Origin of the sequence: Modestobacter altitudinis (assembly GCF_005930475.1) — a bacterium.
Classification (GTDB): Bacteria; Actinomycetota; Actinomycetes; order Mycobacteriales; family Geodermatophilaceae; genus Modestobacter; species Modestobacter altitudinis.
The window spans coordinates 56,641-168,907 of record NZ_SJEW01000003.1; the positions used below are offsets into that span (position 1 = coordinate 56,641).

Genomic DNA, 112,267 nt, shown 5'->3' on the forward strand with positions numbered 1-112,267 from the left:
TGCCCGGGAGCACGCCCTGTGCGTGGCTCTGCAGTCCGACCCCGCGGTCACCGCGCTGGCCTGCGGCCCCGGCAACGCCGGCACCGCGGTGATCGCCCAGCCCTTCGTCCTCGACGTCGGCGACCCGGTCGCGGTGGCCGCGCTGGCCACCGAGTGGCTCGCCGACCTCGTCGTCATCGGCCCGGAGGTGCCGCTGGTCGCCGGTGCCGCCGACGCCGTCCGGGACGCCGGCATCGCCTGCTTCGGTCCGTCCCAGCAGGCCGCCCAGCTCGAGGGGTCGAAGGCGTTCGCCAAGCACGTCATGACCGCGGCCGGTGTGCCGACCGCCGGGTTCTGGGCGGTCGGTGGTCCGGCCGAGCTGGAGACCGCGCTGGACGAGGCGGGCGCCCCCTACGTCGTGAAGGACGACGGCCTGGCGGCCGGCAAGGGCGTGCTGGTCACCACCGACCGGGCCGCTGCCCTCGCGCACGGGCGCGCCCTGCTGGACGCGGGTCACCCGGTGCTGATCGAGGAGTTCCTCGACGGTCCGGAGGTGTCGCTGTTCGCCCTGTCGGACGGGACGACGGTCGTGCCGCTGCTGCCCGCGCAGGACCACAAGCGCCGGGACGACGGCGACGAGGGCCCGAACACCGGCGGCATGGGCGCCTACGCCCCGCTGCCCTGGGCGCCGGAGGGGCTGGTCGAGGAGGTGCTGGCCACCGTCCTGCAGCCGACGGTGGACGAGATGGCCCGCCGCGGCGAGCCGTTCAGCGGGCTGCTCTACGCCGGCCTGGCGCTGACGTCCTCCGGCGTGCGGGTGGTGGAGTTCAACGCCCGCTTCGGCGACCCGGAGACCGAGGTGGTGCTGCCGCTGCTGGAGACCCCGCTGGCGGCGTTGCTGCACGCCGCGGCCACCGGGACGCTGGCGGAGCAGCCGCCGCTGCGCTGGCGGGACGGCGCCGCGGTGACCGTCGTCGTCGCCGCGTCGGGGTACCCGCAGCGCCCGCGGCTCGGCGACCCGGTGACCGGCGCCGACGCCGAGGGGGTGCTGCACGCGGGCACCGTCGTCGGTCCGGATGGGCTGGTGCACGCGGCCGGGGGCCGGGTGCTGGCGGTCACCGCCGTCGGTGCCGACCTCGCCGACGCGCGGCAGACCGCCTACGAGCGGCTCGCCGGCATCCGGCTGGCCGGGGCGCACTGGCGCACCGACATCGCGCTGGCCGCCGTCGAGGGGCGGATCATCCTGCCGTGACCATCCGGCGGGCACGCCGGGTCTCCGGTTGCGGCGGCCTCGGCCCCTCGTGCCGGCGGGACAGGTAGGTGCCGGCGACGTTGGCGCAGGCGATCACCGGCACGGCGATGAGCGCACCGAAGATGCCTCCGATCAGCAGCCCGCCCGCGATGCCCAGCACCACGGCCAGCGGGTGCACCGACACCGCCCGCCCGAGCAGCAGCGGCTGCAGCACGTGGGCCTCGAGCTGCATGACCAGCACGATGATCCCGAGCGCGACCAGCGCCCGCACCGGCCCCACCGCGACCAGGGTGACCAGCACCGACACCGTGCCGGCCAGGAACGACCCGATGATCGGGATGAAGGCGCCGAGGAAGACCAGCGCCGCCAGCGGCACGACCAGCGGGGTGCCGAGGAACAGCAGGCCGACGCCGATGAACACCGCGTCGAAGACGGCCACCGCGACCGTGGCCCGCACGTAGGAGATCAGGGTGCGCCAGGAGCGGCGGGCCGCCTCGTCGACGTAGGCCTGCGAGTTGGCCGGGGCCAGGCCGACGATCCAGAGCCAGATGTGCCGGCCGTCCATCAGGAAGAAGAAGAGCGTGAACAGGGTGAGCAGCAGGCCGGTGGCGACCTCCCCGACGGTGGCCGCGGTGCTCAGCGCGCCCGAGGTGAGCAGGCTCTGGTTGTCCCGCACGGACTTGGTGACGCTGTCGATCGCGTCGCTGATCTGACCGTCGTTGATCGGGAAGGTCCGGGTCACGTAGGACTGGACCTGGCTGACGCCCTCCTCGACCTGGGAGGCCAGGTCGTCGTAGCCGGCCGCGAACTCCTCGACCACCAGGGTGACGATGCCGGCCACGACGCCCAGCCCGACGACCAGCATCGCCAGCGCCGCCAGCGACCGCGGCCAGCCCCGGTGGCGGAGGAACGCCGCCCCGGGCTGGAGCAGCGCGGCCAGCAGCAGCGCCACCAGCACCGGCACGATGACCACCGCGAGGTACCCGGCGGCCCGCAGCACCAGGTAGAGGGCGGCGATGACCGCGATCGCCCGCCAGGACCAGGCCGCGGCGATCCGCAGGCCGGTGGGCACGTCCTGCTCGGCCGGTCGGGGGGAGTCCGGGCCCAGCAGGCTGCCCCGGCTGCGGTCACGACCCCGCGTCGGGGGCGGGCCGCCGGGTGGGGGAGGCCCGCTGACCCCGCCCGGGACGTCGAGGTCCGGGGCGTCGGGGTGCGGGCTGCCCGGGGCGGGCCCGCCGTCGCCGTGGGGTGCCGTGTCGGCCGGTGCGGCAGCTGCCGGGGCCGGCTCCTCGACGTGCCCGACGACGGCGCGGGTGCCGTCGGCCAGCACCAGCACGGTGCCCTCGGGCCAGGCGTGCGGGTCGTGCTCACGGGCGACCCGGATGCGCTCCCGTGCCCGCGCAACCAGGTGCCCGGGCCGTAGCGACATCGTCGTCCTCCGAGGTGATGGGAGCTCGCACGGGGCTGTGCGAGAGGATGGAGCCGTGGCGCGACGAGCTGACCGGTCCGAAGCGGTACCCGCATGATCGACAGGTACACCCTGCCGGAGATGGGCCGGGTCTGGAGCGATCAGCACAAGTACGAGTTGTGGTGCCGGGTCGAGACGCTGGTGCTGGAGGCCCACGCGGCCGCCGGGCGGGTGCCCGCCGACGTCGTCGAGCCGGTGCGCGACGCCCCGCCGCCGACCCCCGAGCGGGTGGCGGAGATCGAGGAGACGACGCAGCACGACGTCATCGCCTTCCTGACCGCCTGGGCCGACAACACCGAGCCCCGCTCGGCCGCGGCGTACGTGCACCACGGGATGACCAGCTCGGACCTGCTGGACACCGCCCTCGCCGTCCAGCTCACCGACGCCACCGACGTGCTGCTGGCCAAGGCCGACCGGCTGGTCGCCGCGTTGCGGGAGCACGGGCTGGCGCACCGGGCCACGATCAAGGTGGGGCGCACCCACGGCGTGCACGCCGAGCCCGACGTCTGGGGCCACCGGGTGGCCGACCTGGCGTTCGCCGCGGCGCGCTCCCGCGACCGGCTGCGACGCGCGCGGGAGGCGGTCGGGGTGGTCGCCATCTCCGGCGCCGTCGGCACCTACTCGCTCATCGACCCCTCGGTCGAGGGAACGGTCGCCGAGGCGCTGCAGCTGCGCGCCGCCGACGCCTCCACCCAAGTGGTGCTGCGGGACGGGATCAGCGAGTGGGTCTCCGCGCTGGCGATCATCGCGACCGTCTGCGAGGCGATCGCGCTGGAGGTGCGGCACGGGCAGCGCACCGAGGTGCGCGAGCTGTCCGAGGCGTTCGGCTCGGGCCAGAAGGGCTCGAGCGCGATGCCGCACAAGAAGAACCCGATCCGCTCCGAGCGGATCGCCGGGCTGGCCCGGGTGGTCCGCGCGGCGATCGTGCCGGTGATGGAGGGCATCCCGCTCTGGCACGAGCGGGACATCTCGCACTCCTCCACCGAGCGCGTCTTCCTGCCCGACGCCGCGATCACCACCGACTACCTGCTGGACCTGACCGCCGGCCTGGTCGAGAACCTGGTCGTGGACGCCGAGCGGATGCGGGCGAACCTGGAGTCCACCGGCGGGCTGATCTACACCTCCGCCGTCCTGCTGGAGCTGGTCGAGGCAGGGCTGGGCCGCGAGCAGTCCTACGCGCTGGTCCAGTCGGCCGCCATGCGCACCTGGCGGGACGGGACGCCGTTCCGCGAGACGCTGCGCGAGCGGGCGGCCGCCGACGGCGTGGCCCTCGACGAGGCCCGGCTGGACGAGATCTGCCGGCCGGAGCGCTACGTGGCCAACCTGGGCCCGCTGTTCGACCGGCTGGCCGCGCTGTCATGAGCCTGGACCTGCCCCTGGTGGCCCGCGGCAAGGTCCGCGAGGTCTACGCGGTCGATGGCGACCGGCTGCTGCTGGTCGCCAGCGACCGGATCTCCGCCTACGACCACGTGCTGCCGACCCCGATCCCGGACAAGGGCCGGGTGCTCACCGCGCTGTCGGTGTGGTGGTTCGAGCAGCTGGCGCCGGTGCTGGCCGAGCACGGCGCGGCGCACCACCTGATCAGCGCCGACGACGTCCCGGCCGAGGTCGCCGGGCGGGCGATGCTGGTCCGGCGGCTGGACATGCTGCCGGTCGAGTGCGTGGCCCGCGGCTACCTGTCCGGGTCCGGGACTTCTGCGTACCAGCGCACCGGCGCGATCGTCGACGTCCCGCTGCCGGCGGGTCTGGTGGAGGGCTCCCGGCTGCCCGAGCCGGTGTTCACGCCCTCGACCAAGGCCGAGGTGGGCGAGCACGACGAGGCGATCCCGTTCACCGGCGTGGTCGAGGCGGTCGGGGCCGAGCAGGCCGAGGCGCTGCGCGCGCTGACGCTCGCGCTGTACCGCCGCGGTGCGGAGATCGCCGAGGCCGCCGGGATCGTGCTGGCCGACACGAAGTTCGAGTTCGGGACGGCCGACGGTGGCCTGGTGCTCGGTGACGAGGTGCTGACCCCGGACTCGTCCCGGTTCTGGCCGGCGACCACCTGGTCACCGGGTGCTGCGCAGCCCTCCTACGACAAGCAGTTCGTCCGCGACTGGCTGACCATCTCCGGCTGGGACCGGGTGTCCCCGCCGCCGGAGCTGCCCGAGGACGTCGTCGCCGCCACCCGCGCCCGCTACGTGAAGGCCTACGAGCAGCTCACCGGCACGCCCTTCGGCTGAGCACACCGCGGCGCTCCGCACCGCACCGCGGCTCAGTACAGGGCGGCGAGGCCGCGGGCCCGGGCGTTGCGCAGCGCGGTGAACACGTGGGAACGGATGAGGTCGGCCGCGGGATCGGGCATCCCCAGGAAGCGCAGCGACCACTCGTGCAGGCTGTCCGGGCGGGGGCGGCGGCGGATCACGGCGACCTCGGCGACCAGCTCCTCGGAGCGGAGGTCGAGCCGGCAGGTCAGCGTCTGGGACCGCTTGGGCCAGGGGACGTGCGTGCCGAGGTCGCCGTTGGGCCGGAACACGCAGAGCATGCCGCCCTCGCTGAGGTCGAGCGTGCTGCCGGTGAGCTCGGTCCGGTCCCAGGCGATCGAGACGGACAGGCCGATCGGTGCGCGGACGGCGTCCCGGCGCTGGATGCGGGTGGCCGGTCCGGTGATCCGCAACCGCCAGGTGGAGTCGTCGGTCAGGTCGACGGCCTCGGCGCTGACCGAGCGGAGCCCGTCGTCGGCCTGCCAGGACAGCTCCAGCAGGTCCCGCTCGACGAAGCGGACGGCCTCCCCGGTGCTGGTGCGCGGCGGGGACACGTGCAGGAAGTTGGCCGTCTCCCGGCGGACCCGGCTGGTGAGGGCCTGGTCCCGACCGAGCGGCAGCACGCTGAGCGCGGCGGTGCCGGACGGGTGGTCCACGTTCGGTCGACCCGCGACCATGCGGTTCCCCCGGTTCCTGGTGTTCGTCGTCGCGCTGTGCTGGTTGTCGTGCCCATCTTGTGCCCGGCTCAGGCCGAGGGGCAGCGCACCGCACCCCTAGGAGTGAGCGCGACCGGCGAGCTCCTGACCGTGGACGGGTCGGTTGTGCACGATCTGGCGTTCGGACCGCGCCCGACCGGCCGCGATCGGGCTGCCGGTACCCTCGTGCCCGTGCCAGTGGTGGTCGTCGACGTCGTCCTGAAGCCAGAGATCTCCGATCCCCAGGGGCAGGCGGTGCTCGGCGCCCTGGGCCGACTGGGGCACTCCGGCGTCCGCAGCGTCCGGCAGGGCAAGCACTTCGTCCTGGACGTCGAGGGCGAGCCCGACGAGGCCGAGCTGCGGGAGATCGCCGAGACCCTGCTGGCCAACCCCGTCATCGAAGACGTCGAGCTGCACCTCCCCACCGACTGAGGACCTGACTTGCGCATCGGTGTCATCACCTTCCCGGGCTCCCTGGACGACGTCGACGCCGCGCGTGCGGTCCGGCTCGCCGGCGCAGAGCCCGTCTCCCTCTGGCACGGCGAGCACGACCTGAAGGACGTCGACGCCGTCGTCCTGCCCGGCGGCTTCTCCTACGGCGACTACCTGCGCGCCGGTGCCATCGCGGCCCGGTCGCCGCTGGTGCGCGACGTCGTGGCCGCCGCCCGCACCGGCCTGCCGGTGCTCGGCATCTGCAACGGCTTCCAGGTGCTCTGCGAGGCCGGGCTGCTTCCCGGGGCGCTCACCCGCAACAGCCACCTGCACTTCCGCAACCGCGACCAGGCCCTCCTCGTCGAGCGCGCCGACACCGCCTGGACGTCGTCCTTCGCGCAGGGCCAGACGATCGTCGTCCCGGTGAAGAACGGTGAGGGCCGCTACGTCGCCGCCGACGCCGACCTCGACCGGCTCGAGGGCGAGGGGCGGGTCGTCGTCCGCTACACCGGCGGCAACCCCAACGGCAGCTCGCGCGACATCGCCGGCGTCACCAGTGCCGACGGCCGGGTCGTCGGGCTGATGCCGCACCCGGAGCACGCGGTCGAGGACCTCACCGGGCCCTCGACGGACGGGCTGGGCTTCTTCGTCAGCGTCCTGCAGGCCGCGGTGGCCGCGTGAGCGCCATGGACACCGTCGAGCTGGCCGCGAAGTCCCCCGAGGACCAGCAGCCGTGGGCCGAGCTCGGTCTCAAGGACGACGAGTACGCCCGGATCCGCGAGATCCTCGGCCGCCGGCCCACCACCGCCGAGCTGGCGATGTACTCGGTGATGTGGAGCGAGCACTGCTCCTACAAGTCCTCCAAGGTGCACCTGCGCCGGTTCGGGGACCTGCCTCAGAGCGACGCCCTGCTGGTCGGCATGGGCGAGAACGCCGGCGTCGTCGACGTCGGCGACGGCTGGGCGGTCACCTTCAAGGTCGAGTCGCACAACCACCCCAGCTACGTCGAGCCCTACCAGGGTGCGGCCACCGGGGTCGGCGGCATCGTCCGGGACATCCTCACCATGGGCGCCCGCCCGGTCGCCGTCATGGACTCGCTGCGCTTCGGCGCGGCCGACGCCCCCGACACCGCCCGGGTGCTGCCCGGCGTGGTCGCCGGCGTCGGCGGCTACGGCAACTGCCTGGGCCTGCCCAACATCGGCGGCGAGCTGTTGTTCGACGACTGCTACGCCGGCAACCCGCTGGTCAACGCGCTGTGCGTGGGTGTGATGAAGCACTCCGACGTCCGGCTGGCCAAGGCCGAGGGCGCCGGCAACAAGGTGGTCCTCTTCGGCGCGCGCACCGGTGGCGACGGCATCGGCGGGGTCTCGGTGCTGGCCAGCGAGACGTTCGACGACTCCGCGGACGGACGACGGGGCCCGGCCAAGCGCCCGGCGGTGCAGGTCGGTGACCCGTTCACCGAGAAGCTGCTCATCGAGGCCTGCCTGGAGATCTTCGCCGCCGACCTGGTGACCGGGATCCAGGACCTCGGCGGCGCCGGCATCTCCTGCGCCACCAGCGAGCTGGCCGCGGCCGGCTCCGGGGGCATGGCGATCGACCTGGACGCCGTCCCGCTGCGCGACTCCACGCTCACCCCCGCCGAGATCCTGATGAGCGAGTCGCAGGAGCGGATGTGCGCGATCGTCGAGCCGGGCAAGGTGGAGGAGTTCCTGGCCGTCTGCGCCAGGTGGGACGTGCTGGCCACCGTCATCGGTGAGGTCACCGACGGCGACCGGCTCACCATCGACTGGCACGGCGAGCGGATCGTCGACGTCCCGCCGCGCACCGTCGCGCTGGAGGGCCCGGTCTACGAGCGGCCGATGAGCCGCCCGGCCGACCTGGACGCGCTGCAGGCCGACGCCCCGCCGTCGTCCTCGGCCGACCTGCGCGCCGACTGGCTCGCGGTGGTCTCCAGCCCCGACGGCGCGGACAAGACCTGGGTCACCGAGCAGTACGACCGCTACGTGCGCGGCAACACCGTGCTCGCCCAGCCCGAGGACGCCGGGGTGCTGCGGATCGACGAGCAGAGCAACCGCGGCATCGCGCTGGCGCTGGACGGCAACGCCCGCTACGCCCGGCTGGACCCCTACACGGGCACCCAGCTGAACCTGGCCGAGGCCTACCGCAACGTCGCCGTCTCCGGTGCCCGGCCGCTCGCGGTCACCAACTGCCTGAACTTCGGCTCGCCGGAGGAGCCCGAGGTCATGTGGCAGTTCGCCGAGGCCGTCCGCGGCCTGGCCGACGGCTGCCGCGCGCTGGGCCTGCCGGTCACCGGTGGCAACGTCAGCCTCTACAACCAGACCGGCGAGACGGCGATCAACCCGACCCCGGTCATCGGCGTCCTCGGGGTGCACGCCGACGTCACCCGCCGGGTGCCCACGGGCTGGCGGGCCGACGGAGAGACGGTGCTGCTGCTCGGCGAGACCCGCCCGGAGTTCGGCGGGTCGGCGTGGGCCGGTGTCGTGCACGGGCACCTGGGTGGGCTGCCGCCGGCGCTGGACCTGGCCGCGGAGCAGGCGCTGGCCGAGCTGATGGTCGGGCTGGCGGCCGACGGTCTGGTCAGCTCGGCGCACGACCTCGCCGACGGCGGCCTGGCCCAGGCGCTGACCGAGTGCGCGCTGCGGTACGGCATCGGGGCGCAGCTGCGGGTCGAGGGCGACCCCACCGCGGCCCTGTTCGCCGAGTCCGGGGCGCGCGCCGTCGTCACCACCGCCGACGCGACCGCGGTGCGTGCCGCGGCCGAGGCGGCCGGCGTGCCGGTCACCGAGCTCGGGACGACAGGTGGCGCGGCACTCGCGCTCGACGGCCTGCTCGAGCTGCCGCTGGCCGAGCTGCGCGAGGCGTGGACGGCGACCCTGCCGGCGCTGTTCGGCAGCCCGGAGATCGCGGTCGGCACCGTTCCCGCGGGCACCGTCCCGACCAGCTGATGGCCGGCACCGCCCCGATCCCGGCCGAGGAACTACAGGCCGTGGTCGCGGCGGTGCGGCCGTGGTTGGCGGGGGAGGCCGAGCAGCCGCCGCGCGCCGTCCTGAGCGCGGCGGTGAAGACCTCGGCCCGCTGGCTGTCGCAGCAGGTGCCCGGCCGCTCGGTGGAGCTGCGGGTGCCGCCGTTCGTCGCCGTCCAGTGCGTGCCCGGGCCGCGGCACACCCGCGGCACCCCGCCCAACGTCATCGAGACCGACGCAGCGACCTGGCTGCGGCTGGCCACCGGCGCGCTGTCCTGGGCCGAGGCGGTGGCCGAGGGGAGGGTCATCGCCAGCGGCAACCGCGCCGACCTCTCGGGGATCCTGCCGCTGGGCCCGCTCCGGCGTTGACCATGGGCGTCTGGTCCCGCGCCGCGCCGCCGTCCGGCGTGTCCCGGGCAGGACGCCCATGATCGACAGCTGGGCCGGCCACGGACGACAGCGCCCCCTCTGCTCGATGAGCAGAGGGGGCGCCGTCGGTGGTGCGGGGGATCAGCCGGTGAACAGCTTCGAGGCCGTGCTGATCGTCTGGTAGAGGCCGTAGGCCAGCGGCAGGCCCACCAGGGTCCAGGCGAAGGCGATCAGACCGACGGGCGTGTGCGTGGTCTGCGGCGGGGTCGCGGAGGTGCCGTGCGCGGTGCTCATCGCGTGGTGCTCGCTTCCGGGGTCGGGTCGGAGAAGAGGGCGTCGGCCGTCGGCTCGTGGAACCTGCTGGCCACGGGGCGGACCAGCAGGTTGGCGACGAAGCCCACGGCGAGCAGGCCGACCATGATGAACAGCGCGGGACGGTAGTCGCCGGCCACGAGCTCGCCGGGGGTGCCCTGGGTGTCCAGGACCCGGTTGACGATCAGCGGACCGGCCACACCGGCGGCCGCCCAGGCGGTCAGCAGCCGGCCGTGGATGGCGCCGACCTGGTAGGTGCCGAAGAGGTCGCGCAGGTAGGCGGGCGCGGTTGCGAACCCGCCGCCGTAGAAGCTGATGATCAGCGCGGCGAGGATGACGAACAGCCAGGTGGCGGTGCTGCCGACGGTCGCCAGCAGCACGTACAGCACCAGGCCGACGCCCAGGTAGACCATGTAGATGGGCTTGCGGCCGATGAAGTCCGACGTGGAGGACCAGACGAACCGGCCGCCCATGTTGAACAGCGACAGCAGCCCGACGAAACCGGCGGCCGCGGTCACGGCGACCGTGGAGGTGCCGTTCTCGCGGAAGAAGTCCTGGATCATCGGGCTGGCCTGCTCGAGGATGCCGATGCCGGCGGTCACGTTGCAGAACAGCACGATCCACAGCAGCCAGAACTGCGGGGTCTTGATCGCGTTGGCGGCCGAGACGCTGTTGGTGGTGACCAGCGACTTCGCCTTGACCGTCGAGGGGTCGAAGCCGGCGGGCTTCCAGCCCTCGGCCGGGACGCGGACGATGAAGGCGCCGAACATCATGAAGACCAGGTAGACCAGGCCGAGGGTGACGAACAGCTTGGCGACGGCGTCACCGCTGGCGACCGTGGCGGCGGTGCCGTCGTAGGCCGGGTCGTACCAGCCCATCAGCTGGCGGGACAGCGGGGTCGCGATCAGCGCGCCACCACCGAAGCCCATGATCGCCATGCCGGTGGCCAGACCCGGGCGGTCCGGGAACCACTTGATCAGCGTGGAGACCGGCGAGATGTAGCCGATGCCCAGGCCGATGCCGCCGATGACGCCGTAGCCCAGGTAGAGCAGCCACAGCTGGTCGGTGGCGATGCCCGCCGCGCCGACCAGGAAGCCGACCGACCAGAAGCAGGCCGAGACGAACATCGCGGCGCGCGGCCCGTTGCGGTCCACCCAGGTGCCGAACAGCGCGGCGGAGAGGCCGAGCATCACGATGGCAATCGAGAAGACGATGCCGATGGCGGTCAGGCTGGAGTCGAAGTCCGCGACCAGCGCGGTCTTGTAGACGCTGGTCGCGTACGCCTGGCCGATGCACAGGTGGACGGCGAGCGCCGCCGGCGGGATGAGCCACCGGTTGAAGCCAGGGCGCGCGACGATGCGCTCCCGGGCCAGGAAGCTGGGTACTGCCACGGAACGGACCTCCGAGGAACGTGGACGGTGCGACCGGGCGGACGCGACCTGGCCACCACCTGGGGATCAGCTGTGTCCCAGGCGCGGCCGGACGGACCGTACGTCGCCGGGTGGCGTCCCGCCGCCCGAGGACCCCCCATCCGGGGGGTTCCGAGACCCTTTCGTTGCAGGGCGCCTCGTCGCGGGGGCCGGCTCCCCCGGTGCGGGAGGGACGCGCGCCCGCCGGCGACCGTCCTTAGGGTGGGGGCATGCCGTACGAGGTCAAGGGCGTCGTCGCCCTCAGCAAGGGTGCTCCGGTCACGATCGAGACGGTCCTGGTCCCCGACCCGGGTCCGGGTGAGGCGGTCGTGGACGTGCAGGCCTGCGGGGTCTGCCACACCGACCTGCACTACCGCGAGGGTGGGATCAACGACGAGTTCCCGTTCCTGCTCGGCCACGAGGCCGCCGGTGTGGTCTCCGCGGTCGGCGAGGGCGTCACGAACGTCGCGGTCGGGGACTACGTGGTGCTGAACTGGCGGGCGGTGTGCGGGCAGTGCCGCGCCTGCACCGCCGGCAAGCCCTGGTACTGCTTCAACACCCACAACGCCGCGCAGAAGATGACGCTGGCCGACGGCACCGAGCTGTCCGCGGCGCTGGGCATCGGCGCGTTCGTGGAGAAGACGCTGGTCCACTCCGGGCAGTGCACCAAGGTCGACCCGGCCGCCCCGCCGACCGCGGCCGGGCTGCTGGGCTGCGGCGTGATGGCCGGCGTCGGCGCGGCGATCAACACCGGCGGGGTCACCCGCGGCAACTCCGTGGCCGTGTTCGGCTGCGGCGGCGTCGGGGACGCGGCGATCGCCGGGTCGAAGCTGGCCGGCGCGACCACGATCATCGCCGTCGACATCGACGACCGGAAGCTGGAGTGGGCCCGCGGCATGGGCGCCACCCACACGGTCAACTCGAAGGAGACCGACCCGGTCGAGGCGGTCAAGGCCCTCACCGGTGGCTTCGGCGTCGACGTCGCGATCGACGCGGTCGGCCACCCGGCGGTGTTCGAGCAGGCCTTCTACTCCCGGGACCTGGCCGGCACCGTGGTCCTGGTGGGCGTGCCGAACCCGACGATGGAGATCACCCTGCCGATGATCGAGGTGTTCGGCCGCGGCGGTGCGCTGAAGTCCTCCTGGTACGGCGACTGCCTGCCCAGCCGGGACTTCCCGATGCTCATCGACCTGTACCTGCAGGGCCGCTTCGACCTCGACGCGTTCGTCTCCGAGACGATCTCCCTGGACGCGGTGGAGCAGGCCTTCGAGAAGATGCACGCCGGTGAGGTCCTGCGCTCCGTGGTCGTCTTCTGATGACGGCGCGGATCGACAAGGTCGTCATCAGCGGGGTGTTCAGCCTGGACGGGCAGGACTTCGACGTCGACAACAACGTCTGGCTGGTCGGCGACGACGACGAGGTGGTCGTCATCGACGCCCCGCACGACGCGGCGCCCATCGTCGAGGCGGTGGCCGGGCGGAAGGTGCGGGCGATCGTGCTCACCCACGGGCACAACGACCACATCACCGCCGCGGTCGCCCTGCGGGACGCCGTCGACGCCCCGATCTGGTTCCACCCCGCGGACCGCATGCTCTGGGACGTCGTGCACCCCGACGCGAGCCCGGACGCCGAGCTCGCCGACCACGCCAGGTTCCGGGTGGCCGGCACCTCGCTGGAGGCGCTGCACACCCCGGGCCACTCGCCGGGCAGCACCTGCCTGCACGCGCCCGACCTGCGCACGGTGTTCACCGGCGACACGCTGTTCCATGGTGGACCCGGCGCGACCGGCAGGTCCTACAGCGACAAGCCCACCATCATCAGCTCGATCCGCGCCCGGCTGATGAGCCTGCACGGCGACACCGTGGTGCACACCGGCCACGGCGACGACACGACCATCAGCGCCGAGGTCGGCCACATCTCCTGAGGCATCCCGAGGGGCCATGGTGGCCACCATGGCCCCTCGGTCGTGACCAGGCAGTTCCAGACGACGTCGTCCGGTCCCGGGTGAGCGGGCCCACCCGGAGGGGGACCGCGCAGCCGGTACCCTGAGGGCGTGCCTCGCGGTGATGGACGGCTGACGCACGACCTCGATCCCCAGTCCCCTGGTCCTCAGGACGCCTGTGGCGTCTTCGGGGTCTGGGCACCGGGTGAAGAGGTCTCGAAGCTGACCTACTTCGGCCTGTACGCCCTCCAGCACCGCGGTCAGGAGGCGGCCGGCATCGCGGTGTCCGACGGCTCCTCCGTCGTGGTCTACAAGGACCTGGGCCTGGTCAGCCAGGTCTTCGACGAGGCGACGCTGGGCAGCCTGCGCGGCCACATCGCGGTCGGGCACACCCGGTACTCCACCACCGGTGCCTCCACGTGGGAGAACGCCCAGCCGACGTTCCGGACCACCGGCGCCGGCACCGGCCTGGCGCTGTGCCACAACGGCAACCTGGTGAACACCGCGGAGCTGGCCAGCGCGGCCGCCGACGAGGGCGTGGCCGGTGCGTTCGCCGCCACCACCGACTCCGACCTGGTCACCTCGCTGATCGCCGCCAAGCCGGACATGTCGGTCGAGGCCGCCGCGATGGAGGTGCTGCCGCGGCTGCGCGGGGCCTTCAGCCTCACCTTCATGGACGAGCACACCCTCTACGCCGCGCGCGACCCGCAGGGCGTCCGCCCGCTGGTCCTCGGCCGGCTGGAGCGCGGCTGGGTCATCGCCAGCGAGACCGCCGCTCTGGACATCTGCGGCGCCTCCTACGTCCGCGAGGTCGAGCCGGGCGAGCTCATCGCCATCGACGAGGACGGCCTGCGCAGCCAGCACTTCGCGCACAGCCAGCCCAAGGGCTGCGTCTTCGAGTACGTCTACCTGGCCCGGCCCGACACCACGATCTCCGGCCGCACCGTGCACGCGGCGCGGGTGGAGATCGGCCGCCGGCTGGCCAAGGAGCACCCGGTCGAGGCCGACCTGGTCATCCCGGTGCCGGAGTCCGGGACGCCGGCCGCCGTCGGGTACGCCGAGGCCTCCGGGATCCCCTACGGCCTGGGCCTGGTGAAGAACTCCTACGTGGGGCGGACGTTCATCCAGCCCAGCCAGACCATCCGGCAGCTGGGCATCCGGCTGAAGCTGAACCCGCTGCGCGACGTCATCCGCGGCAAGCGGCTGGTCGTCGTCGACGACTCGATCGTGCGCGGCAACACCCAGCGGGCGCTGATCCGGATGCTGCGTGAGTCCGGCGCGCTCGAGGTGCACGTGCGGATCGCCTCACCACCGGTGAAGTGGCCCTGCTTCTACGGCATCGACTTCGCCAGCCGTGCCGAGCTGATCGCCAACGGCCTGGACCTCGACGGGGTGCGCGCCTCGATCAACGCCGACTCGCTGGGCTACGTCTCCGAGCAGGGCATGATCGCCGCGACCGAGCAGCCCGCCAACCGGCTGTGCACCGCGTGCTTCTCCGGGCAGTACCCGATCCCGCTGGGCGAGCCCGAGGTGCTGGGCAAGCACGTGCTCGAGGGCATCGGCCGCCGGGCGATCGGGGACCCGCAGGTCGCCGTCAGCGGCTGGACCGGCCAGCAGGCCGGCAGCGCCACGGTGCCGGGGGGCGCGGCGGACGCGCTGGCGCGTCCGTGAGCGAGTTCACCTACGCGTCCTCCGGCGTCGACATCGACGCGGGGGAGCGCGCGGTCGCCCTGATGCGCTCGGCCGTCGAGAAGACCAACCGCCCCGAGGTCGTCGGCGGCCTGGGCGGCTTCGCGGGGCTGTTCGCGCTCGACACAGCGAAGTACCGGAAGCCGCTGCTGGCGTCCTCCACCGACGGCGTCGGCACGAAGATCGCGCTGGCCCGGGCGCTGGACCGGCACGACACCGTCGGCATCGACCTGGTGGCCATGGTCGTCGACGACCTGGTGGCCTGCGGTGCGGAGCCGCTGTTCCTGCAGGACTACGTCGCCTGCGGGCGGGTGGTGCCCGAGCGGATCGCCGCCATCGTCACCGGGATCGCCGCCGGGTGCACCCAGGCCGGGGCCGCGCTGGTCGGCGGTGAGACCGCCGAGCACGGTGACCTGATGGGCGCCGACGAGTACGACCTGGCCGCCACCGCGGTCGGGGTCGTCGAGGCCGACGCCGTCCTCGGGCCCGAGCGGGTCCGCGGGGGCGACGTGGTGATCGCGATGGCGTCCTCGGGCTTCCACTCCAACGGCTACTCGCTGGTGCGCCGGGTCCTCGACCGCGCCGGCCTGGACCTCACGGCCACCCCGGCCGGCCTGGACCGCCCGCTGGGCGACGCGCTGCTCGAGCCGACCCGGATCTACGCCCGGGACTGCCTGGCGCTGGTCGACCAGTTGGGCGTCGGGTCGGTGCACGCCTTCGCACACATCACGGGCGGCGGGCTGGCCGGCAACACGGTGCGCGTCGTCCCGGCGGGGCTCGAGGCCGTGCTGGACCGCAGCACCTGGGTGCTGCCGGCCGCCGTCCGGCTGCTCGAGGAGCACGGTGTGCCGCGGACCGAGTCCGAGCGCGCCTTCAACTGCGGCGTCGGCATGGTGGCCGCGGTCGCCGCCGACCAGGCCGATCGCGCGGTGGCGCTGCTCACCGCACGCGGTGTGCCGTCCTGGGTGGCCGGGACGCTCGCCCCGGTCGACGGCGAGGCCTCGGCCCGGTTGGTCGGCTCCTACCGCTGAACAAGGACCCCGTCCTCCTCACCCCTCGCACGCTCGGGGCGAGCCTCTGGACGGGGCCCGACCCTTGCCCCCCACCACTCCTTGAAGGACCACGTCCTCCTCATCCCTCGCAAGCTCGGGACGAGCCTCGAGACGAGGCCTGAGTGGGTCCCTGCGAGGGGGCCGTTCCAGCACGTCGCCGGGCTCGGGGTGAGCCTCTGGACGGGGCCGGGCAGCACGAGGACACCGCTGCCCGGTGAGAGGCGGCGGTGTCCTCGCGGAACGAGTGCTGAGCCGGACGGCTCAACAGGTCAACGGCTGGCAGCCCAGTCGTCGTCCTCGTCGTCCGGTGACCAACTCCCGGCCAACGGTTCGTCGTCGTCGTCGTCCTTGGGTCCCCGGGTGGGGAAGGACGACGGTTGACCTGCGAGCTCACGCTGAAGGGCCGTGAGGTCGGTGTTGGGTGAGCTGTACTTGAGCTCACGGGCCACGCGTGTCTGCTTGGCCTTCGCTCGGCCGCGCCCCATGGCTCGACCCCCTCGTGACGGAGTGCGGGTCGTCCAGCACTGGGCTGGACGGCCCGTGTGGCGACCCCGACTGAGTGACTGTGTCCTTGAGCGAGCTTACGACACGGATGGGACACGGGCACGCATCGCGTCCCCGAGCCCCCTCGTCGGGAGGTGTCGGGTGACCGGCACCGCACCCCTGAGCGGGCTCGGAGGACCTCAGCGGGGCAGTCGGATGGTCGCCAGCCGGCCCACCGAGCGCATCCGCTCCTCGGCCAGCCGGTCCGCGGCGACGGCGGGGGACACGCCCTCGGTCCGCGCCGCGTCGAAGACCCGCAGCGCGACGTCGAAGATCGTGGTGGCCTTCGACTCGGCCCGGGCGAAGGAGAAGCCGTGCCGCTCGTCCTCGACCTGGATGACCCCGCCGGCGTTCACCAGGTAGTCGGGGGCGTACAGGATGCCGCGGTCCTCGAGCAGCTGGGCGGTGCCCTCGTGGGCCAGCTGGTTGTTCGCGCCGCCGCAGACGATCTCAGCGGGCAGGACGGCGACGGTCTCGTCGTCGAGCGCACCCCCCAGGGCGCACGGGGCGTAGACGTCGTGCGGGGTGCGGACCAGCGTGGCGGTGTCGGCGACCGCGCGCGCCGAGGGGTGCCGGGCCAGCAGCCGGTCGACGGCGGCGGCGTCCACGTCGGTCACGACGACGTCGGCGCCGTCGGTGACCAGCCGGTCGACCAGGTGCGAGCCGACCTTGCCCACGCCGGCGACGGCGACCGTGCGTCCGGCGAGCGTGGGCTTGCCCCAGCGGTGCTCCGCGGCGGCGCGCATCCCCTGGTAGACGCCGAACGCGGTGAGCACCGAGGAGTCACCGCAGCCGCCGTACACCTCCGACCGGCCGTGGGCGAAGCGCGTCTCACGGGCCACCACGTCCAGGTCGGCGTTGTAGGTGCCGACGTCGCAGGCCGTCAGGTACCGGCCGCCGAGCGCCTCGACGAACCGGCCGTAGGCGCGCAGCAGCGCCTCGGTCTTGTCGGTGCGCGGGTCGCCGATGATGACCGCCTTGCCGCCACCGAGGTCGAGCCCGGCGAGGCTGTTCTTGTAGGCCATCGCCCGGGACAGCGCCAGCGCATCGGCGACCGCGGCGTCCTCCGAGGCGTAGGGGAAGAAGCGGGTGCCGCCGAGGGCGGGGCCCAGTGCCGTCGAGTAGACGGCGATCACCGCCCGCAGCCCCGACCCGGGGTCGGAGCAGAAGACGACCTGTTCGTGCCCTGAGGCCATCACGTCCACGCCCGGCAGCCTAGGCGGCCGGATCCGGCCGGGGGCGGCGGCGCGGGGGGCGCCCGGGAGCGCGCGGCGGTCGTCTGGCCGGCAACGAGCTGGTCTCAGCTGGGAGCCGGATGCGGGTCGGAAGCGTCCGGCCAGGCATGATCAGGGGCCGAGGACAGGCGCTGGAGCTCTCCGGTGCCGCACACTCCCCAGGGCGGACCTGCGACCAGGACCGCCCGCCGGGGGAGAACGGCGGGGCAGCGCTGCGCCGCGACACAGGAGCGACCACATTGAAGGACTGGCACACGATGGCCCGACGCACGCGGTTGCTCGCGCTCGCCCTGGCAGCCCCGCTGCTGATGAGCGCCTGCTCCACCGACGACTCCGGCGGCTCCGGGAGCGGCTCCACCTCCGGCAGCGGCGAGAGCGCCGCCGCCGACGGCGACCTGAGCTTCGCCGTGATCACCCACGGCTCGGCCGGTGACGCCTTCTGGGACGTCGTGCAGAAGGGTGCCGAGGCGGCCGGGGACGACCTCGGTGTCGGCGTGGACTACCAGAGCGACGGCGACCCGCAGCGGCAGTCGCAGCTCATCCAGGCCGCGGTGAACTCCGACGTCGACGGGATCGTGGTCTCCATGGCCAACCCCGACGCGCTGCAGGACTCGGTCGAGGCCGCGGTGTCCGCGGGCATCCCGGTGGTCACGATCAACTCCGGCGCCGACCGTTCGGCGGCGTTCGGCGCCATCGGCCACGTCGGCCAGGACGAGACGATCGCCGGGCAGGGGGCCGGCCAGCGGCTGGCCCAGGACGGCGCCAAGAACGTGCTCTGCGTGGTGCACGAGGCCGGCAACATCGGCCTGGAGCAGCGCTGCGCGGGCGCCTCGCAGGGGCTGGGCAGCAACGTGAAGCTGCTGCAGGTCGACATCAACGACCTGCAGGCGGCGCAGTCGACGATCACCTCGCAGCTGCAGAGCGACCCGTCGATCGACGGCGTCCTCACGCTGAACTCGGCGGTCGCCTCGGTCGCCGCCTCGGCCGCCTCCGACGCGGGCTCGGACGCCGAGATCGCCACGTTCGACCTCAACGGCGACGTGATCGCCGCGATCCAGGACGGCTCGGTCGCCTTCGCCGTCGACCAGCAGCAGTACGAGCAGGGCTACCTGCCGATCGTGATGCTCAAGCTCTACGCGCAGAACCTGAACACCGTGGGCGGTGGCCAGCCGGTGCTGACCGGCCCGGGCATCGTGGACTCCGCCAACGTCGACGCAATCGCCGATCTCGCCTCCTCCGGCACCCGCTGAGCCGGTCGGAGCGGACGTGAGTGCCACCCAGCAGGCGCCGGTGAGCCGGCCGGCGCGCGCCGACGAGCGCGTCGCCGCCGTCGGGCTGTGGCGCCGGCTGCTGGTCAAGCCCGAGCTTGGCTCGCTGATCGGCGCCGTCGTCATCCTGGCGTTCTTCTCCGTCCAGTCCAGCGTCTTCCGCTCCCTCGGCGGGGTGGCGAACTGGCTGGACGTCGCCTCGACGCTGGGGATCATGGCGGTCGCGGTCGCGCTGCTGATGATCGGCGGGCACTTCGACCTGTCCGCCGGCGTCATGACCGGCACGACGGCGCTCACGGTCGGGATCGTGGCGACCCAGCTGGACCAGAACATCTGGGTCGCCATCGCCGTCTCGCTGGTGCTCGCGCTGGCGATCGGCTTCCTCAACGGCTGGCTGGTCACCCGGACCGGGCTGCCCAGCTTCATCATCACGCTCGGCACGTTCCTCATGCTGCAGGGCCTCAACCTGGGCCTGACCAAGCTGTTCACCGGCACGGTCATCGTCCGCGGGATCGCCGACGCGCCCGGCTACCACTCGGCGGAGCTGCTGCTGGCCTCCACGATCAGCGTCTTCGGGCAGCCGTTCCGGGTGGCTGTCGTGTGGTGGCTGCTGGCCACCGCCGTCGCCAGCTGGGTGCTGCTGCGCACCCGGTTCGGCAACTGGGTGTTCGCCACCGGCGGTGACGAGGTGGCCAGCCGCAACGTCGGCGTCCCGGCCGCCCGGACGACGATCACGCTGTTCATGACCACCGCGGCCGCGGCCTGGCTGGTCGGCTCGATCACCGCCGTCCGGCTGACCTCGGTGCAGGCCAACACCGGCACCGGGCAGGAGCTGATCTACATCGTCGCGGCGGTCATCGGCGGCTGCCTGCTCACCGGCGGGTTCGGCTCGGCGATCGGCGCGGCGCTCGGCGCGCTGGTCTTCGGCATGACCCAGCAGGGGATCGTCTACCTCAACTGGGACGCCGACTGGTTCTACTTCTTCCTCGGGGCGATGCTGCTGCTCGCAGTGCTGTCCAACCGGCTGGTGCGGCGCTACGCCGAGGCGGCCCGCCGATGAGCACCGCGGCCGGGGACCGGCCCGACGCGCCGCTGCTGGAGCTGCGCGGGATCGGCAAGGACTTCGGCTCGGTCATCGCGCTGGACGACATCTCCACCACGGTGCGGGCCGGTCAGGTGACCTGCGTGCTCGGCGACAACGGTGCGGGCAAGTCGACGCTGATCAAGGTGCTGTCCGGCGTGCACAAGCCCACCCGCGGCGAGCTGCTGCTGGACGGGCAGCCGGTGAGCTTCGGGGCGCCGCGCGAGGCGCTGGACGCCGGCGTCGCCACCGTCTTCCAGGACCTGGCGATGATCCCGCTGATGGCGATCTGGCGGAACTTCTTCCTCGGCTCGGAGCCGACGACCGGCTGGGGTCCGTTCCGGCGGTTCGACAGCGCGACGGCCAAGGAGGTCACCCGCCGGGAGCTGTCCGCGATGGGGATCGACATCCGGGACCCCGACCAGCCGGTGGGCACGCTGTCCGGCGGTGAGCGGCAGTCGGTGGCGATCGCGCGGGCGGTCCACTTCGGCGCCCGGGTGCTCATCCTGGACGAGCCGACGTCCGCCCTCGGGGTCAAGCAGGCGGGGGTGGTGCTGCGCTACATCGCGCAGGCCCGCGACCGCGGGCTCGGCGTCGTCTTCATCACCCACAACCCGCACCACGCCCACCCGGTGGGCGACCGGTTCCTGCTGCTCAACCGCGGCCGCAGCATGGGCGACTTCGCCAAGGGGGAGTTGAGTCGCGAGCAGCTGACCGGGATGATGGCCGGCGGTGACGAGCTCACAGAGCTGGCCGAGGAGCTGGAACGCCCCTCCGGTCGCTGACGGTGTTGTGGTCCTTGCGGCGCGTGTTGGCTTTGTGACTGGTGGGGGAGATGCGACCCTGTCCGGGCCCGATTCCTCTTCCCCAGGAGCCCCGATGTCGCAGCGACCGCTGCGCGCTGCCCCGGCGCCCGTCCGCCGCCTGCCCGGCGGGGGGGCCGGGTTGCGGCGCGCGTCCCGGCTGCGCGCCGGCGCGCTGGCGGTCCTGCTGGCCGGCGCGGTGGTCCTGACCGGAGGCGGCGTGGCATCGGCCGCGCCGGAGAACCCCACGGACTCCCAGCTCCAGGACGCCCGGGTCGCGCAGGACGCCGCAGCGGCCGAGGTCGGCCGGATCGCCGGCCTGGTGGCGGCGGCCGAGGCGCAGCTGGAGCAGGCGCAGGTCCAGGCCGAGGCGGCGGGCACGGCGTACCTGCTCGCCGAGGAGGCCCGGCAGGCCGCCGAGGCCACCGCCGAGCGGGCCGCGCTGGACCTGCAGGCGGCCGCCGACGCGGTGGCCGCGGCGCAGGCGCGGCTGACCGACTTCTCCCGCAACACGTACATGAACGGCACCACGCTCACCAGCGAGATGGCGCTGCTGGACGTCGACGGGCCGGCCGAGCTGGTGCGCAAGGCGGCGACGCTGGACTACGTCGCCGACCACCAGGTCGACGTGCTCGGCGCCTTCGAGGCGGCGCGCGTGCAGCAGGCCGCCGCGGACGCCGCTGCCCGGAGCGCCCGGGACCAGAAGGCGGCAGCCGAGGCGGCCGCGCAGGCGGCCAAGGCCGAGGCCGAGGCCCAGCTGGCCGCGCAGGAGAAGGCGGTCGCCGACGCCGCGGCCCAGAAGGCCGCGCTGGAGCAGCAGCTGCAGGCGGCCCAGGTGCGCCTGCTGGAGCTGCAGGGCGCCCGCGACGCCTACCAGGCGTGGGTCGCGCAGAAGGCGGCCGAGGAGGCCGCCGCCCGGGAGGCCGAGGAGCGGGCCCGCGCCCAGGCGGCCGCCGACGAGGCCGCCGACACCGGCGGCTCCGGGTACGTGCGGCCGGCCACCGGCCGGACCAGCAGCTGCTTCGGCGCCCGCTGGGGGGTCACCCACTACGGCGTCGACATCGCCGCCCCGATCGGCACGCCGATCTACGCCGCGACAGACGGGGTGGTGCAGCGCGCCGGCGCGGCGACCGGCTTCGGCCAGGCCGTCTACCTCCGCGGCGACGACGGCGCGGTCACCGTCTACGGGCACGTCAACCGGTACTTCGTCGCCGCCGGGGAGCGGGTCTCGGCCGGCGAGCGGATCGCCGAGGTCGGCAACCGGGGCCAGTCGACCGGCCCGCACCTGCACTTCGAGGTGCACCCCAGCGGGGCGATGTACGGCGGTCAGGTCGACCCGGTGCCGTGGCTCAAGGCCCGCGGCATCACCATCCGCGGCTGCTGACCTCACCCCCCTGTCGGGTGGTCAGCTGGTCGGCGCGAGTGTCGTCTCGGGGCAGTTGGCCGTCGCGTAGCTCGAGACGTTCGTGGTGGCCGTGGTGAGCTGCTCCTGCAGCCCCGCGGCGGCCTCCTGCAGCTGCTGCGCCGCCGTCGGGTCGGTGAAGTCGATGCCCTGGGCCGCGGTGGCCAGCTGCTGCACGCCGTCGACCAGGGTGGTCCAGTCCCCGGCGATCTCGGCCGGCGCCTGGACGTCGGCGTACTGGTCGGCCAGCTGCTGCAGGGCAGGGGCGAGCTGGGTGGGGTCGTTGCTCGCCGTCCCGACGGTCGCGTTCACCGACTGCTCCAGCGACACCGCCTGCTCGCAGAACGCGGCCGCCTCCGCACTGGTCGCGCTGGGCGACGCCGAGGAGCTGCCGGACGAGGTCGGTGCGGCGCTCGAGCTGCTGCTGCCGGACGACGCCGCCGAGGACTCCTCGTCGGAGCTCTCGCAGCCGGTGAGCAGCAGGGCGGCGGACAGGCCGGCGGTGAGCAGGAGTGCGGGTGCGCGCATGCCCTCGACGCTAGCCGCCGCTGCTCCGGCCGGACGGCGACGGCTAGCGTGCGGGAGGTGAGCGCGCCCGCGGACCCCCGCACCGGCTGGGGCCTGCCCGCCCCCGGCGCGCTGCCGCGCACGGCTGACCTGGAACCGCTGGTGTCCCGGGTGCTGGCGCCCAACGCCTCGAGCATGACCCTGGACGGCACCAACACCTACGTCGTGGGTGCGCCCGGCCGCGGCCAGGCCGTCGTGGTCGACCCCGGGCCGCCCGACGCGGGTCACCTGGCCGCGGTGGAGGCGGTGCTCGCCGCCAGGGACGCCCGGGTGGTGGCGGTGCTGGTCACCCACCACCACGGCGACCACGCGGAGGCGGCGCAGCCGTGGGGCGCGCGCTTCGGTGCCCCGGTCGGGGCCGCCACGGCGTCGGTCACCGGACCGGGCGGCCGGCTGCTCACCACCGGGGACCAGCTGCAGCTGGCCGGGACGACGATCGGCGTCGTCGGCACGCCCGGCCACACCGCCGACCACCTGGCGTTCCGGCTGGAGTCCGGGGCCGTGCTGGTCGGCGACCACGTGCTGGGGCGCGGCACGTCGGTGGTGACCCATCCCGAGGGCGACGTGGTGGCCTACCTGGAGTCGCTGCGCCGGGTGCACGACCTCGGCCCCTCGGCGCTGTACTGCGGCCACGGCCCCGAGCTCACCGTCGACCCGTCCGCCGTCCTGGACTTCTACCGGGCGCACCGGACCTACCGCGAGGAGCAGCTGGTCGGCGCCCTCGCCGCGGGGCCGCAGAGCGTGGACCAGCTGGTGGCGCAGGTCTACGCCGCCGTGCCGCGGGAGCTGTGGCCGGCGGCGGCCCAGTCGACCCGGGCCACCCTGGCCAAGCTGGTGGCCGAGGGCCGCGTCGAGCCGTGGGCCGACGACGCGGTCGCCCTGGTCGCCGGACCGTGAGCTGGGACGTCGTCGTCGTCGGCGCCGGTTCCTCCGGCTGCGCGCTCGCGGCGCGGCTGGTCGACGCCGGCCGCCGGGTGCTGCTGCTGGAGGCCGGCGCGGACCACCCGACGGCGGCGGACTTCCCGGCGTCGCTGCGGGACGCCGCCACCCTCGGCGCGGCCACCCCGGGCCACCCGGCCAACTGGACGTACACCGCGCAGCTCGCCGAGGACGTCAGCTACCCGGTCGTGCGGGGCCGGGTGCTCGGCGGGTCCAGCGCGCTCAACGGCACCTACTTCGTCCGCGGCACCCCCGCGGACTTCGACGGCTGGGCGGCCGCGGGCAACGACCTCTGGTCCGCGGCCGCGGTGCTGCCGGCCTTCTGCCGCTCGGAGGCCGACGCCGACTTCGGCGACCGCCCCGGGCACGGCGCGGACGGGCCGATGCCGGTGCGCCGCCAGCACCTGTCCCACCCGGTCACCGACGCGTTCGCCGCGGCCTGCGACGAGCTCGGCTTCCCGGCCGAGCCGGACAAGAACGCCGGCGGACCCGCCGGGCACGGTCCCGTCCCGGTCAACGTGGTCGACGGCGTGCGGGTCAACACCGCGATGGCCTACCTCGCCCCGCGGCGCTCCTCGGACCTGCTCACCGTGCGGGGCGGCACCCGGGTCACCCGGGTGGTGGTCGAGGGCGGTCGCGCCGTCGGCGTGCAGACCCCCGCCGGCGTGCTCCGCGCCGACGAGGTGGTGCTGGCCGCCGGAGCGGTCGCCTCGCCACACCTGCTGCTGCTGTCCGGGATCGGCCCGGCCGACCAGCTGCGCGCCGCCGGCGTGCCGGTGCTGGTCGACGCCCCCGGCGTCGGCGCGCAGTTCAGCGACCACCCCGACCTCTACGTCACCTGGCAGCCGAGCCAGCGGACGCCGATGCCGCGGGACCTGCTGCCCCTGGCGACGGCGCTGAACACCCCGGCCGAGGGGTCGGCGGTCGCCGACCTCGAGGTGATGCCCTGGCTCAAGCCGTTCCGCAAGGTGCTGCTGGACCGGTCGCAGGGGTCGGCCCTGGCTGGGCTGGGCGAGGCGGTGCGCCGGTCGGCCGGCACCCTGCGGGCGCTGCGCGGGGCCTCGCTGCACCGGCTGCTCGACCAGGCCCGTCGCCGCGACGACCTGTACCTGGCGGTGGCGCTGCAGCAGGAGGACAGCCGCGGCCGGCTGACCCTCACCAGCCCCGACCCGCTCGTCCAGCCCCGGATCGAGCACCGGTACCTGACCGAGGAGGCCGACCGGCGGCGGTTGCGGGAGGGCGTGCGGCTGGCCGCCGAGCTGCTGCGGACGGCGGCGTTCGCACCGCTCGTCGCCGAGCGGACCGGGTTGCCCGACGAGGTGCTGCGCGACGACCGCGAGCTGGACCGGTGGACCCGGCGGCACTTGGCGACCGCCATCCACCTCGCCGGCAGCGCCCGGATGGGCCCGGACGGCGACCCCGGTGCCGTGGTCGACCAGCACCTGCGGGTCCGCGGGGTCGAGGGGCTGCGGGTGGTGGACACCTCGGTGATGCCCCAGGTCACCTCCCGCGGGCCCGCCGCGACCGCGGTGATGATCGGCGAACGCGCGGCGGAGCTCTGGTGAGCAGACCGGGTCAGCCGGCCGGCGCGGTCCGCTCGGCGTCGGCGATGGCCAGCGAGCGGTCCAGGTAGACCGCCCGCACGGACAGCAGTTGGTGCAGCTCGGAGAGCACCCGGTCCAGCACCTGCGCCGGGTCGGCCTCCTCCGGTGCGTGCTCGGGCGACTGGGCGGCCATCTCGGCCAGCCCGGCGGCCGCCTCGGTCAGGGTGGGCCACAGGTGGCCCCACTGCCAGAACTCGTACGTGCCCAGCGGCACCCGGGCCAGCGGTGGCATGCCCAGCAGCCCGATCCCGTCCAGGCCGCGCTGGTCGGGGAGCTCACCCAGGCCCAGCAGCAGCGACTGCACCCGGTGCGTGGCGGCGAACTCCGCGGCCTCCGGGGTGCCCGGCGCGACCTCGGCGACCAGCCCCCGGCCGACGAGCGCGTCGAGCACCGTCTCCGGGTCCTCGACGCCCGCCTCGCCGGCCGCCCGGCAGAGCTGCTGCCGGGTCCACGGCGTCCGGCCCGCCTGGCCGGGCAGCCCGTGCGCCAGCGTCCAGACGTCGGCGGTGGCCTGGTCGGTCAGCAGCGGGCTGTCCCAGCCCAGCCGGACCACCCAGTACGCCGGCGGTGCGCCCCGGCGCTGGTGGAAGGGGCCCATCGCGTGGCCCAGCGGCAGCACCAGCGGTTCCTCGACGGGCATCAGCTCACCGCCCAGGTGTCCAGGCAGACGGCGTTCGGAGTGAGCAGCCGGTGCAGGTCGCTGAGCAGTGAGGTCAGCACGGCTTCCGGGTCGCTGGCCAGCGGGTCCTCGATGCCGACGCGGGCGGCCGTGGCGGCGGCACCCTCGCAGGCCCGCCACAGGCTGGTCTCCATCGTCGCCCACTCGAACAGGTCGTAGGCGGCGGCGGAGAGCACCGCGAGCGGGCGGCCGGGCAGGCCGACGGAGTAGGCGTCCGGGTTCTCCGCGGAGTTCCCCAGCCCCAGGACCAGCGGCACCATGCGGACCCGGCGGGCCAGTGTCCGGCCGCTCTCGGTGCCGGGTGCCGCCAGGGCGACCAGGCCGGTCTCCAGCAGGTGCACCAGTCGGTCAGGGGCGTCGGGGAGCCCGACCGCGCGCGCCTGGTCGGCGAGCTCGTCGGCGGTCCAGGGGCGGGGGACGTGGTCGGCCGGGCCGTGCGCCATCGCCCACACGCTGAAGTCGGTCGAGGGGAGTCGCCGCAGCTCGGCGCCCACCCGGACGTGGAACTCGTCCTCGGCGGCCCGGACCCGGATCAGCTGCCCGATCGGGTAGACCTGCAACGGGGGCGAGTCGCTGGTCATCGCCGGGAGCCTAGCGGGGGAGGCGCCGCGGTCCCCCCAGCCGGCGGGCCGGTCAGCGGAGGGCGCGGATCTGGGTGCTGGTCTGGGACAGCGGCGACCACGCGTCGGGGTGCGGCTGACCGGCGTCGACGACCCAGGAGGGCGTGCGCGCGGCCGTCGTCCTCCCGCGGGTCGCCGGGCGGGCACTGAGGTGCACGATCACGGAGAGCAGGACGAGCAGCCCCAGGAGCACGGCGGCGATGACGAAGAGCGTCGAGAGCATCACTACAAGTTAGTGGTGGGGACCGGTCCGTGTCCGGGCCGAAGGCGGGCAGATGTCACCGAAGCTGCCGGTCAGATCAGGGGAGTCTGACAGTTGACGGGGTCGCGGCGTCGTCCACCAGCCCGAACCCATGCCGGTCCCCCGCCTGAAGCCGCGGTTTCGCGCGACAAAGGACGCGTACTCGGTCGCGCGAAACCGCGGTCAGCGGTCCAGGCGGAGGCCGGTGTAGTTCTCGGCGAGCTCGCGGGCGGCGGTCTCGCTGCCGCAGACCCGGCGGAGCTGGGAGAGCTGCAGCTCGGCGTCGAAGTCGTCACCGGAGCGGTGGAACATCGAGGTCATCCACCAGGAGAAGTGGGTGCAGCGCCAGACGCGGGCCAGTGCCCGGTCGGAGTAGCTGTCGACCAGGTCGGTCTGCTTCTCGGCGAGCAGCCGGACCAGCGCCTGGGCGAGCAGGGTGACGTCGGCGGCCGCGAGGTTGAGGCCCTTGGCCCCGGTCGGCGGGACGATGTGCGCGGCGTCCCCGGCGAGGAACAGCCGGCCGCGGCGCATCGGGGCGGACACGAACGAGCGCATCGGCAGGATCGACTTCTCGGTGACCGGGCCGGTCTGCAGCTCCCAGCCGTCGAGCGCGAACCGGGTGGACAGCCCGTCCCAGATCCGGTCGTCGGACCAGTCCTCGATCTTCTCGGTGGGGTCGACCTGCAGGTAGAGCCGGGAGACCGACGGCGAGCGCATGGAGAGCAGCGCGAACCCGTCGGGGTGCCAGGCGTAGACCAGCTCGTCCTCCGACGGCGCGACGTCGGCGAGGATGCCGAGCCAGGAGAAGGGGTAGGTGCGCTCCCAGGTCCGCCCGCCGGCGGCCGTCACGACCGGGCGCGAGACGCCGTGGAAGCCGTCGGTGCCGGCGATGACGTCGCACTCGAGCACCTGCGGGTCGCCCGCGGCGTCGGTGAACCGGATCCGCGGGGAGTCGCCGTCGACGTCCTCCGGGACGACGTCGGAGACGTCGAACAGCAGCGGCGGGCCGCCGTCGAGCTGGGCCTCGATCAGGTCCTTGGTGACCTCGGTCTGGCCGTAGACCCACACCTTGCGCCCGCACAGCGCAGGGAAGTCCAGGTGGTGCCGGGTGCCGGGGTACTGCAGGTGGATGCCGTCGTGCGGCAGCCCCTCGCGCTGCAGCCGGTCGCCCACGCCGGCGTCGATCAGCGTCGACACCGTGTGCTGCTCCAGGATGCCGGCGCGGATCCGGGCCTCGACGTAGTCCCGCGAGCGGTTCTCCAGCACCACGGTGTCGATGCCCTGGAGCTGCAGGAGGCGTGAGAGGAGGAGGCCGGCAGGGCCGGCACCGATGATCCCGACCTGGGTGCGCACGGCTACGAGTGTGACCGGCAGCGACCTCCCGGTCGGCCCGTTCTTCCGGTCAGTGGAACTGCTCGGAGCGGGCGAGCTCGCGGCCGATGCCCCGCGCGGCGACCTGCAGCACGGGGGCGAGCCGGCCGACGTCGCGGCGGTGGGCCGGGACGACGATGCCCAGCGCGGCCACCACGACCGGGCCGGTGGACCGGTCGACGGTGACCGGGACGGCGACGGAGGCAGCCCCGAGGGACATCTCCTCCGCGGTGCGCGCCCAGCCGCGGCGACGCACCTCGGCGAGTTCGCGGGCCAGGACCCGCGGGTCGGAGACGGTGTGCCGGGTCTCCCGGGTGAGCTGGTGCAGGACCTGGTCGACCACGTCGTCGGGGGCCGACGCCAGCAGCACCTTGCCCACGCCGGTCGCGTGCAGCGGCAGCCGGCTGCCCACCTGGCTGACGACCGGCACCGACTCGCGGCCGGAGATCCGCTCGACGTAGAGCGCCCGCAGCCCCTCCCGGACGGCGAGGTGCACGGTGTCCCGGGTGGCGGTGTGCACGTCGAGCAGGAACGCGGAGGCGACCTGGCGGAGCTCCAGCTGCACCGGCGCGAGCAGGCCGAGGTCCCAGAGCTTGCGCCCGATCTCGTACCGGCCGTCGGGCCGGCGGGACAGCGCTCCCCAGGCGGCCAGCTCGGCGAGCAGTCGGTGGGTGGTGGTCAGCGGGGTGCCCGAGCGCACGGCGACCTCGGAGAGGGTGAGGCGTGGGTGCCGGGAGTCGAAGGCGTCGAGCACGCCGAGCGCTCGGGAGGTCACCGACCGTCCGGCCGCCGTCTGCCCACCTGCCACCGTCGTCCTGCTTTCTGACCAGCGGAAGTCATCGCTAGGGCCAGCCTACTGTCGGCCGTACGGTCCGGGCATGACCGGGACCACATCTCGCGCGCCGCGGCCGGCGTCGGACAGCGCGCTGGAACTCCCGCGCTACCTCCAGGAGCCGGAGGGCCGGCGCACCCCCGTCGCCCACGCCGACTACCGCAGCACCGCCCTGCGCGCGCCGTTGCGCACGCCCGTCGACCTCCCGCAGCGGCTGACCGAGGTCACCGGGCCGGTGCTGGGCGAGGACCGGGTCACCGCGGCCGACGCGGACCTGACCCTGCGGATGGGCGGCGAGGCCCAGGGGCAGCGGATCAACGTCTTCGGCCGGGTGCTGGACAGCGGCGGCCGCCCGGTCCCCGACACGCTCGTGGAGATCTGGCAGGCCAACGCGGCCGGCCGGTACCGGCACGTGGGCGACAACTGGCCGGCGCCGCTGGACCCGCACTTCGACGGCCTGGGCCGGGTGATGACCGACAGCCTCGGCCGGTACGAGTTCACCACCATCCAGCCCGGCGCCTACCCGTGGGGGAACCACCACAACGCCTGGCGCCCGGCGCACATCCACTTCAGCCTGTTCGGCCGTGCCTTCACCCAGCGGCTGGTCACCCAGATGTACTTCCCGGGCGACCCGCTGTTCTGGCAGGACCCGATCTTCAACGCGATCCCGCCGTCGGCCCGGCACCGCGCGATCAGCACGTTCGACCTGGACCGCACCCAGGACAACTGGGCGCTGGCCTTCCAGTGGGACATCGTGCTCCGCGGTTCGGCGCAGACGCCCTTCGAGACCGAGGACGACGGAGACGTGGCCTGAGATGACGGTTGACCATCTGTCCCAGCAGGTGAGGGGCGCGAACGAGGAGAACGACCGGCGGCCGGGCACCCCGCGGCGGGGCACGGGCTTCCTGGACGGGCCGTTCCAGCTCGGCACCACGCCCAGCGCGACGGTCGGCCCGTACCTGGCGATCGGGCTGACCTGGGCGGACGGCCCGTTCGCCGTCGCCGAGGGCACGGAGGGTGCGATCTGGCTGCGCGGCCGCGTCTTCGACGGCAACGGCGACCTGGTCCCCGACGCGATGATCGAGACCTGGCAGGCCGACCCGGACGGCCGCTTCGACCATCCCGACGCCCCGCAGGGCGAGCGGCGGCACCCCGGCTTCCGCGGCTTCGGCCGGTCGCACACCGTCGAGCCGGCGGGTGAGTACGGCATCCTCACCCTCAAGCCGGGCCGGGTCGACGACGGCGCGGGCGGGCTGCAGGCGCCGCACGTCGACGTCTCGGTGTTCGCTCGCGGGCTGCTCGACCGGGTCGTCACCCGGATCTACTTCGCCGACGAGGCCGAGGCCAACGCCGAGGACGACGTCCTGGCGGCGCTGCCCGACGACGCCTCCCGCCGGACGCTGATCGCGCAGCCGACCGACGACGGGTACGCCCTGGACATCCACCTGCAAGGGGACGACGAGACCGTCTTCTTCGCGGTGTGAGCCGGCGACCCGACAGGATGCCTGCGTGAGCATCCTCGACGCGACCTTCGCCCGCGGCCCCGTCTCGGCCGGCGGCCCGGCCGCGGACCCGTGGCTGGTGGCTCTGCTCGAGGTGGAGGGCGCGCTCGCGCGCGCCGCCGCCCGGGTCGGGCTGGTCTCGGAGGCCGCGGCCGACGAGGTCAGCCGGGTCTGCGCCGACCCCGCCGGCCTCGACCTCGCCGCGGTGTACGAGCGCGCCGCGGACGCCGGCAACCCGGTGCCGCCGCTGGTTCGGGTGCTGCAGGACGCCGCCGGCCCGCACGCCGCCCGGGCCGTGCACGTCGGGGCGACCAGTCAGGACGTCGTCGACACCGCGGCGGTGCTGCTGGCCCGGCGCGGCCTGCAGCTCATCGAGGCCGACCTGGCCACGGCGGCCGAGGCGTGCGCCCGGCTGGCCGCCGAGCACCGGGACGACCTGCTGATGGGCCGCACGTTGCTGCAGCAGGCACTGCCGATCACCGTCGGCCTCAAGGCCGCCACCTGGCTGGCCGGCCTGGACGGCGTCCGGGCGCGGCTGACCGCGGTGAGCGGCTCGCTGCCGGTGCAGTACGGCGGCGCCGTGGGGACGCTGGCCGCGAGCTCCGGCTCCGGCGTCGACCTGCGCCGGGAGCTCGCCGCCGAGCTGGGGCTGGCGGTCACCGACGTCCCCTGGTTCACCGTGCGGCTGCCCATCGCCGACGTCGCCGGGGTGCTGGGCGCGGCCGCCGGGGTGGTGGCCACGATCGCCGTCGACGTCGTCCTGCTGGCGCAGAGCGAGGTCGCCGAGGCCGCCGAGGTCTCCGCCCGCCGTGGCGGCTCCTCGGCGATGCCGCACAAGAACAACCCGGTGGCGGCCGTCTCCGCCCGGGCGTGCGCCCGGCGCGCCCCCGGGCTGGTGGCGACGCTCCTCGCCGCGATGGAGCAGGAGCACGAGCGCGGCGCGGGCACCTGGCACGTGGAGTGGCCGACGCTGACCGAGCTGCTGGGCACCGTCGGGTCGGCGGCCTCCTGGCTCACCGAGTGCCTCGGTGACCTGCAGCTGGACACCGCCCGGATGGCCGATGCGGTGACCTCGGCCGGCGACCCGCAGCTGGCCCGGGCGCTCGCCGAGGCGCTCACCCCGTCGCTCGGTGCCGGCGCCGCGCACGACGCCGCGTCCGCCGCCGTCCGCACCGCGGCACGGGAGGGACGCCCGCTCGCCGACGTGGTGCTCGAGCGCGCCGACGTCGACGGCGCGGCGCTCGTCGCCGACACCACCCCCGACGTCGGGGAGGCCGGAGCCCAGGTGGACGCCGCCCTCGCCGCCCACGTCATCGCTGCCCAAGGAGGACGCCCATGACCGCCGTCGAGGTCGACGCCACCGTCGACGGGCCGGAGGACGCCCCGGTCGTCGTCCTGTCCAACTCCCTGGGCGCGACGCGCGCCATGTGGGACCCGCAGGTGCCGGTGCTGGCCGAGCGGTACCGGGTCGTCACCTACGACACCCGCGGGCACGGCGCGTCCCCCGCCCCGGCGGGGCCGTACACCCTCGACGACCTGGTCGACGACGTCCTGGCCCTGCTGGACCGGGTCGGTGCGCAGCGGGCGCACGTCGTCGGGCTCTCACTGGGCGGGATGACCGCGCTCCGGCTGGCCGCCCGGGAGCCGCAGCGGGTGCACCGGCTGGCGGTGCTCTGCTCCTCGGCGAAGACCGAGCCGCAGGGGTTCCTGGACCGGGCGGCCGCCGCCCGGGCCGAGGGCACCGGGTCGTTCGCGCCGGCCGTGGTCAGCCGGTGGCTGACGCCGGCGTACGCCGCCGCGCACCCCGACCTGGTCGCCCGGCTCGAGGCGATGATCGCCGGCGCCGACGACGAGGGGTACGCCGCGTGCGCCGAGGTGGTCGGCGGCGTGGACCTGCGGGAGGACCTCGGCCGGGTCACCGCGCCGACGCTGGTGGTCTCCGGCGCCGAGGACCCGGCTCTGCCGCCGGCGCACCAGCAGGCGATCGCCGACGGGATCCGCGGCGCCGAGCTGCTCACCGTCAGCCCGGGCGCACACCTGGCCAACCTCGAGCAGCCGCTGCGGGTCAGCGGCGCGCTGCTCGGTCACCTCGACGCAGCAGGGGACGAGCGATGAGCGAAGCCGCGGACGGAACGGGCCCGACGACCGACGAGCAGCGCCGCGCCGCCGGGATGCGGGTGCGCCGTGAGGTGCTGGGCGACGCGCACGTCGATCGCGCCGTCGCCGCGGTCACCCCGCTGACCGCCGACTTCCAGGACTTCATCACCCGGGTCGCCTGGGGTGACCTGTGGCAGCGGCCCGGGCTGGACCGGCGCACGCGCAGCATGCTCACCCTGGCGATCACCGCGTCGCTGCGGCACTGGGACGAGTTCGCGCTGCACGTGAAGGCCGCGGTGCACAACGGGCTCACCGACGACGAGATCGCCGAGGTCTGCCTGCACACCGCCGTCTACGCCGGCGTGCCGGCGGCCAACCACGCGCTCGCCGTCGCGAAGCCGATCCTGGCCGAGCTGCGCGCCGAGGGCTGAGGGGCGCCCGGCCCGGGCCGTCGCTGGGGGAACAGCGGCGGCCCGAGCCAGGACCGGGTGCTGCCGGTCGGGGGGCCGGCAGCAGGCTCGTCGGGCCGACCACCTCGCCGGCCCGGGGACCAGCCTCGGGCGGTGCCGAGGTGGTGTCCAGCACTCCGGCCGGTCGCAGCGGCTCGTCCGGGGAGCCGTGACGCTCCGCCGCCGGCACGTCCCAGGCGACCTCACCGACCGCAGCAGGACGGCGACGGGTCGTGCGCGTCGAGGGCCGCCCCGCCCGGGTGAGCAGGCGCCATGCCGGACGGTTGGTGTCCGCACACGTCGGGTAGGGCGGACCGGCGGGCCGGTGCGGTCCGCACCCACCCGACCTGGAGCACCGCCCCTGCCGTGCCGCAGTGCTCGACCGCAGGAGGCTCGTGACCGTCGTCCCTGAGGAGCCGCAGCGCCCGCTGCGGGTCGTGTCCGTCCCGGACAGCTCGCCCTACGTCGACGCGGTGCTGCCCGACCGCGTGCTGCGGGTCGGGCCGGGCGTCACGCCGAGCCCCTGGCTGGACCCGGGGTACCTGACCGCGCACACCGACGCGGTCGACGTGCTGCACGTGCACGGTGGGTTCGAGCACCTCACCGTGGCCGAGATGGACGCCTGGACGGCGACGGTCCGGCGGTGCGACGTGCCGCTGGTGGTCACCGTCCACGACCTCGTCGCCGTCGACGGCGCGGACTCCGGAACGCACCCGGGCGCGGCGCGGACCCGCGCGCAGGCCCACCTGCGTGCCCTGCTGGCGACCGCAGAGGTCGTGCTCACCCTCACCCCGGGCGCGGCCGACGAGATCGCCGACCGCTTCGGCCGGACCGCCATCGTGGTGGCCCACCCGTCCCTGGGGGACCCGACCCCCGGGGTCGGGCGGGAGACGCGCCTGGTCGGCGTGCACCTGGGCGCGCTGGGCCCGGAGGTCGCCGAGCCGCAGGCGCTGCTGCGCAGCGCGCTGTCCGGCGCCGTTTCCGGCGGTGGCCGGCTGCGGGTGGACGTGGACCCCGACGTCGACCTCGCCGTCCGGCTGCCGGTGCTGGTCGCGCTCGCGGACGCCGGGGAGCTGGAGCTCGTGCGCAGCCGGCCGACCGGGCCGGAGGGGTGGGTGCGGCACCTGCAGGAGCTGCACGTGTCGGTCGTGCCGCAGCGCGCCCGGAGCCACTCGTCGTGGGTCGAGCTCTGCCGGGACGCCGGGACCCGGGCGGTCGTGCCGGTGGGCGGGCACCAGCGGGAGCAGTGGTCCGACGTCGTCCTCTACGGCAACGACCCGCTGACCGGCCTGGACACCGCCTCCCTCACCTCGGCGGTGGTGGCGGCGCTGACCCGCCCCGCTCCGGCGCGGGTCGACCGCGGTTGGCGGGCGGAGCAGCTGGCCGCCGTCCGCCGCGTGCACGCCCAGGTCTACGACCAGGTCGCCGCCGACCACGCCACCACCTGAGGGACCGCGCCGGGGGCACGCCTTCGGCGACGCTCTCAGGCGCCGGGGCCCTCCTCGGCGTGCGGCAGCCGGACGGTGAACGCGGTCCGGCCCGGCTCGCTGGCCACCTCCACCGTGCCGCCGTGCGCGGCGACGACGGCGTGCACGATGGCCAGCCCGAGGCCGGTGCTGCCCGCGGTGCGCGAGCGGGAGGCGTCGCCGCGGGCGAAGCGCTCGAAGACGTGCGGGCGCAGCGCGGCCGGGATGCCCAGCCCGTCGTCGGCCACCTGCAGCACCGCCCAGCCGGCCTCGGCGCGCAGCCGGGTGGTGGCCGTCGTGCCGTCGGGGGTGTGGCTGCGCACGTTCGCCAGCAGGTTCGCCAGCACCTGGTGCAGCCGGGCCGGGTCGCCGGGCACCACGACGGGGGAGTCGGGCAGGTCGACCTGCCAGCGGTGGGTCGGGCCGGCCGCGTGCGCGTCGCTGACGGTGTCGACGACCAGCGCGGTCAGGTCGACCTCCTCGGTGCTGAGCTCCCGGCCGGCGTCCAGCCGGGCGAGCAGCAGCAGCTCCTCCACCAGCTCCGACATCCGCAGCGCCTCGGACTCGACCCGTCGCACGGCGTACCCGACGTCGGGGGGCACCTCGGCGTGCTGCCGGCGGACCAGCTCGGCGTAGCCGCGGATGGAGGCGAGCGGGGTGCGCAGCTCGTGGCTGGCGTCGGCGACGAACTGGCGGACCTGCGTCTCGGACTGCTGACGGGCGGCCAGCGAGCCCTCCACGTGGTCCAGCATCCGGTTCAGCGCCGTGCCGACCTGCCCGACCTCCGTCCGCGGGTCGGTGTAGTCCGGCGGCACCCGCTCGGCCAGCCGCACCTCGCCGCTGGCCAGCGGCAGCTCGGAGACCAGGGCAGCGGTGGCGGCCACGCGGTCCAGCGGACGCACGGCGCTGCGGATCATCAGCGCTGCCACGCCCAGAGCCGCGGCCAGGCCGAGGAGCCCGGCGAGGAACTCGACAGTGACCAGGTTGCGCACCGCGTCGCTCGTGCTGCTCAGCGGGAGCCCGGTCACGATGACTGTCCCGCCAGAGATGGGGCTGGCCATGAGCCGGTAGTCGCCCAGGTCCCCGCCGAGGTGGACTGTCCGCGCGTCCGTGGAGGCGCTCGCGTACGCGACGATGATGGCCTGTGGCCGGGTGAGGGTGCGCGACTGGCCGTCTGCAGTGAGCGTGGCCCCCTGGGTGCAGATGCCGTCGTCGATCACCGCGCTGAGAGTGCCGTCACCTTGACCGGGCGTGTCGTAGAAGTCCGGCGTCGCGGGACGCTTGCCACTGTTGGCGGCGTCGGCGTCCGGTGCATCAGCGGCAGTCGGGTGGCCGAACCGCAGGGCGGCGTTGGCGGCGCGGTCTTGAGTCGCCATCAGCCGTGAGTCGACCTGATCGACCAGGTGGTTGCGCAGCACGGTCGTGGACACCAAACCGACCAGTGCCAGCACGAGCACCAGCGGGACGACGAAAGCCCACAGCAGACGCGCCCGCAACGTGAGGCGTTGCGGGCGCGGTCCCGGGAGGTGCTGCAGGTGCATCAGGTCGCGGGCTTGATCACGTACCCGGCGCCGCGCAGTGTGTGGATCATCGGAGTGCGCCCGGCGTCGATCTTCCGGCGCAGGTAGGAGATGTAGAGCTCGACGATGTTGCCCTGGCCGCCGAAGTCGTACTGCCACACCCGGTCCAGGATCTGCGCCTTCGACAGCACCCGCTTCGGGTTGCGCATCAGGTAGCGCAGCAGCTCGAACTCGGTGGCGGTGAGCCGGATGTCCGTACCGCCCCGCATCACCTCGTGGCTCTCCTCGTCCAGCGTCAGGTCGCCGACGACCAGCAGGCCGTCGTCGGCCACCACGCGGCTGGTCCGGCGCAGCAGGCCGCGCAGCCGAGCCGCGACCTCCTCGAGGCTGAACGGCTTGGTCACGTAGTCGTCGCCGCCGGCGGTGAGCCCGGCGATGCGGTCCTCGAGGGCGTCCTTGGCGGTGAGGAAGACGACCGGCACGAGCGGGGAGTCCGCCCGCAACCGGCGTAGCACCTCCAGGCCGTCCATGTCCGGCAGCATGACGTCCAGGACGACGGCGTCCGGTCGGAACTCGCGGGCGACGCGGACGGCGTCGGCGCCGTCGGAGGCGGTGCGGACGTCCCAGCCCTCGTAGCGCAGGGCCATGGACAGCAGCTCGCAGATGGAGGGCTCGTCGTCGACTACCAGCACCCTCAGGGCGCTGCCATCAGGACGGGTGAGCTGGGCCCGAGAGCTCGTGAGGGGGGTGCTCGTCGTCATGGTCTGACTGTGCAGCCTGATCCTGGGAGTTTCCTGTGTTCTGCCGAACAAGTGTCTGGACGTCCGGCAGATGCGCAGGCGACGAGAGGAGGGGTGGCCAGGGGCGGGGTCGAACCGCCGACCTCTCGCTTTTCAGGCGAGCGCTCGTACCGACTGAGCTACCTGGCCCCAGCGCCGGAACCGGTGGTGCTGGCGCCGGATGGCGACCCTGACGGGACTCGAACCCGCGACCTCCGCCGTGACAGGGCGGCGCGCTAACCAACTGCGCTACAGGGCCTTGCTCGTTCTGGTGCTCCTGGTGGAGCTGTCGTGCGTGCCCCCAACGGGGTTCGAACCCGTGCTACCGCCTTGAAAGGGCGGCGTCCTGGACCGCTAGACGATGGGGGCTCGTGGTCGCTGGAGGCAGGGAGAACCTTACATGGCCCGGGGCGGGTGCCTGCACGGGGGCCCGCGCGCCGCGTGGCGAGCAGGTCTGCGGGGCTCCGCGTGCCAGCATCGGTCGTGCTCACACGACGTCCCTCCCGGATGACCGGGCTCGCCTGCCTGGCCGTTGCCGTGCTCTCCGCCGGGTGCGCCGCGCAGACCGACCCCGAGGCCGCGGCCTCGACCGGCAGCGCATCGACCACGACCTCCGCCTCCGCGCCCAGCAGCACGTCCACCGAGTCGACCAGCCCGGCGACGGCCACGGCGACGGCGACAGCGGCGGCCACGGAGGAGGCAGCAGCGGGCACCCCGTTCCCGGGCGACACCCGGGCCGACGTCGCCGAGGCGGTCGACCCGGACGGGCTCACCGTCACCGCGGTGCGCGCAGCCAGCCACGAGGGCTTCGACCGGGTGGTCTTCGAGCTGTCCGGCACCGGGACGCCCGGCTGGTCGGTGGAGTACGTCGACGCCCCGTCGGCGCAGGGCAGCGGTGCCGCGATCGACCTCCCCGGGGCGGCGTACCTCGGGGTGTCGTTGCAGGGCACCAGCTACCCCTACGACTCCGGTGCCGAGGAGGTGGCCCGGGGTGCGGTGCCGATCTCGGGCACCGACGTCGTCGAGGGGGTCTTCTACGACGCCACCTTCGAGGGCACCTCGGCGGCCGTCATCGGGACCGCCACCCGCGCGCCGTTCCGGGTCTACTCCCTCACCGGACCCTCCCGCGTGGTGGTGGAGGTGGCCACCACCGGCTGACCGGCGGCGGCCTGCCGGTGGTCAGCCTGCCTTCGCGGTCAGCTCCAACGTGGTGTCGGTGACCGTGGTGCAGGTGAGGGACAGCGGCCCCGCGGTGACGCTCTCGCCCTGGGCGCAGGAGACGCTGGCGTCGCCGACCGACACGGTCGCCTTGCCGTTCTCCGTGCCCACGAAGGCCAGGTCGTTGCCGAGGATGCTCGCCTTCGCGCCGTCCCCCTCCAGCTTCACCGTGCAGGTGGTGCCGGAGCAGTCGACGTTGTCCGAGCTGCACGCCGCCAACGGCAGCAGCAGCAGCAGGACCCCGGCGGCGGCGCCCACGGCTGCGCGGACACCTCGGTGCAGTCGATCGGCCATGGGAGCAGGGTAGGGCGGACGGCCGGACCCCGCGCGGCCCGACGCGGCGGGAGGTCAGTCCCGGTGCGGAGCGGTGCTGAAGACCCAGCTGCGGAGGGCGACGAACCGGATCAGGCCGATCGCTCCGGTCACCGCGGCGATCAGGCAGAGCTGGGCGACCGCGCCGACGTCGCCGACCAGGCTGTGCACGCCGGCCAGTGCGAGCGAGGTGGCGACCAGGCCGATGACGGCCAGCCCCCCGCCCTCCCACTGCGCGGCGAACCAGGAGACCCGGGCTCCGGCGTGGAAGGTCAGCCGGCGGTGCATCTCGTTGGCCAGCAGGGTCGAGGCGACCGCGCCGACGACGTTGGCCAGCTGGTCGCCCAGCCCACCGAGCGCGATGAAGAGCACGGCGTAGACCGTGCTGGAGACCACGCCGACGACGACGAAGCGGACGAACTGGGCGCGGGCGTCGTCCTGGTGCAGGCGGGTCCGCAGCAGGCTGAGCAGCTGGGGCGCCCGGTGGAGCTCGGTCGTGACGAGAGAACCCGGCTTGCGCGCGCCACCGGGGGCGGTGCGACGGAGCAGGGACGGGCAGGTCACGTGTACTCCTTCGAGAGCCAGTGGCTCAACGGTTGCATGCTCCACCAGGAAGTCTCAGGTGTGCATCTGGATTCCCCGCGCGGCGCGCTGACACTCCGTGAGGTCGATCACGGAGAGTGGTCACGATCAGGTCACAGGCGGCTGTCAGCTGCTTCCCGAGCAGCGTCGGCACGGTGGGGCCGTGCACACACCCGGCCCTCGGCGTCCCTGGCTCTACGACCCCTCGCTCGGCGGGGTGCTGGTGCGGGCGCACCGGTCGCCGGTGGCCGGTGCGGCGAGCAGCGTGGTGTCCGACGTGGTGTGGGGCGACGTCCTGGCGGTGCTGCGCTGGGCCGAGGCGACGCTGACCTGCCCGCCGGAGCTGACCGGTGGCACCGCCTGGCGGACGGCCGCCGCGTCGGCCGGCATGCTGCGCCGCCTGCCGGGGCTGTGCCGGGAGACCGGTGTCGCCTGGCCGGGGCCCGCGCCGGCGTCCCCGGCGGGGGAGGTGCCGGCCGTGCAGCGACTGCGGACGGCGGCCGACCGGCTGGCGGTGCGGCTGTGCTCCCCGGAGGAGGGCGTGGCCGGGCCGCTGCGCGACTCGCTCGCCGACCTCGCGCGGGACGTCGACGAGGTGGGTGCGGCCGCGATCGCGCTGCTGGCCGAGGGGGCCGACTGGACGGCGGCGAGATGAGCCCGCCGGTTCCGGTCGCCCACAACGGGTATGGGCGGGCGCATGAGCTTGCTCGCCGTGCTGGACCGGCTGTCCGAGGTGTCGTCGTTCGACAAGTCGCTGGAGAGCGCGCGGGCGGCGGTGAACAAGGTGCTCCGGCCGCAGGCGTTCAAGGACCTGCTGCACGGCACCTGGCTCGGCCACCCGGTGCACCCGATTCTGGCCATGGTCCCGGTGGGCACCTGGCTGTCGGCCGGGATCCTGGACGCGGTGCCGCCGGCCCGTCCGGCTGCCACCGCGCTGATCGGCACCGGCGTCGCCGCCAGCCTGCCGGCCGCTCTCGCGGGCGCGGCCGACTGGTCGGAGCAGGACGACGCCGTCCGCCGGCTCGGCGCCGTGCACGCGGTCGCCAACTCCGCGGCGCTCGGCCTGTACGTCGGCTCGCTGGTGGCCCGGCGCAAGGGCAACGGCACGCTGGGCCGGGTGCTGGCCTACAGCGGCCTGGGGTTGGCCAGCGCGTCGGCCTCGATCGGTGGGCACATGTCCTACGCGCAGTCCTCGGGCGCCAACCACGCGGTGGTCGAGGCCCGGCAGCTCACCACCGAGTGGATCGACCTCGGACCCCTCGACGACCTGCCCGAGGGGCGTCCGGCGCTGCGCACCGGTGAGGGTCAGGGCACGCCGGTCGGGCTCGCCGTCGTCCGCCGCGGCGCCCGCGTCGACGTCTTCGTCAACGCCTGCGCGCACGTGGGCGGACCGCTCGCCGAGGGGACGGTCGAGGAGGTCCGCGGAGCTGACTGCCTGGTGTGCCCGTGGCACGGCTCGGCGTTCGACCTGGAGAGCGGCGAGCCGCGGCGCGGGCCGACGGCGAGCGCGCAGGAGCGGCTGGAGGTCAGGTACGAGGCCGGCCGGGTCTACGGGAAGCTGCCGAACCGGCACGTCTCGAAGTGACCGCCGGCGGCTGACCCGGACCTAGGCTGCGGCCGTGCGGGGAGCGGCCGTCGGTCTGGTGCTGGTGGCGGTCCTGGCGGGCTGCGGCGGCGCGGACCAGCCCGCTCCGCCGCCGGCTGCGTCGTCCACGCCGGCCGCCGAGGCCCTCCCGGAGGTCCCCGGCGTCACCGGTGAGGCGGTGCAGCTGCGCACCGACGCCGCCCTCGGCGGGCAGGTGCAGGTGCGGCTCACCGACACCGGCCCGGCGCCGTTCACGGTCACCTCCGTGCAGCTGGACTCCCCGGGGTTCGCCGCAGTGCCGGCCCGGACGGTCGCGGCGACGTACGAGCCCGGGCAGACCATCGACCTGCCGACGCCGTTCGGCACGGTGGACTGCACGGCCGGGGTCGAGCCCGTGGCGGCGCGCGTGACAGTGGTGCGGCCGGAGGGGACGACGGGGGAGCTCCGGGTGCCGCTGGCCGGCGACACGATGGCGCAGGTGCACGACGCCGCGTGCGCCGTCGAGCGGGTGCTGGCGGTCGTCGACGTCGCGGTGGAGGACCTGACCGAGGCGGGCACCACGACGACCGGCGTGGTCGTGCTGACCCGGCGCTCGGGCGACGAGCCGGTCGAGGTCACCCGGCTCGGCGGGAGCGTCGTGCTGCAGCCGGTGCTGGACGACCTGCCGGTGACGCTGGAACCGGACCGGGACGAGCTGAGGCTGCCGGTGACCTTCGACGCGGCGCGGTGCGATCCGCACGCGCTCGCCGAGACCAAGAAGCCGTTCGTCTTCCCGCTGGCGGTGACCGTCGGCGACGGGGACAGCGTGCCGGTGGACCTCCCGCTCGACGACGCGCAGAAGGTGCAGCTGGAGGGGTTCCTCGGCCGGGTGTGCACCGGCTGAGCGGTTCGCCGGCCCGCCACCGGGGCACCGTCCGGGCGTGTTCCTCTTCTCCAGCCGGCTGGGCTGCCTGGGCTCGCTGCTGGTCTCGCTCGTGCTGACGGCGCTGCTGTTCGTCCTGTTCACCGTGCTCTGACCCCTCGGCCGATCCCGGAGACGCGCGCGAGGGCGCGTCGAGCTGGCCGACCGTCCCGCCGAGCTCGCCGGATCTTGTCCGGCATCTGCTCCGCGCGTACGCTCTTGTACCCCCTGGACGGTCGATGACGCCGCTGGTGGCGACGTGGTCCACGTCCCGGCTCCTGTCCGCACGGGCATGCAGTTGCAGGGAGGCGTGATGTCCTCTTCGCCGTCCTTCCAGTCCCGCACCAGCCTCTGGTCGCGTCTGCGTCCACGTGCGGTTGCCAGGGTGTTCGCCGTCGCGCTGCTCGTGGCGGGCACCACGATGCTCGCTGTCGGCCCGGCAGCGGCAAGCGGTGTCGCGTGCGGGGACGTCGTCTCGGTCGACACGACGTTGACCAGCGATCTGGTGGACTGCCCCGACATCGGACTCGTGATCGGTGCCAACGACATCACGCTCGACCTCAACGGGCACACCATCGACGGCGATGGGACATCGCCGGTGACCTGCCCGGTGCAGGGCCGGGTCTGTGACGTGGGCGTGGACAACTCGGCCGGCCACGACGGCGTCACGATCCAGGGCGGCGCGATCCAGCAGTTCAACGCGGGGGTCCTCGTCTCCGGCGGGGCGGACGGCAACCGGCTGCGCCGGTTGACGATCGCGCAGACGACGAGCGAGGCCATCCTCGTGGTGGACAGCGCCCACACGGTGATCGAGGGCAACACCATGACTGATCCGGGCATCACCGCGGTCGTGGTCCTGGAGTCGTCGGACGCGCTCGTGACCCGGAACGCGGCGTCGGGGAGCACCGGCTACGCGATGTTCCTCGACGCTGACCACAGCGTCATCGAGCACAACGCGCTGGATGCGGGCGAGCACGGCTTCGCGGTCGGTGGCAGCGGTACCACCGTCCGCCGCAACGTCGTCTCGGACAGCGGCGGGGGCATCGACGTCAACGACGAGGCCAGCGGGATCCGGGTCGAGGAGAACGAGCTCCGGAGGGTCGGTGACGGCATCATCGTCGGGGTCGCATCGGACACCCTGGTGCGGCGCAACGTCGTGGACGCCGTCGGCGGAGGTGAGCGGGGAGGCTTCGGCATCATCCTCGACGGTTCCGTCCGGAGCACCGTGGCCCGGAACGCGGTACATGCCACGGGGAACGGCCCGGCGATCTACGTCGCCCACCTCGACGCGGCCTCTGCGCCCCGCGACAACCACGTCACGCACAACCACGCCACGAGCCAGCACGCCGACGGGATCCTGGTCGATCCCGACGCGACCGGCACCGCGCTGTCCGGCAACGTGGCGGTGAACAGCGGTGACGACGGCATCGACGTCGACGCTCCCGGCACGACGCTGACAGGCAACCTCGCCGCCCACAACCACGACCTCGGGATCGAGGCGGTCGCCGGTGTCGTGGACGGTGGCGGCAACCGCGCCGGGGGCAACGGCAACCCCGCCCAGTGCACCAACATCTCCTGCAGCTAGGCCGCACGCGACGTCGCGACGATCTGCCTGTGCGGGGGTGCCCCGGTGTCCCAGGAGCTCTCCGGGAAACGTCTGAGGTGACCTCGGGTTCTTCGTGCACGTCAGCACGGACGGAGGGCTGCCATCCGCCCCACCCCCGTTCAGCGCCGCGTGTCGAAGCGGCGGCGCGCTAGCCTCGCAGCGGGCCGCAGGGTGCCGCAGATCCCGCACACGTCGTTCGTGGGTCGTCTGGAAGCCCTCCGGCACCGGCAGGGCCTCTAGCTCAACTGGCAGAGCAGCGGACTTTTAATCCGCGGGTTGTGGGTTCGATCCCCACGGGGCCCACCACTGTGACCTGCAGTTTTGTTCTTTCGTGGGTGGGCGACCGGGGGTGGCGCCCACAAGACGCCCACAAGGCTGTCGGCGGCCCGCTGCGCGGCGGCGTCCATCCGAGCGGCCAGGTCGCTCAGGTCGTCGTCGAAGAGACCGGCGTAGACGTCGAGCGTCATCGCCGCTGAGGCATGCCCGAGCATGCGCTGGATGCTCTTGACGGTGGCCTCACTGGCCACCGCGAGTGAGGCGGCGGTGTGCCGGAGGTCGTGTGGGGTGACGTCGGTCAGGCCGGCCGCGCAGACGGCCGGGTCGAAGACCACGCGGCGCCAGTTCCGCAGCCGCAGTGCCGTGCCCGCGGCGGTGGTCAGCACCAGGTCGCCGCCCTTCTTGCCCTCGCAGCGCTCGGCCAGCGGACCGGCCAACGCGGCCGGCAGTGGGACGCTCCGGTGCTGATGGGTCTTCGGCGAGCCGAACTCCAGCTTGCCCGCCACCTCGGTCACGGATTCGGCGATGCTGAGCCGGCGGCACAGGAAGTCGACGCGGCGCACCCGCAGCGCGGCCAGCTCGCCGAACCGCAGCCCGGTGTAGGCGAGCAGTCGGATGACGTCCCCGTCGTCGACGGCCGCGGCGGCGAGCCGTTCCACTTCTTCCCGGCTAAGGAAGCGCGGCTCGTCGCGGGTGACGCGGGGGAGAGGCACCCGGTCAGCGGGGTTCCGCGGGATGCGCCCGTCGCGCACGGCAAGTCCGAGCAGCAGCGAGAAGACGCGGTGCGCCTGGCGCACGGTGGCCGGTGCGGAGCCGTTGGCTCGCAGTCCGGCGACCCAGCCGGCGACCTCGGCATGCGTGACGTCGGCAAGGCGGTGACTGCCCCAGGTGGGGAGCACGTGCGTGCGCAGCAGGCCCGCGTACCGGTACAGGGTGCTCGGCTTGATCTGGGTCTGTGCCGCGAGCCACTGGTCTGCCCAGGCGGAGACCGTGACCCGGCCGCGGTCCGGTGCGGTCCAGGTTTGGGTGACCATCGCCGAGGTTGCCACGTCGAGCCAGCGCTGGGCGTCTACCTTCCGGGCGAACCGCTTCTCGTGCTGCCGCCCACCGGGATTGCGGTATCGCGCGCGGTACCGCGACGTCCCGTCGCTCAGCGTGATCCGGGTGATGGAGCCGTCCACGGCAGAGGACCTCCTGCAGGTGCCGAGAGATCGGACTGAACTGCTTGCGGCTGAGCCTGCCCGACGAAGGCCATCGGCGGCGGTGATGTGCATCAACTGTGGGCGCGGGTGGCCTTGTCCCCGCCGACCTTTGAGTCCCACCAGCGGCCGACCTCGACCTCGTCATAGAGCACCCGGCGGCCGGCGCGGACGCCGGCAGGGCCGATGCCGACGTGGCGCCAGTAGCGAACGGTGGCCGGGCTGGTGCGGAACCGCGCGGCCACCTCCTCGGTGGTGAGCAGACGGCCTGTCATGGGTGCCTCCTGGGTGGACGGCCGCGCAGATCGGGCAACCGCGCACGCTCAACAGGCGCCGATGCAGGCCGAACGCTGCCATCGGCGACCGGGAGTCGGAAAGCAGTCGAACGGCTGCACGACCGCCGCGGTCACCCCGGACGTCACCCCAGCTCAGCGAGGTTCCAACGGGTGAGGAGGCTGTCACCCCGCTTGGCGCGTCGATGCCGTGCCCGGGTGGACCAGCAGACGCGCCGGCGACACGCGAGCCAGGAGCTGGCCGTCCTGTTCGGTGCTCTTCTGGCGGCGGCTATCGCGCTCCTCGTCGGGGTCGACGCTTCGCGCGACTGGGAGCAGGTGGCAGTCGGCGGCGTGCTCTGCGTCAGCACGGGACCAACTTCTCCGCACAGCTGCGAGGACTTCGGTCGGCCGAGCGCGCGGTACGTCAGGACGTCACCCCCGCACCGGACTCGCCAGAACAGGGTTGAGCCACCCGGCCGGGCCTCTCGTCGACCTGGCCGCGTTCGGGCGCTGGCCCGCCGAGGCCACTCGTCACAACGAATCGCTTGGGCCCGAGTGAGCTCCTATGTGCAAGGGCTCGGCGGTAGCGTTTTGGCTGGCGGTGGGTGCGGTGGACTGGCCGCAGCGAAGAGCAGGTCAGGGACTGGGAGCCTGTCGCGCAGCTGGCTTCGGCCGTGAAGACGCGTCCCGTTTGCCGCTGCCGCACTCACCGTCCTATCGCGGTCGGTGCGCGTCCGGCGGCGAGGTCTTCGTGCAGGGTCTTGTAGATCACGTCGGAGAGGCGTCGTTTCAGGCAGCGCAGCGCTTCGCGTCCGGTCTTGCCTTCGGCGCGTTTGCGCAGGTAGTAGGCGCGGCCTTCGGTGTCGGCGCGGATCTGGGTGATCGCCATGGTGTAGAGCACCCGGTTGAGCGTGCGGTTGCCTGAGCGGTTGAGCCGATGCCGACTGGTGCGCCCGGAGGAGGCCCATCCGTGTCTCGCGCCCGGCAGCTGTTCTGGAACTGCGGTCGCCCGCGGGCTGCCTCGCTCCCATCGGGTTGACGCCGCCACGGCTTGCCGGCGTCACCCCGGCGGCCCGGTCACCCCCGGTCGTCTCCTTCAGCGCGGCCGGTCGACCTGGGCGCCCCAGGCGGCGAGCCTCGGCCATGCCGCTGTCGCTGCGACGGTCGAACAACATAACCTCCTTTATGTTGTATGGCCGGCGTATCTGACACCCATCGAGGCGACATGTGCGGCGAATCGGTGGCAAGGATGCTCGTGAGTCCTGTGGCTGAGTGTCGGGAGGCAACCGAACGAGCGAGGTAGTCGCGTCGCCTCGCGCGAGCAAGGCGCTCGTGCAGTGGACTCCAACTCTTTCGTTTGGTGCCTTTGGGCCCCGTTGGTCAGCGCGAGGGAAACAAGACCAGGTGGCTACACCCAGTGGACCTGGCTAGTCTTCTCCATGAACCAGTGCGGTGACTCTGGCGCGGTGTACGGTGCTCGAATGGCTGCGCCAACAACAACGCGAATCGCCGGTACCGTCACCATTCGGCCACTTCTCTTGGGTGTCGTGGCAGATTTGGGCGAATCGGCTCGTGTAGTCGAAATCTTCCGCACCCTGGCTGGCCTCGGGGGTGGCTGCTACTCATCCATTCTCGAGTCGCCAGCCAGTCAGGAGGACTTAGAGGCGAAGTTCCACGCTTATGATCTGGATGCTCTCTGGGCGTGGGACGACGAATCTACACTCGAGTCGAAAGTGGCCTGGCGTGGTCGCGGTGAATGGGGACCGTTCGAAACCGGACGGTATGCCAATGGATTGCTACCGTGGGTCGCACTAGACGGGGCGCCGAGTGGCGTAGAAGTTCAGCATGATCCGCTGCTTGATTGGTTCTTGGCCGACCGAGCTACCGCATCGACGCACTCCGCCGTACTCGACGACGTACCGTCCGCGGTGTCGACGCGTTCGTTCAATCACACCCCACCCCTGATACTGATTATAGATCGCAGCTCCCTGACGCATCAAGTTCTGGCGTGGAATGTCCGATCGCTGGCGATCAACTTGATGATTATTGATCTCGGTGTTAGTTCGCAATACTCCGCTTGGAGGAGGTGGCTAGCTGGTCTGCCCAGCAGAGCTCAGAAGACTCGGAGTCGATGCAAGAAGTGTGGATCTGGGATGTTCGACAGGATCCTTGCGAGCAGGACTTCGATGCACTCGCATTCAAGCTTGAAGGGGTAGGCAGAAGGGCCGTCTGGTATCACTCAGGCAAAACGCCACCGCGCTACTCGCGCGTTCTTGAGACCGACGACGTGCTTCCGTTCGATGTCGCTATTCCCTACGGAGCGATGCAGGCCACGGTTCTTTTGCCGAGGCGTCGCCTAGCTGGACGAGGAAGCGTTTTAGGAGATTTCCGTACAGTTGCCGCCGATGTCAAGGTCACAGAGCTGACCGGTCATGACCCTCGGCTAGTTGCGCACCTGCCTGACGACGAAAGATTCGCGGACCTGTTGGATTGGGTATCCGACAATATGGTGCGTGCCAGGCGACCGACGGATCGCGGGTTCGTCTCAGGAGTCGGCGTCACCGATCGGTCGATCAATGTTCAGCTCCACCGCAAGTCCGAGGTCTTTCGCCGGCTGTTTGGGGCGGGAGGAGTTGTCACTGGCCAGTCCGACGTTGGGCTTTTTCAAACGCGGGCGGCGGAGATGCTGGGTGGCGCGGCTAGTGGAGCTTTAACGCAACCTGGGTTGGCCGCTGCTTTACAGCTCTTAGCCACCCATCAGGGGGGCATTCCGCTGGCTCGTCTTAGAGAAGAGATTAAAAAGGGCCGCGGTCGGTGGCCCATGCGGTTGTCGCAGACCAGTGTTGCCGACTACGTCGAATCAGTCCTGCGACGGCTGCTCAATAGTGGCTTGGTGACTGCGGTCCTAGTGGGCAAATGTACTTTTTGTCGTGCGTCTATGCATATTGGTCCAAGCATGCTCGGCGACCACGTCGCGTGCGACTTTTGTGGACAAGATGTGCGACTGGCTTCTCTGATCGGGGGGGGGGGCAGTACCGCCAAAGTGGTTGTTCCGCCTAGCGGGGCATCTGACGCGTGAGCAGGTGCAGGCCATGGTTCCTGCCTTGGCCGCGCTTGGCCAGATAGTCAACACGTACGGAATAGGCGGTGATCTGGCGTGTCATGAGTTGGGCCTAACAGTCACGGTTGGCCAAAAGTCGGTTGAAGCCGACATTGCCGCGTTTCTGCGCTATCCAATCCCTGTCACCTTGATCGGGGAGGTGAAAGGCCGCAATCGGATTGATCAGAATGATCTCGACAACCTTGGTTGGCTACAGGACCGCCTGACTGGAGAAGGATTTGACAGCCTCATCGTTCTCGTGACAGCGAAACAGAGTTTTGGACCTGAAGAGGTCGCGATCCTGCGTACATTCTGTGAGGTGCGGGCGGAAGTAGTCACTGTCCGTCGGTCGCTGACGCCGCGCCTTCCTCTGCTTTTGACTGGTGAGGATCTGTTTTTGCCCTGGATGGACGAGGAGAGCGTGAGGCGGTGGGGGAGGAATGATCCTGGGTTAGCTGTTCATGGCGTGGCCTTGGAGTCCTGCAAGCGCAACCTTGGACTTCTTGATTGGGAACTGTCGAGGACTGGCCCGGCAAAGCTTAATTGGGTGATTGGTTTGGATCGCGCGTGAGTCATGGCTGGTGTCTATTGACCGACCCTTGAATGACGTCCTTTATCTATCGGTCCGATCGCTCTGCGCATGCGGCAGGGGTGAGCTATCCCGATGGTCCACAGTCGAGGCTGGTCGCCCTCTGAAGTTGATCTTCGGCTCGGGCTACTGGACGATCCGGCCGTGAAGGTCATCGGGAACTTCGTCATCTTCGCGGCCGTGCTGGGGATCGGCGTTGCCGTCTACTTCTTCGTGACAGGTCCCGCAGCGGTCGGCTGGTTTCTGGCCGTCCTAGTGGTCCTGCTGCTGCCGAGCTATCTGCTGGTGACGAGGACGCCCCGTCAGTTCGGTAAGAGGACCGGAGACCATGTAGCCGCTCAGGACCCCCAGTCTTTAGCGGAGGGGCGTGGCGGCATCCGGGTGCATCGGCCTGCCGGCTACTACGTCAATGCCGTGCGCACCTACAAGATCCTCGTGGACGGTGAGGAGGTCGGCTCCGTGCGCCCCGGCAGGTCCCTTGATCTGCAGGTCGAGCCCGGCCGTCATGTGGTGCGGGGCAGCTTGGACTGGGGTGGGAGTCAAGACCTGTCCGTCGACGTCGCCGCTGGCGAGACAGTCATGCTCGCGGTGCTGCCCGGGCCGCCGACGGCGGCCTTCTCAAAGCCGAACGGGGTCTTGGAGCTCAAGCTGTCTTCCACGTAGCCGGGCCTCGCGCTGAGGGCGGCCCACAAACGTCAACCGCCAGCCGATTCGGGCCGTTGATTCCGGACACGGGTTCTGGGCCGGTTGACTCGTTGGCTGACCTGCGCGAATGCCCGACGAGTCAAGTAGTCCGCGGAGCGGCCCGCAAGCGGGTGGTTGTGGGCCGTAGTTTCGGAACCCGTATCTGGTCACGCAGAGCAGGATGGCCGTTTTCCGCTAGTTACTCTCGGTAGAAGGGTCAGTAGCCGGCCGGTCGGCCGCAGCAGGACGCAGCGCTCATCTTGGGCCACTGGCGGCTCTGCATGCCGAGAACGCTGATGTACCGGTCAGTTCGCTAACGGGCGTTCGAGCTCTTGGGCGGCGTGGCGAGCTCGGACTTCGTTTGGACGGGCGGACGGTCCCGGCCTAAGACACGCCTGGAAGTTCGGTCAGCAGCTACTAGACAGGCGCTCTAAGTAGAGGCACTATCAAGACGTGCCGACCGGACCGCAGCCCAGCGAGTGGCTCCGCGGGGTCCTCGAGCTGTGCGTCTTGCGAGTCATGGCTGATGGGCCCACCTACGGCTATGCCATCGCCGGTCGGCTGGCCGACGCGGGCTTCGGCGACATCAAGGGCGGCACGCTGTACCCGCTGCTGGCCCGGCTCGAGAAGAACGAGCTGGTCATCGTCGACTGGCGGACCGGTGACACCGGTCCGGGGCGCAAGTACTTCACCCTCACCGACGCCGGCCGCGCCGAGCTGGAGCACGGCCTCACCCGGTGGGAGGCGTTCTCGGCCCGGGTCGGCGTCCACCTTGCCGCGGGCGGCGACGCCTTCGTCCACTCCACCCACTCCTCGAGGAGTTCAACATGAGCGAGTCCCCCGGCGTGCAGGCCGCACCGCAGGAAGTCTGGGAGCGTCCGTTCGTCCGGGCCCACCAGGAGTGGTGCAGTGCGTTCGTGCTCGAGCTGCGGCTGCGAGACGTCCCCGGTCTGGTGATCGGGGAGCGCCTGGGCGAGGTGGAGGGCCACTGCACGGAGACCGGTGAACCCCCCTCAGCAGCGTTCGGTGATCCCACCGACTACGCCCGCGAGATCGATGCGGAGAGCTCTCCCGAGCGCGTGTCCGGGGTGTGGACCATCGCCGCCCTCGGCGCCGGTCAGGTGCTGGCCATGCTCGTCGGCACCGCTGCGATCCGAAACTGGGTCAGTGGTGAGCCACTGACCTACAACCTGGTGCAGCTCGGCTGTCTCGCCGTGGTCGCGGCCGCGCTGCTGTGCCTACCTCGAGTGCTGCGCCCGCTGATGGCGCACCCTTGGGTGGTGGGCACCGCCCTCTTCGCCGTGGTCACCGCGGCTGGTGTCGGAGCCGCAGCAGCCAGTGGAACTTCGTCAGCGACCGTTGTTCCGGTATCACCGGCAGTGATCGCGATTGGCCTCTTTATGGTGGTGATCGCCCTGTCCTGGCTCGAGTACCGCGAGCTGACTGGTGACTCCGCCGACGATCTCGTCACCTCCCCTCTCACCCCTGAGCCGCGAGCGAACATTGCAGCCCAGCGATCAGGCTGGATCGTCTTGCTGCCGCCCCTGATGATCCCCACCTATTACCTTGCGATGGGGATCCTCTTCTGGGTCTTCGGCTGAAGCACGTGAACCAGTCCGACGGCGTGCCGCGTTGAGGCGACAGCGTTCCGCCGGCAGTTGTCGGACTGGTTTGATCTGATCGCCTGCCGTCGCTGAGTCGCGCACGACGCGTGCCACCAGCCAGGGCGACACGCGCGAAACACCTTTCCATCACCCGCGGGCTCTCGAAGATCGACCCGGCTCTCCTGGCACATCGGGTGAGGCAATCGTGAACCGCACCCGCAGGGGCGCCAGCGCTTACCGTCCCGAAAACGGTCAGGTTTCGGGCAGTCCGTCAACGGGCGCTTTCGGTCCGGCGCAGTCCCCGACCAGGGCCAAGGTGTCGCCCCAGGCTCGAAGTCCTTCGCCACCAGCCGGGCGAGGATCAGCCGCGATAACTCAGGGATCAGGTCGTCGAGCTCGAGGACGCCACGGCCGGAGCCCCCCTCGTCGTCGTGCCGCCAAGCGCAGTTGCTTGAGGGTCTCCTGGTCGACGATGGGTCAGGGCTTGTCCACGCTGCTACGACCCATCACGCGGTGTAGGTGGGCGGGGTGACCCAGCTGACTAGCCTGAGAGGGTGATCACCCGGAAAGGGCAAGCCACCCGAGAGCACATCGTCGGGGCGGCCGCGACGCTCATCGGCCAGCATGGAGTCGCCGGCACCAGCGCCGATGATGTCCGCAAGACCGCGGGTGTCAGCGGATCACAGCTGATGCACTACTTCGGCAGCAAGCAGGCCCTCGTGAGGGCGGTCATCGCTCGTCAGTCCGAGTCGGAGGCGGTCGTCGATAACCCGATGCTGGGTCCGCTCGACAGCTTCGAGGCGCTGCGGGCGTGGGCCGACGCTGCGGTGGAGAACCTCGCTCACGGCAGCAGTCGCGGCGCCTGCACGTTGGCGATGCTGGCGGGTTCAACGAGTCCTGGCGACGAGCAGACCCGTGATGAGCTCTTCCGCGCCTTCGTACGCGTGCAGTCCCCGCTGCTGGACGGTCTCCGCGCTATGCGCGACCGGGGCGACCTCCGTCCCGGGGCCGATCTCGACGAGCTGTCGATGGCGCTGCTGACGGCCCTCCAGGGGGGCACTCTCCTGGGGCAGACCATGCAGTCGACGGCGCCCATGCGAGCGTCGATGAACGCCGCGCTCCGCTACGTCGAGTCCTTCGCCACCTGACCATCGCCTGACGGTCCGTCCGACCGCCCTGCACCTTCCAGGCCCGCTCTGACAGCTAGCGGCCCGGGTTGTCTCCGTCACCTGGGCCCCGCCGCGTATGCAAGATCGTCGAACCAACTGCGGGCAGTCCCGCTGACCCTTGACGTCGAGCCCAGCAGCATTCCAGCTTTTCTGGGTTAAGTGACCCAATCTGTGTCATGATTGGGTCATCCCGCCCAGAAGGAGCATTCCATGTCGGAGCTTGCAGGAAGAACCGCCCTCGTCACCGGTGCGACCCGCGGGATCGGCTACGAGGTCGCCCGTCGCCTCGTGGAGGCCGGTCAGACCGTCTACCTGGGTGCCCGGGAGCTGCGACGAGGGATCGAGGTAAGCGCTGAGGTCGGCGCGACGCCAGTCCTCCTCGACACCACCGACGGCGCCTCGATCGCCGCGGCGGTGGACCGGTTGCAGAACGAGGTCGGCGCGCTGGACGTCCTGGTGAACAACGCCGGCATCGCCGGGGACCAGCGTCCGCCCGCCGAGGCGACGCCCGACGACCTCCGCCGGGTGTTCGAAACGAACGTGTTCGGCGCCGCCGCGGTGTTGACGGCCTTCACGCCGCTGCTCGAGGCGAGCCGGGCTCCGGTCGTCGTGAACGTCTCCAGCGCCGTCGGCTCCATGACGCTGAACGCGAGCCCGGACGCGCGGTGGTCAATGCTTGCGTACCCCATGTCGAAGGCAGCGCTCAACATGCTGACCATCCAGTACGCGAGGGCCTTCCCCCGCTGGCGCGTCAACTCCGCGTCACCCGGGCCCACCGCGACGGACTTCGTCGCCCACCGCGAGGGCCTGCCGACGGTGGAGCAGCTTCGGGCGGCCGGCGTCGCGGTGAACACCGTGCAGGAGGGCGCGGAGATCATCGTGGGGATGGCGACGGTCGGCCCGAAGGGCCCGACCGGGACCTTCGTCGGCAACGAGGGACCCGTTCCCTGGTGACGTCGAGCGGGCGGTCGTCGTCCTCCGTGCGCTCAGGCTGGTACGAGGTAGTCGCACGTCCTGCCCTGTAGGAAGTAGTCGCCACCGGTCAGCACGTACACCAGCCAGTCGAACGAGCCCCGGGCGGCGGCCCTCGACTCGCGCCCGGTCGACCTCACCGGCGCCGTGCCCGAGCAGCTGGCCCGCCGCGCCCTGCCGGCCCGCTCCACCGGCCCGGTCAACCTCGCCGACTGAGGCCGGACTAAAAGCCGGGGAACACCCGCCGCAGGTCGTCGAGCGTGACGCTGCCGGCGACCTCAGTGCCGGCCGGCCGGCGGGCTCACCGCCGGACCCGTGCACCAGCTGCACCAAGCCCCCTGGAGCGCCGGCGTAGCCGGCTCACCCGTCCGGTAGTGCGCTTGATCGACCGGAGCTTGGCCAAGTGCGGAGTCGACGCCCATGACCCTGCGGTCAGGATGTCGGCGGACCGCAACGTCTGGTTGGGCGTGTGGCGGGCGGCGCGGAGCGTCGACCGCCCGGTTTCAGATATAGAAACAGCACCGACCGATCAACTCCCTGGCCGTGCCGCTACGTACGCCCGTAGGACGGGCACGAGAGGGTCAACGGGGAAACTGACGGCGAGTCCTAGAGGCGCTCTGACCTGCAGATACTGCGGGGAGAACACGCAATTGGAGTGCGTCGGAGCGATCTTCGAAACCGCTTCCGTCGGGCACCGAACGCAGGCGAGTCGCTGACGCGGAAGACGCTCGACCGGGTTCGTCCGTTGCGCGCGAACTGCGGCTCGAGCCGAGGCGCTGAGCGATACCGGCGCCCACATGGCGCCCACAAGACGCCCACAGAAGGGTCGTTAACGCTCGTTCGCGATCATGTACTTCCCACGGTGAATTCGCTGGTCAATGCCCATATTGATCAGCGAACGCGCAGCTCAGGGCAGTGCGTCGTCCGAGCTTTTAATCCGCGGGTTGTGGGTTCGATCCCCACGGGGCCCACCGTGCTGACCAGCAGCTCCTCGCTGCGCGGGGGGCTGGCTGGGGTGGCGCCCACAGGCTGACCTCCACGTCGGCCGCTCTCGGGCTCGGCCGACCGACCGGTGGCTGCCGCTACCGGCTGCTCTCAGGAGGCCGGGTCGTACCTGATCTCACAGACCTCCTGCGCGCGTCGGCAGCCCAGGGTTCGGCGAGATCATGGCCGAGGTCGGCCTGCTCATCGGCTTCGGCGTCCTGATCGGCGCGCTGCTGCACTCGATGGGCACGTTCAACGACCTGGTAGAGCTCCTGGCGCGCAAGGTCGGGCGCCGCCTGCCCTACGCGATGGCCGGCACGCTCTCCACGATCTTCCCGTCCATCTACGTCGACGTGCAGGTCGTCCTGGCGGCGCCGATGGCCAAGGAGTCGGCGCCGGGCGTCGACCGCCGGCACGGCCTGCCCTGGCTCGCCGGCGCCATGGCCATCGGCATCTTCGCCGGGTACGTCTTCGTCGTCCCCGGCCTCGCCGCGGTGGCCATCGCCGGGCTCATGGAGGTGCCGCTGGGGACCTACCTGCTGTACGGACTGCCGATCGGGCTGACGACCGCGCTGATCACGACGTTCCTCTTCCGCCGGCTGCTGGGGTGGGGCTACTGGAACGAGCGGACCGACCTCGACCCCGATGTCGTCGTCGACGAGGAGGGCCGTCCGCACGACGAGACGGAGGACGTGCCGCGGGCCGAGCGCGCCGCCCGGTTGCCGCTGTGGGTGCGCCTGCTGCCGATCCTGGTGCCGCTGGTGCTCATCGCCACCGGGGCCATCGCCGGCCTGGCGGACCTCTCCAACCCGGTGATCACCTTCCTCGGCGACGCCAACATCGCCCTCTTCGTGGGGCTGCTGATCGCCTTCGGCATGGTCCGGCCGTCGCTGGGCGCGGACGGGGTCGGCACGGTCCTCACCGCCGGCTTCCACACCACCGGCGAGATCCTGCTCGTCACGGGCGTCGGCGGGTCCCTCGGCGCCGTCATCGCCGAGAGCGGCATGGACGAGACGCTCGTCGACCTCTTCGCCGCCGACGAGAACGCGCCGGTGATCATCAGCATCCTGCTCGCCTAGTTCATCGCCGCGGTGCTGCACTTCGCGATCGGGTCGGTGTCGGTCGGGGCGATCACCGCCGCGGGCATCATCTCGCCCATCGTCGGCTCGCTCAGCGTCGACCCCGTCGTCATCGCGCTGGCCATCGCCTCGGGCGCGATGTTCGCGCTGCACGTCAACAGCAACTTCTTCTGGATGTTCAGCACCCTGCTCGACCTCTCCACCAAGGGCAGCCTGAAGACCCTGACGACGGCGACCTCGCTCGGGGCCGTCGTCTCCCTGCCGCTGGTGCTGGTGGCCAGCCTGGTGGCCGCGGCCGTCTGACCCCGGTCGGAGTGGCCCCGCTCTGCGCCCGCCCGACACTCCGCGGCGGACCGCCGTCCCGGGGTCACCGACCGCGGTCTCGCGGAAAACCGGGCCCGGACCTGCGCAGATGTCGACAAGGGTGCCGTCAGGAGGCCGGTCATCGACCGGTGGCGGGGCCGGCGCAACGATTCGGTGACGGGGCTCCGGACGACGTGTCCGGAAGGGCGGTCGGGACCCTGCTGCGTCCTACGTTTTCGACACGTCCGCGGCACTTCCCCAGTCGCGACGGACCGTCCGAGGAGTCCCGCCGTGAACACGCTTGCAGACGTGGCGCACCGCCCGTCGTCGTCCCACCCGCACCTGCTGCTGCCCGCCGACGAGCTGAGCCTCGCGGCGCTGCTCGAGATGTTCGGGACCGAGGAGCCCGCCCTGCCCCCGGTGCGGCCCTCGTTCCGGGCCTCCGGTGCCCGGCTGCTCATGTGGTGGCGGGACTCGTCGCGGCGGGCAGCCCGCTGGGGCGCCGTCCCGGGCCCGGCCGGCACGTTCGGCAACCGTCCCGTCCGCAGCGCCGTGCCGGCGGTGCGGTGATGATCATCTGGCCGGTGGTCGCTGTCGTGGGTTTCGTCGTGCTGGCCGCGATCGTCATCGCGCTCGCCACGCACTCGACCGCCCAGTACGAGTTCGAGCGCAACCAGGTGCAGGCGCAGCGGCAGCGGGCCGCCGTCCCCGCCGTGGTCGGCGCGGGCGCCGCCTCCGGTGGCGCCGCGGGGCCGGTGGATACGGAGCGGCCGGCCACCACGGCGACCGAGGAAGCGCAGGCGGTGGCGGTCAGCGTGGCCGCGCACCCGGCCGGGAAGCGGGTCGCCGGACAGGGCACCCCGCCGGCGTGGTGGCTGGTCGACGACCCGGACGACGGGTCGGGCGAGCGGGTCGTCGCAGGTCCCTTCCGCGACCGGATCGAGGCGGACTGGGCAGCGCTCTCCGGTGGCCTGGCCGAGTCCGGCCGGGCGGTGCACGGTGTGCTGCACTCCGACGGCCGGGTGGTCCGTCGGCAGTCGGAGGAGGAGCGGGCGTGGCTGAGTGACCTCGGCGACCAGCTCGACCGGCTGCCGGCCGAGTGGGACGGGCCGCTGTCCGACGAGGACGAGCTCGTGACGCTGGTCGTGGAGGTGGCCGGGGGACTGGTCGAGGCCGGTCTGGCGCTGCACGACTGCTCGGGCGACGAGCCGGCCGGCGGGGTGTGCCTGACCCCCGAGCCCGGTCGCCCCGGTGTCCTGGTCAGCTGGCACCAGCACGCCCGGATGGCCAACGACCAGGTGCACGGCGCCCCGGTGCACGCCGGGCTGCAGCGCACGATGAACGCCGCGATCGGCGGGTGCCTGCGTCAGCTGGGCTTCGAGGTCGAGCCCTACGGCGAGTCCGGCTGCTGGCTGGTCACCCTCGACTGAGGCACGGCCGGGCCCCCACGGGGAGTGGGGGCCCGGCGGGTCAGCGACTGCCGCTCACCCGCGCGGTGAGCTCCTCGAGCTGCCGCTTGAGAGCAGCGAACTCCTGGACGTCGAGGTCCAGCGCGCCGATCATCATCGACGACACGCCGCACGCGGGCTGCTCCAGCGCCCGGCCGGCATCGGTGAGCCGCACCCGCACCCGGCGCTCGTCGGCCGCGCTCCGCTCCCGGGTGACCAGGCCGGCCGCGTCGAGCCGCTTGAGCAGCGGGGAGGTCGTCCCGGAGTCCAGGTCGAGACGGTCGCTGATCTCACGGACGCTCTGGTCGTCGCGCTCCCAGAGCGTCATCAGCACCAGGAACTGCGGATAGGTCAGGCCCAGCTGGTCCAGCATCGGCCGATATCGGGCCGTCACCGCTCGCGAGGCGCTGTACAGCGCGAAGCAGAGCTGGTCGTCGAGCTCGACGCTGGGTGCAGTGGTGGTCACAACAAGACAATAGGACGCAACCTTCTTGACGACCCGGCGCGCACGGCTGCGGAGCATGCCCACCGCGAGGGCCAACAGTGCGTCGGGTGGCGGATCCCCACCTGAGCCGAGGGCTCAGCCGGCGTCGGCCCAGGACCGCACGACCGAGACGTCGAGCGGGAAGTCGACCGGGAAGCCGCCGAACAGCAGCCGTCCGGCCTCGGCCGCAGAGCGCCGGACCTCTGCGGAGACCGCGTCGGCCAGGGCGGCGGGGGTGTGCACCAGCACCTCGTCGTGCAGGAAGAACACCAGGTGCGGCCGGTCGCTGACGGTGTCGCCGTCGCCGAGGCGCCAGAGCCGGTTGCGGAGGTCGGCCAGCCAGCACAGTGCCCACTCCGCCCCCGTGCCCTGGACGACGAAGTTCCGGGTGAAGCGTCCCCACGCCCGGCGGTGCCGGTCCCGGTCCTCCCGAGATCCGCCCTCGTCGGCCGGTTCGCCGAGCTCGACGGCCTGCTCGGCCCACTCCCCGGTCGGCAGCGGGGAGCCGCGGCCCAGCAGGGTGTGCACCACCTCGCCTCGCTCGCCCGCGCGGGCGGCCTCCTCGACCAGGCCGATCGCCCGTGGGTACCGGCGGGTCAGCCGCGGCATCATCCGCCCGCTCTCCCCGCGGGTGCCGCCGTACATGGCCCCCAGCATGCCGACCTTGGCCTCGGCCCGGGTCGCCACCGCACCGCTGGCCACCATCCCCTGGTACAGGTCCGACGCCCGAGCCGCCTCGGCCATCGCGGTGTCCGCGCTCATCCCGGCGAGCACCCGTGGCTCGAGCTGCGCGACGTCGGCGACGACGAACCGCCAGCCCTCGTCGGCGATGGCCGCGGGCCGGATCTGCAGCGGCACCGAGAGCGCACCGCCGCCGTTGGACGCCCACCGGCCGGTGACCACCCCGCCGGGCAGGAACCAGGACCGGAACCGGCCGTCGCGCACCCAGGTGTCCAGCCAGTTCCACCCGTTGGCGGCGAGCAGCCGGCCCAGCTTCTTGTACTCGAGCAGCGGCGCGATGCCGGGGTGCTCCAGCTGCTCGAGCGTCCAGGACCGGGTGTCGGACACCGGCAGTCCGGCGTCCTGCAGCGCGCGCAGCAGCCCGGGAGGTGAGTCCGGGTTGAGCTCGGGCGCCCGGAAGGCGGCGCGGATCTCCGGCAGCAGCCGCTCCAGCGCGGCCGGGCGGTGGCCGTTGACCGGTCGCGGCCCGAGCAGCTCGGCCAGCAGCCGGTCGTGGACGTCGGCGCGCCACGGCAGCCCGGCGTGTGTCATCTCGGCGGCGACCAGCGCCCCGGAGGACTCGGCGGCCAGCAGCAGGCCCAGCCGCCCGCGGTGCGGGGACGCCGCCACCGCCGCCAGCTGCCGCTCGTGCTCGGCGAGCGGGTCCAGCCGGTCCGCGGGGTCCTCCAGCGCGAAGAGTGCCGGGTCGGACGGCACCACCGGCTCGAGTGCTGCCCACCCGGAGGCGTCGGCGCTGTGCACGAGCGACCGGTCGACGAACGGGGACCGGCGCAGCACGGCGGAGCTCAACCGCAGGTCGGTGCAGCGCTCCACCCGGACGCCGGCGTCCAGCAGCTCCGGGTACCACCGGGTGGTGTCGTCCCAGACCCAGCGCACCGGGGCGGACTCCCGGGCCCGGACGAAGCCGGCCAGCTCGGCGCGGGGCACCTGCGTGACCGTGACGACGACGCCGTCCTCGTCGAGCTCGTGCGCCCGCACCGTGCCCTCGCCGGAGCGCACGAGGACGACGCGGTTCACCCCGTCAGTGTCGCCGAGGGGTCCGACAGGGCGGTCAGCTGCTGAAGCGCCGCACGGTCGTGTAGTGCCGGGAGTGCTCGTCGAAGCGTGACAGCAGTGCCCGGGCCGCCGGCGGGACGACGGAGGTGCCCGGATCGCCGCCGGTGAAGGCCGCCACCGCGTCGAGGTCGGTGAAGGTCATCGCGGTCAGCACCTCGCCGCCCTCGGCCGGGTCCAGCTCCCGCGGGTGCCGGCGCAGCACGGTCAGGTCGTGCAGGCCCGGGACGCCCCGCGCCATGATCGCGGGCGCGATCTGGCCGGTCAGCAGGTCCTCGTAGGCCACGGACAGGTCGGGGTCGGTGAAGCCCCTCCACAGTCGCAGGATCATGGTCGCCTCCGTTGCCGTTGATGACAGCAGCCTGCGCTTCCGACAGTATGCTGTCAACCATGAGCGCTTCGGACCTCGACGCCTACCGGTTGCTGATCGCCGACGTCTACGAGCTGGCCGGGGAGTCGCGGCGCACCAGCGAGGTCCTGGCCCGGGAGGTCGGCCAGTCCGCCGCCCGCTGGCACGTCCTCAGCGTGGTGTCCGACGGCCCGCGGACCGTGGCGAGCGCCTCCCGCCGTCTCGGGCTGGCGCGGCAGAGCGTGCAGCGCGTGGTCGACGACCTGGTGGCCGCGGGGCAGGCCGAGCTGCGCCCCAACCCCGACCACGTCCGTGCGCCCCTCGTGATCCTCACCGCCGCGGGTGCGTCGACCCTCGACCGGCTGGTGCGCCGGTCCGACGCCGACCGGGCGGCGCTGCTGGCACGCGCGGCGGTGAGCCCGGCCGACCTCGACCAGGCCCGGGGCGTGCTCCGCCGGCTGCTGGCCGCGCTGCACGAGCCGGCCGCCGGCTGAGGTATGAGACGGACCCGTCCAGGGAAGGGGAGGCGGGCGTCGAACAGCACGGCGCCGCACCGCGACCCAGGAGCTGTGATGTCCCGCTCGATCGCCGACCAGACCGTCTCCGAGCTCGGTGGCCCCGGCAGCGTGTTCGTCCGTCAGCGCAACGACCACATGGAGCTCGACCGGTTGCTGCAGGAGCTCGACGGCAGCACCGGTACCGCGCAGGAGCGCGTGCTGCGCACGATCGATCGGTTGGTCTTCAGCCACGCCTTCGCCGAGGAGACCGTGCTGTGGCCGGTCATCCGCCGCGTGCTGCCGGACGGCGAGGCGCTCACGCTGCAGGTGGAGGAGGAGCACCAGGAGGTGAACGAGCTCGTCGCCGAGCTCGAGACCCTGGACCACGACGACCCCCGCCGTCCCGAGCGGCTGGCCCGGCTGGTCACGGTGCTCAAGGAGGACGTGCGGGACGAGGAGGACGTGATGTTCCCGCGGCTGCAGGAGGCGCTGGACGCCAAGGCGCTGCGTCGGCTCGGCCTGCAGTGGGAGGTGGCCCGCCGCGTCTCGCCGACCCGGGCGCACCCGACGGTCTCCCGCCGTCCGCCGGGCAACGCGGTCTCCGGCCTGCCGCTGAGCCTGCTCGACCGTTCCCGCGACCTCGTCGACGCCGGCGTCCAGCACGGACCCGAACGGCTCGCGCCGGCCGGTCAGGCGGTCAGCCGGGGGCTGGCCGCGGTCGCCGGTTGGGTCGAGCGGGTCCCGCTGTCCCGTCGCGGGGACCAGCCCCCGACCAGCCGCTGACCCGGCGCTGACCCCGCTCGGGGGTCAGCGCGCCCGTTCGGGCACCGGGGCGATCCGCCACCCCGCTGCCCCGGTGGCCACGATCGCGACGGCGACCACCAGGAAGACCCAGGCCGGGACGCCGTCCCAGTCGAGGGTGTCGGGGTACCGGGCGACCGCGACCAGCGTGAGCACACCGAAGACGGTGTAGGCGATGGCCGAGGTGCGCAGCCGGGCCAGGTCACCGGCGAGGGCGGCGAGCGCCGTCGCCACCCCGAAGGCGATCAGCCAGGCGGCGACCACCCGGGCGGTGAGCGGGGTCAGCGGCCAGGGCCACAGCGTCGGCGCGGTGGACGGCGCGGTCACCAGCGCCACACCGCTGACGAGGAGCACCGCCGACTCGACGGCCAGCGCCGTCCGCAGCACGACCGGCACCGGGTGCCCGGGGCGCGGGTCCCGACCCGGCGCCCGTTCCTGCAGGGCCACCGAGACTGCCATCGCCACCGGGATCAGGACGTAGACGATCAACCAGAACCAGGCGGCCGTCCGGGCGATCCAGGGCAGCGAGGCGAACTCCGGCTGCAGGTGGAACCGGTCCAGGTGCACCAGGGTGGCGATCAGCGTGATCACGGTGAACGCCAGGATGGTCAGCACCGGGAGCCGGCTGTGCGCCCAGACGGGGTCGCGCAGCGAGAGAGCCACCAGCAGGAACCCCGCCGCGTAGCCGGCGCCCATCAGCGCGGCGGTCAGCGGCGGCTGGATCGTCCAGGCGAAGAACTCGTCGGTGGCCGAGGACAGCACGAACAGGGCGATCGTGGCCATCGCGGTCAGCACGCAGAAGACGGCGAGGAGCGCGCGCATGACTGGCTGCAGCGTGCGCACCGGCTCGTCCTGCTGGCGGGTGGTCGGCGTCCGGGGGGACGCGGAGATGCGGTCCACGGGGTCTCCCGTGCGGTCGTCCCCCGTGCACGGTCTCGGACCCTCCCATGGAACCACCGGGGTCGCGCGGCTGTCACCGCCTTTGCGCACGGTCCCTGCGCCGAGGCCGGACCCTGGGCCCGCACCCTGTGCCCTCGACCGGTGCCCGTGGTCTGATCGCAGCGACACGGGCCGGCACCGCCGCCGGCTCCGACCACGAGGGAGTCGCATGTCCGGCAGCTCAGGTGAGGTCCTGCTCGAGGTGACCGACGGCGTCGCCGTCGTCACCCTCAACGCACCCCAGCGGCGCAACGCGCTGACCCCGGCGATGGCCGGCGAGCTGATCGCCACCTTCGACGAGGTCGACGCCCGGGACGACGTCGGCGCCTTGGTGGTCCGGGCCGAAGGCAGGTCCTTCTGCGCCGGCGGTGACGTGCAGACGCTGACCGACGCCGGCAGGGACCCGGCCGCGCCGGAGGCCTACGCCGGGATGGGCGCGATCTACGACTCGTTCTACCGGCTCGGTCAGGTCAAGGCCCCCACGATCGCGGCGGTCCGCGGCTCCGCGGTCGGCGCGGGGATGAACATGCTGCTCGCCGCCGACCTGCGGGTCGTCGCCCGCGACGCCCGGCTGATCTGCGGCTTCCTCAAGCGCGGCATCCACCCCGGCGGTGGCCACTTCGTCCTGCTGTCGCGGCTCGTCGGCCGGGAGGCCGCGGCGGCGATGGCGCTGTTCGGCGAGGAGGTCGACGGCGAGACGGCCGTCCGGCTGGGGCTGGCCTGGGAGACCGACGACGACGACGCCGTCGACGGCCGCGCCCTGGAGCTGGCGACCCGGGTGGCCAAGGACCCGGCGCTGGCCCGCCTCACCGTCGCCAACTTCCGCAAGGAGACCGGGCCGCCCGGGGTCAGCTGGGAGATCGCCACCCAGTTCGAGCGTCCCGCGCAGATGTGGTCGATGCGGCGGCCGACCCCGGACTGACGACAGCCGCGGGAGCATCGCAGCGAGGAGCGGACCGGGTAACGGAGTCGGTCCACCTGGCACCGACGCACGACGGGCCCGGCTCCCGCGGGGGCCGGGCCCGTCGTCGGGCGACCGGGATCAGGTCGTCTGCTTGTCCTTGGGCGTGTCCCGGGCGTCGAGCTGGATCTCCTTCTCGGCGCGCGGCACACCCTCCTTCAGCTCCTTCGTCCGCTCGATCTCGGCGTTCAGCTCGATGCCGAACAGCAGGGCGAGGTTGATCAACCAGAACCAGATCAGGAAGATCACCACACCGGCGAGCGCCCCGTAGGTCTTGTTGTAGCTGCCGAAGTTGCCGACGTAGAAGGCGAACAGCGCCGAGGCGACGACGGCCACCAGGATCGCGACGATGGCCCCGGGGCTGATGAACGAGAAGCCGCGCAGGCGCACGTTCGGGGTGGAGTAGTAGAGGACGGCGATCATCAGCGCCAGCAGCACCAGGATGACCGGCCACTTGGCCCAGCTCCAGATGGTGAGCACCGTGTCGCCCAGGCCGATGGACTGACCGATGGCGTCGACCACCGGACCGCTGAGCACCAGCATCGCCAGGATGAGGGCGGCGAACAAGATGCCGATCAGCGTGATGAGCAGCTGCAGCGGCTTGAGCTTCCAGACCTTGCGGCCCTCGGGCGTCTCGTAGACGACGTTGGCAGCGCGGGTGAAGGCGCCGACGTAGCCGGACGCGGACCAGATGGCGGCGGCGACACCGATGATCAAGCCGAGACTCGCGGACTTCGAGCTCCCGGCGATCTGCTCGATGACCGGGTTGAGCGTGTCGGCGGCCTGCGCCGGCACGACGGCGGTGATCGCCTCGGTGAGCTGCTGCGGGTTGGTGAGCAGACCGACGATCGACAGCAGCGCCGTGAGGGCGGGGAACAGTGCCAGTACGCCGTAGTAGGTGAGCGAGGCCGCCCAGTCGGTGAGGCCGTCCTCGCTGAACTCCTTGAGGGTCCGCTTGATCGTGCCGCCCGTGGTGGGCTTCGGGTCGGCGCCGGTCGGGGCGAAGTCCGCACGCTCTCGGCTGATGTTGTCGTCACCTGGGGCGGTGTCCTGCGCGGTGCCACCGCGCCCGCTCTCGCGGGCGTCGGGTGCGCTTGCTCCGGCCATGCGGGGCCTCCGGTGGTTCTGGCGCGGACAGGTCGTCGGAGGGGTGCCCCGGGCCGGCCGTCTCCACGCCTCCACTCGGTGGCAGATGCGTAACGGTCCGTGCCGCACAGCCGGAGGCGACGATCGTCACACACTGTTCACCGAATGAGTCGCTCCGTACGCGATTGACTGGCTCTCGGACCGGGAATTGACAGCTCGACGAGAGCCGCCGACTTCCCCCGGTGGACCCCGAGATCGACTTGGAGCACTTGATGGTGATGTGGCCCACGCTGGCTCTGCTCGGTTTCCTCGTGCTGACCGCTCTGGTGATCGCGATGGGCACGCAGTCCACGGCGCGGTACGAGGCGGAGAAGCGGGCGGCCTCCGCCCCCCGGGCCCGGAGCACCGCCGTCGAGGCGGCCCGCGCGACGGCGACGGCGACCGCAGTCCTCTAGCCCTGCCGGCCCTGTAGCGGGCCCGCGAACTGCCGAACGACGGCGGCCCTCCTCGGAGGGCCGCCGTCGTCGTCTCTGCGCTAGAACCAGTCGCTGCGCATGTCGCGGACCGTTCCGTCCAGCGATGCCAGCAGCGCCAGTTGCGGTCCGACCTTGGGCAGCTCCCAGCGCTGGAAGTACCGGGCGGCCTGGCGCTTGCCGTCGTAGAAGTCGCCGTCCCGCCCCTCGGTGGCCAGGGCCTGCTCCAGCCACAACCAGCCGACGACCACGTGCCCGGCTGCCTCGAGGTACACCGCCGCGTTGGCCAGCGCCACCTCCGGGTCGCCGTCGGCCCACAGCGTCGCGGTCACCGCTCCGAGCCGCTGCACCAGGTCGTCGAGGGTCTCGCCGAGGTCGGCCCACTGCGTCCCGGCGGCCCGCTGCGTGGTGGCGCCGATCGCCTCGCCGAGAGCGACCAGGCCGGCGCCGCCGTTCATCACGACCTTGCGGCCGAGCAGGTCCAGCGCCTGGATGCCGTGGGTGCCCTCGTGGATCGGGTTGAGCCGGTTGTCCCGGTAGAACTGCTCGACTGGGTAGTCGCGGGTGTACCCGTAGCCGCCGTGTACCTGGATGGCCAGGTCGTTGGCGGCCAGGCACCACTGCGAGGGCCAGCTCTTGGCGATCGGGGTCAGCGTCTCGAGCAGCAGGTGCGCCCGCGCCCGCTCCTCCTCGGTCTCGGCCGTCCGCTCCTCGTCGACCAGCCGGGCGCAGTACAGCCCCAGGGCGAGACCGCCCTCCACGTAGGACTTCGCGGCCAGCAGCATCCGCCGGACGTCGGCGTGCTCGACGATCGGCACCGGCGGGGCGGCGGGGTCCTTGCCGGCGAGTGCCCGGCCCTGCGTGCGGGTGCGGGCGTAGTCGACGGCGTGCAGGTAGCCGGTGTAGCCCAGCCCGGTGGCGCCCATCCCGACACCGATCCGCGCCTCGTTCATCATGTGGAACATGTAGGTGAGCCCGCGGTGCAGCTCGCCGACCAGGAAGCCGACCGCGCCGGGCTGCCCGCCCGGGGTGTGCACCCCCTCGCCGAAGTTCAGCAGGGTGTTGGTGGTCCCGCGGTAGCCCATCTTGTGGTTGAGCCCGGCGAGGACGACGTCGTTGCGCTCCCCGAGGGTGCCGTCGTCCTTCACCAGGAACTTCGGGACGACGAACAGCGAGATGCCCTTCACCCCCGCCGGTCCACCGGGCACCTTGGCCAGCACCAGGTGGACGATGTTCTCGGTCAGCTCGTGGTCGCCGCCGGAGATCCACATCTTGTTGCCGGTCAGCCGGTAGCTGCCGTCGTCCTGGGGCACGGCGCGAGTGGTGATGTCGGCGAGCGACGAGCCGGCCTGCGGCTCGGACAGCGCCATCGTGCCGAACCAGCGCCCCTCGGCCATCGGCGGCACGTAGGTCTGCACCTGCTCCGGCGTCCCGTGCGCGACCAGCAGGTTCGCGTTGGCCATGGTGAGGAACGGATAAGCCGACGTCCCGATGTTGGCGGCCTGGAACCACACGTGGACGGCCTGGTTGACCGCCGCCGGGAGCTGCAGCCCGCCGAGCTCCTCGGGCAGCGGCGCGGCGTTCATGCCGGCGTCGGCGAACACCTTCAGCGCCGCGGCGACCTCGGGGACCAGCTGCACCTTGCCGTCGACGAGGTGCGGCTCGTTCTCGTCGGCCTTGCGGTTGTGCGGCGCGAAGTGCTCGGTGGCGATCTGCTCGGCCAGCTCGAGGACGGCGTCGAACGTCTCCCGGGAGTGCTCGGCGTAGCGCGGCCGCTTGGTCAGCGTCTCGACGTCGAGCCACTCGTGCAGCAGGAACTCGAGGTCGCGGGGGGACAGGATCAACGACGGCACAGCGACTCCCGGTACGACGACGATGTCGGGCGGACGAGCAGCCCGCCTTGCCAGGTTAGAAGGGTGGTGGGTCGTCCGCTGCTGGCGGCGGCTCTGCTGCTCCGGGTGGTGGCCGCATGCCCGGTGCTCGCATGCCTGGTGGTCGCATGCCCGGTGGTCGGGTGGTCCTGGTGATGCCGGAGGGGGTGGTGACCTGGAGGACGCCGTCGGGGTTCATGGTGAACCGCCAGCCGGGGGCGAAGGTCTTGAGCCGGTGGTGGGAGCGGCACAGGCAGCAGAGGTTGGTGCAGTCGGTCGCGCCGCCGCAGGCGGCGCTGGTGACGTGGTCGAGGTCGGTCCAGCCGACGCGTTGCCCGCAGTTGGGGAACCGGCACCGCCGGTCCCGGGTGGTGGTGAACGCGCGTTGCCGGGCGGTGGGTTCATAGGCGCCGGTGGTTGGTGGCGGCCCGGTGACCGGGCAGTCACACGAACTCTCGGAGTGCTGGGGGCAGCCGCGGCGGGCCAGCCGGGTGAGCTCAGCCGGAGTGAGGGTGGCCAGCAGCTGCCCGTCCGGCCCGGTGATCGCAAACGTCAGCGTCCCGCCGTCGGGAGCGGTGAGCCCCAACGCACCGACCCGGGCCAGCAGCTCCCCGACGTGGGCGGCGGTGATCGGCAACCCGTTCACCTCACCCGGCGTGCTGCCCGTCCCGCCCAGGCCGTCCAGCCCGGCGGTCACCGTCACATTCGCCGCCACCCCGGGGAGCCCGTGGTCGGCGGAGCGGCGGATCAACAACGACAGCACATGCGCCCGTAGCGCCCCGATCCGGCGCGGGTCGCCGTCTGCTTTGAGCATCTTCGCGAGCTGGTCGACGACGTCGTAGCACTCGACCGCCTCATCGGTGGGCAGCTCGGCAGCGACCGTGGACCGGCCGGCGGTGGCCGAGGGGTAGAGGTGCACGTCGGCGGTCTTCTCCGCCTCCTCGCGGCGCAGGTCGGCGGCCTCGGCGTCCAGCTCGACCATCAGTTCGGTGGCCCAGTCGCGGAGCTTGTACACCGACAGATCGCTCGCCTCGGGCAGAAGTGCGTCCTCGACCTGCCCGGCGACGGCGGTGTTGGTGTGCTGCAGCACCTCGGCGAGTGCCCGGGCGCGGGGTTCATCCAGCTCCCCGGCCTGGAGCGCGGCGAAGGTGGCGGGGAGCTTCTTCTGCCAGGTCAGTGCGTGGTCGAGCTTCTTCGAGGCGGTGGTGCGGCCGAGGTTGAGCACCGTGGCCAGCTCGGCGCAGAAGAACTCGCTGATCCCGTCCCCGGGATCACCGCCGGACCAGCCGGGATGGCGGGCGCCGGGGGTGCCGGGCTGCGGGTCGGCGCTGGCGGGGCGGGCGCCGGCCAGTGCCAGGATCAGCTGCGCCTCCTCGGCGGCGTCCCGGGCCCGCCGCCGCTGCACCTCCTGCAACCGGGCAGCCACCCGCTCCGGCGACACCGCGAACGGATCAAGCTCGGCATGCCCGCTCCCCACCCAGAACACGTCGACCCGCGCACCGAGCGACCCGGGCACGTCAGGCCCGGGCAGCTCCGCGGTCGTCGTCATGCACCGAACATACGGACGGGGTACGACAGTTCCGGGCCTCAACGGGGCAGTCGAGAAGCCGGTTCCTCCGCGACGACGTCGCACGTGGCAGCGGGCTGTCCCGGTGGGCCGGTTCGGTCCGTTCGGGCTTCAGCCCACCGGTCGTCCACGAGAGCCGCGGCCGCGTGCGGGTTCGCGCTGTGACGACCTCGGGTACCCGGCGGCCATGCCCCTACCGAAGATCGTCACCCGCGCTGCCGGGCTGGCCGGCGGAGCCGGAGGCAAGGCCCTCCAGCAGCTCCAGCACCTGCGGCTGCCCGGCTTCGGCCAGTCGTCGGTGACCGACGACCCCCGCACCGCGGCCCGCCGTTGGCGCGCCGTCAGCGTGCTGACCGACCCCGAGCAGCTGCGGACGGCGATCCCCGTCCCGCTCGCTGCGTTCGGCGATCGGCTCGACGTGCGGGTCACCCCGGCTCCCGGTGACCGGGGGGCCGAGCTGGCCGCCCGCTTCCGCGGTCCGGTGACCGAGGATGAGATCGGTGACCTGCGTGCCGCGCTGCGGGAGTCCAAGGCGCTGGTCGAGGTGGGCGAGGTGCTGCGCGTCGATCCGCAGCCGCACGGTCACCGCAAGGCCACCCCGCAGGGCGCCGCGATCGAGGGCATGGCCGAGCGAGCTCCCAGGGAGGGTGTGCTGTGAGAGCGGCGACCTGGACCGGCGTCAACGAGGTGTCCGTCGAGACGGTCCCCGACCCGACGCTGCTCAACGACCACGACATCATCGTCAAGGTCCGCAAGACCACCAGTTGCGGCTCCGACCTGCACCTGCTCGGTGGCTACATCCCCTTCATGCGCGCCGGGGACGTGCTCGGACACGAGTTCATGGGCGACGTCGTCGAGGTCGGCAGAGCGGTCCGCGAGCGGAAGGTCGGCGACCGGGTGGTCGTCAACTCCTTCATCGCCTGCGGCACCTGCTGGTACTGCAAGCAGGAGCTGTACTCCCTCTGCGACAACGGCAACCCCAACCCGGGCATCACCGAGGGGCTGTGGGGCCAGAGCCCCGGCGGTTGCTTCGGCTACTCGCACGCCCTCGGCGGCTTCGCCGGCAGCCACGCGGAGTACATCCGGGTGCCCTACGGCGACGTCGGCGCGTTCGTCGTCCCCGAGGAGGTCAGCGACCTGCGGGCGCTGTTCGCCTCCGACGCGGTGTCCACCGGGTGGATGGGCGCGGAGCTCGCCGGGACCAAGCCCGGTGACACGGTCGCCGTGTGGGGCGCCGGCGGGGTCGGGCAGATGGCCGCCCGTGCGGCGATGCTGCTGGGGGCGGAGCGGGTCCTGGTCATCGACCGGCTGCCCGAGCGGCTGGCCCAGGTGCGCGAGCACGTCGGTGCCGAGGTCATCGACTACTCCACGACCGACGTGATGGCCGAGCTCCGCGAGCTCACCGGTGGTCGCGGCCCCGACGTCTGCATCGAGGCCGTCGGCATGGAGGCCCACAGCCCGGGCGTGCACGGCACGTACGACCAGGTCAAGCAGCAGTTGCGACTGCAGACCGACCGGCCCTCCGCCGTCCGGGAGGCCATCATGGCCTGCCGCAAGGGCGGCAGCCTGTTCGTGCTCGGCGTCTTCGCCGCGGCCGTGGACAAGTTCCCGATCGGCGCCATGATGAACAAGGGCCTGACCGTGCGCGGTGCCCAGGTGCACGGGCAGCGCTTCACGCCGCGGATCCTCGAGCACATGGCCCGCGGCGAGCTGACCACCGAGCACCTGGCCACCCATGTGATGCCGCTGGAGCAGGCGCCCAGGGGCTACCAGATGTTCAAGGACAAGGAGGACGGCTGCGTCCGCGCCGTCTTCGAGCCGTGACCTGCTGACATCGGTTGATCATGGGCGTCCGGCTCGTTGACACGCCGCGCACTGGCGCGTCGGGCGACCAGACGGCCATGATCAACACCGGATGAGCCCTACGAGAACGCAGAAGGCCCCCTCCCGGTGGAAGGGGGCCTTCTGTCAGGTGACGTCAGTCGTGGTGACGGGCGCTGTCGGGCAGATGGTCGGCGGGCACGCTGTCAAGGCCGGTCGGCTGGTGCGCGCCCGCCTCGTGGCGGCCGCTCCCGGTCGACGGGGGGACGACGGCCGTGGCACCGTGCCGCGGGCTGGGCGTGTCGCTGCCCGCCTGCTCGTCGGTCCGGTCGGCGCCGTCCACGGGCGGCTCGACCGACGTCGGGGCGGCGGCACCGGCTGCGTTCTCCGCGGCCAGCGCCGGGCTGTCGGCGCCGCCCTCGGCCGGGCCACCGGACTGGGCGGCCTGGATGCCGGACTGGGTGCGCAGGGCCAGCTGCGGCAGGAAGATCAGCACGAAGAAGCCGATCGCCACGATGCAGGCCGCGATGAGGAAGACCAGGTCCAGCGTGTCGGCGAAGCCCGACTTGAAGGGGGCGGCCAGGGCCTGGTCGATCGTCTGCACGAACGACGTGTCGCCGAGGTCGCTGCCGGCACCGGAGAGCTGCTGCAACTGGTCGGGGTGCGCCGCAGCGGCCTGCTGGAACGCCGGGTCGCCCTGGGCGCTGGTGTAGGCGTCGGAGATCCGGCCCGGGAGCGCGCTGAACAGCACCGACAGGAAGACCGCCGTCCCGAGCGTGCCGCCCATCTGCCGGAAGAACGTCACCGACGAGGTGGCCACCCCGATCTCGCGCGGGCTGACCGCGTTCTGCACCGCGAGGATGACCGGCTGGAAGTTGAAGCCGAGCCCCAGGCCCATGAGCAGCATGAAGGGGACCAGCGTCCACACGGAGGTGTCCGCGCCGACGATGAAGGACAGCGAGACCATCGCGGCGACGATGAAGACCGTGCCGACCAGCGGGAAGGCCTTGTACTTGCCGGTCCTGGCGACCGTCTGCCCGGCGATGATCGAGCCGGACATGATGCCCAGCACCAGCGGGATCATCTGCAGGCCGGCCTCGGTGGGGCTGGAGCCGTGCACGATCTGCAGGTACTGCGGCAGCAGCAGGATGCCGCCGAACATGCCGGCACCCAGCACGATGCTGGAGAGGCTGCTGACCGCGAAGGTGCGGTTCTTGAACATCCGCAGCGGCAGCAGGGCGTCGTCCTTGTACACCCGCTCGGCCAGCACGAAGAGCACGAACCCGACCGCGGCGAGGGCGTAGCAGACCAGCGCGCCGGTGGAGCTCCAGCCCCAGGTGCGGCCCTGCTCGGCGACGATCAGCAGCGGCACCAGGAAGGTGATCAGGGCCAGGGCGCCGGGGAAGTCGATCCGGTGCTCACGCTTGGTGTGCGGCAGGTGCAGCACCTTGAAGACGACGGCGAAGGCCAGGATGCCCAGCGGAACGTTGACGTAGAAGATCCAGCGCCAGCCGGTGATCCCGAGGATCGAGTCCTGGCCGGAGAGGAACCCGCCGATGACCGGGCCGAGCACGCTGGAGGTGCCGAAGACGGCCATGAAGTAGCCCTGGTACTTCGAGCGCTCCCGGGGCGGGACGATGTCGGCGATGATCGCCAGCGCCAGCGACATCAGGCCACCGGCGCCGATGCCCTGGATCGCCCGGAAGGCGGCCAGCTGGTACATCGAGTCGGCCAGCCCGCAGAGCATGGAACCGACGACGAAGACGGCGATGGCGAAGAGGTAGAACCCCCGCCGGCCGTACATGTCGCTCAACTTCCCGTACAGCGGGGTGGCGATCGTCGAGGTGATCAGGAACGCCGTCGTCGCCCAGGCCTGCAGGTCGTAGCCCTGGAGGTCGTCGGCGACGGTGCGGATGGCGGTGGAGACCACCGTCTGGTCCAGCGCCGCCAGGAACATGCCGAGCAGCAGGCCCGCCAGGATCGTCATGATCTGCTTGTGGGTGAATCCGCCGGCTGAGTCCGGGGCGGCCGCGGCCGCCCGGGCCTCGGCCCGGGCGGTGCGGTCCGTGGTCTGCGTCATCGGTCCTTCTCGGGAGGGTTCACGGCGCCGCCGGCGGCGGTGCCCAGGGTGGGGAGGAGGTCGTTCAGGTCCCGCACGAAGCGGTGCAGCTGACGGGTGAAGGTGCCGAGCTCGTCCGCCGTCCAGTCGGCCGTGACGCGGCTGAGCACGCTGTCGCGCTCCTGCCGCATCTTCTCGACCTCGGCCTCGCCGGCGGGGGTGACGACCAGGCGGCTGGCGCGGCCGTCCTGCTCGTCGGCCACCCGGCGGACGAGCCCGCGGTCGACCAGCAGCGTGACGTGCCGGCTCACCGTGGAGGGGTCGGCGTGCACCAGCTCGGCGAGGGAGCCCTGCCGGAGCGGGCCGAGCCGGGTCAGCGGGAACAGCAGCACGTGGGCCGCGCGCTCGCGCGCCTCGGGACCCGAACCGTTGGTCGCCTGGGCCTTGAACGCGTGCATCACCCGGACCAGCAGGACGAGCTGGTCGGACAGGGACGTCTGCTCGGCATCGGCTGCGGACCCGGCAGCGGGGAGGACGTCGGTCACGGGGGCTCCGGAGGTCAGCGATGGGCGCCACACTGCGCCGGAGGAACAGGTGCACCATACAACCCGTTGTGCGGTACATGCAATCAGTTGCACGGCGCACTGAGTGTGAGTCGCGCAACTGGCTCGCCGGGGATGGGACCCTGGGAGCAGGACCCCTGGAAGGAACCGCGAGCACCCCGTGACCACCCCGCACGACGACCTCCGGTCGCGGCTGTCCGCGCTGACCCTCACCGACGAGCACCGGCTCGGGCGGCGACTCGACGGCACCCGGCGCACCACGGACCCCGCCGCCCGCGCCCGGCAACAGGAACGGATCGCCGAGGACGTCGCCGTCGCCGAGGAGCGGATCGCCCGCCGTCGCGCCGCCGTCCCGGTCGTCAGCTACCCCGAGGAGCTTCCGGTCAGCCAACGCCGCGAGGACATCGCCGCGGCGCTGCGCGACTCCCAGGTCGTCGTCGTGGCCGGCGAGACCGGCTCGGGCAAGACCACCCAGCTGCCGAAGATCCTGCTGGAGCTCGGCCGCGGCGTCCGCGGCCGGATCGGGCACACCCAGCCGCGGCGGATCGCGGCCCGCACCGTGGCCGAGCGGATCGCGGAGGAGGTCGGCTCGCCGCTGGGCGACGTCGTCGGCTGGAAGGTGCGGTTCACCGACGAGGTGGGCGACCGGACGCTGGTCAAGCTGATGACCGACGGCGTCCTGCTCGCCGAGGTCCAGCGCGACCGGATGCTCCGCCAGTACGACACGATCATCATCGACGAGGCCCACGAGCGGAGCCTCAACATCGACTTCCTGCTGGGCTACCTCGCCCGGCTGCTGCCCCGCCGTCCGGACCTGAAGCTGGTCATCACCTCGGCGACCATCGACGTCGACCGGATCGCCAAGCACTTCTCGATGGACGGCGCGCAGGTCCCGGTCGTCGAGGTCAGCGGGCGCACCTATCCCGTCGAGGTCCGGTACCGGCCGGTCATCGACCCCGACGACCCGGACGCCGACGAGGACCGCGACCAGGTCAGCGCGATCGTCGACGCCTGCGCGGAACTGGTGGCCGAGGGCCCCGGGGACGTGCTGGTGTTCCTCGCCGGGGAGCGGGAGATCCGGGACACCGCGGACGCGCTGGACGAGCGCGGCTTCCCGCACACCGAGGTCCTGCCGCTCTACTCGCGGCTGTCGGCCGCCGAGCAGCACAAGGTCTTCGCCGCGCACACCGGCCGGCGGATCGTGCTGGCCACCAACGTCGCCGAGACCTCGCTGACCGTGCCCGGCATCAAGTACGTCGTCGACCCGGGCACCGCGCGCATCTCCCGGTACAGCCATCGCACCAAGGTGCAGCGGCTGCCGATCGAGCCGATCAGCCAGGCCTCGGCCCGGCAGCGCTCCGGCCGGTGCGGTCGCACCAGCGAGGGCATCGCGATCCGGCTGTACGCCGAGGACGACTTCGACGCCCGGCCGGAGTACACCGACCCGGAGATCCTGCGCACCAACCTCGCGTCGGTGTTGCTGCAGATGGCGGCGATGGAGCTCGGCGACATCGCCGACTTCCCGTTCATCGACCCGCCGGACCGCCGGGCGGTCGCCGACGGCCTCGCCCTGCTCGAGGAGCTCGGGGCCCTCGACGAGCACGGGAAGCTGACCGGGACCGGCCGCTCCCTCGCCGCGCTGCCGCTGGACCCGCGGATCGCCCGGATGGTCGTCGAGGCCGACCGGCGCGGTGTGCTCGAGGAGGTGCTGGTCATCGCCGCCGGGCTCACCGTGCAGGACGTGCGCGAGCGGCCGGCCGAGCACCAGCAGGCCGCCGACGAGCTGCACAAGCGCTTCGCCGACGAGAACTCCGACTTCCTGGGCCTGCTCAACCTCTGGCGGTACCTGGTCGAGCAGCAGGACGCGCTGAGCGGCAACCAGTTCCGGCGCACCGTCAAGCGCGAGTTCCTCCACTACCTGCGCATCCGCGAGTGGCAGGACCTGCACGGCCAGCTGCGCAGCACCGCCCGCCGGCTGGGCATGACCACCGGCGCGCTGGCGACCGAGCCGGACGAGAAGGGCGTGACGGCGTCCCTGCTGGCCGGGCTGCTGTCCCAGATCGGCACCCAGGCAGAGCCCGCGAAGGGCGACCGTCGTCCCACCCGGGAGTACGTCGGCACCCGCAACACCCGCTTCGTGATCGCGCCGGGCACCCCGCTGGCCAAGAAGCCGCCGCGCTGGGTGGTGGCCGCCGAGCTGGTCGAGACCAGCCGGCTGTTCGCCCGGATGGTGGCGCGGATCGACCCCGAGGTCGTCGAGCGGCTGGCCGACCACCTGGTCAAGCGGCAGTACAGCGAGCCGCGGTGGGATGCCAAGCGCGGCTCGGTCGTCGCCACCGAGCGGGTCACCCTCTACGGCCTGCCGCTCGTCGTGGGCCGGCGGGTGCAGTACGGCTCGATCGACCCGGTGGTCTCCCGCGAGCTGTTCGTCCGGCACGCGCTGGTGCAGGGCGAGTGGAGCACCCACCACTCCTTCTGGGCCGACAACGCCCGGGCGATCGAGCGGGTCGCCGAGCTCGAGGAGCGGGCTCGGCGCCGGGACATCGCGGTGGACGACGAGACGCTGTTCGAGCTCTACGACGCCCGCGTCCCCGCTGACGTCGTCTCCACCCGGCACTTCGACCGCTGGTGGAAGCAGGCCCGCCGGGAGACCCCGGACCTGCTCACCTTCACCCCGGAGATGCTCACCAACGCCGCGGCGGCGGGGCAGGTCCGTGAGGCCGACTACCCGGACGAGGTGCGGCTGACCCAGGGCCTGACCCTGCCGCTGTCGTATGCGTTCAACCCGGGCGCGGTCGAGGACGGCGTGACCGTCGACGTGCCGCTGGGCGTGCTGGACACCGTCGCCGAGCGCACGTCGGGGGAGTCGCTGGCGTTCACCGTGCCCGGTCAGCGCGCCGAGCTGGTCACCGAGCTGCTGCGCTCGCTGCCCAAGCAGCTGCGCCGCGGGCTGGTGCCCATCCCGGACCGGGTGCGCGAGGTGCTGCCGCACATCGACCCCACCGAGCCGCTGCTGCCGGCGCTCGAGCGCGAGCTGCGCCGGGCCACCGCCGTCACCATCCCGCCGGACGCGTGGCAGCCGGCCGCGGTGCCGGCACACCTGCGCGCCACCTACCGGGTGCTCGACGACCAGCGTCGGCCGCTCGCCCAGGGCAAGGACCTGACCGCGCTGCGCGCACAGGTGGCGCCGCAGGCGCGGGCCAGCCTCGCCCGGGCGGCCTCGACGTACGAGCGCACCGGCCAGACCGCCTGGACCTTCGGCGACCTGCCCGCCACCGTGGAGGTGCAGCGCGGCGGTCACGTGGTGACCGCGTTCCCGGCACTGGTCGACGAGGGCGCGACGGTCGGCGTCCGCGTCGTCCCGACCGAGGCCGAGGCGAGCCGGCTGGCGTGGCGTGGAGCCCGCCGGCTGCTCGTGCTGACCGCCGGCTCGCCGGTCAAGCAGGTGGTCAAGGGGCTCTCCCCGCGCACCCGGCTCGCCCTGCAGTTCAACCCGGACGGCGAGATCCCCGACCTCGTCGCCGACTGCGTGGACGCCGCCGCCGACGAGCTCGTCGCGGCCGCCGGTGGGCCGCCGCGCACCCAGGCCGCGTTCGAGGCGCTGGTGACCACCGCCCGGGCCGAGCTGCCGGCGCTCACCGCGGACGCCGTGCGCCGGGTCGAGGCGGTGCTCACGCAGGCCCGCGAGGTGGCGGTCGCGATCGGGGCCGCGCCGGGACGGCGGGTGCCGGACGCCGCGATCGCCGACCTGCGCCGGCAGATGACCGGCCTGCTGCACCGCGGTTTCGTGGCCGACGCCGGGCGCCGGCGGCTGCCGGACCTGGTCCGCTACCTCACCGCGATGGCGTACCGGCTGGAGAAGCTGCCGGCCAACGCTGCGCGCGACGCCCTCTGGACGGCGCAGGTCGAGGCGGTGACCGCCGAGTACGAGCAGCTGCGGGCCCGCACCCCGGCGACCGGTGCGCCCGACGACCCGGTGGCCCGGGTGCGCTGGATGGTCGAGGAGCTGCGGGTCGGCCTGTTCGCCCAGACCGTGGGCACGCCCCGGCCGATCTCGGAGCAGCGCGTCTACAAGGCGATCGACCAGCTGTCGGCCTGAGCGTCGCCGAAGGCGCGCTCTCGGCGAGGGCGTTTGCCCGGTCGCCCGTGCGGGGACGGTCGGGTGGACAGCGACCGTCAGACGAAGGAGTCGTCGCGATGAGCGAGAACACCAACATGACCCAGGCCGGCGACGGCCTCTCCGACGAGGAGATGGTCGAGGTCGTCGCCGGGCAGACCGACAGCGCCTCGGAGAACGCCGACGAGGCCGGCAAGGACTGGAACGGCGAGGGCGCGAAGACGCCGGAGCCGTCCGCAGCCACCGACCCGCAGGCCTGACCGTTCAGCGTCGCGGCGCCGTCCGCACCCCGGCTGGGGTGTCCTGGAGCACCTCGTCCAGGGCGCCGTCCGGGTCGAGGACGGCGTCGCTCGACGCGCCCCAGCCGGCCAGCCCCATCGGCACCAGCAGGACCAGCAGCAGCACCAGCGGCCAGCCCCAGGCACCCGTCGCGTCGTGCAGGGCACCGAGCACGACCGGTCCGGCCGCGGCGACCAGGTAGCCCACGCACTGGGCCACGCCGCCGAGCCGGGCGGCCACCAGCGGGGTGGCGCTGCGCAGCACGATCAGGGTGAGGGCCAGCGCGAAACCGCTGCCCTGGGCGAGCCCGAACAGCGCCACCCAGACGACGGTGCCCGAGCCCGGGGTAACCAGCAGCCCGGTCAGCCCGCCGACGTAGGCGACCAGGACGGCGACGACGAGGACTCGCTGGGTGCGCATCCGACCGGCCACCGCGGGCGCGAGCAGGGCGCCGCCCGCACCGACCACGTTGGAGGCGGCCAGCAGCAGCCCGCCCTCGCCCACCGGCACGCCGGCGTCGGCCAGCAGCGTCGGCAGCCAGGCGGCCACCGAGTAGAACTGCATGCTCTGCAGCCCGAGGAAGGCCGTGACCTGCCGGGCCAGCGGACGCCGCGGCAGCGACCACGAACCGGCGTCGTCCGGCGTGGTCCGGGTGCCGCGCACCCCGGCCACCGGCACCCACAGCACCACCGCGACCAGCGCCAGGACCAGCCAGGACGCCAGCGCCACCCGCCAGCCCGAGCCCAGCGCCAGCCCGATCGGCACGGTGAGCCCTGCGGCCGCCGCGGCACCGATGTTCAGCGACGCGGAGTAGGCGCCCATCACCGCGCCCGGCCGGTCGAACTCGCGCTTGACGTAGGCGGGCATCAGCACGTTCGCGATGGCGATGGCCGCCCCGGCGACGAGGCTGCCGCCGTAGAGCAGCCACACCGGGTCGAGCAGCCGCAGCGCGATCCCGGCGACCAGCAGCAGCAACGACGCCGCCACCGCCGTCTCCAGCCCGATCCGGCGGGCCAGCCGGGGGGCCACCGGGGCGAAGGCGCCGAAGCAGAGCACCGGCAGGGTGGTGAGCAGGCCGGCCAGCGCGCTGGACAGCCCGGTGTCGGCCCGCAGGTCGGTGAGCACCGGCGCGACGCCCACCACCGCGGGTCGCTGGTTCAGCGCGACGACCACGATCGCGACGACCAGCAGCACCAGCCCACCCCGGGTACGGCGCTGCTGCTGGGGCTCGCGCCGGGCCTGCGGGGCGTCGGGGGCAGCAGGGTCCGTCTGCACCCGAGCAGCAGATCACACGCCGCGGGAGGGGCTCCTGCTGTGTGCGGGGTCACACCTCTGACAGAGTGAGCAGGTCAACGCAGACGCACGGCAGGAGAGCGCATGAGCATCCTCGGCACTCGGGTGGTCCGCACCGAGGACCCGTTGTTCCTCACCCGCGGGGCGGTCTACACCGACGACCTCACCGACGAACGGCTGACCGGCGCGCTGCACGCGACGTTCGTCCGGTCCCAGGTGGCCCATGGTCGGCTGTTGTCCGTGGACACCGCCGCGGCGCTCGAGGCGCCCGGGGTGGTCGCGGTCGTGACGGCGGCGGACGTGACCGACCTGGTCGACATCCCGCCGCCGTTCCCCTTCATCAACGCGGCGATGACCCGACCGTGGCTGGCGTCGGACCGGGTCCGTTTCGTCGGAGACCCGATCGCCGTCGTGCTGACCGAGGAGCGGTACCAGGGCGAGGACGCCGCCGAGATGGTGGTCGTCGACGTCGACCCCCTCCCCGCGGTGGTCGGCACGGCAGCGGCCGCCACCGATGAGGTGCTCCTCTTCCCCGAGGCCGGCACCAACCTGCTCGCCGCGTTCGGGGAGCCCGTGCCGGAGGACTTCTTCGACGGCTGCGAGGTGGTCGTCACCCAGGCGCTGGTCAACCAGCGCGTGGCCCCCGTGCCGCTGGAGAGCCGAGCCGCTGCGGCCGCGTGGGACCCCGACGGTCGCGTCACGGTCTGGTGCACCAACCAGGGTGCCCAGCAGGCGCGCGGCCAGCTGGGGGACTGGCTGGAGATGGACCCGGACCTCATCCACCTGATCACCCCCGACGTCGGCGGGGGGTTCGGCGCGAAGATCGGCGCGGACCCCGAGTACGCCTTCATCGCCTGGCTGGCCCGGCACGTCGGCCGTCCGGTCCGCTGGGCGGAGAGCCGCTCGGAGAACATGATCGGGATGCTGCACGGCCGGGCCCAGGACCAGGTGGTCACCATCGGCGGACGCCGGGACGGCACGGTGGAGGCCTACAGCCTGGTCTTCGACCAGGACTGCGGTGCCTACCCCCGGATCGGGGCCGTGCTGCCGACCCTGACCATGCTCATGGCCCCAGGCGTCTACGCGTTCCCGAAGGTGCACGCCCAGGGGCGTGCGCTGGCCACCACCACCACGTCGATCGGCGCCTACCGAGGTGCCGGTCGGCCGGAGGCCACCGCGGCCGTCGAGCGGGCCGTCGACCTGTTCGCCGCCGAGATCGGGATGGACCCGGCCGAGGTGCGCCGGAAGAACCTGGTGCCCGCGTTCTCCGCGCCGCACACCACGCCGATGGGCGCGACCTACGACAACGGGGACTACACCGCCGCGCTCGACAAGGCCCTCGAGGCGGCCGGGTACGACGAGCTGCGTGCCGAGCAGGCCCGCCGTCGGGAGGCGGGCGACGTCCGCCAGCTCGGCATCGGGCTGTCGGTGTACGTGGAGATCACCGGCGCCGACAACGGCGCGGGCACCAAGGAGGCCGCTGAGCTCGAGGTCCACGCGGACGGCACGGCCACCGTGCTCACCGGGACCTCTCCGCACGGTCAGGGTCACGCGACCGCCTGGGCGATGATCGCCAGCGACCAGCTCGGCATCCCCATGGAGAAGATCACCGTCCTGCACGGCGACACCGACCTGGTGCCGCAGGGCGGGGGCACCATGGGGTCCCGCAGCCTCCAGCAGGGTGGCGCGGCGGTGCACCAGGCCGCTGACGAGCTGATCGAGGAGGCCCGGCGCCGGGCGGCTGAACGGCTCGAGGTCGACCCCACGGACCTCGTCGTCGACCTCGGGCTCGCCGGGCTCGCCGTGCGCGGGACCCCGGGGGCCGGCGTCAGCTTCGCCGAGCTGGCGGCGGAGGAACGACTGCTGGTCAACACCGTGTTCAACGCCGACGCGCCGACGTTCCCGTTCGGAGCGCACGTGGCGGTCGTCGAGCTCGACGTCGAGTCGGGCAAGGCCCAGGTCGTGCGGGTGGTGACCGTGGACGACGCCGGCACGGTCATCAACCCGCTCATCGCCGAGGGACAGCGGCACGGCGGCATCGCGCAGGGCGTCGCACAGGCGCTGCTGGAGGAGGTGCTCTACGACGAGGACGGCAACCCGACCACCTCCACCCTCGCCGACTACCCGTTCGTCTCGGCGACCGAGCTGCCCAGCTTCGAGCTCGTCGAGATGGCCACGCCGACGCCGATGAACCCGCTCGGCGCCAAGGGCATCGGCGAGGCAGGCACGATCGGCTCGACCCCCGCCGTCCAGAACGCCGTCATCGACGCCGCAGCGCACCTCGGTGTCCGGCACGTCGACATGCCCGTCACGCCGATGCGCGTCTGGCGGGCCATCCAGCAGGCCGGGTCCCACGCTCAGCAGGAGGGCAACTGATGCAGGTCTCCATCACCGTCAACGGTGAGCAGCGCACCGACGAGGTCGAACCGCGGCTCCTGCTGGCGCACTACCTGCGGGAGGTGCGTGGGCTCCGGGCGACGAACATCGGCTGCGACTCGACGTCCTGCGGGGCGTGCACGGTCATCGTCGACGGCCTCAGCGTGAAGAGCTGCACGGTGCTCGCCGCGCAGGCCGACGGCGCGCAGGTCACCACGCTCGAGGGGCTGGCCGGTGCCGACGGCGAACTGCACCCGGTGCAGGCGGCCTTCCGCGCCGAGCACGGCCTGCAGTGCGGGTTCTGCACCCCCGGGATGGTGATGGCCGCGATCGGCGTGCTGGCCGACAACCCCGACCCGACCGACCGCGAGGTCCGGGAGGGACTGGAGGGCAACCTGTGCCGGTGCACCGGCTACCACAACATCGTCCGCGCGGTCCTGACCGCGGCACAGGCCGGTCCCGCCGCCGGCCAGGTGCCGCAGGCGCAGGAGGTGCAGGCATGATCCCGACCGCGTTCGACTACGTGAAGGTGCGGTCGGTCGACGAGGCGCTGGCCGCCCTGGCCGAGCACGGGGAGGATGCCAAGCTGCTCGCCGGGGGCCACTCGCTGCTGCCGATCATGAAGTTGCGGCTGGCGATCCCGACGGTGCTGATCGACATCGGCGGCATCCCGGAGCTGTCCTACGTCCGGGTGGAGGGGGACGAGGTCGCCGTCGGCGCGGGCACCCGGCTCTTCGAGATCGAGCGGGACGAGGTGGTCCGGGCGGAGGCGCCGCTGCTGTCGCACGTGGCCGGCCGGGTCGGCGATCCGCAGGTGCGCCACCGCGCCACCCTCGGCGGCACGGTGGCGCACAGTGATCCCGCGTCGGACGTGCCGACCGGCCTGCTCGCCCTCGGGGGCAGCGTGGTCGTGCAGGGACCGGCCGGGCGCCGCTCGATCCCGGTGACCGCCTGCTGGACCGGCTTCTTCGAGACCGACGTCGCCGAGGACGAGATGGTCATCGAGGTCCGGGTGCCCCGCACCGGCTCCTCCGGGTGGGGCTACGAGAAGTTCACCCGCCGGGAGAACGACTGGGCGATCGTGGCGGCGGCCGCGGTCGAGGGCCGGGTGGCGCTGGCCAACATGGCCGGCACCGTCGTGCGGGCCACCGCGACCGAGGAGGCGCTGGCCCGGGGCGCGTCCGTCGCCGAGGCCGCTGCGCTGGCGGACCAGGGCACCTCGCCGTCCTCCGACATGCACGCCGACGCCGAGTACCGCCGGCACCTGGCCCGGCTGCTGACCCGACGCGCCCTGGAGACCGCCGCCGCGGCCTGATCCGGTCCCGGTGCCTGACCCTGACCGGGGGTCCGGCGCCGAGACCGGGGGGCCGTCAGCCGGCGGGAGTGAGCATCCCCGCGCCGACGGTGGCGTTGGTCGCCTCGTCGATGAGGATGAAGCGGCCGGTGACCCGGTTGCGGTGGTAGTCGTCGACGAACAGTGGCTGGGTGGTGCGCAGCCGGACCCGGCCGATGTCGTTGAGGCCGAGCTGCGGCGCGTCGCCCTCCCGGTGCAGCGTGTTCACGTCCAGCCGGTACTGCAGCTCCTTGACCATCGCGCGCACCGTGCGGGTCGTGTGCTTGACCGCCAGCCGCATCCGGGGCACGAGCGGGGTGTCGGCCATCCAGCAGACCAGCGCGTCGAGGTCCTGGGTGACCTGCGGGGCGTTGTGCGACCGGCAGATCAGGTCACCGCGGGAGACGTCGAGGTCGTCGGTGAGCCGCACCGTCACCGACATGGGCGGGAAGGCCGCCTCGACCGGGCCGTCCGGGCCCTCGATCGCGGCGATCGTCGTGCTCAGGCCGCTGGGCAGCACCTGGACCTCGTCGCCGGGACGCAGCACACCGGCGGCAACCCGGCCGGCGTAGCCGCGGTAGTCGTGGAACGCGTCGGATTGCGGCCGGATGACGTACTGCACCGGGAACCGGGCGTCGACGAGGTTCCGGTCGCTGGCGACGTGCACGTGCTCGAGGTGGTGCAGCAGCGAGGTGCCCTCGTACCAGGGCATGTTCGCCGAGCGGGTCACCACGTTGTCGCCCTGCAGGGCCGAGATCGGGACGACCGTCAGGTCCGGGACGTCGAGCTTGGTGGCGAAGGCGGAGAACTCGTCGCGGATCTGCTCGTAGACCTCCTCCGACCAGTCGACGAGGTCCATCTTGTTCACCGCGACGACCAGGTGCGGCACCCGCAGCAGCGAGGCGAGGAAGGCGTGCCGGCGGCTCTGCTCGACCATGCCCTTGCGGGCGTCGACCAGCACGATCGCCAGGTCCGCGGTCGAGGCGCCGGTGACCATGTTCCGGGTGTACTGCACGTGGCCCGGGGTGTCGGCGAGGATGAAGGTGCGCCGCGGCGTGCTGAAGTAGCGGTAGGCGACGTCGATGGTGATGCCCTGCTCGCGCTCGGCGCGCAGCCCGTCGGTGAGCAGCGCCAGGTCGACGTAGTCGCCCCGGCTGGCCCGCTCGATCGCGGCGTACTGGTCCTCGAAGACGGCCTTGCTGTCGAACAGCAGCCGGCCGATCAGCGTGCTCTTGCCGTCGTCGACCGAGCCGGCGGTGGCGATCCGCAGGATGTCCTTGCGGGCGACGGCGAGGTCGTGGGCCTGCTCCGCGGCGGTGGAGTGCAGGTCGATGGGACTGCCCATCAGAAGTACCCCTCCTTCTTGCGGTCCTCCATGGCGGCGTCGCTGACCTTGTCGTCGCCGCGGGTGGCGCCGCGCTCGGTCAGCCGGGTCACCGCGATCTCGGCGATGACCTCCTCGACGTCGGTGGCCGTGGACCGGACGGCGGCGGTCAGGTTGGCGTCGCCCACGGTGCGGTACCGGACGCTCTCACGGCTCACCTGCTCGCCGTCCCGGGGCGTGATGAACTCGTTGACCGCGTAGAGCATCCCGGCCCGGTCGACGACGTCGCGCTCGCGGGCCAGGTACAGCGGCGGGATGGCGATCTCCTCCTGGGCGATGTAGCCCCAGATGTCCAGCTCGGTCCAGTTGGACAGCGGGAACACCCGGATCGTCTCGCCGAGGTGGGTGCGGCCGTTGTAGAGGTCCCAGAGCTCGGGCCGCTGGTTCTTCGGGTCCCACTGGCCGAACTCGTCGCGGAAGCTGAACACCCGCTCCTTGGCCCGGGCCTTGTCCTCGTCGCGGCGGGCGCCGCCGAACAGGGCGGTGTAGCCGTGCTCCTCGACGGCGTCGAGCAGCACCGGGGTCTGGATCCGGTTGCGGGAGCCGTTGGGCTCCTCGCGCACCGTGCCGGCGGCGATCGCGTCGGGCACCGAGGCGATGACGAGCTCCACGCCGAGCTCGGCCACCCGCTTGTCGCGGAACTCGAGCACCTCGGGGAAGTTCAGCCCGGTGTCGACGTGCATCACCGGGAACGGGATGCGGGCCGGGGCGAAGGCCTTGCGCGCCAGCTCCAGCATCACGATGGAGTCCTTGCCGCCGGAGAACAGCAGCACCGGGCGCTCGGACTCGGCGGCCACCTCTCGCAGCACGTGGATGGACTCGGCCTCCAGCGTCTGCAGCTGGGTGAGCCGGTGGTCGGCGATGGTCACGCTGGGAGGCTCCCGGGAGTGGGGGACGACGGCAGGTGCCGCCCGGACGACGACGTCTTCGAGCGGGGCAACCCGATCGGCATGATGCGGATTCCCCTCCCAGTGTCCGTCATGGACGCACCGGTGCTGCCGTGCGGTCGATCACGCCCCGTCGACCACCGTGGCCGCGTCGTCCGGCCGGCGGGGTCGTGAGGGCCGGCCCGAGGCGTCGGTGATGGTGCTGAAGTACTCCTCCACCTGCTCGGGGCGGGGGGTCACCCACATGCCGCGCGCCTGGACGAGGGCCTGGTCCGGCTGCTCGGCCAGCGCGATCGAGCCGGCGATGGCGACCCTCCGGCCGCGGCTCTCGGCGACGGCGGCGCGCAACAGCAGAGCGGTCCCCAGCGGCACCGGCCGTCGGTAGTCCAGCTCCAGCCGGCCGGTCATGCCCCACAGGCCCGCGGCGTGCGCCGCCGAGCTGAGGACCTGGTCCAGGAGCAGCGCGCTCATCCCGCCGTGCACGTAGCTCGGCGGACCCTCGTAGGGCAGGCCCAGGGTCGCCTCCGCCTCGACCCCGCCGTCCACCCGCCGGATGGCCAGCGGCGGGGCCAGCGCGCTGCCCACCCCGCTGACCGGGTTGTACACCCGGCGGAACTGCGCCGGGTCGTCCAGCGCCGACAGCTGGTCGCGGCTGCGCCGGCCGGCCGCGAGCCGGGTGCTGACCTCCCGGGCGGTCGCCGCCGCGGCGCGTAGTTCGGCGGGGTCCACCGTCGTGCTCACCGAGGCGTCGACGAGCCCGCGCAGCGCGCTGCCGAGCTCGGTGACGGCTGCCAGCAGGTCGGCCTGGGCCGCGTTCTCCTCAGTGGGCACCGGTGGATTGCACCAGCCGGCGTCCGTGCCCGCTCAGGAGGGTGTTGCCTCCGGCGTCGTCGGCGGTGCCGGTGGACCCGACCGGGGCAGCCGGACGGTGAACGTCGCGCCCCGGCCGGGGGCGGTGGTCAGGTCGACGGTGCCCCCGTGCGCCGCGACCAGCGAGGCGACGATGGACAGCCCCAGCCCGGTCCCGCCGGCGGCGCGGGTACGGGAGGCGTCGGCCCGGTAGAACCGCTCGAACACCCGCTCCGCGTCGGCCGGGGCGAGCCCGGGGCCCTCGTCGCTGACGGCCAGCACGACGACGTCGGCATCGGCGGCGTCCTCGGACAGCCGCACGGTGACCCGGGCGTCAGCCGGGGTGTGGGTGAGCGCGTTGGTCACCAGGTTGCCGACCACCTGCCGCAGCCGGGCCTCGTCGCCGGTCACGACGGGCACGTCGGTGAGCGAGGGGTCCAGCAGCAGGCTGAGCGGCCGGTCGGGCTGGACGGCGCGGGCGTCGTGCACGGCGTCCCCGGCGATCTCGGCGAGGTCCACCGGCCCGAGGGTCAGCGGACGCTGCTGGTCCAGCCGGGCCAGCTGCAGCAGGTCCTCGACCAGCAGGCCCATCCGGGTCGCCTCGGCCTCGATGCGCTGCATGATCCGACCGGTGTCCTCCGGGCCCTGGACCGCACCCTGCCGGTGCAGCTCGGCGAAGCCGCGGATCGAGGTCAGCGGGGTGCGCAGCTCGTGGCTGGCGTCGGCGACGAACCGGCGCATCCGACCCTCGGACGCCCGGGCCTGCTCCTCGGAGGCCTGCTGGGCGCGGAACGAGCTCTCGATCCGGCCCAGCATCCCGTTGAGCGCGGTCGACAGCCGCCCGACCTCGGTCCGCTCGCTGCCGGCCGGAACCCGGCGGGACAGGTCACCGGCGGCGATCGCCCGCGCGGTGTGCTCCACCTCGCGCAGCGGCCGCAGGCTGTTGCGCACCAGCAGGTATCCGGCAGCCCCGAGCACGACGATGACCAGCAGGCCGACGACGAGCTCGATCCGGACGAGCCGGCCGAGCAGTTCGCGGTCCGGGGCCAGGTCGGTGGCGCCGACGATGACGAGGTCGTCGGTCACCTGGGCGATGGCGACCCGCCAGGTCGTGCCGCCGTCCACCGAGCGGACGGTGAAGGGCTGCCGGCTGTACGAGCTCACGGTCGCCGCGGTCAGGCCGCTGAGGTCGGGCAGCTCGTCCGGGTCGGGGAGCAGCTCTGGATCGCGGGTGTCGGGGAACGCCGGGTAGGTGCCAGCTGGGCTGACGCAGTCGAGGTAGCTGCTCCGGCTTGCCAGCCCCAGGCTGTTGCACGCTCGCTGGAGGATGACCGGGTTCAAGCTCGCGTACTGGTCTACGAGGTCGGTCAGCTCCTCGTCGTGCTGCTCGAGCAGGTAGCCACGGAGCAGTGAGGTGGCCGCACCCCCGGTCGCGGCCAGCGCCACGGTGACCAGCGTGACGAGCAGCGCGACCAGGGTCACCCGCAGCGGGACCCGGACGGCCCAGCCCCTCTGGTCGGTGGCCTGCTCGCGGGGCGGCCGGTCGGAGGTCAGCTGCTCGACGGACGGGCCGGCGGGCGGCCCTGGGTCGCCGGCCGCCGGCGCGCTGGTCGCCGGGGCGCTCACGAGCCGCGGGGGAGGCGCAGGGAGTAGCCCACCCCGCGCAGGGTGTGCAGCAACCGCGGCTCGGTCGTGTCGACCTTGCGCCGCAGGTAGGAGATGTAGGACTCCACGACGTTGGCCTCGCCGTTGAAGTCGTAGTTCCAGACGTGGTCGAGGATCTGCGCCTTCGACAGCACCCGGCCGGCGTTCGTCATGAGGTAGCGCAGCAGCTTGAACTCGGTGGGGGAGAGGCTGACCAGCTTCCCGGCCTTGAGGACCTCGTGGCTCTCCTCGTCCAGCTCGATGTCGGCGAAGGTGAGCCGCGGCGCCTCGATGGCGCGCTGCACGCCCTGGCTGCGCCGCAGCACCGCCCGGATGCGGGCCAGCACCTCGTCCAGGCTGAACGGCTTGGTGACGTAGTCGTCGCCGCCGAGGGTCAGGCCGGTGACCTTGTCGTCGGCCGCGTCGCGCGCGGTGAGGAAGAGCACCGGGGTGTGCGTGCCGTTCTGACGCAACCGCCGGACGACTCCGAAGCCGTCGAGCCCGGGCATCATCACGTCGAGCACCAGCAGGTCGGGGCGGAACTCCGCGGCGACGGCGAGCGCCTGCTGCCCGTCGGAGGCGACGGCCACCTCGAAGCCCGCGTAACGCAGGCTGGCCGAGAGCAGCTCGCGGATGTTCGGCTCGTCGTCGACCACGAGCAACCGCGCCTCGGGCTGCTGCACGCCTCCGGCGCGCGAGCTGGTGGCGGACACGACCCCTCCTGATGGACCCTGTACGGCCGCAGTCGTCATGCCGCCAGAGTGCGGTGCGCGGCTGCAGCTGCGCTGGACGCTACCTGTGAGGAAGCTGGACGAGGGGGTCGTGCGACCGGCTGGTCAGCCGGCGGGTGACATCGCCCGTCCGCGCCGCCAGTAGCCGATCGCGTGGTGCTGGCTCCGGCGCAGCCCCCACCGGCTCCGCAGGTCCGCCCGCACGGTCCGCACGGTCGCCGACTCCGCGCCGACCCAGGCGAAGACGTCGTCCCCGGCCGGCCGTGGCAGGGCCGCCACGGCGTCGGCGAGCAGGTCGGTACCGGGGGGCGAACCGGAGCGGTGCAGCCAGTGCAGCTCCACGCCGGGCGGTGCGAGGACCGGTTGCTCCTCCTCGGGCCCGGCCACCTCGAGCAACGCGACACCGCGGGTGCCCGGAGCGGCGGAGGCCAGGATCCTGCTGATCGCCGGCAGCGCGGTCTCGTCGCCGGCCACCAGCAGCCAGGAGGCCGGGGCCTCGCCGAGCGGGGCGGCGCTCGCCACGCCCAGCACGGCGCCCGGCGCGGCGGCGGACGCCCAGGTCGCGGCCGGGCCGTCGCCGTGCAGCACGAAGTCGACGTCCAGCTCGCCTGCGGCGGGGTCCTGCCGGCGGGAGGTGTAGCTGCGAAGGGCCACGCCGTGGCTCCCCTGCGGCCACACGATGCGACCGTCCCGGGCAACCGTGGGCCAGCGGGGCGCCGGGTCGCCGACCCGCGGGACCAGCAGGGACAGGCTCGGGCCCGCCGCCGCGACGACGGCGCCCGGCGCGGTGAGGGTCACCCGACGCACGGCAGGGGTGACGTCCCGGACGGCCGACACGGTGAGCACGTCGACCGAGCGGGCTGCGGCTGGGTCGTCCTCGCTCGGTTCCACGAGGACCCAGCCTAACGAGGCCGACCCGGCCGGCCCCGGGGGAATGGGGCCAGTCGGGCCGGCGTCTCGGGACGGAGATCTCACTGTGCGTGACCGGATCGTTGCGCTGGTCTGGCCTCGCGGTCAGGACCTTCCGTCTGATGAACACGCTACGTGACGGGAATCGGCCCGGTACAGCCCGGTGGCAGGACACAACCCGAACGGGTGACCGCCGCGGCATCGGACGGCGCCGTACCGCTGCCGGGGAGCCCATGTGTGCGGTCCGCCCGGCCCGGGCAGGCACGAGGGACCGACGAGCGACGGAGGACCGGCGATGGCGCAGGACTTCAGCAAGGGCGACCACGTGAGCTGGAAGAGCCACGGGGGCGAGGCCGAGGGCACGGTCCAGAAGAAGATCACCGAGGACACCGAGGCGGCCGGCCGGAAGGTCAAGGCCAGTTCCGACGACCCGCAGTACGAGGTGAAGAGCGAGAAGAGCGGCGGCACCGCCGTGCACAAGCCCAGCGCACTGAAGAAGGACTGACCCGCGCCGGCGAGGCGGCAGGAGGAGGAGCACGTGACCGAGAACGACGACACCTTCGCAGGCACATCCGCGCGGAGCACGAAGCACTCGGCCCGGGAGGACGACGCCCTGGCCCACGAGATCGAGGGGATGATCCGCTCCGGGCGGTCCACCCACGCCCAGGAGTGGAACGACCCCGAGCCCGTGGCCGAGGGCGACCCGGACGTCGACAGCTCGCCGGGGGACACCCTGACCGGTGGTGTGCCGGTCGGCATGACCCCCGATGCCGTGATCGCCCGTGCTGAGCTGGCCCGCTGGCTGGACCGGGCCGACTTCCCGAGCACCGGCCCTGACCTGGTGGAAGCTGCGCGCGACCACCGGGCACCCGACGCGGTCGCCGACGAGCTCTCCCGGCTGCCCGACGGGCAGGTCTACGAGCGGATCGGCGACGTCGTCCGCGCGCTGGGCTACCCGACCGAGACCTGAGTCCCGGCCAGCTCACCTGATCCCGTCCCCTGTCGAGAAACCGGCACACGACCGGCGCCGCCCCCCGGGGCGGCGCCGGTCGTGTGTTCAGTGGCCGTCGAGCGCGGCTGCCCCGTCCTCCTCGGCGATCTCCTCCGCGCCCCGGCGGCGGAACAGCTTCGAGCCCGGGAACCCCTTCACCACCTGGCGCATGTCCTGCACGGTGTCCAGCAGGGCGTGCACGTCCGGGGCGACGTCGCCGAGGGTGGCCAGGACGGGCAGCACGTCCTCGTCCAGGTGGACGACCAGGGTCGGCAGCCGGTCGACCAGCGTGATCAGGGCAGCCACCTCGTCGTCGTCGAGGTGCGCGGCGAACCGGGTCAGCACCGGTGCCAGCACGGTCAGGGCCGGGCGGTAGTCCTCCAGCAACGGCTGGACGGCCCCGAGCATCGCCTCGGCCCGGCCGAGGGTCCCGTCGGCCGCGCCCGCGGTCCCGCCCACCGCCACGAGGAGCTCGTCGGCGGCGTCGGTGCTCCGCCCGATCCGCTGCACCGCGACGTCGGCGGCGGACTGGGTCACCCCGATCGCGTCGATGGCCTGGTCGGCGCGGGCCTGGGTGGTGCCGATGGCGTCGATGGCCTGGTCGGCGCGGGCCTGGGTCGCGCCGATGCTGTCGATGGCCTGGTCAGCGCGGGCCTGGGTCGCGCCGATGGCGTCGATGGCCTGGTCAGCGCGGGTCTGGGTCGCGCCGATGCTGTCGATGGCCTGGTCGGCGCGGGTCTGGGTCGCGCCGATGCTGTCGATCGCCTGGTCGGCGCGAGCCTGGGTCGCGCCGATGGCGTCGATCGCATGCTCGGCGCGAGCCTGGGTGGTGCCGATGCTGTCGATCGCATGCTCGGCGCGGGCCTGGGTGGTGCCGATGCTGTCGATGGCCCGGTCGGCGCGGTCGCGGGTCGCGTCGACGGCGGTGATCGCCGCGTCCGCGGAGGCCTGGGTGCCCTTGATCCGGGACATCGCCTCGTCGGCGTGGGCACGGGTCGCGTCGATCCCGACCACCGCCTGCTCGGCGCGGTCGGCGATCCGCTCGACCCGGTCCAGCAGCACGGTGAGCCGCTCCAGCAGGCGCTCGACCTCGCCGACCGCGCCGACCACCCGCGGCAGGAGCGCGAGGGCCTCGGTGACCCCGTCCCGCAGGCCGCCGGCCGCGGTGAGCACGTCGGATGGACCGAACAACGGCAGCTTCACGGCCTCGACGCTACGGTCCGCGGCCGCACCGCGCCGGACGAGCCGGTCGGGTCCGCGCTGCTCGGGACACCTCTTCCCCCGCGCGCCCGACCGGACTGGAGGCCTCGCACCCGTATCGTGGGCAGCCCCACGGTCGACGGCGTCCGACCGGGCCGGGGGGTGGCGAGACGACCAGTCCGGCGACGGCGCTGCCGGACCACGACGACGGGATCCTTGAACGGTGGCGGACGAGCCGACGCGGAGCGGGACCGACAGTGGTCCTCCCGTCGGTGACCCGGCGACGGGCCGGCTCGGGCCGGACGACGGCAACCCCGTCGAGCCGTTGACCGTCGCCGAGCTGCTGGCCCGCTCCGGGACCGACGTACGGCGCCGGCGGGCCGAGCGGCGGGAGTCGGCGGAGGTGACCGGCCGGCAGCAGCCGGTCCGGGACGACGGGCCGCGCGACCGCCCGCCGCTCCGGGGCGGCGTGCGCCGCGAGCCGTTCCCCACCGCGGGCGCCCCGTCCGCACCGCTGCTCCCGACGGGCTGGCAGCCGGCGATGCCCGGGCCCGCGACGGCACCACCCACTGCGCCGCCGTCTCTCCCGCCCCGGTCCTCGCCGCGCTCCCAGCCGCGCTCCCAGCCGCGCTCCCAGCCGCCGTCCCCGCCGCCGTCCTCGCCGCCGTCCTCGCCGCAGTCCTCGCCGCAAGCTGCCCCGTGGAGCCCGGCGCCGGTGGTGGTGCCCCCCGCAGCGGTCGTCCGGAGCGCGGCGCCGCCAGGAGTGCCGCCGCGGCCGGTGATGCGCGCCCTGCAGACCGAGGCGCCCGCGGCCGACCCCGCCCCCTCGGCCGGTCCGGCACCGTCGGCCGGTCCAGTACCGGCCGGCCCGGTGTTCGGCTCGACGTACAGCCCCCCGCCGCGGGTGGTCCCGCCGGCGTCGGTCACCCCGGCGGCCGCACCGCCGGTCCGCGCGCCCTCCCCGTCCCGTTCCCCGAGCCCGACCCCTCGGCCGACGCCCGCGCTGCCGGGCGCCCAGCCGTCCGTGCCGGTGCCAGGGGTGCGCCGCAGCCTGCCGCTGCCGCCGATCCCGGGCCGGGACGTCCCGGCGTCCGACCAGGGGACCATCACCGACCTCACGGTGCCGCGGGCGCCGGTCAGCCCGGCGCGGCGGCGGCTGACCCGGGTCGCGCTCGCGCTGGTCGCGCTGCTCGGGGTCGTGGCCGCCTACTACGTCGGCCTGTACTTCTACGTCGACCGCACGCTCGACCGGGTCGACGCGCTCGTCGTCGACGGACCCGAGGTGCTGGCGCCCCAGCTGCAGGAGTCCGCGCAGACCTACCTGCTGGTCGGGACGCACCTGCCCGGGCGCAGCGGGCTGTCGGCGGTCAGCACGCTGATCGCCCACGTCTCCGCCGACGGGCAGCAGGCGGTGCTGGTCAGCGTGCCGCCCACCGCGCTCAGCGACACCCCGACCTGCCGGGACGACGACGGCGAGGTGCGGCCGGCGGTCACCGAGGCGTTCGCCTCCGCGCTGCTCGACGGCGGACCGTCCTGCCTGGTCCGGTCGGTGCAGCAGCTCACCGGGCTGCGCGTCGACCACTACCTCGCCCTGGACCTCGAGCGGCTGCCGGGCATGGTCGACGCCCTCGGCGACGTCTCGGTCTGCGTGCCCGACCCCGCCACCGGCGCCGCCTCCGCGCTGGGGCTGCCGGCGGGGGCGGCCCGGCTGACCGGCGAGGACGTGACCGACTTCCTCCGTGCGAGCAGCACCGGGTCCGACCTCACCGGCGCGGCGGCCGCGGAACGGGAGCAGCTGGTCCTCACCGCGACCCTGCGCACCGCACTGGACAGCGGGACCGTCGCCGACCCGCTGGCCCTCACCCGGTTGCTGACCCGGACCGGGGACACGTTCACCGTCGACGCCGACACCGCCCTCGACGACGTGCGAGCCCTCGGCTCCACGCTGGGCGACCTGTCCGGCGACGCGCTGCAGCGCGCCGAGGTCCCGGTGGCCTCGGTCGGGTACGTGCCGGCTGGGTCCGACCAGGCCGCCGTCCTCGTCGACGCCGCCGCCACCCGGGAGCTCTTCGACGCCGTCATCGACGGCGGCACGCTGCCGGCCGCCGCGGAGGCGCAGGCAGCCGCCGACGGTGCCGCCACCACGGACACGTCCGCCGGTCCCGCAGCGGCCGACTCCCTCCCTGACCCCACGCTCACCGACGTGGTGCCCGCGGGCACCCTGGTGACCGTGGCCCCGGCCGGGGTGACCGTCGACGTGCTGGACGCCTCCGGCGCGGGCCGGACGGCGGACGTCGCGGCCGGGCTGGCCGCCGGGGGCTTCCGCATCGGTGCCCTCGGGAAGGAGCCGGCGGCGGTGGACCGGACTGTCGTGCGCTACGGCCCGGCGTCCTTCGAGCCCGCCCGCACGGTGGTCGCCGCCGTCCCCGGGGCGGTGCTGCAGCCGACCGACGAGGTCGGCACCGCCGTGCAGCTGGTCATCGGGCCGGACTTCACCGCGCTCACCCCGGTCGCCGTCGGCACGCCGGTACCGACGACAGCGGCCCCGGTCCCCGTGGACGAGGGGACCGGGGCCGCGTCGGCCTGCAGCTGAGCGTGGCCCCGGTGCAGGGGCCCGCCGCGAGCTCGCGAGCGGTGGGGAGCACCGGGGCCCTTCGTCAGCCGAAGCGGCCGGAGATGTAGTCCTCCGTCGCCTTCTCCTCCGGGTTGCTGAAGATCTTCTCGGTCGGGTTGAACTCGACCAGGCGGCCGGGCTGCCCCACGCCGCTGAGGTTGAAGAACCCGGTGGCGGTGCTGACCCGGGCCGCCTGCTGCATGTTGTGCGTGACGATGACGATGGTGAAGCGCTCCTTGAGCTCGGTCATCAGGTCCTCGATGGCCAGCGTGGAGATGGGGTCCAGGGCCGAGCAGGGCTCGTCCATCAGCAGCACCTCGGGCTCCACCGCGATGGCGCGGGCGATGCACAGACGCTGCTGCTGCCCACCGGACAGGCCGGAGCCGGGCCGGTTGAGCCGGTCCTTCACCTCGGCCCACAGGTTGGCGCCCTTCAGCGAGCGCTCCACCAGGTCGTCCATGTCGGACTTCTTCATCCGGGTGCTGTTGAGCCGGACGCCGGCGATCACGTTGTCGTAGATCGACATGGTCGGGAACGGGTTGGGCCGCTGGAAGACCATGCCGATCTGGCGGCGGACGTCAACGGGGTCGACCTCGGCGCCGTAGAGGTCCTGGCCGTCGATGACGACCTTGCCCTCCACCCGGGCACCGGGGATGACCTCGTGCATGCGGTTCAGCGACCGCAGGAAGGTCGACTTGCCGCAGCCCGAGGGGCCGATGAGCGCGGTGATGCTCCGCGGCTCGATGGAGACGTTCACGCCCTGGACGGCGAGGAAGCTGCTGTAGTAGATGTCCAGGTCACTGACGTCGATGCGCTTGGCCACAGGGGGTCCTCCGGGTCGGTCCGGTCAGCGACCGGTCTTGGGGGCGAAGAAGCGGCTGATCAGGCGGGCGACGATGTTGAGCGCCATGACCAGGATGATGAGGACGAGTGCGGCGGTCCATGCCCGCGCGATCGCCGGCTCCGCGGGGAAGCCCGGCTGGGTGAGCTGGTAGAAGGCGTACACCGGCAGCGTGGTCATCCGTCCGTCGAACGGGTTCATGTTGGTGCTGGTGATGAGGCCGGTGGTGACCAGCAGCGGTGCGGTCTCACCGATGACCCGGGCGATGGCGAGCGTGATGCCGGTGCCCAGCCCCGCGATCGAGGTGCGCAGCACCACCTTGACGATCGTCCGCCACTTCGAGACGCCCAGGGCGTAGCTGGCCTCGCGCAGTTCGTTGGGCACCAGCTTCAGCACCTCCTCGGCCGAGCGCACGACCACCGGGATCATCAGCACCGACAGCGCGACGGCACCCATGACCCCCAGCCGGATGCCCGGCCCGAAGAAGATCGAGAACAGCGCGAACGCGAAGAGGCCCGCGACGATCGAGGGGATGCCGGTCATCACGTCGACGAGGAAGGTGATCGCCTTCTTCAGCCGGCCCGACCCGTACTCCACCAGGTAGATCGCGGTCATCAGGCCGATCGGCACCGAGATGACGGTCGTCAGCGCGGTGACGATCAAGGTGCCGAGGATGGCGTGGTAGGCGCCACCGCCCTCACCGACGACACCGAGCATCGACGAGTTGAAGAACTCGCTGTCGAACCGCTCGAGGCCCTTGTCCAGGACGGTGTAGACCAGCGACACCAGCGGGACCAGCGCGATGACGAAGGCCGTGGTGACCAGGCAGGTGACCAGCCGGTCGCTGGCCTTGCGCCGGCCCTCGACGGCCCGGGAGGTGAGCCAGACGGCCAGCGTGCCCAGCACCGCGCCGTAGACGACGGTCAGCGCGATGTTGAAGCCGCCCGTGGTGAGCGCGGCGAGCAGGGCGCCGACGACGATCCCGGCCACGTACAGGCCGGAGGGCGCGAAGCGGGGCAGCCGGCGGTGGACCTCGACGGGCCCCTGTGCGGACTCGACGGGGCGGACGGGGGTCTGGGTGCTCATCAGTTCGCTCCGGAGAAGTCGGCGCGCCGGTTGACGACCCAGCGGGCCAGCATGTTGACCGCGAGGGTGATCACGAACAGCGCCAGGCCGCTGGCGATCAGGACGTTCACGTTGAGGCCGGAGGACTCCGGGAACTGCAGGGCGATGTTCGCCGCGATGGTCGAGGGGTTGGTGCTGCTGATCAGGTCGAAGGTGACCACGCCGGACGCGGACAGCACGATCGCCACGGCGAGCGTCTCGCCCAGCGCGCGGCCCAGGCCGAGCATCGCCCCGCCGATGACACCGGACTTGCCGTAGGGCAGCACCGACATCCTGATCATCTCCCAGCGGGTGGCGCCCAGGGCGAGGGCCGCCTCGCGGTGCAGCGCCGGGGCCTGGCTGAAGACCTCACGGGAGATCGCCGAGATGATCGGCAGGATCATCACCGCGAGCACGAGGCCGACGGTGAGCATCGTCCGGCCGGTCACCGACGCCGGCCCGGAGAACAGCGGGATGAACCCGAGGTTCCGCTCCAGCCAGCCGTAGAAGGGGACCAGCGCCGGGGCCAGCGTGGCGATCCCCCAGAAGCCGTAGACGACGCTGGGGATCGCGGCGAGCAGGTCCATGACGTAGCCCATCAGGGCGGCGAGCCGGCGGGGCGCGTAGTGGGTGATGTACAGCGCGATCCCCACCGCCAGCGGCGTGGCGACGACCAGCGCGATGACCGCTGCCAGCAGCGTGCCGAAGATCAGCGGGCCGATGTAGGCGCCGAGCCCCTCCTCGTTGGGGAGGTCCGCCGTGTCCGCGGTCAGGGCCGGGATCGACCTGCTGATCAGGAAGACCGCGACGCCGGCGAGGACCAGCAGGATCAGGATGCCGGAGCCGGTGGACGCGCCGGCGAAGAGGCGGTCACCGAAGCGGCCCTTGCGCTTCTGCGCGGCGGGTTCCCTGCGCTGCGGGGGAGAGGAGGGGGGTGCGCTGGTGGTGGTCACCGGTGGCTCCGTGGTCCGTGCTGTGGGTGGGCGGTTGACGCGGGACGGCGGCCCGAGGTGTCGCGAGGACTCCCCGGGCCGCCGTCCCGCAGCGGACCGTGGGTCAGCCGCGGACCGTGATGGCGTCCACGACGGTCTGGGCCGCCGTGCGCGCCTCGTCGGTGATGGGGGAGCTGCCCGCGGCGTCGGCCGCGGCCTGCTGCCCGTCCTCACTGATGACGTACTGCTCGAAGGCCTTGACCGCGTCGGCCTTGGCCTGGTCCTCGTACTGGACGCAGCCGATGTGGTAGCTGACCAGCACGATCGGGTACTCGTCGGCCGACGTCGTCGCGCGGTTCACCTCGACGGCGAGGTCGTACTCGCCCCGGCCCGGGACCGTCTCGGAGTTGGCGACGACCGCCGCGGCGGCCTCCGGCGACGGGGCGACGAACTCCGAGCCGACACCGATGGCGGCGATGCCCAGGTCGCCGGCCTGGCTCTCGTCGGCGTAGCCGATGGTGCCGGCGCCGTTGGTCACCGCGTCGATGACACCCGAGGTGCCGTTGGCGGCCTCACCGCTCTGCAGCGGCCACTCGCCGTCGGGCTCGTAGGTCCACACGTCACCGGCGGCCTTGGAGAGGTAGTCGGTGAAGTTGGTGGTGGTGCCCGAGTCGTCGCCGCGGTGCACCGGGGAGATCGCGGTGCTGGGCAGCGTGGCGTCCGGGTTGTCCGCGGCGATCGCCGGGTCGTTCCAGGTGGTGATCGACCCGTTGAAGATGCCGGCCACGGTCGCGGGCGCCAGGTTCAGGTCGTCGACGCCGTCGAGGTTGTAGACCACGGCGATCGCGGAGATGTAGTTCGGCAGCTCGAAGACGCCGGCGTCGCCGCAGACCTCGGTGGCCCCGGCGAGCTCCTCGTCGTCCAGCGCGGCGTCGGAGCCGGCGAAGTCGACACCGCCCGCGATGAACTGGTCTCGACCGGCGCCCGAGCCGGCCGGGTCGTAGCTGAAGGTGACGCCGGGCTGCGCGGTGTTGAAGCCGGCCTGCCAGGCGGTCATGGCCGCCTGCTGCGCGCTGGAGCCCGCGCCGACCAGGTCGCCGCTGAGCTCGGCGGCGGAGCTGCCGCCGCCGGCGCTGCCGGAGTCGCTGCTGCCGGTGTCCTCGTTGGAGGCGCCGCACGCGGCGGTGGCGAGGACGGCAGCGAACGACGCGGACACTGCCGCGGCGCGCGTCGTGGTGCTGAGCTTCAACTCAGTGCCTTTCGACTGGTGTGCCCGGACGTCGTAGCCGGGCAGAGGAATGCAACGACAGCGACGCTAGGCAGGCCAGGTGGACGGATCCATGTGGCTCGGTGAACGAGGGGTGAACGCAGTCGGAGCTCTCGGTCACATCCCGGCGGACGCTGTCCGTCCAACGGGTGAACCACCGCGCGCCGTGAGGGCACAGCGGTGCGTCCGGTGGCTCAGCGAGCGGGTGTGCGCCGCCAGGAGACGTCGATCGTGTACCGGGTGAATCCGCTGCGCTCGTACAGCGAGACGGCGGCGGTGTTGTCCTCCTCGACGTAGAGGAGGACGTGCGACAGCCCGCGCGCCCGCAGGTGCGCCAGGCCCAGGTCGGTCAGGGCGCGACCCAGCTTCATGCCCTGGGCGTCGGGGTCGATGCCGAGGACGTAGACCTCGCCGATCGGCTGGTCGCCGGCCTCGCCGGCCGGATGCACCTTGGTCCAGTGCGAGCCCAACAGCCGCCTCTCGCGCCAGGCGAGGAAGAACCCGCCCGGGTCGAACCACGGCTCGGCCTCGCGCAGCTCCAGGTCCGCGCGGGTCCAGCGGCCCTGCTCGGGGTGGTGGGCGAAGGCGCGGGCGTTGACCTGCAGCCAGGCGTCCTCGTCGGTGCCCGGCCGGAAGGTCGCCACGGTGACCCCGGCCGGCAGCACCGGGTGCGGGTCGGGGTCCACGCCGTCGAGCGGGCGGCGCATCTGCAGCAGCACCCGGGCGCGGGTGTAGCCCCGGCCGGTGGCGAGCTCGGTGGAGCCGGGCAGCTGGCCGTGTGCCCAGGTGGCCAGCGGCCGGGTGCCGGCGAGCTCCTCGACCCGGGCGAGCACTGCCGTCCCGACACCCCGGCGACGGGCGGCGGGGGCGACGACCAGCTCCGCCTCGGCCTCCGGCTCACCGGCCGGCAGCTCCAGCCGGGCGTACCCCAGCAGGGTGCCGTCGGCGCTCCGGGCGGTGACGTCGGAGCCGCCGGGCGGGCCGCCGTGCTGCAGGCGCAGCTCGGACTCCTCCGAGACCGGCCGCACGCCGTCGGCGGCCAGCGCCGCGGCCAGCAGGTCGCGGACCTCGGCGACGGCGGCCGCGGGCAGCCGGTCGGTGACCTCGACGGAGACCGGGTCGGTGGGGGCGCTCAGCGGACCGGTCTCAGGACAGGCTGTCGCCGGCGGGAACGCTCGCGGCGGCCGTGGCGTCGGCGACCTGCTGGTCCAGCTTGTAGCCGACGTTGCGGACGGTGCCGATCAGCGCCTCGTGCTCGGTGCCGAGCTTGGCGCGCAGCCGGCGGACGTGGACGTCGACGGTGCGGGTGCCGCCGAAGTAGTCGTAGCCCCAGATCTCCTGCAGCAGCTGGGCGCGGGAGAAGACCCGGCCGGGGTGCTGGGCGAGGTACTTGAGGAGCTCGAACTCCTTGTAGGTGAGGTCCAGCGGCCGGCCGCGGAGCTTCGCGGAGTAGCTGTGCTCGTCGATGACCAGCTCGCCGGCCTTGGTCACGCCGCCGTCGCCGCCGTCGGCCGGGGTGGCCGCGGCCAGCCGGCGTGCGGCGGCCCACTTCAGCCGGGCGTCGACCTCGGCGGGGCCGGCGGTGTCGAGCACGACGTCGTCCACGCCCCAGTCGGCCGACAGCGCGACGAGGCCGCCCTCGGCGAGGACGGCGACCAGAGAGGCGGCGACCCCGGTGGAGGCGAGCAGCGAGCAGAGCGTGCGGGCCGACACGAGGTCGTGCCGGGCGTCGACGAGGACGACGTCACCGGCGTCACCGTCGAGCAGGCTGGACAGCTCGGGTGCCACGACGCGCACCTGGTGGGCCAGCAACCCCAGGGCGGGGAGGACCTCCGTGGTCGCCTGACGCGCCGAGGTCATGAGCACGAGCCGCATGTCGTCTCCTCACCGGGTGGGGACCCAGGCCGTCGACGGCGCTGTCGGGGTGAGAGTGCAGGATAGCGGACGTGTGCCCACCTCCGACCCACGTGGTGACGCAGCGCACGTCCGGGGTCCTCGCCGGTCACGGCGTGCGGCCGGTCGCCCTGGCGCCCACCCGGCGACACGTCGGAGCCGCCAGCGCCGCCGTGCCGGTGACCTCTGGGACGATCGAGGGGTGACCCCCGCCGCGCTGGAGCACGAGCTGTCCTCGCGGACCCACCACCTGCCGGCGGCCGGTCTGGTGGTGCTGACCGCCGGGGGCGCCGCCGCGCTGTCGGTCGCCCTGGGCGAGCCGGGCCGGCTGGTGGCCGTCGTGCTCCTGCAGCTGGCGCTCGTCGCGGCGTGGGTGGTGGCGGTCGGGATCCGCGGCCTCCTCGGCTCGATCGGCCTCGGCGTGGCGGTCGCCGCCGGTGCCGACGCCGCCCTGCTGCTGCCGGACCGCCCGCAGCTGGACGGGCTGCTGGCGGTGCTGGGGCTCGGGTTCCTCGCCGCCGTCGTCCACCAGATGCTCCGGCCGGCCCCTCGGCTGTACCTGGTCGCGTCGCTGGCCGGCGTCGTCCTGCTGCTCAGCTCGGTGTGCGCGCTGGCGGTGCTGCTGGGCCTCGGCCGGCTCGACGACGGTGAGCAGGCCCTGGTCACCGTGCTGCTCGCGGTCGGCGCCGCCCTCCTGGTCGGGCACCTCGTCGACCTGGTCCTGCCCCGGCCGCAGATCACCCCCGAGGTGCCGCGCGGGTTGCTCGGCCTGCTGCTCGCCGTGGTCGCGGCGGTGGCGGTGGCCTGGTTGCGCCGGGACGGCGACACGCTGACCGACGGGATCTCGGCGGCCGTCCGGGGCGCCGCGCTCGGCGGCGTCGCCGCGCTGACGGGGCTGGGCGCCTCCTACGTCGTGGCCGAGCGGGCGCGCGGGGGCTGGGCCCTGCCCGTCGTGCAGGCGGTGCTGCCGCTCGCCGCGGCAGCACCCCTCGCCTACGCGCTGACCCTGTACGGCACCCGATGAGCCGCCGGATCGGGTGCCTGGCCGCGGTGCTGGTGCTCCTCGGGGTGGTGCTCGGGGTCCTGGTCGTCGTCGACCGGGTCGGGGTGGGCATCGCCGAGGACCGGGTCGCCGAGCAGCTGGCCGACCGCGGGCAGCTGGCCGGCACGCCCGAGGTCGACATCGCCGGGTTCCCCTTCCTCACCCAGGCGGTCTCCGGTCGGTACTCCGACGTCCGGATCCACCTCACCGCCGAGGAGCTCGGCCAGCCGGCGGGCACCCGCGCCGACGTCTCGCTGCAGGGCGTGCACGTGCCGCTGTCCGACGCGCTGTCCGGCTCGGTGCAGCAGATCCCGGTGGACCGGGTCGACGGGACGGCGACGCTGTCCTACGCGCTGCTGGCCGAGCAGCTCGGCGGCGACACGACGCTCACCCAGGACGGGGACGGCCTCCAGTTGACCAAGAGCGTGAAGGTGCTCGGCATCGGGTTCACCGTGACGGCGGCGGGCACGGTCACCCTGGACGGGCAGGACGTGGTCATCGACGTGCACGACGCGTCGGCCGGTGCGGTCGACGTGCCGGACTCCGTGCTCGAGGCCGCCGACGACCTGCTCGACTTCCGGTACCGGGTGCCCGCGCTGCCCTTCGGTCTGCAGCTGACCAGCGTGCAGCCCGCCGCCGGTGGCGTCGACGTCCGGGTGCAGGCCCGGGACGCCGTGCTGTCCGGCTGAGGAACAACCGCCGCCGCGACGCGGTTGCCGCAGGCGTGGACACGACCGGAGCTCTCGTCGGCGAGGTCGCGGTGCTGCAGGCGCTCGGTGCGCGGCCCGAGGACGCCGACCTCACCGTCGTGCAGTTCTCCACCGCCTTCTGCGGGCCGTGCCGCGCGACCCGGGCCCGCCTGCAGCAGCTGCAGACCACCCGGCCCGGCCTGGCCCACCTGCACGTGGACGCCGAGAGCCACCTCGAGGCGGTGCGGGCGCTGGACGTCCGGAGCACCCCGACGCTGTTCTACCTCGACCGCAGCGGCACCGTGATCGGGCGCAGCAGCGGGGCCCCGCGACCGGACGAGCTGGCCGCCCTGGTGGACGCCCACACGGGGGTGTCGTCGTGATCAGCTACCCTCGCGCCGTGGGCATCCTGCTGACCTCGCGCCGCACAGTCGACCTGTGCCGCGTCGGCAGCTGCCTGTGTCCCGCCTCCTGAGGACGAGCCCCGCTCGTCCAGACGCGCCCTGACCGCCGTCCGGAGGCCCCTCGCCTGATGGCCTGCCGCAGCCGGCGCTGCCGCCCCGGCGCTAACCGCGCCTGATCGTTCAGCGGGCGAGGACCGCCCGCACCGTGCGACCCCATCCCCCACAAGGAGAGCCACCCCATGAGCCGCAACGACGTGCTCGTCACCGCCGACTGGGCCACCGAGCACCTCGGCCAACCCGGCATCGTCCTCGTCGAGGTCGACGAGGACACCAGCGCCTACGACAAGGGCCACATCGAGGGCGCGGTCAAGCTGGACTGGAAGACCGACCTGCAGGACCCCGAGGCGCGTGACTTCGTCGACCGCGAGGGCTTCAGCGCGCTGCTGTCGGCCAAGGGCATCAGCAACGACGACACCGTCGTGCTCTACGGCGGCAACAACAACTGGTTCGCCGCCTACGCGTACTGGTACTTCAAGGTCTACGGCCACCGCGACGTCAAGCTGATCGACGGCGGCCGCAAGAAGTGGGAGCTGGACAGCCGACCGCTGTCCTCCGACGTCGTCGAGCGCCCGACCACCCAGTACTCCGCCGCCGAGCCCGACGTCTCGATCCGTGCCTTCCGCGACGAGGTCGTCGCCGCGATCGGCACCACGAACCTGGTCGACGTGCGCAGCCCCGACGAGTTCGCCGGCAAGCTCACCGCCCCGGCGCACCTGCCGCAGGAGGGCGCCCAGCGCGCCGGCCACATCCCCTCGGCGGTCAACGTGCCGTGGAGCAAGGCGGCCAACGAGGACGGCACCTTCAAGAGCGACGAGGAGCTCGCGAAGCTGTACGCCGAGGCCGGCCTGGACGAGGGCAAGGACACCATCGCCTACTGCCGCATCGGGGAGCGCTCGAGCCACACCTGGTTCGTGCTCCGCGAGCTGCTCGGGCACGAGAACGTGAAGAACTACGACGGCTCGTGGACCGAGTACGGCTCCCTGGTCGGCGTCCCGATCGCGAAGGGCGCCTGACGTGTGCGGCGCCCCCGCCCAGGGCGGCACGCTGGCCGGGATCGACCTGACCACCCAGACGGTGATCCAGGGCTCGGTCTGGCACGACGGGACGCCGGTGGCCGGTGCCTACGTGCGGCTGCTGGACGCCACCGACGAGTTCACCGCCGAGGTGGTCACCAGCCCGGAGGGCGAGTTCCGCTTCTTCGCCGCGCCGGGGACCTGGACGCTGCGGTCGCTCTCGCCGATCGGCCGCGCCGAGCGCAGCGTGGCCGCGGACGTCGGCCTCAACGAGACGACGCTCGCGATCGCATGACGTGAGGGCCCGCCTCCCCACCGGGGAGGCGGGCCCTGCTGCGTGCCCACCCGCGCGAGGGAGGAGCGGGTGCCCCGAGGTGTGCGGGCCGCGGCCCGCCGCCGATGGAGCTGTGTGGAGAACCTCGCAGCCGGTCCGTCCGCGACCGACGCCGGCCCGGCCGCGGTGTCGCCGGCCGAGCTGGCCCGGGTGCTGGCCCGACCGACCGCCCTGCACACGGTCTTCCAGCCGATCGTCGACCTGCACCGCGGTGTGATCGCCGGGTACGAGAGCCTGGCGCGGTTCACCGACCCGACCGGCGCGCCGAGCCCGCACACCCCTGACCTGTGGTTCGCGGCCGCCGACCGGCACGGCGTCGGGGCCGAGCTCGAGGCCATCGTCGTCGAGCGGTGCCTGGCGCTACGCCACGACCTGCCGCCGAACTGCTTCCTGACCGTCAACGTCAGCCCGCACCTGCTCACCCACCCGGCCCTGTCCGGCCCACTGCTGGCGGCCGGTGACCTGGCACCCCTGGTCATCGAGCTGACCGAGCACCAGGACGTCGCCGACCTGCGTCCGCTCGTCGACCTCAAGGACGCCCTGCTGGACCGCGGCGCGCTGGTGGCGCTGGACGACGCCGGCTCCGGCTACTCGGGGCTGCAGCAGCTCACCCAGTTCCGCCCGCAGATGATCAAGCTGGACCGGGCGCTGGTGGCCGGCGCCGACACCGACGAGGTCAAGCTCGCCCTCGCCGAGCTGCTCGGTGAGTTCGGTGGCCGGATCGACGCGTGGTTGCTGGCCGAGGGCGTGGAGACCTGGGCCGAGATGGACGCCTTCCTGCGGCTGGGGGTGCCGCTGGGCCAGGGGTACCTGCTGGGCCGCCCGGCGCCGCCGTGGTCGAAGCTGGACCCCGCCGTCGCCGACCGGCTGCGGGTGCGGAGCTCGAAGGCCCGCCTGGTGGAGAACGTCGTCAGCCTGCTGGAGGAGGTCGTGGTGGAGGGCGAGGGCCCGCTGCCCGACGACCGGATCGGGGTGCGGGTCGACCAGCACCGGCACCCGGTGGCCCTGCTGCTCCCCGCCCGCCGCGCCGACGACCAGCCCGGCCACCGGGTGGCGCCGGTCAGCCTGCGGGTGCCCGCCTCCGCCGGGGTGGCTGAGGTCGCCCGCCGGGTGGTCGCCCGACCCGAGTCCTGCCGTTTCGACCCGGTGGTCTGCGTGGACCACGTCGGCGCCGTCGCCGGCATCGTCCGGGTCGAGCGCATCCTCAGCCGGCTCGCCGAGGCGAAGGGCGACCGCGCCACGGCGTCCTGATCACGTCCTCCTGACCCCGGCCTCCAGGCCGACCAGGCCGGCCAGGTCGCGCACCGCGTCGTCGAAGAAGGCGTCGGGGTCGGCGACCGCGCCGGTGAAGTGCCCGAAGAGCTCGAAGCTCACGGCGCCGAACAACGAGCTCCAGGCCAGCAGCCCGCGGGCCCGGACGCGGTCGTCGAGGGCCGGGTGGTCGCCGCCGAGCACCGGCGCCACCTCCGCGGTGACCAGGCCCGTTGCCGTGCCGTCGGCGGGGGGCAGCAGGCCCGCCCGGGCCGCGTCGCCGAGGACCCCGCCGAGGACTGCGGCCACCCGGGTGGCCGCGCGCACGGTGTCCCGCGGCGCGGAGTAGCCGGGCACCGGGGAGCCGTAGAGCAGCGCGTACTCATGCGGATGGGCTCGGGCCCACGCTCGGACGGCGCGGCAGACGGCCAGCCAGCGCTCGCGCGGGGCGGCCGTCGGGTCGTCGGCCCGCTCGGCGGCGGCGCCCAGCGCGTCGTAGCCGTCGATGATCAGCCGGGTCAGCAGTTCGTCGCGGCTCGGGAAGTAGCGGTACACGGCCGAGGACGCCATGCCGAGCTCGCGGGCGACGGCACGCAGCGAGAGCCCCGCGGCGCCGACGATGGCCAGCTGGGCCCGGGCCAGCTCGGTGATCTCAGCGGTCAGTTCGGCGCGGGCGCGTTCCCGTGCGGTCGTCGGTGGCACCCCGCCACCCTGTCATAGCGAGAGCACTGCACGCAAACGCGAGCAGTGCTCTTGACAGTCGATCGTCGGGGGAGCGCGCTCGGCCTCATCCGAGAGCACTGCTCTCCCGAGCTGGAGGAGCGCGACATGGCGCGTCACGTGGTGGTGGGCAAGGGCCCGGTGGGGTCGGCGACGGCGCAGCTGCTGGCCGAGCGCGGGCACGAGGTGCTGGTGCTGTCCCGCAGCGGTGGGCGGAGCACCGAGCAGGTGCGGCACGCCGCCGTCGACGCGGCGGACTCCGTGGCCCTCGCGGCGGCGATCGGCCGCGCCGACGTCGTCTACAACGCGGTCAACCCGCCGGCCTACGACCGGTGGACCCAGGACTGGCCGCCGATCGCCGCCGCGCTGCTCGGGGCTGCGGAGCGCAGCGGTGCCCTCCTGGTGGTCATGGGCAACCTCTACGTCTACGGCCGGCCCAGTGGTCCGATGACCGCCGACCACCCGTTGGCTGCCACCGACGTCAAGGGCCGGCTCCGCGCCCGGATGTGGACCGACGCGCTGGCTGCCCGCGCGGCGGGGAGGGTCCGGGTGACCGAGGCCCGGGCGTCGGACTTCGTCGGACCCACGGTGCCGCCAGGGCAGTCCCACCTCATCCGGCAGCTGCCCACGCTGCGGCGTGGCCGGCGCGCCTGGGTCGTCGGCGACCCGGGCGCCCCGCACAGCTGGTCCTACGTCCCGGACGTCGCCGCGACGCTGGTCACGCTGGGCACCGACCCGCGCGCCGAGGGGCGGGCCTGGCACGTGCCCACCACCCCGCCCCGGTCGCAGCGCCAGGCGCTCACCGACCTGGCGGCGGCCGCCGGTGCGCCGCCGGCCCGGGTGAGCGGCCTACCCTGGCCGGTCCTGCGGGCGATCGGGCTGATCCAGCCCCAGATGCGTGAGGTCGTGGCGATCCGGCACCAGTGGGACCAGCCGTTCGTCATCGACGGCACCGAGACCACGGAGGTCCTCGGCCTGCAGCCGACCCCCTGGGACGACGTCGTCCGCGCCACCGTCGGGGCAGCGGCCACCGCGGTCTGACGGCGCGGATACCGTGAGGGCATGGGTCTGGTCTCTGCCTGGGTGCTCGTCACCCTCACCACGGTCGTCGCGCTGGGGCTCGGCGCCTCGGCGTGGCGGCTCGCGCGCCGCGATGTCGTCCCCGGTCGTCCGGGGCAGGTCCGATGACGGCGCCGGTGCCGCCGGGGCTGCCCACCGGGCCGGTCGCCGGACCGACCGATCTGCCGGTGGTCGACACGGTCGACGTCCGCGAGGGGCCCGAGGTCGCGCACGAGCTGCTGTCGGTGCTGCCGCTGCTGGGCGAGTGGCACGGCGAGGGGCAGGCCGCGGGCGCCGAGGGTGACCACCGCTTCGGCCAGTGGGTGCGCTTCGCCCATGACGGCCGGGGCTTCCTGAGCTACGAGTCGCGCACCTGGCGGCTCTCCGACGACGGCCGGGTGCTCGGCCCCGACCAGCGGGAGTCCGGGTTCCTCCGCCCGCAGGGCGAGGACGAGGTGCAGCTGCTGGTCAGCTCCCCGGCCGGGCTGGTGGAGATCTACGTCGGCACGGCCCGGACGACGACGAGCTGGGAGCTCGACACCGACGTGCTGGCCCGCACTCCCGACCACCCCGACACCAGCCGGGCCAAGCGGCTCTACGGCATCGTCGAGGGGGCGTTGCTCTACGCGATCGACCGGGCTCCCGGCGACCAGCCGCTCCAGCCCACCATGTCCGCCCGACTCGAGAGGATCCGCTGACCTCCGTGAGCGCTCCCGCACAGCCCCGAACCCCCCGCCAGGTGGCCGACGCCTACGTCGAGGCCGTCTGCGACCTCGACCCGATCGTCGCCACCTCGCTGGGCACCCGCCCCGGTGACGACCGGCTGCCCGACACCACCCCGGCCGGCCTCGAGGCCGAGGCCGAGCTGCTCCGCCGCACCCTCGACGGGCTGGAGCGGGTGCTGGCCGCCGACCCCACGCTGGACGACGACCCGGTCGAGCGGCGTTGCGCCCGGCTGCTGCGCGAGCGGCTCACCGCGGCCCTCGAGCTGCACGAGGCGGGGGAGGACCTGCGGCAGGTCTCCAACCTGTTCTCCCCGGTGCACTCGATCCGCCAGGTGTTCTCGATGATGCCCACCGGCTCGGTCGAGGACTGGGCCGTGCTGGGCCGGCGGCTGGCGCGCGTGCCGATCGCCTACCGCGGCTACACCGAGACGCTGACCGCGGGCGCCGAGCGAGGGCTCCTCGCCGCCCCGCGGCAGGTGCACACCGTCGTCGGTCAGCTGGACGAGTGGCTGGCCGGGCCGTACTTCGCCGGGGTGGTCGCCGCCGGCCCGGCCGAGCTGCGGACCGAGTTGGACGAGGCGGCGGCTGCCGCCGACGCCGCGGTCGCCGAGGTCCGCGACTTCCTGCGCGACGTCTACGGGCCGCAGACGGCGGGGACGCCGGACGCGGTCGGCCGGGACCGGTACGCCCGCTACGCCCGGTCCTGGAACGGCTCGGACCTGGGTGCCGGCACCGGGCTGGAGGACGCCTACGCGTGGGGCTGGGGCGAGCACCAGCGGATCCTGGCCGAGCAGCGCACCGAGGCGGAGAAGGTGCTGCCCGGGGCCACCCCGATGGAGGCGATGCGCTGGCTCAAGGAGCACGGCGAGGCCGTCGAGGGCGTCGAGGCGATCCGGGTGCGGCTGCAGGCGATGATGGACGAGGCGATCGAGGCCCTGGACGGCGTGCACTTCGACATCGCCGGGCCGGTCCGCACCGTCGAGGCGATGATCGCCCCGCCCGGCAGCGCGGCGGCGCCGTACTACACCCGCCCGGCGCAGGACTTCTCCCGCCCGGGCCGCACCTGGCTGCCGACGCTCGGCCAGGACCGCTTCCCGCTGTGGGACCTGGTGTCGACCTGGTACCACGAGGGCGTCCCGGGCCACCACCTGCAGCTGGCCCAGTGGGCCTACGTCTCGCAGGACCTGTCGTCCTACCAGACCTCGCTCGGCTCGGTGGGGGCGAACGTCGAGGGCTGGGCGCTCTACGCCGAGCGGCTGATGGACGAGCTGGGCTTCCTGACCGACCCCGGCGCGCGGCTGGGCTACCTGGACGCCCAGCAGATGCGCGCCGTCCGGGTGGTCGTGGACATCGGGATGCACCTGGAGCTGCCGATCCCCGACGACGCCGAGGGCGCGGTCGCCGAGCACCGCGGGCAGCCCTGGACGCCGGAGCTGGCCCGGGCCTTCTTCGGCGAGAACTGCGGCCGGGACGCCGCCTTCCTCGACAGCGAGCTGGTCCGCTACCTCGGCATGCCCGGGCAGGCGATCAGCTACAAGCTGGGGGAGCGGGCCTGGCTGGAGGGCCGGGCGGCGGCGCAGCAGGCGCGGGGCGAGGACTTCGACCTCAAGGCCTGGCACATGGCGGCGCTGTCGCAGGGCAGCCTGGGCCTCGACGACCTGGCCGCGGAGCTCGCTCAGCTGTAGGCCATGTTGGCCAACATGGCCGTCCGTGCCGACGTGACCGTCGGCCGGGAGGGGCCATGTTGGCCAACATGGCCCTGCCCTCAGGGGGCGTCGGCGGGGGGCGGGTTGACCTGGTCGGCGTCCCAGGTGATCCGCTGGGTGAACTCGACGGGGGAGGCCTCGAGGTCCGGGCGGGCGAGCACCTCGGCGATGCAGGCGGCGCTGCCGGCGACGTAGCTGCTCACCAGGTCGACGTCGGTGGCCACGCACCAGGCCCGGTCGGCCGGCCACCACAGGTTCGCGCTCTGCTCGAAGGGCTCGGCGGCCATGTTCGCCGAGGCGAGCCCGATCGGGCCGTTGATCAGCCAGTACTCGCAGCGCGGCAGGCTGAGCGTCGGGTGGTCGGTGATCACCGCGCCCCCCTCGGCCACGGCGAACCAGCAGACGTCAGGGGTCGTCGTCCAGCCGGTGAGCACCTGGACCAGGCGCTCGGCGACCGGGGCGGGCAGGTGGCCGCGCGCCGGGGCACCGTGCCAGAGCGGGGACTGGTCGTCGTTCTCGAAGTACTCCATCGACCCGGTCACCGAGCCCCACTGCATGAGCGGGTGCGGGGTCGTGCCGTTGGCCGCGGCGACGGAGGCCCAGGGGACCTCGACGTCGTCGTCCCCGACGTAGCGGACGGCGGGGTGGAACACCCGGGCGACGGCCTCGAAGGACGCCGGGACGAGCGCGGCGACGGTGTCGGGCTTCGCGCTCTGCGCGGACTCGGCCAACCAGATGCCGGCGGAGGTGTCCAGGGCGACGGAGCGTCCGGCGAACTGCACGGCGTCACCACCCCCAGACAACGGACAACCCCCGGGCTGCTCCGCGGCGCTGTACCCACCGTAGTGGGGAGCTGCACACGGGCCGACTGGACAATGTCGGCAGCCCGGGGGTCGGGTGACTGTCCGGTTCTCGCTCGCCGCCGTTCGACGGACGGGCGGGATGCCGTCGCTCAGTTGCGGTGGCTCTTCCACAGCGTCTGAACGGGCGGCCCATCTGGACGGCGGCTAGCGGACAGCCACCTCACGTGTCCTGAGAGTACTCAATTCAGGGACCACCTCCTCTCTCGTGTACCTCGACGGTACGACGCGATCGGGAGGTCGGCAACGCGCTTTTTCAGCCCTCAGCGGACGGCCGCTGGTAGACGTCCGGAACGCCGTCGGCGTCGGCGTCCCGGGTCTCCTGCTCGGCGATGAGGCGGTACCGGCGGTCGCGGATGCGGAGCAGCACCGAGGCCAGCAGGGCAGCGGTGAGCGTGCCCACCAGGACGCCGACCTTGACGTGCTCGTCGCGTACCGAGCCCTCGCCGTAGGCCAGTGCGCCGATCAGCAGCGAGACGGTGAAGCCGATCCCGGCGAGCATCGCGAGCCCGATCACGTCGGGCCAGCCGAGCGACTCGTCGAGCTGGGCGCGGGTGAACCGGGACACCAGCCAGGTGGCGGCGGTGATGCCGATCGTCTTGCCGGCCACCAGGCCGACGACGATGCCGATCGCGACCGGGTCCGACAGCGACGCGCCGAGACCGGAGAACCCGCCGATCGTGACCCCGGCGGCGAAGAAGGCGAAGACGGGGACGGCGAAGCCGGCGGACAGCGGACGGAGGCGGTGCTCGAGGTGCTCGGCGAGGCCCGGCCCGGCGTCCGGCCCGCCCGCGGCCTGGCTGCGCACCACCGGCACGGTGAAGGCCAGCAGCACGCCGGCGACGGTGGCGTGCACCCCCGATTCGTGCATGAGCACCCAGGTGACCACCGCGAGCGGGACGAGCAACCACCAGGAGCGGATCCGCTTCTGCACCAGGACCCCGAAGGCGGCCAGCGGGAGGAGAGCCAGCAGCAGGGGCGTGACGGCCAGGGACGAGGTGTAGAAGACGGCGATCACGGTGATCGCCAGCAGGTCGTCGACGACGGCGAGGGTGAGCAGGAAGGTGCGCAGCGCGGTCGGCAGGTGGGTGCTGATCACCGCGAGGACGGCGAGGGCGAAGGCGATGTCGGTCGCGGTGGGGATGGCCCAGCCGGACAGCGCACCATCGCCCGTCCGCAGGTTGACCAGGGTGAACAGCGCCGCGGGAACGATCATCCCGCCGACCGCGGCCGCCACCGGCAGCACCGCGCGCCGTGGCTCGCGCAGGTCGCCGGCGACGAACTCCCGCTTGAGCTCGAGCCCGACCACGAAGAAGAAGACGGCCAGCAGGCCGTCGGCCGCCCAGGTGCCCAGCGTCAGGTCCAGGTGCAGCGGGACCGGCCCGAGGTCGAGGTGGGGGCCGACCTCCAGGTCGCGCAGCGACTCGTAGGCCGCCGACCACGGCGAGTTGGCCCACACCAGCGCGACCAGCGCGCCGACCATGAGCAGGACCCCGCCGACCGTCTCCCTCCGGAGCACCTCGGCGATGCGTGTCGCCTCGGGGTACGAACCACGGCTGAACAGGCGGGCGGGGGAGGAGGTCACGGGGCGGCTCCGGGGTGCGGGGTCGGGTCAGGAGTTGCCGACCAGACTTCCCGGCGCACCGGTCGCCACGTTACCGGGCGAGCAGCTCACGCACCCGCTCGGACAGCCCCGCGTCCCCGCGCTGCACGCCGTCCAGCCGGGTCACCCGCGCGGCGCCGCGGATGCCGGAGAGCAGCCAGACGGCGTCGGCGTCCTGCAGGTCGCTGACCGTGCCGGGGGTGACCGCGGTCGGCCAGCCGGCGGCCTCGGCGCGCTCGAACAGCCGGGCCTGGGTCGTGCCGGCGAGGATCCCGGTGTCCACCGGCGGGGTGTGCAGCCGGCCGTCGGCCGCCCACACGACGGTCGAGGTGGGGCCCTCGAGCAGCCGGCCCTCCAGCGAGGTGAAGACGACGTCGTCCGCTCGGTGAGCGTGGGCGTGCCGCTGGGCGGCCATGTTCACCGCGTAGGACAGCGTCTTCGCCCCGCCCAGCAGCCACGGCGCGGTCGCCCGGAAGTCCGCGGGGATGCCGAGGGACAGCGTCATGACGGCGATGCCCGTCTTGCGCTGGCGCAGCGTCTCGGCCGGGACGGCGGCCAGCAGGGCCAGCAGCGTCGGCGGAGCGCCCTCACCGAGGCCGCGGGTCAGGAAGACCCGGCAGGCGCCGTCCACGTCGGCCGGCCAGTCCGCGGTCGTCGCCGCGACCAGGGCCCGTACCGCGTCGTCGCCGGGGTGGCTCAGCCCGAGCAGCTGCGCCGAGCGGCGCAACCGGGCGAGGTGGGCGTCCAGGTGCGGGGTCCGACGGCCGGTGACCAGGACCGACTCGAAGACCCCGTCGCCGCGGCCCAGGCCCTGGTCGAAGGCGGTCACCACCGGCTCGTCGGGACCGACCGCCCGGGCCGTGCCGTCGGTCCAGAGGGCCACCCGCCGCAGAGCCGTCACGGCCACCACCCTGCCGTACCGGCGATCTAGGCTCGGCACCGTGTCCGGACCGGAGAGCGCGCCGCCGCTCGCGGCTCAGCTGCGGGCCCGTGGGTTGCGGCTGACCAGCCAGCGCCAGCGGGTGCTGGCGACGGTCGCTGCCCTCGAGCACGGCACGCCGGAGGAGATCCACGCCCGGCTCCGCGAGGAGGCCGGCCCCGGCGGCGCCGCGCCGGACACCTCCACCGTCTACCGCACCCTCGAGTTGCTGGAGCGGCTCGGTCTGGTGTGGCACACCCACCTGGGCAAGGGGGCGCCGGTCTACCACGCGGCCCAGCACCCGCACCTGCACGTCGTCTGCCAGTCCTGCGGTCAGATCAGCTCGGCCGACCCGGCCCTGCTCGACGGTGCGGCGGAACGTCTGGCCGCCGAGCTGGGTTTCACCGTGGACGTGGGCCACGTGGCGCTGTCCGGCACCTGTCGCGCCTGCTCGGAGAAGGAGGACCACCCATGAGCCGAGGCCTGAGCTCTCCCCTGTTGCACCGCCCCGGCGCCGTCGCTCTCGACCTGGCCGACGGCGGCACCGTCGCGGCGCACTACGGCGAGCCGCTGCCCGAGCAGCGCCGGCTGGCGGAGGGCGCCGGGCTGGTCGACCGCAGCGATCGCGACGTGCTCGTCGTCCCCGGCGCGGACCGGCTGAGCTGGCTGCACTCGCTCACCAGCCAGCACCTCGAGCGGCTCGGCGACGCCACCGGCTCCGAGGCGCTCGTCCTCTCCCCGCACGGCCACGTCGAGCACCACGTCGTCCTCACCGAGCTGGCCGGGACGACGTGGGGTGACGTCGAGCCGGGGACCGGCGCTGCGCTGGTCCAGTTCCTGCAGCGGATGCGGTTCATGCTGCGGGTCGACCCCGAGCTGGTCACCGACGCCTGGGCGCTGCTGTCGCTGGTCGGTCCGCAGGGCGACGCCGTCCTCGCCGCCGCCGGCTGGCCGGTGCCGCGGGAGCCGTACGCGGTCGCCCCCCTGGACGGCGGCGGCTGGGTGCGCCGGATGCCGCCGATCGGCGACGGGACGGCGTCCGTCGTCGACCTGCTCGTGCCCCGTGTCGAGCTGGCCGCCCGCGCCGACGCCCTGCTTGCCGCCGGTGCGGTGCTCGCCGGGCTGGACGCCCACGAGGCGCTGCGGGTCGAGGCCCGCCGCCCGCGGGCCGGGGTGGACTCCGACCACCGCACCATCCCCAACGAGCTGGAGTGGCTGCGCACCGCCGTCCACCTGGAGAAGGGCTGCTACCGCGGCCAGGAGACCG

The 112,267-nt window shown here is 73.2% G+C and carries 107 protein-coding genes, 4 tRNA genes and 2 pseudogenes (2 of these 113 running past the window's edge); 64 read left to right on the forward strand and 49 right to left on the reverse strand.

Annotated features, from left to right (window positions below):
• Nucleotides 1–1,231, forward strand: partial view of a phosphoribosylamine--glycine ligase gene (gene purD, locus FHL79_RS01965; RefSeq protein ID WP_138756951.1) — the 3' portion only. It extends 26 nt beyond the left edge of the window; only the last 1,231 of its 1,257 coding nucleotides appear in the window; its start codon lies beyond the left edge, outside the window; it ends in the stop codon at nt 1,229–1,231.
• Here the strand turns inward: purD and FHL79_RS01970 are convergent.
• The gene (locus tag FHL79_RS01970; RefSeq protein ID WP_138756952.1) at nt 1,218–2,660 is read right to left on the reverse strand and encodes an AI-2E family transporter; all 1,443 of its coding nucleotides are present in this window, start codon (nt 2,658–2,660) and stop codon (nt 1,218–1,220) included. The two genes, purD and FHL79_RS01970, sit on opposite strands and share 14 nt — an antisense overlap.
• Nucleotides 2,661–2,753: 93 nt before the next feature.
• On the opposite strand from FHL79_RS01970, the gene purB reads away from it, so the two are divergent.
• Nucleotides 2,754–4,061 carry an adenylosuccinate lyase gene (purB, locus tag FHL79_RS01975; RefSeq protein ID WP_138756953.1) on the forward strand — a complete coding sequence of 436 codons (1,308 nt, stop codon included), beginning with the start codon at nt 2,754–2,756 and terminating at the stop codon, nt 4,059–4,061.
• Entirely contained in the window at nt 4,058–4,918 is an 861-nt protein-coding gene (locus tag FHL79_RS01980; RefSeq protein ID WP_138756954.1) for a phosphoribosylaminoimidazolesuccinocarboxamide synthase, read from the forward strand. Before purB ends, FHL79_RS01980 begins: the two co-directional genes overlap by 4 nt.
• Nucleotides 4,919–4,950: 32 nt before the next feature.
• On the opposite strand, the gene FHL79_RS01985 is transcribed toward FHL79_RS01980, so the two are convergent.
• On the reverse strand, nt 4,951–5,595 hold the full coding sequence (locus FHL79_RS01985; RefSeq protein ID WP_171057959.1) for a flagellar brake protein: 645 nt from the start codon (nt 5,593–5,595) through the stop codon (nt 4,951–4,953).
• A 231-nt stretch (nt 5,596–5,826) separates the two neighbouring features.
• On the opposite strand from FHL79_RS01985, the gene purS reads away from it, so the two are divergent.
• From purS to FHL79_RS02005, 4 genes are read left to right on the forward strand one after another with little or no spacing between them, the layout of a single operon-like run.
• A complete protein-coding gene (gene purS / locus FHL79_RS01990; protein WP_138756956.1) occupies nt 5,827–6,066 on the forward strand; it encodes a phosphoribosylformylglycinamidine synthase subunit PurS in 240 nt (79 codons plus the stop codon).
• Nucleotides 6,067–6,075: 9 nt separating this feature from the next.
• Nucleotides 6,076–6,747, forward strand: coding sequence for a phosphoribosylformylglycinamidine synthase subunit PurQ (purQ, locus tag FHL79_RS01995; protein WP_138756957.1), 672 nt, complete (start codon nt 6,076–6,078; stop codon nt 6,745–6,747).
• 5 nt (nt 6,748–6,752) lie between these two features.
• Nucleotides 6,753–9,032, forward strand: a complete 2,280-nt coding sequence (gene purL / locus FHL79_RS02000) for a phosphoribosylformylglycinamidine synthase subunit PurL (RefSeq protein WP_138757047.1) — start codon at nt 6,753–6,755, stop codon at nt 9,030–9,032.
• Nucleotides 9,032–9,418: a sterol carrier family protein gene (locus FHL79_RS02005; protein ID WP_138756958.1), complete on the forward strand. Its 387-nt coding sequence runs from the start codon at nt 9,032–9,034 to the stop codon at nt 9,416–9,418. The genes purL and FHL79_RS02005 overlap by 1 nt, the downstream gene beginning before the upstream one ends.
• 141 nt (nt 9,419–9,559) lie before the next feature.
• On the opposite strand, the gene FHL79_RS24905 is transcribed toward FHL79_RS02005, so the two are convergent.
• Both FHL79_RS24905 and FHL79_RS02010 read right to left on the reverse strand, forming a co-directional pair.
• Nucleotides 9,560–9,712 carry an MFS transporter small subunit gene (locus FHL79_RS24905; RefSeq protein ID WP_171057960.1) on the reverse strand — a complete coding sequence of 51 codons (153 nt, stop codon included), beginning with the start codon at nt 9,710–9,712 and terminating at the stop codon, nt 9,560–9,562.
• Nucleotides 9,709–11,121, reverse strand: a complete 1,413-nt coding sequence (locus FHL79_RS02010; protein ID WP_138756959.1) for an OFA family MFS transporter — start codon at nt 11,119–11,121, stop codon at nt 9,709–9,711. Before FHL79_RS02010 ends, FHL79_RS24905 begins: the two co-directional genes overlap by 4 nt.
• A 248-nt stretch (nt 11,122–11,369) precedes the next feature.
• Here FHL79_RS02010 and FHL79_RS02015 point away from each other — a divergent pair, with 248 nt between their 5' ends.
• The 4 genes from FHL79_RS02015 (at nt 11,370) to purM (ending at nt 15,801) form a co-directional block, all read left to right on the forward strand.
• A complete protein-coding gene (locus tag FHL79_RS02015; RefSeq protein WP_138756960.1) occupies nt 11,370–12,455 on the forward strand; it encodes an S-(hydroxymethyl)mycothiol dehydrogenase in 1,086 nt (361 codons plus the stop codon).
• Nucleotides 12,455–13,063 carry an MBL fold metallo-hydrolase gene (locus FHL79_RS02020; RefSeq protein WP_171057961.1) on the forward strand — a complete coding sequence of 203 codons (609 nt, stop codon included), beginning with the start codon at nt 12,455–12,457 and terminating at the stop codon, nt 13,061–13,063. Before FHL79_RS02015 ends, FHL79_RS02020 begins: the two co-directional genes overlap by 1 nt.
• Nucleotides 13,064–13,192: 129 nt before the next feature.
• Nucleotides 13,193–14,752 carry an amidophosphoribosyltransferase gene (gene purF / locus FHL79_RS02025; protein WP_138756962.1) on the forward strand — a complete coding sequence of 520 codons (1,560 nt, stop codon included), beginning with the start codon at nt 13,193–13,195 and terminating at the stop codon, nt 14,750–14,752.
• Nucleotides 14,749–15,801, forward strand: coding sequence for a phosphoribosylformylglycinamidine cyclo-ligase (purM, locus tag FHL79_RS02030; protein ID WP_138756963.1), 1,053 nt, complete (start codon nt 14,749–14,751; stop codon nt 15,799–15,801). The genes purF and purM overlap by 4 nt, the downstream gene beginning before the upstream one ends.
• Nucleotides 15,802–16,091: 290 nt before the next feature.
• Here the strand turns inward: purM and FHL79_RS02035 are convergent, their stop codons facing one another.
• Together FHL79_RS02035 and FHL79_RS02040 are read right to left on the reverse strand one after the other, a co-directional pair.
• Entirely contained in the window at nt 16,092–16,307 is a 216-nt protein-coding gene (locus FHL79_RS02035; protein WP_026847011.1) for a DUF3073 domain-containing protein, read from the reverse strand.
• Nucleotides 16,308–16,505: 198 nt separating this feature from the next.
• The gene (locus FHL79_RS02040; protein WP_171057969.1) at nt 16,506–17,561 is read right to left on the reverse strand and encodes a Leu/Phe/Val dehydrogenase; all 1,056 of its coding nucleotides are present in this window, start codon (nt 17,559–17,561) and stop codon (nt 16,506–16,508) included.
• Between the two features lie 296 nt (nt 17,562–17,857).
• On the opposite strand from FHL79_RS02040, the gene FHL79_RS02045 reads away from it, so the two are divergent.
• The 4 genes from FHL79_RS02045 to FHL79_RS26065 all read left to right on the forward strand — a co-directional run bounded on the left by FHL79_RS02045 (nt 17,858) and on the right by FHL79_RS26065 (nt 22,136).
• On the forward strand, nt 17,858–18,850 hold the full coding sequence (locus FHL79_RS02045; RefSeq protein WP_138756965.1) for a sugar ABC transporter substrate-binding protein: 993 nt from the start codon (nt 17,858–17,860) through the stop codon (nt 18,848–18,850).
• Nucleotides 18,851–18,866: 16 nt separating this feature from the next.
• The gene (locus tag FHL79_RS02050) at nt 18,867–19,928 is read left to right on the forward strand and encodes an ABC transporter permease (RefSeq protein WP_246080242.1); all 1,062 of its coding nucleotides are present in this window, start codon (nt 18,867–18,869) and stop codon (nt 19,926–19,928) included.
• Nucleotides 19,925–20,734, forward strand: a complete 810-nt coding sequence (locus FHL79_RS02055; protein WP_138756966.1) for an ATP-binding cassette domain-containing protein — start codon at nt 19,925–19,927, stop codon at nt 20,732–20,734. The genes FHL79_RS02050 and FHL79_RS02055 overlap by 4 nt, the downstream gene beginning before the upstream one ends.
• A 94-nt stretch (nt 20,735–20,828) precedes the next feature.
• Nucleotides 20,829–22,136, forward strand: a complete 1,308-nt coding sequence (locus FHL79_RS26065; protein ID WP_138756967.1) for a M23 family metallopeptidase — start codon at nt 20,829–20,831, stop codon at nt 22,134–22,136.
• Nucleotides 22,137–22,157: 21 nt separating this feature from the next.
• Here FHL79_RS26065 and FHL79_RS02065 read toward each other — a convergent pair whose 3' ends face one another.
• A complete protein-coding gene (locus FHL79_RS02065) occupies nt 22,158–22,682 on the reverse strand; it encodes a hypothetical protein (RefSeq protein WP_138756968.1) in 525 nt (174 codons plus the stop codon).
• 57 nt (nt 22,683–22,739) lie between these two features.
• On the opposite strand from FHL79_RS02065, the gene FHL79_RS02070 reads away from it, so the two are divergent.
• Both FHL79_RS02070 and FHL79_RS02075 read left to right on the forward strand, forming a co-directional pair.
• Entirely contained in the window at nt 22,740–23,618 is an 879-nt protein-coding gene (locus tag FHL79_RS02070) for an MBL fold metallo-hydrolase (protein ID WP_138756969.1), read from the forward strand.
• Nucleotides 23,615–25,225, forward strand: coding sequence for a GMC family oxidoreductase (locus tag FHL79_RS02075; protein ID WP_138756970.1), 1,611 nt, complete (start codon nt 23,615–23,617; stop codon nt 25,223–25,225). The genes FHL79_RS02070 and FHL79_RS02075 overlap by 4 nt, the downstream gene beginning before the upstream one ends.
• Nucleotides 25,226–25,235: 10 nt before the next feature.
• Here the strand turns inward: FHL79_RS02075 and FHL79_RS02080 are convergent, their stop codons facing one another.
• The 5 genes from FHL79_RS02080 to FHL79_RS02100 form a co-directional block, all read right to left on the reverse strand.
• Complete coding sequence (locus FHL79_RS02080) at nt 25,236–25,904, reverse strand: hypothetical protein (protein WP_138756971.1); 669 nt, start codon at nt 25,902–25,904, stop codon at nt 25,236–25,238.
• Nucleotides 25,904–26,524 (reverse strand): hypothetical protein, encoded by a 621-nt coding sequence (locus tag FHL79_RS02085; RefSeq protein WP_138756972.1) that lies wholly within the window; start codon nt 26,522–26,524, stop codon nt 25,904–25,906. Before FHL79_RS02085 ends, FHL79_RS02080 begins: the two co-directional genes overlap by 1 nt.
• 52 nt (nt 26,525–26,576) lie before the next feature.
• Nucleotides 26,577–26,786, reverse strand: coding sequence for a hypothetical protein (locus FHL79_RS02090; protein WP_138756973.1), 210 nt, complete (start codon nt 26,784–26,786; stop codon nt 26,577–26,579).
• 201 nt (nt 26,787–26,987) lie between these two features.
• Nucleotides 26,988–28,157 carry a 4-hydroxybenzoate 3-monooxygenase gene (locus FHL79_RS02095; protein ID WP_138756974.1) on the reverse strand — a complete coding sequence of 390 codons (1,170 nt, stop codon included), beginning with the start codon at nt 28,155–28,157 and terminating at the stop codon, nt 26,988–26,990.
• 49 nt (nt 28,158–28,206) lie between these two features.
• Nucleotides 28,207–28,950 (reverse strand): IclR family transcriptional regulator, encoded by a 744-nt coding sequence (locus tag FHL79_RS02100; RefSeq protein ID WP_246080244.1) that lies wholly within the window; start codon nt 28,948–28,950, stop codon nt 28,207–28,209.
• A gap of 103 nt (nt 28,951–29,053) precedes the next feature.
• Between FHL79_RS02100 and pcaH the strand changes: the two genes are divergently transcribed.
• From pcaH to FHL79_RS02130, 6 genes are all read left to right on the forward strand, one after another.
• Nucleotides 29,054–29,821, forward strand: coding sequence for a protocatechuate 3,4-dioxygenase subunit beta (gene pcaH, locus FHL79_RS02105; protein WP_171057962.1), 768 nt, complete (start codon nt 29,054–29,056; stop codon nt 29,819–29,821).
• Nucleotide 29,822: 1 nt separating this feature from the next.
• A complete protein-coding gene (gene pcaG, locus FHL79_RS02110) occupies nt 29,823–30,491 on the forward strand; it encodes a protocatechuate 3,4-dioxygenase subunit alpha (RefSeq protein ID WP_138756976.1) in 669 nt (222 codons plus the stop codon).
• Between the two features lie 25 nt (nt 30,492–30,516).
• Nucleotides 30,517–31,848, forward strand: a complete 1,332-nt coding sequence (locus FHL79_RS02115; protein ID WP_138756977.1) for a lyase family protein — start codon at nt 30,517–30,519, stop codon at nt 31,846–31,848.
• A complete protein-coding gene (gene pcaD / locus FHL79_RS02120) occupies nt 31,845–32,624 on the forward strand; it encodes a 3-oxoadipate enol-lactonase (protein ID WP_138756978.1) in 780 nt (259 codons plus the stop codon). The genes FHL79_RS02115 and pcaD overlap by 4 nt, the downstream gene beginning before the upstream one ends.
• Entirely contained in the window at nt 32,621–33,037 is a 417-nt protein-coding gene (gene pcaC / locus FHL79_RS02125) for a 4-carboxymuconolactone decarboxylase (RefSeq protein ID WP_138756979.1), read from the forward strand. Before pcaD ends, pcaC begins: the two co-directional genes overlap by 4 nt.
• 413 nt (nt 33,038–33,450) lie before the next feature.
• Nucleotides 33,451–34,503, forward strand: coding sequence for a glycosyltransferase (locus FHL79_RS02130; protein ID WP_138756980.1), 1,053 nt, complete (start codon nt 33,451–33,453; stop codon nt 34,501–34,503).
• Nucleotides 34,504–34,538: 35 nt separating this feature from the next.
• On the opposite strand, the gene FHL79_RS02135 is transcribed toward FHL79_RS02130, so the two are convergent.
• From FHL79_RS02135 to FHL79_RS02155, 5 genes are all read right to left on the reverse strand, one after another.
• Nucleotides 34,539–36,017, reverse strand: coding sequence for a sensor histidine kinase (locus tag FHL79_RS02135; RefSeq protein ID WP_246080246.1), 1,479 nt, complete (start codon nt 36,015–36,017; stop codon nt 34,539–34,541).
• Nucleotides 36,018–36,061: 44 nt separating this feature from the next.
• Entirely contained in the window at nt 36,062–36,802 is a 741-nt protein-coding gene (locus FHL79_RS02140; RefSeq protein WP_138756982.1) for a response regulator transcription factor, read from the reverse strand.
• A 94-nt stretch (nt 36,803–36,896) separates the two neighbouring features.
• Nucleotides 36,897–36,970: transfer RNA gene (locus tag FHL79_RS02145), tRNA-Phe, on the reverse strand.
• A gap of 32 nt (nt 36,971–37,002) precedes the next feature.
• Nucleotides 37,003–37,079: transfer RNA gene (locus FHL79_RS02150), tRNA-Asp, on the reverse strand.
• 37 nt (nt 37,080–37,116) lie between these two features.
• A tRNA-Glu gene (locus FHL79_RS02155) sits at nt 37,117–37,189 on the reverse strand.
• 114 nt (nt 37,190–37,303) lie between these two features.
• On the opposite strand from FHL79_RS02155, the gene FHL79_RS02160 reads away from it, so the two are divergent.
• Nucleotides 37,304–37,978, forward strand: coding sequence for an AMIN-like domain-containing (lipo)protein (locus FHL79_RS02160; protein ID WP_138756983.1), 675 nt, complete (start codon nt 37,304–37,306; stop codon nt 37,976–37,978).
• A 21-nt stretch (nt 37,979–37,999) separates the two neighbouring features.
• On the opposite strand, the gene FHL79_RS02165 is transcribed toward FHL79_RS02160, so the two are convergent.
• On the reverse strand, nt 38,000–38,332 hold the full coding sequence (locus tag FHL79_RS02165) for a hypothetical protein (RefSeq protein WP_138756984.1): 333 nt from the start codon (nt 38,330–38,332) through the stop codon (nt 38,000–38,002).
• Nucleotides 38,333–38,386: 54 nt separating this feature from the next.
• Nucleotides 38,387–38,914, reverse strand: a complete 528-nt coding sequence (locus tag FHL79_RS02170) for a GtrA family protein (RefSeq protein WP_171057963.1) — start codon at nt 38,912–38,914, stop codon at nt 38,387–38,389.
• A gap of 181 nt (nt 38,915–39,095) precedes the next feature.
• Between FHL79_RS02170 and FHL79_RS02175 the strand changes: the two genes are divergently transcribed.
• The 5 genes from FHL79_RS02175 to FHL79_RS02195 all read left to right on the forward strand — a co-directional run bounded on the left by FHL79_RS02175 (nt 39,096) and on the right by FHL79_RS02195 (nt 43,330).
• The gene (locus FHL79_RS02175) at nt 39,096–39,587 is read left to right on the forward strand and encodes a hypothetical protein (RefSeq protein WP_138756985.1); all 492 of its coding nucleotides are present in this window, start codon (nt 39,096–39,098) and stop codon (nt 39,585–39,587) included.
• 42 nt (nt 39,588–39,629) lie between these two features.
• The gene (locus FHL79_RS02180; RefSeq protein ID WP_138756986.1) at nt 39,630–40,517 is read left to right on the forward strand and encodes a Rieske (2Fe-2S) protein; all 888 of its coding nucleotides are present in this window, start codon (nt 39,630–39,632) and stop codon (nt 40,515–40,517) included.
• A 34-nt stretch (nt 40,518–40,551) separates the two neighbouring features.
• On the forward strand, nt 40,552–41,400 hold the full coding sequence (locus FHL79_RS02185) for a hypothetical protein (RefSeq protein ID WP_138756987.1): 849 nt from the start codon (nt 40,552–40,554) through the stop codon (nt 41,398–41,400).
• 403 nt (nt 41,401–41,803) lie between these two features.
• The gene (locus tag FHL79_RS02190; protein ID WP_171057964.1) at nt 41,804–43,003 is read left to right on the forward strand and encodes a right-handed parallel beta-helix repeat-containing protein; all 1,200 of its coding nucleotides are present in this window, start codon (nt 41,804–41,806) and stop codon (nt 43,001–43,003) included.
• A 251-nt stretch (nt 43,004–43,254) separates the two neighbouring features.
• A tRNA-Lys gene (locus tag FHL79_RS02195) sits at nt 43,255–43,330 on the forward strand.
• A gap of 149 nt (nt 43,331–43,479) precedes the next feature.
• On the opposite strand, the pseudogene FHL79_RS26395 reads toward FHL79_RS02195, so the two are convergent.
• The 3 genes and pseudogenes from FHL79_RS26395 to FHL79_RS02210 all read right to left on the reverse strand — a co-directional run.
• Nucleotides 43,480–44,574, reverse strand: a pseudogene (locus FHL79_RS26395) (tyrosine-type recombinase/integrase); the annotation flags it as partial.
• Complete coding sequence (locus FHL79_RS02205; RefSeq protein ID WP_138756989.1) at nt 44,574–44,774, reverse strand: helix-turn-helix transcriptional regulator; 201 nt, start codon at nt 44,772–44,774, stop codon at nt 44,574–44,576. The gene FHL79_RS02205 and the pseudogene FHL79_RS26395, both read right to left, overlap by 1 nt.
• A gap of 706 nt (nt 44,775–45,480) precedes the next feature.
• Nucleotides 45,481–45,822: a transposase gene (locus tag FHL79_RS02210; protein ID WP_246080247.1), complete on the reverse strand. Its 342-nt coding sequence runs from the start codon at nt 45,820–45,822 to the stop codon at nt 45,481–45,483.
• Between the two features lie 2,044 nt (nt 45,823–47,866).
• Here FHL79_RS02210 and FHL79_RS02215 point away from each other — a divergent pair.
• The 9 genes and pseudogenes from FHL79_RS02215 to FHL79_RS02255 all read left to right on the forward strand — a co-directional run bounded on the left by FHL79_RS02215 (nt 47,867) and on the right by FHL79_RS02255 (nt 56,688).
• Complete coding sequence (locus FHL79_RS02215; protein ID WP_138756990.1) at nt 47,867–48,445, forward strand: hypothetical protein; 579 nt, start codon at nt 47,867–47,869, stop codon at nt 48,443–48,445.
• Between the two features lie 162 nt (nt 48,446–48,607).
• Nucleotides 48,608–49,126 carry a hypothetical protein gene (locus FHL79_RS02220; RefSeq protein WP_138756991.1) on the forward strand — a complete coding sequence of 173 codons (519 nt, stop codon included), beginning with the start codon at nt 48,608–48,610 and terminating at the stop codon, nt 49,124–49,126.
• Nucleotides 49,127–49,666: 540 nt separating this feature from the next.
• Nucleotides 49,667–49,978 (forward strand): PadR family transcriptional regulator, encoded by a 312-nt coding sequence (locus tag FHL79_RS02225; protein WP_138756992.1) that lies wholly within the window; start codon nt 49,667–49,669, stop codon nt 49,976–49,978.
• Nucleotides 49,975–50,748, forward strand: a complete 774-nt coding sequence (locus FHL79_RS02230) for a hypothetical protein (RefSeq protein WP_138756993.1) — start codon at nt 49,975–49,977, stop codon at nt 50,746–50,748. The genes FHL79_RS02225 and FHL79_RS02230 overlap by 4 nt, the downstream gene beginning before the upstream one ends.
• 557 nt (nt 50,749–51,305) lie before the next feature.
• Complete coding sequence (locus FHL79_RS02235; RefSeq protein ID WP_138756994.1) at nt 51,306–51,899, forward strand: TetR/AcrR family transcriptional regulator; 594 nt, start codon at nt 51,306–51,308, stop codon at nt 51,897–51,899.
• 231 nt (nt 51,900–52,130) lie between these two features.
• Entirely contained in the window at nt 52,131–52,874 is a 744-nt protein-coding gene (locus FHL79_RS02240) for an SDR family NAD(P)-dependent oxidoreductase (protein ID WP_138756995.1), read from the forward strand.
• 1,178 nt (nt 52,875–54,052) lie between these two features.
• A pseudogene (locus FHL79_RS02245) lies at nt 54,053–55,258 on the forward strand (GntP family permease); the annotation flags it as partial.
• Between the two features lie 291 nt (nt 55,259–55,549).
• Nucleotides 55,550–55,828: a hypothetical protein gene (locus FHL79_RS02250; RefSeq protein ID WP_138756996.1), complete on the forward strand. Its 279-nt coding sequence runs from the start codon at nt 55,550–55,552 to the stop codon at nt 55,826–55,828.
• A gap of 14 nt (nt 55,829–55,842) precedes the next feature.
• Nucleotides 55,843–56,688 (forward strand): hypothetical protein, encoded by an 846-nt coding sequence (locus FHL79_RS02255; RefSeq protein ID WP_246080249.1) that lies wholly within the window; start codon nt 55,843–55,845, stop codon nt 56,686–56,688.
• A gap of 40 nt (nt 56,689–56,728) precedes the next feature.
• On the opposite strand, the gene FHL79_RS02260 is transcribed toward FHL79_RS02255, so the two are convergent.
• The 3 genes from FHL79_RS02260 to FHL79_RS02270 form a co-directional block, all read right to left on the reverse strand.
• Entirely contained in the window at nt 56,729–57,172 is a 444-nt protein-coding gene (locus FHL79_RS02260) for a MarR family winged helix-turn-helix transcriptional regulator (RefSeq protein WP_246080251.1), read from the reverse strand.
• A gap of 114 nt (nt 57,173–57,286) precedes the next feature.
• Nucleotides 57,287–58,948 (reverse strand): bifunctional 3'-5' exonuclease/DNA polymerase, encoded by a 1,662-nt coding sequence (locus tag FHL79_RS02265; RefSeq protein WP_138756999.1) that lies wholly within the window; start codon nt 58,946–58,948, stop codon nt 57,287–57,289.
• 34 nt (nt 58,949–58,982) lie between these two features.
• Entirely contained in the window at nt 58,983–59,315 is a 333-nt protein-coding gene (locus FHL79_RS02270) for an antibiotic biosynthesis monooxygenase (protein WP_138757000.1), read from the reverse strand.
• 59 nt (nt 59,316–59,374) lie between these two features.
• On the opposite strand from FHL79_RS02270, the gene FHL79_RS02275 reads away from it, so the two are divergent.
• A complete protein-coding gene (locus FHL79_RS02275; RefSeq protein ID WP_138757001.1) occupies nt 59,375–59,827 on the forward strand; it encodes a MarR family winged helix-turn-helix transcriptional regulator in 453 nt (150 codons plus the stop codon).
• 78 nt (nt 59,828–59,905) lie between these two features.
• The gene (locus FHL79_RS02280; protein WP_138757002.1) at nt 59,906–60,613 is read left to right on the forward strand and encodes a hemerythrin domain-containing protein; all 708 of its coding nucleotides are present in this window, start codon (nt 59,906–59,908) and stop codon (nt 60,611–60,613) included.
• 24 nt (nt 60,614–60,637) lie between these two features.
• On the opposite strand, the gene FHL79_RS02285 is transcribed toward FHL79_RS02280, so the two are convergent.
• Nucleotides 60,638–61,531: a hypothetical protein gene (locus FHL79_RS02285; RefSeq protein WP_138757003.1), complete on the reverse strand. Its 894-nt coding sequence runs from the start codon at nt 61,529–61,531 to the stop codon at nt 60,638–60,640.
• Between the two features lie 208 nt (nt 61,532–61,739).
• Here FHL79_RS02285 and FHL79_RS02290 point away from each other — a divergent pair, with 208 nt between their 5' ends.
• Nucleotides 61,740–62,492: an enoyl-CoA hydratase/isomerase family protein gene (locus FHL79_RS02290; protein ID WP_138757004.1), complete on the forward strand. Its 753-nt coding sequence runs from the start codon at nt 61,740–61,742 to the stop codon at nt 62,490–62,492.
• Between the two features lie 120 nt (nt 62,493–62,612).
• Here the strand turns inward: FHL79_RS02290 and FHL79_RS02295 are convergent, their stop codons facing one another.
• Nucleotides 62,613–63,638, reverse strand: coding sequence for a YihY/virulence factor BrkB family protein (locus FHL79_RS02295; protein ID WP_138757005.1), 1,026 nt, complete (start codon nt 63,636–63,638; stop codon nt 62,613–62,615).
• A 221-nt stretch (nt 63,639–63,859) separates the two neighbouring features.
• On the opposite strand from FHL79_RS02295, the gene FHL79_RS02300 reads away from it, so the two are divergent.
• The gene (locus FHL79_RS02300) at nt 63,860–64,072 is read left to right on the forward strand and encodes a hypothetical protein (RefSeq protein WP_246080253.1); all 213 of its coding nucleotides are present in this window, start codon (nt 63,860–63,862) and stop codon (nt 64,070–64,072) included.
• Between the two features lie 80 nt (nt 64,073–64,152).
• Here the strand turns inward: FHL79_RS02300 and FHL79_RS02305 are convergent, their stop codons facing one another.
• Together FHL79_RS02305 and FHL79_RS02310 are read right to left on the reverse strand one after the other, a co-directional pair.
• Nucleotides 64,153–65,943, reverse strand: a complete 1,791-nt coding sequence (locus FHL79_RS02305) for an acyl-CoA dehydrogenase (protein ID WP_138757006.1) — start codon at nt 65,941–65,943, stop codon at nt 64,153–64,155.
• Nucleotides 65,944–65,998: 55 nt separating this feature from the next.
• Nucleotides 65,999–67,510, reverse strand: a complete 1,512-nt coding sequence (locus tag FHL79_RS02310; protein ID WP_138757007.1) for an HNH endonuclease signature motif containing protein — start codon at nt 67,508–67,510, stop codon at nt 65,999–66,001.
• Nucleotides 67,511–67,715: 205 nt separating this feature from the next.
• On the opposite strand from FHL79_RS02310, the gene FHL79_RS02315 reads away from it, so the two are divergent.
• Together FHL79_RS02315 and FHL79_RS02320 are read left to right on the forward strand one after the other, a co-directional pair.
• Entirely contained in the window at nt 67,716–68,186 is a 471-nt protein-coding gene (locus tag FHL79_RS02315) for a hypothetical protein (RefSeq protein ID WP_138757008.1), read from the forward strand.
• Nucleotides 68,183–69,352 carry a zinc-dependent alcohol dehydrogenase gene (locus tag FHL79_RS02320; RefSeq protein ID WP_138757009.1) on the forward strand — a complete coding sequence of 390 codons (1,170 nt, stop codon included), beginning with the start codon at nt 68,183–68,185 and terminating at the stop codon, nt 69,350–69,352. Before FHL79_RS02315 ends, FHL79_RS02320 begins: the two co-directional genes overlap by 4 nt.
• 154 nt (nt 69,353–69,506) lie before the next feature.
• On the opposite strand, the gene FHL79_RS02325 is transcribed toward FHL79_RS02320, so the two are convergent.
• Nucleotides 69,507–71,429: an MDR family MFS transporter gene (locus FHL79_RS02325; protein WP_138757010.1), complete on the reverse strand. Its 1,923-nt coding sequence runs from the start codon at nt 71,427–71,429 to the stop codon at nt 69,507–69,509.
• The gene (locus FHL79_RS02330; protein ID WP_138757011.1) at nt 71,426–71,953 is read right to left on the reverse strand and encodes a MarR family winged helix-turn-helix transcriptional regulator; all 528 of its coding nucleotides are present in this window, start codon (nt 71,951–71,953) and stop codon (nt 71,426–71,428) included. Before FHL79_RS02330 ends, FHL79_RS02325 begins: the two co-directional genes overlap by 4 nt.
• A 178-nt stretch (nt 71,954–72,131) precedes the next feature.
• Here FHL79_RS02330 and hrpA point away from each other — a divergent pair, with 178 nt between their 5' ends.
• Nucleotides 72,132–76,070 carry an ATP-dependent RNA helicase HrpA gene (gene hrpA, locus FHL79_RS02335; protein ID WP_138757012.1) on the forward strand — a complete coding sequence of 1,313 codons (3,939 nt, stop codon included), beginning with the start codon at nt 72,132–72,134 and terminating at the stop codon, nt 76,068–76,070.
• A gap of 98 nt (nt 76,071–76,168) precedes the next feature.
• Nucleotides 76,169–76,348, forward strand: coding sequence for a hypothetical protein (locus FHL79_RS02340; protein ID WP_138757013.1), 180 nt, complete (start codon nt 76,169–76,171; stop codon nt 76,346–76,348).
• Between the two features lie 4 nt (nt 76,349–76,352).
• Here the strand turns inward: FHL79_RS02340 and FHL79_RS02345 are convergent, their stop codons facing one another.
• Nucleotides 76,353–77,642 carry a CynX/NimT family MFS transporter gene (locus FHL79_RS02345; protein ID WP_218938292.1) on the reverse strand — a complete coding sequence of 430 codons (1,290 nt, stop codon included), beginning with the start codon at nt 77,640–77,642 and terminating at the stop codon, nt 76,353–76,355.
• Between the two features lie 102 nt (nt 77,643–77,744).
• Between FHL79_RS02345 and FHL79_RS02350 the strand changes: the two genes are divergently transcribed.
• From FHL79_RS02350 to FHL79_RS02360, 3 genes are read left to right on the forward strand one after another with little or no spacing between them, the layout of a single operon-like run.
• Nucleotides 77,745–80,036, forward strand: coding sequence for a xanthine dehydrogenase family protein molybdopterin-binding subunit (locus tag FHL79_RS02350; protein ID WP_138757014.1), 2,292 nt, complete (start codon nt 77,745–77,747; stop codon nt 80,034–80,036).
• Nucleotides 80,036–80,539: a (2Fe-2S)-binding protein gene (locus tag FHL79_RS02355; protein ID WP_138757015.1), complete on the forward strand. Its 504-nt coding sequence runs from the start codon at nt 80,036–80,038 to the stop codon at nt 80,537–80,539. The genes FHL79_RS02350 and FHL79_RS02355 overlap by 1 nt, the downstream gene beginning before the upstream one ends.
• Nucleotides 80,536–81,351: an FAD binding domain-containing protein gene (locus FHL79_RS02360; RefSeq protein WP_138757016.1), complete on the forward strand. Its 816-nt coding sequence runs from the start codon at nt 80,536–80,538 to the stop codon at nt 81,349–81,351. The genes FHL79_RS02355 and FHL79_RS02360 overlap by 4 nt, the downstream gene beginning before the upstream one ends.
• Before the next feature lie 55 nt (nt 81,352–81,406).
• Here the strand turns inward: FHL79_RS02360 and FHL79_RS02365 are convergent, their stop codons facing one another.
• The 6 genes from FHL79_RS02365 to FHL79_RS02390 all read right to left on the reverse strand — a co-directional run bounded on the left by FHL79_RS02365 (nt 81,407) and on the right by FHL79_RS02390 (nt 87,755).
• Entirely contained in the window at nt 81,407–82,714 is a 1,308-nt protein-coding gene (locus FHL79_RS02365; RefSeq protein ID WP_218938293.1) for a sulfate adenylyltransferase subunit 1, read from the reverse strand.
• Nucleotides 82,714–83,622 carry a sulfate adenylyltransferase subunit CysD gene (cysD, locus tag FHL79_RS02370; RefSeq protein ID WP_138757017.1) on the reverse strand — a complete coding sequence of 303 codons (909 nt, stop codon included), beginning with the start codon at nt 83,620–83,622 and terminating at the stop codon, nt 82,714–82,716. Before cysD ends, FHL79_RS02365 begins: the two co-directional genes overlap by 1 nt.
• A gap of 141 nt (nt 83,623–83,763) precedes the next feature.
• Nucleotides 83,764–84,471: a PaaI family thioesterase gene (locus tag FHL79_RS02375; protein ID WP_138757018.1), complete on the reverse strand. Its 708-nt coding sequence runs from the start codon at nt 84,469–84,471 to the stop codon at nt 83,764–83,766.
• Nucleotides 84,472–84,504: 33 nt separating this feature from the next.
• Complete coding sequence (locus FHL79_RS02380) at nt 84,505–86,115, reverse strand: sensor histidine kinase (RefSeq protein ID WP_138757019.1); 1,611 nt, start codon at nt 86,113–86,115, stop codon at nt 84,505–84,507.
• Nucleotides 86,112–86,846, reverse strand: a complete 735-nt coding sequence (locus tag FHL79_RS02385; protein ID WP_171057965.1) for a response regulator transcription factor — start codon at nt 86,844–86,846, stop codon at nt 86,112–86,114. The genes FHL79_RS02380 and FHL79_RS02385 overlap by 4 nt, the downstream gene beginning before the upstream one ends.
• Nucleotides 86,847–86,969: 123 nt before the next feature.
• Entirely contained in the window at nt 86,970–87,755 is a 786-nt protein-coding gene (locus FHL79_RS02390; RefSeq protein WP_138757020.1) for a siderophore-interacting protein, read from the reverse strand.
• A gap of 313 nt (nt 87,756–88,068) precedes the next feature.
• Between FHL79_RS02390 and FHL79_RS02395 the strand changes: the two genes are divergently transcribed.
• Both FHL79_RS02395 and FHL79_RS02400 read left to right on the forward strand, forming a co-directional pair.
• Entirely contained in the window at nt 88,069–88,278 is a 210-nt protein-coding gene (locus tag FHL79_RS02395; RefSeq protein ID WP_138757021.1) for a hypervirulence associated TUDOR domain-containing protein, read from the forward strand.
• Between the two features lie 33 nt (nt 88,279–88,311).
• Nucleotides 88,312–88,743 (forward strand): DUF2795 domain-containing protein, encoded by a 432-nt coding sequence (locus FHL79_RS02400; RefSeq protein WP_138757022.1) that lies wholly within the window; start codon nt 88,312–88,314, stop codon nt 88,741–88,743.
• An 87-nt stretch (nt 88,744–88,830) separates the two neighbouring features.
• Here FHL79_RS02400 and FHL79_RS02405 read toward each other — a convergent pair whose 3' ends face one another.
• Nucleotides 88,831–89,967, reverse strand: coding sequence for a coiled-coil domain-containing protein (locus FHL79_RS02405; protein WP_179966080.1), 1,137 nt, complete (start codon nt 89,965–89,967; stop codon nt 88,831–88,833).
• A gap of 220 nt (nt 89,968–90,187) precedes the next feature.
• Here FHL79_RS02405 and FHL79_RS02410 point away from each other — a divergent pair, with 220 nt between their 5' ends.
• Nucleotides 90,188–92,557: an LCP family protein gene (locus FHL79_RS02410; RefSeq protein WP_246080255.1), complete on the forward strand. Its 2,370-nt coding sequence runs from the start codon at nt 90,188–90,190 to the stop codon at nt 92,555–92,557.
• A gap of 64 nt (nt 92,558–92,621) precedes the next feature.
• On the opposite strand, the gene pstB is transcribed toward FHL79_RS02410, so the two are convergent.
• The 6 genes from pstB to FHL79_RS02440 form a co-directional block, all read right to left on the reverse strand.
• Nucleotides 92,622–93,401, reverse strand: coding sequence for a phosphate ABC transporter ATP-binding protein PstB (gene pstB / locus FHL79_RS02415; protein ID WP_138757023.1), 780 nt, complete (start codon nt 93,399–93,401; stop codon nt 92,622–92,624).
• Nucleotides 93,402–93,425: 24 nt separating this feature from the next.
• On the reverse strand, nt 93,426–94,505 hold the full coding sequence (gene pstA, locus FHL79_RS02420; RefSeq protein ID WP_171057966.1) for a phosphate ABC transporter permease PstA: 1,080 nt from the start codon (nt 94,503–94,505) through the stop codon (nt 93,426–93,428).
• Entirely contained in the window at nt 94,505–95,476 is a 972-nt protein-coding gene (pstC, locus tag FHL79_RS02425; RefSeq protein ID WP_138757024.1) for a phosphate ABC transporter permease subunit PstC, read from the reverse strand. Before pstC ends, pstA begins: the two co-directional genes overlap by 1 nt.
• 103 nt (nt 95,477–95,579) lie before the next feature.
• Complete coding sequence (gene pstS, locus FHL79_RS02430; RefSeq protein WP_246080257.1) at nt 95,580–96,671, reverse strand: phosphate ABC transporter substrate-binding protein PstS; 1,092 nt, start codon at nt 96,669–96,671, stop codon at nt 95,580–95,582.
• A gap of 245 nt (nt 96,672–96,916) precedes the next feature.
• Nucleotides 96,917–97,858, reverse strand: a complete 942-nt coding sequence (gene mshD, locus FHL79_RS02435) for a mycothiol synthase (protein ID WP_138757026.1) — start codon at nt 97,856–97,858, stop codon at nt 96,917–96,919.
• A gap of 10 nt (nt 97,859–97,868) precedes the next feature.
• Nucleotides 97,869–98,597, reverse strand: a complete 729-nt coding sequence (locus tag FHL79_RS02440; RefSeq protein WP_138757027.1) for a winged helix-turn-helix transcriptional regulator — start codon at nt 98,595–98,597, stop codon at nt 97,869–97,871.
• Nucleotides 98,598–98,817: 220 nt separating this feature from the next.
• On the opposite strand from FHL79_RS02440, the gene FHL79_RS02445 reads away from it, so the two are divergent.
• The 6 genes from FHL79_RS02445 to FHL79_RS02470 all read left to right on the forward strand — a co-directional run bounded on the left by FHL79_RS02445 (nt 98,818) and on the right by FHL79_RS02470 (nt 103,408).
• Nucleotides 98,818–99,639 carry a hypothetical protein gene (locus FHL79_RS02445; protein WP_138757028.1) on the forward strand — a complete coding sequence of 274 codons (822 nt, stop codon included), beginning with the start codon at nt 98,818–98,820 and terminating at the stop codon, nt 99,637–99,639.
• Nucleotides 99,636–100,346, forward strand: a complete 711-nt coding sequence (locus FHL79_RS02450) for an LmeA family phospholipid-binding protein (RefSeq protein ID WP_138757029.1) — start codon at nt 99,636–99,638, stop codon at nt 100,344–100,346. The genes FHL79_RS02445 and FHL79_RS02450 overlap by 4 nt, the downstream gene beginning before the upstream one ends.
• A gap of 35 nt (nt 100,347–100,381) precedes the next feature.
• Nucleotides 100,382–100,729, forward strand: a complete 348-nt coding sequence (locus FHL79_RS02455; RefSeq protein WP_138757030.1) for a thioredoxin family protein — start codon at nt 100,382–100,384, stop codon at nt 100,727–100,729.
• A gap of 260 nt (nt 100,730–100,989) precedes the next feature.
• Nucleotides 100,990–101,823: a sulfurtransferase gene (locus tag FHL79_RS02460; RefSeq protein WP_138757031.1), complete on the forward strand. Its 834-nt coding sequence runs from the start codon at nt 100,990–100,992 to the stop codon at nt 101,821–101,823.
• A 1-nt stretch (nt 101,824) separates the two neighbouring features.
• Nucleotides 101,825–102,118, forward strand: coding sequence for a DUF1416 domain-containing protein (locus FHL79_RS02465; protein ID WP_138757032.1), 294 nt, complete (start codon nt 101,825–101,827; stop codon nt 102,116–102,118).
• A 114-nt stretch (nt 102,119–102,232) separates the two neighbouring features.
• Nucleotides 102,233–103,408 (forward strand): EAL domain-containing protein, encoded by a 1,176-nt coding sequence (locus FHL79_RS02470; protein WP_138757033.1) that lies wholly within the window; start codon nt 102,233–102,235, stop codon nt 103,406–103,408.
• Here the strand turns inward: FHL79_RS02470 and FHL79_RS02475 are convergent, their stop codons facing one another.
• The gene (locus FHL79_RS02475; RefSeq protein WP_138757034.1) at nt 103,409–104,110 is read right to left on the reverse strand and encodes a TetR/AcrR family transcriptional regulator; all 702 of its coding nucleotides are present in this window, start codon (nt 104,108–104,110) and stop codon (nt 103,409–103,411) included. It abuts the gene before it with no gap.
• A gap of 126 nt (nt 104,111–104,236) precedes the next feature.
• Here FHL79_RS02475 and FHL79_RS02480 point away from each other — a divergent pair, with 126 nt between their 5' ends.
• Genes FHL79_RS02480 through FHL79_RS02490 form a run of 4 tightly spaced genes read left to right on the forward strand, consistent with a single transcriptional unit; the run spans nt 104,237 to nt 107,597 of the window.
• Nucleotides 104,237–105,169 carry an NAD-dependent epimerase/dehydratase family protein gene (locus FHL79_RS02480; RefSeq protein WP_138757035.1) on the forward strand — a complete coding sequence of 311 codons (933 nt, stop codon included), beginning with the start codon at nt 104,237–104,239 and terminating at the stop codon, nt 105,167–105,169.
• Between the two features lie 21 nt (nt 105,170–105,190).
• Nucleotides 105,191–105,316 (forward strand): hypothetical protein, encoded by a 126-nt coding sequence (locus FHL79_RS26070; protein WP_281283847.1) that lies wholly within the window; start codon nt 105,191–105,193, stop codon nt 105,314–105,316.
• On the forward strand, nt 105,313–105,885 hold the full coding sequence (locus tag FHL79_RS02485; protein ID WP_138757036.1) for a heme-binding beta-barrel domain-containing protein: 573 nt from the start codon (nt 105,313–105,315) through the stop codon (nt 105,883–105,885). The genes FHL79_RS26070 and FHL79_RS02485 overlap by 4 nt, the downstream gene beginning before the upstream one ends.
• Nucleotides 105,886–105,890: 5 nt before the next feature.
• Nucleotides 105,891–107,597, forward strand: coding sequence for a DUF885 domain-containing protein (locus FHL79_RS02490; protein WP_246080259.1), 1,707 nt, complete (start codon nt 105,891–105,893; stop codon nt 107,595–107,597).
• Between the two features lie 80 nt (nt 107,598–107,677).
• On the opposite strand, the gene FHL79_RS02495 is transcribed toward FHL79_RS02490, so the two are convergent.
• The 3 genes from FHL79_RS02495 to FHL79_RS02505 all read right to left on the reverse strand — a co-directional run bounded on the left by FHL79_RS02495 (nt 107,678) and on the right by FHL79_RS02505 (nt 110,982).
• A complete protein-coding gene (locus FHL79_RS02495; RefSeq protein WP_138757038.1) occupies nt 107,678–108,400 on the reverse strand; it encodes a hypothetical protein in 723 nt (240 codons plus the stop codon).
• Between the two features lie 334 nt (nt 108,401–108,734).
• On the reverse strand, nt 108,735–110,063 hold the full coding sequence (gene nhaA, locus FHL79_RS02500; protein ID WP_138757039.1) for a Na+/H+ antiporter NhaA: 1,329 nt from the start codon (nt 110,061–110,063) through the stop codon (nt 108,735–108,737).
• A gap of 70 nt (nt 110,064–110,133) precedes the next feature.
• Nucleotides 110,134–110,982, reverse strand: a complete 849-nt coding sequence (locus tag FHL79_RS02505) for an aminotransferase class IV (RefSeq protein ID WP_138757040.1) — start codon at nt 110,980–110,982, stop codon at nt 110,134–110,136.
• 40 nt (nt 110,983–111,022) lie between these two features.
• Here FHL79_RS02505 and FHL79_RS02510 point away from each other — a divergent pair, with 40 nt between their 5' ends.
• Nucleotides 111,023–111,475, forward strand: coding sequence for a Fur family transcriptional regulator (locus FHL79_RS02510; RefSeq protein ID WP_138757041.1), 453 nt, complete (start codon nt 111,023–111,025; stop codon nt 111,473–111,475).
• Nucleotides 111,472–112,267: the 5' portion of a CAF17-like 4Fe-4S cluster assembly/insertion protein YgfZ gene (gene ygfZ / locus FHL79_RS02515; RefSeq protein ID WP_171057967.1), read on the forward strand. The gene runs 329 nt beyond the window's last position; 796 of the gene's 1,125 nt are visible here — the first part of the coding sequence; it begins with the start codon at nt 111,472–111,474; its stop codon lies off the right edge, out of view. The genes FHL79_RS02510 and ygfZ overlap by 4 nt, the downstream gene beginning before the upstream one ends.

What these genes read in the sequence shown, in the direction of transcription:
- FHL79_RS01970 (WP_138756952.1), bottom strand. Translation starts at nt 2,660, where the DNA reads ATGTCGCTACGGCCCGGGCACCTGGTTGCGCGGGCACGGGAGCGCATC.
- purB (WP_138756953.1), top strand. Translation starts at nt 2,754, where the DNA reads ATGATCGACAGGTACACCCTGCCGGAGATGGGCCGGGTCTGGAGCGAT.
- FHL79_RS01980 (WP_138756954.1), top strand. Translation starts at nt 4,058, where the DNA reads ATGAGCCTGGACCTGCCCCTGGTGGCCCGCGGCAAGGTCCGCGAGGTC.
- purL (WP_138757047.1), top strand. Translation starts at nt 6,753, where the DNA reads ATGGACACCGTCGAGCTGGCCGCGAAGTCCCCCGAGGACCAGCAGCCG.
- FHL79_RS02005 (WP_138756958.1), top strand. Translation starts at nt 9,032, where the DNA reads ATGGCCGGCACCGCCCCGATCCCGGCCGAGGAACTACAGGCCGTGGTC.
- FHL79_RS24905 (WP_171057960.1), bottom strand. Translation starts at nt 9,712, where the DNA reads ATGAGCACCGCGCACGGCACCTCCGCGACCCCGCCGCAGACCACGCAC.
- FHL79_RS02015 (WP_138756960.1), top strand. Translation starts at nt 11,370, where the DNA reads ATGCCGTACGAGGTCAAGGGCGTCGTCGCCCTCAGCAAGGGTGCTCCG.
- FHL79_RS02020 (WP_171057961.1), top strand. Translation starts at nt 12,455, where the DNA reads ATGACGGCGCGGATCGACAAGGTCGTCATCAGCGGGGTGTTCAGCCTG.
- FHL79_RS02035 (WP_026847011.1), bottom strand. Translation starts at nt 16,307, where the DNA reads ATGGGGCGCGGCCGAGCGAAGGCCAAGCAGACACGCGTGGCCCGTGAG.
- FHL79_RS02040 (WP_171057969.1), bottom strand. Translation starts at nt 17,561, where the DNA reads ATGGCCTCAGGGCACGAACAGGTCGTCTTCTGCTCCGACCCCGGGTCG.
- FHL79_RS02045 (WP_138756965.1), top strand. Translation starts at nt 17,858, where the DNA reads ATGGCCCGACGCACGCGGTTGCTCGCGCTCGCCCTGGCAGCCCCGCTG.
- FHL79_RS02055 (WP_138756966.1), top strand. Translation starts at nt 19,925, where the DNA reads ATGAGCACCGCGGCCGGGGACCGGCCCGACGCGCCGCTGCTGGAGCTG.
- FHL79_RS26065 (WP_138756967.1), top strand. Translation starts at nt 20,829, where the DNA reads ATGTCGCAGCGACCGCTGCGCGCTGCCCCGGCGCCCGTCCGCCGCCTG.
- FHL79_RS02065 (WP_138756968.1), bottom strand. Translation starts at nt 22,682, where the DNA reads ATGCGCGCACCCGCACTCCTGCTCACCGCCGGCCTGTCCGCCGCCCTG.
- FHL79_RS02080 (WP_138756971.1), bottom strand. Translation starts at nt 25,904, where the DNA reads ATGCCCGTCGAGGAACCGCTGGTGCTGCCGCTGGGCCACGCGATGGGC.
- FHL79_RS02085 (WP_138756972.1), bottom strand. Translation starts at nt 26,524, where the DNA reads ATGACCAGCGACTCGCCCCCGTTGCAGGTCTACCCGATCGGGCAGCTG.
- FHL79_RS02090 (WP_138756973.1), bottom strand. Translation starts at nt 26,786, where the DNA reads ATGCTCTCGACGCTCTTCGTCATCGCCGCCGTGCTCCTGGGGCTGCTC.
- pcaH (WP_171057962.1), top strand. Translation starts at nt 29,054, where the DNA reads ATGACCGGGACCACATCTCGCGCGCCGCGGCCGGCGTCGGACAGCGCG.
- pcaG (WP_138756976.1), top strand. Translation starts at nt 29,823, where the DNA reads ATGACGGTTGACCATCTGTCCCAGCAGGTGAGGGGCGCGAACGAGGAG.
- pcaD (WP_138756978.1), top strand. Translation starts at nt 31,845, where the DNA reads ATGACCGCCGTCGAGGTCGACGCCACCGTCGACGGGCCGGAGGACGCC.
- pcaC (WP_138756979.1), top strand. Translation starts at nt 32,621, where the DNA reads ATGAGCGAAGCCGCGGACGGAACGGGCCCGACGACCGACGAGCAGCGC.
- FHL79_RS02140 (WP_138756982.1), bottom strand. Translation starts at nt 36,802, where the DNA reads ATGACGACGAGCACCCCCCTCACGAGCTCTCGGGCCCAGCTCACCCGT.
- FHL79_RS02165 (WP_138756984.1), bottom strand. Translation starts at nt 38,332, where the DNA reads ATGGCCGATCGACTGCACCGAGGTGTCCGCGCAGCCGTGGGCGCCGCC.
- FHL79_RS02180 (WP_138756986.1), top strand. Translation starts at nt 39,630, where the DNA reads ATGAGCTTGCTCGCCGTGCTGGACCGGCTGTCCGAGGTGTCGTCGTTC.
- FHL79_RS02205 (WP_138756989.1), bottom strand. Translation starts at nt 44,774, where the DNA reads ATGACAGGCCGTCTGCTCACCACCGAGGAGGTGGCCGCGCGGTTCCGC.
- FHL79_RS02215 (WP_138756990.1), top strand. Translation starts at nt 47,867, where the DNA reads ATGGTTCCTGCCTTGGCCGCGCTTGGCCAGATAGTCAACACGTACGGA.
- FHL79_RS02225 (WP_138756992.1), top strand. Translation starts at nt 49,667, where the DNA reads ATGGCTGATGGGCCCACCTACGGCTATGCCATCGCCGGTCGGCTGGCC.
- FHL79_RS02230 (WP_138756993.1), top strand. Translation starts at nt 49,975, where the DNA reads ATGAGCGAGTCCCCCGGCGTGCAGGCCGCACCGCAGGAAGTCTGGGAG.
- FHL79_RS02240 (WP_138756995.1), top strand. Translation starts at nt 52,131, where the DNA reads ATGTCGGAGCTTGCAGGAAGAACCGCCCTCGTCACCGGTGCGACCCGC.
- FHL79_RS02270 (WP_138757000.1), bottom strand. Translation starts at nt 59,315, where the DNA reads ATGATCCTGCGACTGTGGAGGGGCTTCACCGACCCCGACCTGTCCGTG.
- FHL79_RS02275 (WP_138757001.1), top strand. Translation starts at nt 59,375, where the DNA reads ATGAGCGCTTCGGACCTCGACGCCTACCGGTTGCTGATCGCCGACGTC.
- FHL79_RS02280 (WP_138757002.1), top strand. Translation starts at nt 59,906, where the DNA reads ATGTCCCGCTCGATCGCCGACCAGACCGTCTCCGAGCTCGGTGGCCCC.
- FHL79_RS02290 (WP_138757004.1), top strand. Translation starts at nt 61,740, where the DNA reads ATGTCCGGCAGCTCAGGTGAGGTCCTGCTCGAGGTGACCGACGGCGTC.
- FHL79_RS02295 (WP_138757005.1), bottom strand. Translation starts at nt 63,638, where the DNA reads ATGGCCGGAGCAAGCGCACCCGACGCCCGCGAGAGCGGGCGCGGTGGC.
- FHL79_RS02310 (WP_138757007.1), bottom strand. Translation starts at nt 67,510, where the DNA reads ATGACGACGACCGCGGAGCTGCCCGGGCCTGACGTGCCCGGGTCGCTC.
- FHL79_RS02315 (WP_138757008.1), top strand. Translation starts at nt 67,716, where the DNA reads ATGCCCCTACCGAAGATCGTCACCCGCGCTGCCGGGCTGGCCGGCGGA.
- FHL79_RS02325 (WP_138757010.1), bottom strand. Translation starts at nt 71,429, where the DNA reads ATGACGCAGACCACGGACCGCACCGCCCGGGCCGAGGCCCGGGCGGCC.
- FHL79_RS02340 (WP_138757013.1), top strand. Translation starts at nt 76,169, where the DNA reads ATGAGCGAGAACACCAACATGACCCAGGCCGGCGACGGCCTCTCCGAC.
- FHL79_RS02350 (WP_138757014.1), top strand. Translation starts at nt 77,745, where the DNA reads ATGAGCATCCTCGGCACTCGGGTGGTCCGCACCGAGGACCCGTTGTTC.
- FHL79_RS02355 (WP_138757015.1), top strand. Translation starts at nt 80,036, where the DNA reads ATGCAGGTCTCCATCACCGTCAACGGTGAGCAGCGCACCGACGAGGTC.
- FHL79_RS02360 (WP_138757016.1), top strand. Translation starts at nt 80,536, where the DNA reads ATGATCCCGACCGCGTTCGACTACGTGAAGGTGCGGTCGGTCGACGAG.
- FHL79_RS02365 (WP_218938293.1), bottom strand. Translation starts at nt 82,714, where the DNA reads ATGGGCAGTCCCATCGACCTGCACTCCACCGCCGCGGAGCAGGCCCAC.
- FHL79_RS02395 (WP_138757021.1), top strand. Translation starts at nt 88,069, where the DNA reads ATGGCGCAGGACTTCAGCAAGGGCGACCACGTGAGCTGGAAGAGCCAC.
- pstA (WP_171057966.1), bottom strand. Translation starts at nt 94,505, where the DNA reads ATGAGCACCCAGACCCCCGTCCGCCCCGTCGAGTCCGCACAGGGGCCC.
- FHL79_RS02440 (WP_138757027.1), bottom strand. Translation starts at nt 98,597, where the DNA reads ATGCGGCTCGTGCTCATGACCTCGGCGCGTCAGGCGACCACGGAGGTC.
- FHL79_RS02450 (WP_138757029.1), top strand. Translation starts at nt 99,636, where the DNA reads ATGAGCCGCCGGATCGGGTGCCTGGCCGCGGTGCTGGTGCTCCTCGGG.
- FHL79_RS02460 (WP_138757031.1), top strand. Translation starts at nt 100,990, where the DNA reads ATGAGCCGCAACGACGTGCTCGTCACCGCCGACTGGGCCACCGAGCAC.
- FHL79_RS02480 (WP_138757035.1), top strand. Translation starts at nt 104,237, where the DNA reads ATGGCGCGTCACGTGGTGGTGGGCAAGGGCCCGGTGGGGTCGGCGACG.
- FHL79_RS26070 (WP_281283847.1), top strand. Translation starts at nt 105,191, where the DNA reads ATGGGTCTGGTCTCTGCCTGGGTGCTCGTCACCCTCACCACGGTCGTC.
- FHL79_RS02485 (WP_138757036.1), top strand. Translation starts at nt 105,313, where the DNA reads ATGACGGCGCCGGTGCCGCCGGGGCTGCCCACCGGGCCGGTCGCCGGA.